Origin of the sequence: Nocardioides bizhenqiangii (genome assembly GCF_034661235.1) — a bacterium.
Lineage (GTDB): Bacteria > Actinomycetota > Actinomycetes > Propionibacteriales > Nocardioidaceae > Nocardioides > Nocardioides bizhenqiangii.
Map to the genome: position 1 here is coordinate 3,098,463 of NZ_CP141059.1, position 113,141 is coordinate 3,211,603.

The 113,141-nt window shown below is 69.8% G+C and carries 110 protein-coding genes (2 of these 110 cut by a window edge); 42 read left to right on the forward strand and 68 right to left on the reverse strand.

All coding sequences use genetic code 11. The features are described from left to right. Nucleotides 1-660, forward strand: partial view of a hemerythrin domain-containing protein gene (locus SHK19_RS15105; protein WP_322936724.1) — the 3' portion only. 3 nt of this gene lie to the left of the window's left edge; the window shows 660 of its 663 coding nt (coding positions 4-663); its start codon lies off the left edge, out of view; the stop codon is at nt 658-660. Beyond that, a complete protein-coding gene (locus SHK19_RS15110; protein WP_322455806.1) occupies nt 657-1,034 on the forward strand; it encodes a hypothetical protein in 378 nt (125 codons plus the stop codon). Before SHK19_RS15105 ends, SHK19_RS15110 begins: the two co-directional genes overlap by 4 nt. A gap of 5 nt (nt 1,035-1,039) precedes the next feature. Here SHK19_RS15110 and SHK19_RS15115 read toward each other — a convergent pair whose 3' ends face one another. After that, nucleotides 1,040-1,672: a TetR/AcrR family transcriptional regulator gene (locus SHK19_RS15115; protein WP_322455807.1), complete on the reverse strand. Its 633-nt coding sequence runs from the start codon at nt 1,670-1,672 to the stop codon at nt 1,040-1,042. Between the two features lie 78 nt (nt 1,673-1,750). Here SHK19_RS15115 and SHK19_RS15120 point away from each other — a divergent pair, with 78 nt between their 5' ends. The 4 genes from SHK19_RS15120 to SHK19_RS15135 are packed head-to-tail and all read left to right on the forward strand — an operon-like array spanning nt 1,751 to nt 6,304. Further along, nucleotides 1,751-3,130 carry an aldehyde dehydrogenase family protein gene (locus SHK19_RS15120; RefSeq protein WP_322936725.1) on the forward strand — a complete coding sequence of 460 codons (1,380 nt, stop codon included), beginning with the start codon at nt 1,751-1,753 and terminating at the stop codon, nt 3,128-3,130. A gap of 23 nt (nt 3,131-3,153) precedes the next feature. Next, nucleotides 3,154-3,993 carry an SDR family oxidoreductase gene (locus SHK19_RS15125; protein WP_322936726.1) on the forward strand — a complete coding sequence of 280 codons (840 nt, stop codon included), beginning with the start codon at nt 3,154-3,156 and terminating at the stop codon, nt 3,991-3,993. After that, nucleotides 3,990-5,417: a cytochrome P450 gene (locus SHK19_RS15130; RefSeq protein ID WP_322936727.1), complete on the forward strand. Its 1,428-nt coding sequence runs from the start codon at nt 3,990-3,992 to the stop codon at nt 5,415-5,417. The genes SHK19_RS15125 and SHK19_RS15130 overlap by 4 nt, the downstream gene beginning before the upstream one ends. After that, on the forward strand, nt 5,414-6,304 hold the full coding sequence (locus tag SHK19_RS15135) for an oxygenase MpaB family protein (RefSeq protein ID WP_322455811.1): 891 nt from the start codon (nt 5,414-5,416) through the stop codon (nt 6,302-6,304). Before SHK19_RS15130 ends, SHK19_RS15135 begins: the two co-directional genes overlap by 4 nt. 30 nt (nt 6,305-6,334) lie before the next feature. Here the strand turns inward: SHK19_RS15135 and SHK19_RS15140 are convergent, their stop codons facing one another. Further along, entirely contained in the window at nt 6,335-7,000 is a 666-nt protein-coding gene (locus tag SHK19_RS15140) for a winged helix-turn-helix transcriptional regulator (protein WP_322936728.1), read from the reverse strand. Nucleotides 7,001-7,176: 176 nt separating this feature from the next. Between SHK19_RS15140 and SHK19_RS15145 the strand changes: the two genes are divergently transcribed. Together SHK19_RS15145 and SHK19_RS15150 are read left to right on the forward strand one after the other, a co-directional pair. Continuing rightward, on the forward strand, nt 7,177-7,563 hold the full coding sequence (locus SHK19_RS15145) for a cupin domain-containing protein (RefSeq protein ID WP_322936729.1): 387 nt from the start codon (nt 7,177-7,179) through the stop codon (nt 7,561-7,563). Then, nucleotides 7,563-8,027 (forward strand): RidA family protein, encoded by a 465-nt coding sequence (locus tag SHK19_RS15150; protein WP_322455843.1) that lies wholly within the window; start codon nt 7,563-7,565, stop codon nt 8,025-8,027. The genes SHK19_RS15145 and SHK19_RS15150 overlap by 1 nt, the downstream gene beginning before the upstream one ends. A 27-nt stretch (nt 8,028-8,054) precedes the next feature. On the opposite strand, the gene SHK19_RS15155 is transcribed toward SHK19_RS15150, so the two are convergent. Beyond that, nucleotides 8,055-8,762 carry a MerR family transcriptional regulator gene (locus SHK19_RS15155; RefSeq protein ID WP_322455814.1) on the reverse strand — a complete coding sequence of 236 codons (708 nt, stop codon included), beginning with the start codon at nt 8,760-8,762 and terminating at the stop codon, nt 8,055-8,057. A gap of 118 nt (nt 8,763-8,880) precedes the next feature. Between SHK19_RS15155 and SHK19_RS15160 the strand changes: the two genes are divergently transcribed. Together SHK19_RS15160 and SHK19_RS15165 are read left to right on the forward strand one after the other, a co-directional pair. Beyond that, the gene (locus SHK19_RS15160; protein ID WP_322936730.1) at nt 8,881-10,020 is read left to right on the forward strand and encodes an acyl-CoA dehydrogenase family protein; all 1,140 of its coding nucleotides are present in this window, start codon (nt 8,881-8,883) and stop codon (nt 10,018-10,020) included. 99 nt (nt 10,021-10,119) lie between these two features. Continuing rightward, nucleotides 10,120-10,743 (forward strand): hypothetical protein, encoded by a 624-nt coding sequence (locus tag SHK19_RS15165; protein ID WP_322936731.1) that lies wholly within the window; start codon nt 10,120-10,122, stop codon nt 10,741-10,743. A gap of 6 nt (nt 10,744-10,749) precedes the next feature. Here SHK19_RS15165 and SHK19_RS15170 read toward each other — a convergent pair whose 3' ends face one another. After that, a complete protein-coding gene (locus tag SHK19_RS15170; protein WP_322936732.1) occupies nt 10,750-11,571 on the reverse strand; it encodes an oxygenase MpaB family protein in 822 nt (273 codons plus the stop codon). A gap of 99 nt (nt 11,572-11,670) precedes the next feature. Here SHK19_RS15170 and SHK19_RS15175 point away from each other — a divergent pair, with 99 nt between their 5' ends. Genes SHK19_RS15175 through SHK19_RS15185 form a run of 3 tightly spaced genes read left to right on the forward strand, consistent with a single transcriptional unit; the run spans nt 11,671 to nt 14,948 of the window. Beyond that, the gene (locus SHK19_RS15175) at nt 11,671-13,449 is read left to right on the forward strand and encodes an AMP-dependent synthetase/ligase (RefSeq protein WP_322936733.1); all 1,779 of its coding nucleotides are present in this window, start codon (nt 11,671-11,673) and stop codon (nt 13,447-13,449) included. Continuing rightward, nucleotides 13,449-14,363, forward strand: coding sequence for an oxygenase MpaB family protein (locus SHK19_RS15180; protein ID WP_322936734.1), 915 nt, complete (start codon nt 13,449-13,451; stop codon nt 14,361-14,363). The genes SHK19_RS15175 and SHK19_RS15180 overlap by 1 nt, the downstream gene beginning before the upstream one ends. A 36-nt stretch (nt 14,364-14,399) precedes the next feature. After that, nucleotides 14,400-14,948 (forward strand): COG4315 family predicted lipoprotein, encoded by a 549-nt coding sequence (locus SHK19_RS15185; protein ID WP_322936735.1) that lies wholly within the window; start codon nt 14,400-14,402, stop codon nt 14,946-14,948. Between the two features lie 6 nt (nt 14,949-14,954). Here the strand turns inward: SHK19_RS15185 and SHK19_RS15190 are convergent, their stop codons facing one another. The 3 genes from SHK19_RS15190 to SHK19_RS15200 all read right to left on the reverse strand — a co-directional run bounded on the left by SHK19_RS15190 (nt 14,955) and on the right by SHK19_RS15200 (nt 17,911). Continuing rightward, nucleotides 14,955-15,569 carry a class I SAM-dependent methyltransferase gene (locus SHK19_RS15190; RefSeq protein ID WP_322455821.1) on the reverse strand — a complete coding sequence of 205 codons (615 nt, stop codon included), beginning with the start codon at nt 15,567-15,569 and terminating at the stop codon, nt 14,955-14,957. Nucleotides 15,570-15,584: 15 nt separating this feature from the next. Further along, a complete protein-coding gene (locus SHK19_RS15195) occupies nt 15,585-16,748 on the reverse strand; it encodes an MFS transporter (RefSeq protein ID WP_322936736.1) in 1,164 nt (387 codons plus the stop codon). A 143-nt stretch (nt 16,749-16,891) separates the two neighbouring features. After that, nucleotides 16,892-17,911, reverse strand: coding sequence for an App1 family protein (locus SHK19_RS15200; protein ID WP_322936737.1), 1,020 nt, complete (start codon nt 17,909-17,911; stop codon nt 16,892-16,894). On the opposite strand from SHK19_RS15200, the gene SHK19_RS15205 reads away from it, so the two are divergent. After that, nucleotides 17,910-18,812: a uracil-DNA glycosylase gene (locus SHK19_RS15205; RefSeq protein WP_405030430.1), complete on the forward strand. Its 903-nt coding sequence runs from the start codon at nt 17,910-17,912 to the stop codon at nt 18,810-18,812. The two genes, SHK19_RS15200 and SHK19_RS15205, sit on opposite strands and share 2 nt — an antisense overlap. Here the strand turns inward: SHK19_RS15205 and SHK19_RS15210 are convergent. Then, the gene (locus tag SHK19_RS15210) at nt 18,785-19,909 is read right to left on the reverse strand and encodes an adenosylhomocysteinase (RefSeq protein ID WP_405030431.1); all 1,125 of its coding nucleotides are present in this window, start codon (nt 19,907-19,909) and stop codon (nt 18,785-18,787) included. The two genes, SHK19_RS15205 and SHK19_RS15210, sit on opposite strands and share 28 nt — an antisense overlap. Nucleotides 19,910-20,022: 113 nt before the next feature. Here SHK19_RS15210 and SHK19_RS15220 point away from each other — a divergent pair, with 113 nt between their 5' ends. Further along, on the forward strand, nt 20,023-21,555 hold the full coding sequence (locus SHK19_RS15220) for a hypothetical protein (RefSeq protein ID WP_322936739.1): 1,533 nt from the start codon (nt 20,023-20,025) through the stop codon (nt 21,553-21,555). 27 nt (nt 21,556-21,582) lie between these two features. On the opposite strand, the gene SHK19_RS15225 is transcribed toward SHK19_RS15220, so the two are convergent. Then, nucleotides 21,583-22,536: an acyl-ACP desaturase gene (locus SHK19_RS15225; protein ID WP_322455826.1), complete on the reverse strand. Its 954-nt coding sequence runs from the start codon at nt 22,534-22,536 to the stop codon at nt 21,583-21,585. A gap of 120 nt (nt 22,537-22,656) precedes the next feature. Here SHK19_RS15225 and SHK19_RS15230 point away from each other — a divergent pair, with 120 nt between their 5' ends. Next, entirely contained in the window at nt 22,657-23,097 is a 441-nt protein-coding gene (locus SHK19_RS15230) for a VOC family protein (RefSeq protein ID WP_322936741.1), read from the forward strand. Between the two features lie 5 nt (nt 23,098-23,102). Here the strand turns inward: SHK19_RS15230 and SHK19_RS15235 are convergent, their stop codons facing one another. From SHK19_RS15235 to SHK19_RS15245, 3 genes are all read right to left on the reverse strand, one after another. Then, nucleotides 23,103-23,663, reverse strand: coding sequence for an NYN domain-containing protein (locus SHK19_RS15235; protein ID WP_322455828.1), 561 nt, complete (start codon nt 23,661-23,663; stop codon nt 23,103-23,105). Between the two features lie 61 nt (nt 23,664-23,724). Further along, entirely contained in the window at nt 23,725-24,873 is a 1,149-nt protein-coding gene (locus tag SHK19_RS15240; RefSeq protein WP_322936742.1) for a hypothetical protein, read from the reverse strand. Nucleotides 24,874-24,956: 83 nt separating this feature from the next. Continuing rightward, the gene (locus SHK19_RS15245; RefSeq protein ID WP_322936743.1) at nt 24,957-26,606 is read right to left on the reverse strand and encodes an acyl-CoA synthetase; all 1,650 of its coding nucleotides are present in this window, start codon (nt 26,604-26,606) and stop codon (nt 24,957-24,959) included. Nucleotides 26,607-26,725: 119 nt separating this feature from the next. Here SHK19_RS15245 and SHK19_RS15250 point away from each other — a divergent pair, with 119 nt between their 5' ends. From SHK19_RS15250 to SHK19_RS15260, 3 genes are all read left to right on the forward strand, one after another. Beyond that, the gene (locus tag SHK19_RS15250; protein ID WP_322936744.1) at nt 26,726-27,691 is read left to right on the forward strand and encodes an NADPH:quinone oxidoreductase family protein; all 966 of its coding nucleotides are present in this window, start codon (nt 26,726-26,728) and stop codon (nt 27,689-27,691) included. 68 nt (nt 27,692-27,759) lie between these two features. After that, the gene (locus SHK19_RS15255; RefSeq protein ID WP_322936745.1) at nt 27,760-28,776 is read left to right on the forward strand and encodes a hypothetical protein; all 1,017 of its coding nucleotides are present in this window, start codon (nt 27,760-27,762) and stop codon (nt 28,774-28,776) included. A gap of 82 nt (nt 28,777-28,858) precedes the next feature. Further along, nucleotides 28,859-29,572, forward strand: coding sequence for a hypothetical protein (locus SHK19_RS15260; RefSeq protein ID WP_322936746.1), 714 nt, complete (start codon nt 28,859-28,861; stop codon nt 29,570-29,572). 4 nt (nt 29,573-29,576) lie between these two features. On the opposite strand, the gene SHK19_RS15265 is transcribed toward SHK19_RS15260, so the two are convergent. The 7 genes from SHK19_RS15265 to SHK19_RS15295 all read right to left on the reverse strand — a co-directional run bounded on the left by SHK19_RS15265 (nt 29,577) and on the right by SHK19_RS15295 (nt 37,231). Beyond that, complete coding sequence (locus SHK19_RS15265) at nt 29,577-30,212, reverse strand: cation diffusion facilitator family transporter (RefSeq protein ID WP_322936747.1); 636 nt, start codon at nt 30,210-30,212, stop codon at nt 29,577-29,579. Nucleotides 30,213-30,285: 73 nt separating this feature from the next. Then, the gene (locus SHK19_RS15270) at nt 30,286-30,546 is read right to left on the reverse strand and encodes a LysR substrate-binding domain-containing protein (RefSeq protein WP_322936748.1); all 261 of its coding nucleotides are present in this window, start codon (nt 30,544-30,546) and stop codon (nt 30,286-30,288) included. Nucleotides 30,547-30,582: 36 nt separating this feature from the next. Continuing rightward, nucleotides 30,583-31,008: an MmcQ/YjbR family DNA-binding protein gene (locus SHK19_RS15275; protein ID WP_322455845.1), complete on the reverse strand. Its 426-nt coding sequence runs from the start codon at nt 31,006-31,008 to the stop codon at nt 30,583-30,585. Between the two features lie 8 nt (nt 31,009-31,016). Next, a complete protein-coding gene (locus tag SHK19_RS15280) occupies nt 31,017-32,399 on the reverse strand; it encodes an amidase (RefSeq protein WP_322936749.1) in 1,383 nt (460 codons plus the stop codon). Nucleotides 32,400-32,435: 36 nt separating this feature from the next. After that, nucleotides 32,436-32,792 carry a cupin domain-containing protein gene (locus SHK19_RS15285; RefSeq protein ID WP_322936750.1) on the reverse strand — a complete coding sequence of 119 codons (357 nt, stop codon included), beginning with the start codon at nt 32,790-32,792 and terminating at the stop codon, nt 32,436-32,438. After that, nucleotides 32,789-34,168 carry an FAD-binding oxidoreductase gene (locus SHK19_RS15290; RefSeq protein WP_322936751.1) on the reverse strand — a complete coding sequence of 460 codons (1,380 nt, stop codon included), beginning with the start codon at nt 34,166-34,168 and terminating at the stop codon, nt 32,789-32,791. Before SHK19_RS15290 ends, SHK19_RS15285 begins: the two co-directional genes overlap by 4 nt. 138 nt (nt 34,169-34,306) lie before the next feature. Continuing rightward, complete coding sequence (locus SHK19_RS15295; protein WP_322936752.1) at nt 34,307-37,231, reverse strand: helix-turn-helix transcriptional regulator; 2,925 nt, start codon at nt 37,229-37,231, stop codon at nt 34,307-34,309. A gap of 100 nt (nt 37,232-37,331) precedes the next feature. Here SHK19_RS15295 and SHK19_RS15300 point away from each other — a divergent pair, with 100 nt between their 5' ends. The 3 genes from SHK19_RS15300 (at nt 37,332) to SHK19_RS15310 (ending at nt 38,936) form a co-directional block, all read left to right on the forward strand. After that, nucleotides 37,332-38,099, forward strand: coding sequence for a GAF and ANTAR domain-containing protein (locus tag SHK19_RS15300; protein WP_322455851.1), 768 nt, complete (start codon nt 37,332-37,334; stop codon nt 38,097-38,099). Nucleotides 38,100-38,184: 85 nt separating this feature from the next. Continuing rightward, nucleotides 38,185-38,550, forward strand: a complete 366-nt coding sequence (locus SHK19_RS15305; protein WP_322455852.1) for an ANTAR domain-containing protein — start codon at nt 38,185-38,187, stop codon at nt 38,548-38,550. Continuing rightward, the gene (locus SHK19_RS15310) at nt 38,547-38,936 is read left to right on the forward strand and encodes an STAS domain-containing protein (RefSeq protein ID WP_322455853.1); all 390 of its coding nucleotides are present in this window, start codon (nt 38,547-38,549) and stop codon (nt 38,934-38,936) included. Before SHK19_RS15305 ends, SHK19_RS15310 begins: the two co-directional genes overlap by 4 nt. A gap of 56 nt (nt 38,937-38,992) precedes the next feature. On the opposite strand, the gene SHK19_RS15315 is transcribed toward SHK19_RS15310, so the two are convergent. Together SHK19_RS15315 and SHK19_RS15320 are read right to left on the reverse strand one after the other, a co-directional pair. Continuing rightward, complete coding sequence (locus tag SHK19_RS15315; protein WP_322936753.1) at nt 38,993-39,895, reverse strand: catalase; 903 nt, start codon at nt 39,893-39,895, stop codon at nt 38,993-38,995. A gap of 35 nt (nt 39,896-39,930) precedes the next feature. Continuing rightward, complete coding sequence (locus tag SHK19_RS15320) at nt 39,931-40,764, reverse strand: calcium-binding protein (RefSeq protein ID WP_322936754.1); 834 nt, start codon at nt 40,762-40,764, stop codon at nt 39,931-39,933. A 171-nt stretch (nt 40,765-40,935) separates the two neighbouring features. Between SHK19_RS15320 and SHK19_RS15325 the strand changes: the two genes are divergently transcribed. Further along, nucleotides 40,936-41,571: a DUF459 domain-containing protein gene (locus SHK19_RS15325; protein ID WP_322455856.1), complete on the forward strand. Its 636-nt coding sequence runs from the start codon at nt 40,936-40,938 to the stop codon at nt 41,569-41,571. Between the two features lie 2 nt (nt 41,572-41,573). Here SHK19_RS15325 and SHK19_RS15330 read toward each other — a convergent pair whose 3' ends face one another. Next, complete coding sequence (locus tag SHK19_RS15330) at nt 41,574-42,368, reverse strand: SDR family NAD(P)-dependent oxidoreductase (RefSeq protein ID WP_322936755.1); 795 nt, start codon at nt 42,366-42,368, stop codon at nt 41,574-41,576. 137 nt (nt 42,369-42,505) lie between these two features. Further along, entirely contained in the window at nt 42,506-43,378 is an 873-nt protein-coding gene (locus SHK19_RS15335) for a LysR family transcriptional regulator (RefSeq protein WP_322936756.1), read from the reverse strand. A gap of 113 nt (nt 43,379-43,491) precedes the next feature. On the opposite strand from SHK19_RS15335, the gene SHK19_RS15340 reads away from it, so the two are divergent. Further along, nucleotides 43,492-44,106: a LysE family translocator gene (locus tag SHK19_RS15340; RefSeq protein WP_322455859.1), complete on the forward strand. Its 615-nt coding sequence runs from the start codon at nt 43,492-43,494 to the stop codon at nt 44,104-44,106. 35 nt (nt 44,107-44,141) lie between these two features. On the opposite strand, the gene SHK19_RS15345 is transcribed toward SHK19_RS15340, so the two are convergent. Continuing rightward, a complete protein-coding gene (locus SHK19_RS15345) occupies nt 44,142-44,771 on the reverse strand; it encodes a M15 family metallopeptidase (protein ID WP_322936757.1) in 630 nt (209 codons plus the stop codon). An 87-nt stretch (nt 44,772-44,858) separates the two neighbouring features. Here SHK19_RS15345 and SHK19_RS15350 point away from each other — a divergent pair, with 87 nt between their 5' ends. Further along, nucleotides 44,859-45,554, forward strand: coding sequence for a response regulator transcription factor (locus tag SHK19_RS15350; protein WP_322455861.1), 696 nt, complete (start codon nt 44,859-44,861; stop codon nt 45,552-45,554). A gap of 10 nt (nt 45,555-45,564) precedes the next feature. After that, on the forward strand, nt 45,565-46,677 hold the full coding sequence (locus SHK19_RS15355; RefSeq protein ID WP_322455862.1) for a sensor histidine kinase: 1,113 nt from the start codon (nt 45,565-45,567) through the stop codon (nt 46,675-46,677). Nucleotides 46,678-46,690: 13 nt separating this feature from the next. On the opposite strand, the gene SHK19_RS15360 is transcribed toward SHK19_RS15355, so the two are convergent. Genes SHK19_RS15360 through SHK19_RS15370 form a run of 3 tightly spaced genes read right to left on the reverse strand, consistent with a single transcriptional unit; the run spans nt 46,691 to nt 49,898 of the window. Further along, a complete protein-coding gene (locus tag SHK19_RS15360; protein ID WP_322455863.1) occupies nt 46,691-47,551 on the reverse strand; it encodes a hypothetical protein in 861 nt (286 codons plus the stop codon). Nucleotides 47,552-47,561: 10 nt separating this feature from the next. After that, a complete protein-coding gene (locus tag SHK19_RS15365) occupies nt 47,562-48,278 on the reverse strand; it encodes a DUF6597 domain-containing transcriptional factor (RefSeq protein WP_322936759.1) in 717 nt (238 codons plus the stop codon). A 54-nt stretch (nt 48,279-48,332) separates the two neighbouring features. Beyond that, on the reverse strand, nt 48,333-49,898 hold the full coding sequence (locus SHK19_RS15370) for a CopD family protein (protein ID WP_322936760.1): 1,566 nt from the start codon (nt 49,896-49,898) through the stop codon (nt 48,333-48,335). Between the two features lie 305 nt (nt 49,899-50,203). Here SHK19_RS15370 and SHK19_RS15375 point away from each other — a divergent pair, with 305 nt between their 5' ends. Beyond that, a complete protein-coding gene (locus SHK19_RS15375; RefSeq protein WP_322936761.1) occupies nt 50,204-50,431 on the forward strand; it encodes a tautomerase family protein in 228 nt (75 codons plus the stop codon). A gap of 71 nt (nt 50,432-50,502) precedes the next feature. Here SHK19_RS15375 and SHK19_RS15380 read toward each other — a convergent pair whose 3' ends face one another. The 10 genes from SHK19_RS15380 to kduI form a co-directional block, all read right to left on the reverse strand. After that, nucleotides 50,503-55,866 (reverse strand): LamG-like jellyroll fold domain-containing protein, encoded by a 5,364-nt coding sequence (locus SHK19_RS15380; protein WP_322938700.1) that lies wholly within the window; start codon nt 55,864-55,866, stop codon nt 50,503-50,505. 364 nt (nt 55,867-56,230) lie between these two features. Then, nucleotides 56,231-57,328 (reverse strand): sugar kinase, encoded by a 1,098-nt coding sequence (locus SHK19_RS15385; protein WP_322936762.1) that lies wholly within the window; start codon nt 57,326-57,328, stop codon nt 56,231-56,233. Then, entirely contained in the window at nt 57,325-57,972 is a 648-nt protein-coding gene (locus SHK19_RS15390) for a bifunctional 4-hydroxy-2-oxoglutarate aldolase/2-dehydro-3-deoxy-phosphogluconate aldolase (protein WP_322455869.1), read from the reverse strand. The genes SHK19_RS15385 and SHK19_RS15390 overlap by 4 nt, the downstream gene beginning before the upstream one ends. Further along, a complete protein-coding gene (locus SHK19_RS15395; RefSeq protein ID WP_322936763.1) occupies nt 57,972-59,465 on the reverse strand; it encodes an aldehyde dehydrogenase family protein in 1,494 nt (497 codons plus the stop codon). Before SHK19_RS15395 ends, SHK19_RS15390 begins: the two co-directional genes overlap by 1 nt. An 88-nt stretch (nt 59,466-59,553) precedes the next feature. After that, nucleotides 59,554-60,546, reverse strand: coding sequence for an ABC transporter permease (locus SHK19_RS15400; RefSeq protein ID WP_322455871.1), 993 nt, complete (start codon nt 60,544-60,546; stop codon nt 59,554-59,556). Nucleotides 60,547-60,548: 2 nt separating this feature from the next. Then, a complete protein-coding gene (locus SHK19_RS15405) occupies nt 60,549-62,111 on the reverse strand; it encodes a sugar ABC transporter ATP-binding protein (RefSeq protein WP_322936765.1) in 1,563 nt (520 codons plus the stop codon). Then, a complete protein-coding gene (locus tag SHK19_RS15410) occupies nt 62,108-63,115 on the reverse strand; it encodes an ABC transporter permease (protein WP_322938701.1) in 1,008 nt (335 codons plus the stop codon). Before SHK19_RS15410 ends, SHK19_RS15405 begins: the two co-directional genes overlap by 4 nt. Before the next feature lie 2 nt (nt 63,116-63,117). Continuing rightward, nucleotides 63,118-64,203, reverse strand: coding sequence for a sugar ABC transporter substrate-binding protein (locus SHK19_RS15415; protein ID WP_322936766.1), 1,086 nt, complete (start codon nt 64,201-64,203; stop codon nt 63,118-63,120). Between the two features lie 115 nt (nt 64,204-64,318). Next, entirely contained in the window at nt 64,319-65,101 is a 783-nt protein-coding gene (kduD, locus tag SHK19_RS15420) for a 2-dehydro-3-deoxy-D-gluconate 5-dehydrogenase KduD (RefSeq protein ID WP_322455874.1), read from the reverse strand. Continuing rightward, complete coding sequence (gene kduI, locus SHK19_RS15425) at nt 65,098-65,916, reverse strand: 5-dehydro-4-deoxy-D-glucuronate isomerase (protein WP_322455875.1); 819 nt, start codon at nt 65,914-65,916, stop codon at nt 65,098-65,100. Before kduI ends, kduD begins: the two co-directional genes overlap by 4 nt. 164 nt (nt 65,917-66,080) lie before the next feature. On the opposite strand from kduI, the gene SHK19_RS15430 reads away from it, so the two are divergent. Further along, on the forward strand, nt 66,081-66,872 hold the full coding sequence (locus SHK19_RS15430) for an IclR family transcriptional regulator (protein WP_322455876.1): 792 nt from the start codon (nt 66,081-66,083) through the stop codon (nt 66,870-66,872). 25 nt (nt 66,873-66,897) lie between these two features. On the opposite strand, the gene SHK19_RS15435 is transcribed toward SHK19_RS15430, so the two are convergent. The 3 genes from SHK19_RS15435 to SHK19_RS15445 form a co-directional block, all read right to left on the reverse strand. Further along, nucleotides 66,898-67,605 carry a VC0807 family protein gene (locus SHK19_RS15435; protein ID WP_322936767.1) on the reverse strand — a complete coding sequence of 236 codons (708 nt, stop codon included), beginning with the start codon at nt 67,603-67,605 and terminating at the stop codon, nt 66,898-66,900. 139 nt (nt 67,606-67,744) lie between these two features. Then, the gene (locus SHK19_RS15440; protein ID WP_322455878.1) at nt 67,745-68,404 is read right to left on the reverse strand and encodes a response regulator transcription factor; all 660 of its coding nucleotides are present in this window, start codon (nt 68,402-68,404) and stop codon (nt 67,745-67,747) included. After that, nucleotides 68,383-69,642 carry a sensor histidine kinase gene (locus tag SHK19_RS15445; protein WP_322455879.1) on the reverse strand — a complete coding sequence of 420 codons (1,260 nt, stop codon included), beginning with the start codon at nt 69,640-69,642 and terminating at the stop codon, nt 68,383-68,385. The genes SHK19_RS15440 and SHK19_RS15445 overlap by 22 nt, the downstream gene beginning before the upstream one ends. 108 nt (nt 69,643-69,750) lie before the next feature. Here SHK19_RS15445 and SHK19_RS15450 point away from each other — a divergent pair, with 108 nt between their 5' ends. The 3 genes from SHK19_RS15450 to SHK19_RS15460 all read left to right on the forward strand — a co-directional run bounded on the left by SHK19_RS15450 (nt 69,751) and on the right by SHK19_RS15460 (nt 73,037). Continuing rightward, on the forward strand, nt 69,751-70,509 hold the full coding sequence (locus tag SHK19_RS15450) for an ABC transporter ATP-binding protein (protein ID WP_322936768.1): 759 nt from the start codon (nt 69,751-69,753) through the stop codon (nt 70,507-70,509). After that, nucleotides 70,506-72,395 carry an FtsX-like permease family protein gene (locus SHK19_RS15455; RefSeq protein ID WP_322936769.1) on the forward strand — a complete coding sequence of 630 codons (1,890 nt, stop codon included), beginning with the start codon at nt 70,506-70,508 and terminating at the stop codon, nt 72,393-72,395. The genes SHK19_RS15450 and SHK19_RS15455 overlap by 4 nt, the downstream gene beginning before the upstream one ends. A gap of 147 nt (nt 72,396-72,542) precedes the next feature. Further along, nucleotides 72,543-73,037 carry a GGDEF domain-containing protein gene (locus tag SHK19_RS15460; protein WP_322936770.1) on the forward strand — a complete coding sequence of 165 codons (495 nt, stop codon included), beginning with the start codon at nt 72,543-72,545 and terminating at the stop codon, nt 73,035-73,037. 45 nt (nt 73,038-73,082) lie between these two features. On the opposite strand, the gene SHK19_RS15465 is transcribed toward SHK19_RS15460, so the two are convergent. Continuing rightward, the gene (locus SHK19_RS15465; protein ID WP_322936771.1) at nt 73,083-73,943 is read right to left on the reverse strand and encodes an alpha/beta fold hydrolase; all 861 of its coding nucleotides are present in this window, start codon (nt 73,941-73,943) and stop codon (nt 73,083-73,085) included. Between the two features lie 282 nt (nt 73,944-74,225). After that, nucleotides 74,226-75,116, reverse strand: a complete 891-nt coding sequence (locus SHK19_RS15470; RefSeq protein ID WP_322936772.1) for an alpha/beta fold hydrolase — start codon at nt 75,114-75,116, stop codon at nt 74,226-74,228. Nucleotides 75,117-75,299: 183 nt separating this feature from the next. Between SHK19_RS15470 and SHK19_RS15475 the strand changes: the two genes are divergently transcribed. Continuing rightward, nucleotides 75,300-75,911 carry a TetR/AcrR family transcriptional regulator gene (locus tag SHK19_RS15475; protein ID WP_322455885.1) on the forward strand — a complete coding sequence of 204 codons (612 nt, stop codon included), beginning with the start codon at nt 75,300-75,302 and terminating at the stop codon, nt 75,909-75,911. Further along, a complete protein-coding gene (locus SHK19_RS15480) occupies nt 75,908-76,924 on the forward strand; it encodes an NADP-dependent oxidoreductase (RefSeq protein ID WP_322455886.1) in 1,017 nt (338 codons plus the stop codon). Before SHK19_RS15475 ends, SHK19_RS15480 begins: the two co-directional genes overlap by 4 nt. On the opposite strand, the gene SHK19_RS15485 is transcribed toward SHK19_RS15480, so the two are convergent. The 3 genes from SHK19_RS15485 to SHK19_RS15495 all read right to left on the reverse strand — a co-directional run bounded on the left by SHK19_RS15485 (nt 76,903) and on the right by SHK19_RS15495 (nt 80,757). Next, nucleotides 76,903-78,657, reverse strand: a complete 1,755-nt coding sequence (locus SHK19_RS15485; RefSeq protein ID WP_322936773.1) for an ELWxxDGT repeat protein — start codon at nt 78,655-78,657, stop codon at nt 76,903-76,905. The two genes, SHK19_RS15480 and SHK19_RS15485, sit on opposite strands and share 22 nt — an antisense overlap. A gap of 557 nt (nt 78,658-79,214) precedes the next feature. After that, nucleotides 79,215-79,751, reverse strand: a complete 537-nt coding sequence (locus tag SHK19_RS15490) for a class F sortase (RefSeq protein WP_322936774.1) — start codon at nt 79,749-79,751, stop codon at nt 79,215-79,217. Nucleotides 79,752-79,896: 145 nt separating this feature from the next. Next, nucleotides 79,897-80,757, reverse strand: a complete 861-nt coding sequence (locus SHK19_RS15495; RefSeq protein ID WP_322936775.1) for a DUF4397 domain-containing protein — start codon at nt 80,755-80,757, stop codon at nt 79,897-79,899. Nucleotides 80,758-81,125: 368 nt separating this feature from the next. Here SHK19_RS15495 and SHK19_RS15500 point away from each other — a divergent pair, with 368 nt between their 5' ends. Further along, entirely contained in the window at nt 81,126-81,773 is a 648-nt protein-coding gene (locus SHK19_RS15500; protein ID WP_322936776.1) for a hypothetical protein, read from the forward strand. Between the two features lie 140 nt (nt 81,774-81,913). Here SHK19_RS15500 and SHK19_RS15505 read toward each other — a convergent pair whose 3' ends face one another. Then, entirely contained in the window at nt 81,914-84,037 is a 2,124-nt protein-coding gene (locus SHK19_RS15505) for an MMPL family transporter (protein WP_322936777.1), read from the reverse strand. Nucleotides 84,038-84,169: 132 nt separating this feature from the next. On the opposite strand from SHK19_RS15505, the gene SHK19_RS15510 reads away from it, so the two are divergent. Together SHK19_RS15510 and SHK19_RS15515 are read left to right on the forward strand one after the other, a co-directional pair. Next, on the forward strand, nt 84,170-85,300 hold the full coding sequence (locus SHK19_RS15510; protein ID WP_322936778.1) for a sensor histidine kinase: 1,131 nt from the start codon (nt 84,170-84,172) through the stop codon (nt 85,298-85,300). Next, nucleotides 85,297-85,953: a response regulator transcription factor gene (locus SHK19_RS15515; protein WP_322936779.1), complete on the forward strand. Its 657-nt coding sequence runs from the start codon at nt 85,297-85,299 to the stop codon at nt 85,951-85,953. Before SHK19_RS15510 ends, SHK19_RS15515 begins: the two co-directional genes overlap by 4 nt. A gap of 110 nt (nt 85,954-86,063) precedes the next feature. Here the strand turns inward: SHK19_RS15515 and SHK19_RS15520 are convergent, their stop codons facing one another. The 3 genes from SHK19_RS15520 to SHK19_RS15530 form a co-directional block, all read right to left on the reverse strand. Next, the gene (locus SHK19_RS15520; RefSeq protein ID WP_322455894.1) at nt 86,064-86,363 is read right to left on the reverse strand and encodes a hypothetical protein; all 300 of its coding nucleotides are present in this window, start codon (nt 86,361-86,363) and stop codon (nt 86,064-86,066) included. 191 nt (nt 86,364-86,554) lie between these two features. After that, complete coding sequence (locus SHK19_RS15525; protein WP_322936780.1) at nt 86,555-87,364, reverse strand: alpha/beta hydrolase; 810 nt, start codon at nt 87,362-87,364, stop codon at nt 86,555-86,557. A gap of 14 nt (nt 87,365-87,378) precedes the next feature. Continuing rightward, on the reverse strand, nt 87,379-88,233 hold the full coding sequence (locus SHK19_RS15530) for an alpha/beta fold hydrolase (RefSeq protein ID WP_322936781.1): 855 nt from the start codon (nt 88,231-88,233) through the stop codon (nt 87,379-87,381). Between the two features lie 109 nt (nt 88,234-88,342). Here SHK19_RS15530 and SHK19_RS15535 point away from each other — a divergent pair, with 109 nt between their 5' ends. After that, nucleotides 88,343-88,936, forward strand: coding sequence for a TetR/AcrR family transcriptional regulator (locus SHK19_RS15535; protein ID WP_322936782.1), 594 nt, complete (start codon nt 88,343-88,345; stop codon nt 88,934-88,936). Nucleotides 88,937-89,004: 68 nt separating this feature from the next. Here SHK19_RS15535 and SHK19_RS15540 read toward each other — a convergent pair whose 3' ends face one another. Beyond that, complete coding sequence (locus SHK19_RS15540) at nt 89,005-90,018, reverse strand: LLM class flavin-dependent oxidoreductase (protein WP_322455898.1); 1,014 nt, start codon at nt 90,016-90,018, stop codon at nt 89,005-89,007. 10 nt (nt 90,019-90,028) lie between these two features. Next, a complete protein-coding gene (locus SHK19_RS15545) occupies nt 90,029-91,384 on the reverse strand; it encodes an FAD-dependent oxidoreductase (protein WP_322936783.1) in 1,356 nt (451 codons plus the stop codon). A 185-nt stretch (nt 91,385-91,569) separates the two neighbouring features. Here SHK19_RS15545 and SHK19_RS15550 point away from each other — a divergent pair, with 185 nt between their 5' ends. Then, nucleotides 91,570-92,592: a phosphotransferase family protein gene (locus SHK19_RS15550; protein WP_322936784.1), complete on the forward strand. Its 1,023-nt coding sequence runs from the start codon at nt 91,570-91,572 to the stop codon at nt 92,590-92,592. Nucleotides 92,593-92,714: 122 nt separating this feature from the next. After that, a complete protein-coding gene (locus tag SHK19_RS15555; RefSeq protein ID WP_322455901.1) occupies nt 92,715-93,056 on the forward strand; it encodes a hypothetical protein in 342 nt (113 codons plus the stop codon). A gap of 40 nt (nt 93,057-93,096) precedes the next feature. Here SHK19_RS15555 and SHK19_RS15560 read toward each other — a convergent pair whose 3' ends face one another. Genes SHK19_RS15560 through SHK19_RS15570 form a run of 3 tightly spaced genes read right to left on the reverse strand, consistent with a single transcriptional unit; the run spans nt 93,097 to nt 96,280 of the window. After that, entirely contained in the window at nt 93,097-93,852 is a 756-nt protein-coding gene (locus tag SHK19_RS15560; RefSeq protein WP_322456110.1) for an SDR family NAD(P)-dependent oxidoreductase, read from the reverse strand. Between the two features lie 38 nt (nt 93,853-93,890). Further along, on the reverse strand, nt 93,891-94,919 hold the full coding sequence (locus SHK19_RS15565) for an NADP-dependent oxidoreductase (protein WP_322936785.1): 1,029 nt from the start codon (nt 94,917-94,919) through the stop codon (nt 93,891-93,893). Beyond that, entirely contained in the window at nt 94,919-96,280 is a 1,362-nt protein-coding gene (locus SHK19_RS15570; protein WP_322455903.1) for an aspartate aminotransferase family protein, read from the reverse strand. Before SHK19_RS15570 ends, SHK19_RS15565 begins: the two co-directional genes overlap by 1 nt. A gap of 86 nt (nt 96,281-96,366) precedes the next feature. Between SHK19_RS15570 and SHK19_RS15575 the strand changes: the two genes are divergently transcribed. Beyond that, nucleotides 96,367-96,903, forward strand: coding sequence for a VOC family protein (locus SHK19_RS15575; protein WP_322936786.1), 537 nt, complete (start codon nt 96,367-96,369; stop codon nt 96,901-96,903). Here SHK19_RS15575 and SHK19_RS15580 read toward each other — a convergent pair. From SHK19_RS15580 to SHK19_RS15635, 12 genes are all read right to left on the reverse strand, one after another. Beyond that, complete coding sequence (locus SHK19_RS15580) at nt 96,887-98,290, reverse strand: aspartate aminotransferase family protein (RefSeq protein ID WP_322455905.1); 1,404 nt, start codon at nt 98,288-98,290, stop codon at nt 96,887-96,889. The two genes, SHK19_RS15575 and SHK19_RS15580, sit on opposite strands and share 17 nt — an antisense overlap. Beyond that, complete coding sequence (locus tag SHK19_RS15585; protein WP_322455906.1) at nt 98,268-99,050, reverse strand: FadR/GntR family transcriptional regulator; 783 nt, start codon at nt 99,048-99,050, stop codon at nt 98,268-98,270. The genes SHK19_RS15580 and SHK19_RS15585 overlap by 23 nt, the downstream gene beginning before the upstream one ends. Before the next feature lie 128 nt (nt 99,051-99,178). Then, nucleotides 99,179-99,625 carry a nuclear transport factor 2 family protein gene (locus tag SHK19_RS15590; RefSeq protein ID WP_322455907.1) on the reverse strand — a complete coding sequence of 149 codons (447 nt, stop codon included), beginning with the start codon at nt 99,623-99,625 and terminating at the stop codon, nt 99,179-99,181. Then, complete coding sequence (locus SHK19_RS15595; protein WP_322455908.1) at nt 99,625-100,098, reverse strand: hypothetical protein; 474 nt, start codon at nt 100,096-100,098, stop codon at nt 99,625-99,627. Before SHK19_RS15595 ends, SHK19_RS15590 begins: the two co-directional genes overlap by 1 nt. Continuing rightward, on the reverse strand, nt 100,095-101,204 hold the full coding sequence (locus SHK19_RS15600; protein ID WP_322936787.1) for a phosphotransferase family protein: 1,110 nt from the start codon (nt 101,202-101,204) through the stop codon (nt 100,095-100,097). Before SHK19_RS15600 ends, SHK19_RS15595 begins: the two co-directional genes overlap by 4 nt. Nucleotides 101,205-101,230: 26 nt before the next feature. Next, nucleotides 101,231-102,118, reverse strand: coding sequence for an SMP-30/gluconolactonase/LRE family protein (locus SHK19_RS15605; protein ID WP_322455910.1), 888 nt, complete (start codon nt 102,116-102,118; stop codon nt 101,231-101,233). Next, on the reverse strand, nt 102,115-102,933 hold the full coding sequence (locus SHK19_RS15610) for a tyrosine-protein phosphatase (RefSeq protein WP_322936788.1): 819 nt from the start codon (nt 102,931-102,933) through the stop codon (nt 102,115-102,117). Before SHK19_RS15610 ends, SHK19_RS15605 begins: the two co-directional genes overlap by 4 nt. Before the next feature lie 29 nt (nt 102,934-102,962). After that, entirely contained in the window at nt 102,963-104,060 is a 1,098-nt protein-coding gene (locus SHK19_RS15615; RefSeq protein WP_322455912.1) for an ABC transporter permease, read from the reverse strand. Beyond that, a complete protein-coding gene (locus tag SHK19_RS15620; protein WP_322455913.1) occupies nt 104,057-105,613 on the reverse strand; it encodes a sugar ABC transporter ATP-binding protein in 1,557 nt (518 codons plus the stop codon). The genes SHK19_RS15615 and SHK19_RS15620 overlap by 4 nt, the downstream gene beginning before the upstream one ends. Nucleotides 105,614-105,648: 35 nt before the next feature. Next, a complete protein-coding gene (locus SHK19_RS15625; protein WP_322455914.1) occupies nt 105,649-106,479 on the reverse strand; it encodes a mycofactocin-coupled SDR family oxidoreductase in 831 nt (276 codons plus the stop codon). Between the two features lie 9 nt (nt 106,480-106,488). Further along, nucleotides 106,489-107,376: an SDR family NAD(P)-dependent oxidoreductase gene (locus SHK19_RS15630; RefSeq protein WP_322936789.1), complete on the reverse strand. Its 888-nt coding sequence runs from the start codon at nt 107,374-107,376 to the stop codon at nt 106,489-106,491. Between the two features lie 100 nt (nt 107,377-107,476). Beyond that, nucleotides 107,477-108,643: a sugar ABC transporter substrate-binding protein gene (locus SHK19_RS15635; RefSeq protein ID WP_322455916.1), complete on the reverse strand. Its 1,167-nt coding sequence runs from the start codon at nt 108,641-108,643 to the stop codon at nt 107,477-107,479. 248 nt (nt 108,644-108,891) lie between these two features. On the opposite strand from SHK19_RS15635, the gene SHK19_RS15640 reads away from it, so the two are divergent. Then, the gene (locus SHK19_RS15640) at nt 108,892-109,512 is read left to right on the forward strand and encodes a TetR/AcrR family transcriptional regulator (RefSeq protein WP_322455917.1); all 621 of its coding nucleotides are present in this window, start codon (nt 108,892-108,894) and stop codon (nt 109,510-109,512) included. A gap of 42 nt (nt 109,513-109,554) precedes the next feature. Here the strand turns inward: SHK19_RS15640 and SHK19_RS15645 are convergent, their stop codons facing one another. Both SHK19_RS15645 and SHK19_RS15650 read right to left on the reverse strand, forming a co-directional pair. Next, complete coding sequence (locus SHK19_RS15645; RefSeq protein ID WP_322936790.1) at nt 109,555-111,486, reverse strand: oxidoreductase; 1,932 nt, start codon at nt 111,484-111,486, stop codon at nt 109,555-109,557. A 26-nt stretch (nt 111,487-111,512) separates the two neighbouring features. Next, nucleotides 111,513-112,631, reverse strand: a complete 1,119-nt coding sequence (locus tag SHK19_RS15650) for an NAD(P)-dependent alcohol dehydrogenase (protein ID WP_322936792.1) — start codon at nt 112,629-112,631, stop codon at nt 111,513-111,515. A gap of 251 nt (nt 112,632-112,882) precedes the next feature. Here SHK19_RS15650 and SHK19_RS15655 point away from each other — a divergent pair, with 251 nt between their 5' ends. After that, a protein-coding gene (locus SHK19_RS15655; RefSeq protein WP_322455920.1) for a sugar ABC transporter substrate-binding protein crosses the window boundary here: on the forward strand, nt 112,883-113,141 show its start. It continues 827 nt past the right edge of the window; the window shows 259 of its 1,086 coding nt (coding positions 1-259); its start codon is at nt 112,883-112,885; its stop codon lies off the right edge, out of view.

The window sequence follows — 113,141 nt, forward strand, 5'->3', positions numbered from 1 at the left end:
GCCGCCATCGACCCCACCTCGGCCGCGCACCCCGCTCTCTGGGACATGGCCTTGATCCACCGCATCTTTCGCACCGGCTTCGCCGAGCTCGCCCGGCTCGTCCCCACCATCCCTCCCGCCGACGCCGCCCGGGTCCGCGCAGCCGCCGCACACCTGGACTTCATGCTCGTCGGCCTGCGCGCGCACCACACGACGGAGGACGAGCATGTCTGGCCGGCACTCGCGGCCCGGGCGCAGCCGTCGGCCGAGCTCGTCGACCGGATGGAGGCCCAGCACCACGGCATCCATGACGGCATCGAGGACGTCCAGCGTCGCAGCGCCGCATGGCTCGATCGGCCCACGGGTGAGGCGGCCGCCGCGCTCTCGAAGGCGATCACCGACATGCTGCGTCAGCTCGAGGAGCACCTGGACGAGGAGGAGCGCGACGTCGTACCTCTGCTCGCCCAGCACATCAGCGTCGAGGAGTGGACGAAGGCCGGCCAGTCGGCATTCGCCAAGTTCACGCCTGCGCAGCGCTTCACCGCCACCGGGCAGATGCTGGAGGTGGCGACCCCTGCCGAGGCGGCGGCGATGATGGCGGGACTGCCGGCGCCGGTCAAGGTCCTGTGGGCACTGGTCGGCAGGCGTCGCTACCGGCGATACGTCGCAGCCTTCCGATGACCCGGAGCGCCGGCGTGCTCGCGGTGCTCCTCGGCCTGGGGTTCGGCATCCCCGGCGCGATCGGCGTCCGCCACTTCGCCCAGCACCACGAGGTCTGGCAGTCCCTCGGCTTCCCGACGTACGGAGCGGGGCCGTTCGAGCGCGCGGGCATCCCGACCACGGTGCCGTTGCTGCTCGGCTTCGTCGTCGTGTGCGCTGCCGAGGTCGGTCTCGGCGTCCTGCTCCTGGCGGACTGGCACCCCGCACTGTGGCTGTCGCTCGCGATCCTGCCGTTCGAGCTCGCCTACTGGACCGGTTTCGCGCTCCCCTTCGGGTTCGTCCTGGGACTGGCGCGGGTGGCGCTGACCGTCCCAGTGCTGCTGCGGGGCTCGTAGGACCGCTACGCGTGCTCGCTGCCGAGCAGCGGCACGAGGTACGTCGTCGCGAAGCCGCGCGTCGCCGCGTCGTCGTGCATCGGGATCTCCCCCTCCGGCGCCAACACCAGGCTGAGCGCGAGCCGGGCCTGGATCTCGGCGACGATGTCGGCCTCCACCGACAGGTAACGGCCCTCGGCCTGGATCTCACGGATCCAGCTCGCGATGTAGTCGCGGACCAGCACCATGATCTGGTCGGCAAGCTCGCCGGGAGGCACCGTCTCGCCGTCGTAGTCGCTGTCGCCGCGCAGCAACCGGACCAGGAGCGGCCGGTCGGCGACGGCGTGCGCGAACGCCGTGAAGCCCGCCGCGGCCTGTCCTTCGACCGTCGACTGCTCCTTGATCGCCCGGTCCACCTCGGCGACCACCTTGACCGCTTCCCGCAGCAGCATCGCCCGCACCAGTTGCACCTTGCGGGGGAAGCGACGATAGACGGTGGCGACGCCCAGGCCCGCGGTCTCGGCGATCTGGTTCATCGTCGTCCGGCGGACCCCGCCCTGCGACAGGGCGCGATAGGCAGCTTCGAGGATTCGCACCGTGGTCGCGTCCGCGGAGTCGCCGGCAGCGGCACTCTCGTCGCCAACGTAGACCAGGTCCATGTCACAGACCCTAGCCTTGCGCGGGGCCTGGTGATAGATTCCTGAGCACTTTCTATCACCTCACCGTGGAGGTCCTCTGTGTCTGCAGCCGCCGAGCAGCTGGTCACCCGGCTCCGTACGACGTTCGAGTCCGGGCGGACCCGCGACCTGGACTGGCGCCGCGACCAGCTCCGCGCGCTGTCGCGGATGCTCACGGACAACGAGGACGCGTTCCTCGGCGCGCTCGCCGACGACCTGGGCAAGCCCCGGTTCGAGGCCTGGGCCGGCGACCTCGCGGCGTCCGCGAGCGAGGCCGACCACCTGCGCAAGCACCTGGGCAACTGGGCGAAGGAGTCGTCGGCGCGACTGCCGTTGGCCTTCCGGCCCGGCCGGGCGAGCGTGCAGCACCAGCCCCGAGGCGTCGTACTCGTCGTCGCACCGTGGAACTACCCGGTCTACCTGCTGGCGATGCCGCTCGCCGCCGCTCTGGCCGCCGGCAACGCCGTCGTGTGCAAGCCGTCGGAGCTGGCGCCGGCGACGTCGGCCCTCCTCAGCCGGCTCGCCGGCGACTACCTCGACCCGGATGCGATCGCGTTCGTCGAGGGTGGAGTCGAGGAGACGACCGCCCTGCTGGAGCAGCGGTTCGACCACATCCTCTACACCGGCAACGGCGCAGTCGGCCGGATCGTCGCCGAGGCCGCCGCCCGCCACCTGACGCCGACCACACTGGAGCTCGGCGGCAAGAGTCCGGCCATCGTCGACAAGGACGCCAACCTCAAGCAGGCCGCCAGCCGGATCGCGTTCGCCAAGTGGTCCAACGCAGGTCAGACCTGCATCGCCGCCGACCACGCCTGGGTCCACCACGAGGTGCACGACGAGTTCGTCGACCGGCTGGCCACCGAGGTCCGCGAGCGGTACGGCGACGACCCGCGGCAGAGCCCCGACTTCGGGCGGATCGTCAACGAGCGGCACGCCGCTCGGGTCGCCGGACTGCTCGACGGCGGCGGCTACGACGAAATGCCGGTCGGCGGCACGGTCGACATCGAGGCGCGGTACGTCGCACCGACCGTGCTCACCGGGGTCAAGCCCGACGCGGCCGTGATGGGCGAGGAGATCTTCGGACCCGTGCTCCCGGTCCTCGGGTTCGACGACATCAGCGAGCCGATCACGCACATCAACCGCGGCGACCACCCGCTGGCGCTCTACGTCTTCTCGAAGACGAACGCCGACCGGGTGCTGGCCGAGACGACGTCGGGCGGTGCGTGCGTGAACGACACGATGCTGCAGGTCTTCCCGCCCAGCCTGCCGTTCGGTGGTGTCGGCGCGAGCGGCTACGGCGCCTACCACGGCAAGTGGGGCTTCGAGACGTTCAGCCATCGCCGCGCGGTCTATCGCCGGCCCTCGTTCTTCGTCGAGCCCGCGCTCGCGAAGGCGCCGTACACCGCATTCAAGGAACGTCTCGCCCGCTTCGTCTACTGACCGTCTCCCAGGAGGAACCGCACATGAGCCACCGACTTGCCGGACGCGTCATCGCCATCACCGGCGCGGGACGAGGCATCGGCGCCGCCACCGCCACGGCGCTGGCGAAGGAAGGGGCGCGGGTCGCGATCGGCGACATCGACCTCGACATCGCGAAGGCGACCGCGGAGCGGATCGGCGGCGAGACCCTCGCGCTGCCTCTCGACGTCACGTCGACCGAGAGCGTCGCGGACTTCATCGACACCGTCGAGTCGACGCTCGGCCCGGTCGACGTGTACATCAACAATGCCGGCGTGATGCCGCTCTCGGCCCTCCTCGACGAGGACGACGCGACCATCGACCGCATCTTTGCGATCAACACGCGCGCGGTGATCCACGGCACCCGGGAGGCCGCGCGGCGGATGCTGCCCCGCGGTCGCGGCCACATCGTCAACGTCGCGTCGACCGCGGGCAAGGCCGGCATCGCCGGCAGCGCGACCTACAGCGCGTCGAAGGCCGCGGTCATCCAGTACACCGAGGGGGCGTACGCCGAGCTGCACCCGCAGGGCCTCGACTTCTCGGTCGTCATGCCGGGGATCACCCGCACCGAGCTGACTGCCGGCGTGGAGGACATGCCGGCCTTCCGGGCCATCACACCCGAGTCGGTGGCCGACGCGATCGTCGAGGCCGTCGTGAAGCCCCGGTTCGAGGTCTACGTCCCGCGCTCTGCCCGGCCGCTGCTCAACGTCACCCGGATGCTCCCGTTCGGTGTCGGGCAGTGGATCGGCACGAAGATGGGGGCGGACCACATCTTCCTGGACGCGCTGGCCCGGCCGGAGCGGGCGTCGTACGAAGCCCGGGCGACGGGGAAGACCGAGCAATGAGGAAGCCGACGCTCCTCCACTTCCCCGGCGACCGGCTGCTGACGGCGGCCGGGGACCGGATCGGCACCGCACCGGTAGCGCTCGCCGAGCCGCCACCCGGGAGCGACCTGAAGCCGGTGATGGGCGAGGTGGGGCTGCCGGTCGTCGGCAAGACCTTGGAGATGATCCGCGACGGCTGGGACTCCACGCCCGAGATGCACGCGAAGTACGGCGACGTGTTCTGGATCCGCGCCTTCGGCACCAAGGTCGCGATGGCGATCGGGCCGGACGCCGTGCAGGAGGTCCTCCAGAACAAGGGCAAGTTCTATTCGCAGTCCGGGTGGGAGTACTTCATCGGCCCGTTCTTCACCCGGGGCCTGATGCTCCTCGACGGCCAGGAGCACCTGCTGCACCGGCGGATCATGCAGGAGGCGTTCACCCGCCCCCGTCTCGAGGCCTACCAGGGCCGGATCGAGGGAATCATCGCGCGGACCGTCCCCGGCTGGCCGACCGACGAACCCATGCTGATGTATCCGGCGGTCAAGTCCCTGTCGCTGGATGTCGCCACCGAGATCTTCATGGGCACCGAGCCGAACGACGAGACGCACGGGCTGACCCAGGCGTTCATCGACGCCGTGCGGGCCGGCACCGGCCTGATCAGGACCGAGGTCCCGCTGCTGCGCACCCGGTGGAACAGGGGTCTTGCCGGACGTCGTCAGCTCGACGCCTACTTCCGCTCGCAGATCCCCGCCAAGCGGGCGTCGGACGACGACGACCTGTTCGCCGCGCTGTGCCACGTCGAGACCGACGACGGGATGAAGTTCACCGACGACGACATCGTCAACCACATGATCTTCCTGATGATGGCGGCGCACGACACGTCGACCATCACCGCGACCGGGATGACCTACTACTTCGCGAAGTACCCGGAGTGGCAGGACAAGGCCCGGGCCGAGTCGCTCGCGTTGGGGACGGCGACCCCGACGATCGACGAGCTCGAGAGCCTGACCACCCTGGACCTGGTGTTCAAGGAGGCCATGCGCCTGGTCGCCCCGGTTCCGGCTCTCGTCCGGCGGGCCACCGAGGACACCGAGCTCGCCGGCTGCTTCGTCCCGAAGGGCACGATCGTGGTGGTCGGACCGGGGGCGGTCCACACCGTCGGGGACCACTGGGTCAACGTCCACGAGTTCGATCCGCTCCGTTACGCCGAGCCGCGCAGCGAGCACAAGGCACACCGCTACGGCTACATCCCCTTCGGCGGCGGCGCGCACAAGTGCATCGGGATGGCCTTCGGCACCAACGAGGTCAAGGCCCTGCTGCACACGATGCTGACGACGTACGAGTTCGAGATCCCCGCGGACTACGAGATCGAGTGGGACCACACCTCCCTCGTCATGCCGACCGACGACTTCCCCGTCACCCTCCGGCCGTTGAGTCGCGCGTGACGGCGTACGACGACTACCAGCCCCTGCCCGGCGTACCCCTGGGACCGGACTCCCTCACGTGGCGCCTGTTCGGTGACCAGCGGATGCTGCTCGTCGGCATGCGGGCCGGCCTCCTCCAGACCATGCACCCGGCGATCGACCTCGCGCTCCGCGAGCACGACTCGACGTACTTCCAGGGACCGATGAAGCGGATCCTCCGCTCGCTCCCCCAGATCCTCGGCGTCGTCTACGACGCCGATGCGCGGGCGACCGCGGAGCGGGTCCGCGACTACCACCGGCCGCTCAAGGGCAGGTTCCCGGACGGCACCCGCTACAGCGCGCTGACCCCCGAGGTCTTCTACTGGCCGCACGCGACCTTCTTCGAGATGCAGATCGCGCTGCGGGAGCACTTCGGGAGGCCCCTGTCCGACCGAGACAAGGAGCGGCTGTTCCAGGAGTCCCGTCAGTGGTACTCGCTCTACGGCGTCTCCGCCTCGGGCACGCCGGCGACGTACGACGAGTTCCGGGCCTACTGGGACGACACCATCACCCACGTGCTCCGGCCCAACGCCATCGCCCGCTCGACGTTCAACCGGACCAAGAAGGGCATCTTCGGGCCGTCGCCCGTCAAGTACCTGCCCGAGGTCCTCTGGCAGCCGGTGTCCGACGCGCAGTTCGACGCGATGGCCTGGGTGCTCCGTGGCACCTTCCCCGCCGAGCTGCGCGACCGGATGGGCCTCGACTGGACCGCCGCCGAGGACCGGAGACTGCGTGCCCTGGGCGCCGGCATCCAGCACACCTTCGGACGGCTGCCCCTCCAGGCGCGGCTGCTGCCGCAGGCCCGGCAGGCCTGGCGGCGCGAGGCGGACCGGGCACCCTTGCCTGCTCGTGCGTTCGCTTCTCGCTGAGGCTCGTCCGTTGCTCCAAGCATCGAGGCGCTAGGGCAGGTAGTCGGCGAACGGGCTGGTCTTGAACCAGGTGGTGAACTTCCTGGTCATCTCCGTCGGTCCCAGGAGAGTCAGGCGATCGGACCGCAGAGCCGCGGCGTAGGTCGTACGTCGAAGGTGCAGGTCGACGAGGGTTTGGCTGTCTGTTTCGCAGACGAGGTCCTCCAGGTAGCCGGAGCTTCGGGTGCAGAGCTCGGGTAGCGGTCGTCGCAGCAGCATCCAGTAGTCGTTCACGGGATGGTCGTGCAGCCGGAACCGCAGGGTCGTGGTGCCGTCAGGGATCTGGTCGAGGTCGACGAGCTTGAGGGTGGCCCAGAGGATGTACGCGGGGTCGAGGTGCCGGGGTTCGATCTCGAGCCAGCGCGCGCCCCACTGCCCGAGTGCGTCGCACACCGCCCTGAGGTCCTGTCCCATCTCGGTCAGCTCGTACGTCGTACCACGTCGGCCGGGCTTCGCGGCACGAAGGAGGACCCCGGCGCGTTCCAGCGCCTCGAGCCGTTGCGCCAGCAGTGCCGTGGAGATACCTGGCGCTCCTTGGCGGATCTCGTTGAAGGTGCGGCAGCCGTTCAGCAGGTTGCGCACGATGATGGGCGTCCACCTCTCGGCCAGCACCTCCGAGCTGCGGGCGATCGGGCAGAACTGTCCGTAGTCGCGCACCTTCCCACTGTCCCGCCGAGCGGGCTGATCAGCAACTTCAGATTCTGATATTGCCGTGGGTGGCGAACCGGAACACCCTGATCTGGAGGAAAGGGGTGATGGCGATGATGCAACCGGGCACGGCACACACGGTCCTTCCGGGCGCAGGCCGATCGGTCGATCTGGGGGTGGCGTCCATGCGGGTCTTGGCCGGGGGCGACGCCGAGACCGGAGGCGCGTTCACTTTCACCGAGTTCGCCGGAACGGCCGAAGGCCCCTGGACCGTTCCGCATCTGCACCGCGGCTTCGAGGAGTCATTCTTCATCCTCGACGGGTTGTTCACGTTCACGGTCGGAGACGAGCCGATCGAGGCGACCCCCGGGACGTACATCCTCGTCCCCCGCGGGACCGCACACATGATCTCGGCAGCCGAGGGCGGCGGCCGGTTTCTCGCCCTGATGGTTCCGGGCGGTCTGGAGGAGATGTTCTTCGCGCTCGGCGGGCTCGGACCCGAAGCGATCCGTGACCCGGCTGCCAGAGCGGCGATCGCGGCTCGCTACGACTCGATTCCGGTGAACCCGTGATGCTCGACGATGCCGTGCCTGCCCCGAACGTCCCGGTCGGCAGCTACGCGATGGCCGTCCGCACCGGTGACCTCCTGTTCGTGTCCGGACACGGCGCGTTCGAGGACGGCCACCCCATGCACACCGGTCGCTTGGGCAAGACGATGACGACCGAGCAAGGGGCACGCGCTGCCGAAGCGGTCATGCTCAACCTGCTGGCGACGATCCGCGCGGAGCTCGGAGACCTGTCGAGCGTCGCAAAGGTCGTCAAGGTGGTCGTCTTCGTCAACTCCGCACCCGACTTCACCGAGCAGCACGTGGTCGCCAACGGAGCGACCGATCTCCTGGCGAAGGCATTCGGCGACGCTGGCCGATCCGCACGATCAGCTGTCGGCGTCGCCTCGCTGCCCTTTGGCTTCGCGGTCGAGATCGAGGCTGTCGTGCAGATCGGCACGTCAGACGTCCGTGCTCCGTCCGACAGTTGAGGGCGGCCCCCGCGGCCCGGCGGCCCGTCAACCGCGCAAGGAGCGGTTGATCACCTGGTTGGACGCGCGCTGGAAGCCGGAGACGACCGCCTCCAGGGTGAGCTCGCGCAGGCGGACGATCGCGGCCTGGAAGGCCGCCGCCTCCTCGGGCGTGTGGTGCTCGCGGGCGCGGTACGGCCCGATCACCTGACGGGCGAAGATGTCGGTGAGCTCCTCGGCCAGTGCCTCGGTGTGCCGCTTGATGGCGAACCCCGCGGCCGTGATGCCGTCGGCGCTGATGTCGAGCTCGAGCACCTTCACCGCAGCGTCGAAGCCGGGCTGCAGCCCGAAGTCCTCGCCCTCCACCTCGATCACGCCGATCGCCAGGAGCACGTCGATCGTGTCCTGGTCGAGCGGGCGGCCGGCGCGCTGGTCCAGCTCGGCGCGGCTCACCCGCTCGGGCGGCTGCGGCGACCACGTCGTCAGCGCCAGCCGGTGCACGGCCAGCTCGTCGGCGTCACCGTCCGCCGGGATCCGGGCGAGGTAGTCCTCGATCGCCGTCAGGCTCAGCCCGTGGTCCTGGAGGGCGCGGACCAGCTTGAGCCGCGCCACGTGGACGTCGGAGTAGAACGCCAGCCGGCCACGCCGCTCGGGCGCCGGCATCAGCCCGAGGCCGGCGTAGTAGCGCACCGTCCGGACCGTCATGCCGGTCTCGGCGGCCAGCTCGTCGACGGTCAGCCCGGTCTCGATGGACACGCCCACTCCGCTCGTCTCCCGTCACGTTCCGTTGCATCGTGACAGTGGTACTGTCACAGTAGATCAACGCATCGACTGTCGCCATCCGCGGCGCACTCTACGACAGGACCCTCATCACATGCGCGAGCTCTTCCTTCCCGAGCACGAGGACTTCCGCGACGTCGCGCGGACCTTCTTCGCCAAGGAGGTCACTCCCAACAACGAGCAGTGGGACCGCGACGGCATCGTCCCGCGCGAGCTGTGGCTCAAGGCCGGCGAAGCCGGTCTGCTGTGCTTCGACGTCCCGGAGCAGTACGGCGGCGCGGGCATCGACGACTTCCGGTTCAACGTGGTGCTCTCCGAGGAGCAGACCAGGGCCGGTGCGAACGGACCCGGGTTCTCGGTCCACACCGACATCATCGTCCCCTACCTGATCTCGCTGGGCACCGACGAGCAGAAGCAGCGCTGGCTGCCGGGCTGCGTCACCGGCGAGACGATCACCGCGATCGCCATGACCGAGCCGGGCGCTGGCTCCGACCTGCAGGGCGTCCGCACGACCGCCGTCGACCAGGGCGACCACTACCTGCTCAACGGCTCCAAGACCTTCATCAGCAACGGCATCCACGCCGACCTGGTGATCGTCGTCGCGCGCACCAACCCCGAGGCCGGCTACCAGGGCATCAGCCTGCTGGTCGTGGAGCGCGGCATGGAGGGCTTCGAGCGCGGCCGCAACCTCGAGAAGATCGGCATGCACGCGCAGGACACCGCCGAGCTCAGCTTCACCGACGTCCGGGTGCCCAAGGAGAACCTCCTCGGCGAGGAGGGCAGCGGCTTCATCTCGCTGATGATGAACCTGCCGCAGGAGCGGCTGATCATCGCCGCCCAGGCCGCCGCCGCGTGCGAGTACGTCGTCGAGATGTGCCTCGACTACGCCAAGACCCGCGAGGCGTTCGGCAAGCCGATCGGCAAGTTCCAGCACAACCGCTTCCTGCTCGCGGAAATGGCGACCGAGGCCAAGATCACCCGGGTCTTCATCGACGAGTGCGTCAGGAAGCACGTCGCCGGCAAGCTCGACGCCGTCGAGGCGTCGCAGGCCAAGTACTGGGCGACCGAGCTCCAGAACAAGCTCGTCAACCAGGGCGTCCAGCTCCACGGCGGCTACGGCTACATGCTCGAGTACCCGATCGCGCGGGCCTACCTCGACAGCCGGATCTCGACCATCTACGGCGGCACGACCGAGATCCAGAAGGAGATCATCGGACGCAGCCTGGGTCTCTGACCCAAGTCCTACTGTTCCGCGAATCGGGGAAGTCTGCCCGTCGAGCCGGCCGGATTCGCCGGGCAGATCCACCCGATTCGCGGCGGTAGGCTGGGCCGGGTGTCGATCCATCGGACGTACCGCGGCGTCTCCGCCGACGTACGACGAGAGCAGCGGCGCGCCGCCCTCCTCGAGGCCGCCCTCGACCTCATGGGAAGCGACGTCGCCGACATCAGCGTGCGCGGGGTCTGCGCCAGCGCGCGGCTGACCCAGCGGTACTTCTACGAAAGCTTCACCAACCTCGACGAGCTGCAGCTGGCACTGCTCGACAAGATCGCCGAGGAGATCGCGCTCGAGGGTGCGGCGGCCCTGGCGGACCGCGTCCCGGCCGACCTCGACGACGCCTGCCGCACCGCCTTCGAGGGCGCCTTCTCGGTCTTCGAGAAGGATCCCCGGAAGGCCCGGGCGGCGCTGCTGGTCGCGTCCGGCACCAGCGGGCTGACCGAGGCCCGGCGCCGGATCGTCCTCGCCTACGCCGAGCAGATGGCGGGCTTCTTCGGGTCGCAGTACGGCGCTGCCGTCGACGCCCCGCGCGGCCGGGTCGCGCTGCTCTACGCCGTGGGCGGCGCGCTCGAGGCGACCCACGCGGTCCTCAACGGCGACGTGGAGATGTCGCCCGGCGAGCTCAGCGAGATGGTGGGCAGCCTGCTGGCGTCGTCGGTGCGGCAGGTCGCAACCGACTGACCAGCGTCAGGTCAGCCTCCAGCCCCGCCGGATCCGCAGCCGGACCTCGGCCAACTGCAGCCGGACCGGCAGCATCCGCACCCAGCGCGGGAGCAGCCGCGAGCCGAACCGGACGACGCGGACGAACCGCTCCCACCGGCGCTGATCGGCCGCGGTCCAGGTCAGACCCATCGCCTCGCGGAACTCCGGCGGGAGGAACGCGGTGGTCGCGAACCGGTTGAGCGACCGGTTCCCCCACCGCATCCAGCGCGGGATCATCTCGAGGTCCACCACGGCCATCAGGTGCTGCCGCACCGGCTCGTCGTACCGCACCCGGGCCAGTCCGTCGGCCCAGTACTTCCCGAACGCCTCGCGGTCGGCGGGCCAGCGGTCGGCCGGCACCTGCAGCGAGGTCCCGAGCCGGCTGCAGTACGCGTAGAGGCCGTCCTCGTCCGCCTCGGTCATCGGCCCGAGGAACGCCCGCCGGATGTCGCGGACGCCGACGTAGAGGCAGGCCGCGACCCACAGCTGGAGGTCCGGGTCGAAGGCGCTGTACTTGACCGGGCTGTCTGGCCCGGAGCGGACCGCGACGTGCGAGCGGTTGACGGCTTCGCGGTACGCCGCCCGGTCCGCCTCGTCGCCGAACAGCGCGACGACCAGATAGCTGATCGTGGTCCGGAGCCGCTTCCACGGGTGCAGCATCACGTTGCCGCTGTCGACGGAGCTCTCGACCACGCCCCACCCGACCTCGCGCCAGCCGAGCTGCATGATCACGTTGGCAGCAGACCCGAGGAACCCCGCCGGACCGGGGACGTGGTCGCGGATGTCGAACTGCCCGTCCCTGCTCACAGGGCTACCTTGCGCCGTCTCCCCGGGGCGCGCCAGCGGCGCCCACGATTCGGACTATGACCGTTGTCAGATGCGACGGGACGCGAGTAGGTTGCCCGGGTGGCCACCGAACCCCGCACCCTCTGCGAAGCCTTCCAACAGACCGCCGCGGCGCACCCCGAGGTCGTCGCCCTCCGCACCCCCGACGACAGCGTCTCCATCACCTGGGGCGAGTACGCCGCACGAGTGCGCAACGTCGCGGCCGGCCTCGCCGGGCTCGGCGTCGCGCGTGGCGACACCGTGGCGATCATGCTGACCAACCGTCCCGAGTTCCACGTCGTCGACGCCGGAGCGCTGCACGCGGGCGCGACGCCGTTCTCGGTCTACAACACGCTGGCCACCGACCAGATCGGCTACCTGTTCGGCAACGCGGGCAACAAGGTCGTGGTCACCGAGAGGCAGTTCCTCGACAAGCTGCAGCTCGCGAACACCGACGGCGAGATCGAGCACTTCATCTGCGTCGACGGCCCCGCCGAGGGCGCGACGACGCTGGAGGAGCTCGAGGCGAGCGGCGATCCGGACTTCGACTTCGACGCGAGCTGGCAGGCGGTCGAGCCCTCCGACGTGCTGACCCTCATCTACACGTCCGGCACGACCGGACCGCCGAAGGGCGTGGAGCTCACGCACGCCAACCTGCTGGCGGAGATGGACGCCCTCAAGGGCTACTTCCCGCTCTCGCACGAGGACTCCCTGGTGTCCTACCTGCCCGACGCGCACATCGCCAACCGGTGGGGGGCGCACTACAACAACATGCGCTTCGGCATCCAGATCACCACCGTCGCCGACCCGAAGCAGCTGGTCGCGACGCTCCCGACCGTGCGGCCGACGTTCTTCGGAGCCGTGCCGGCGGTCTGGTACAAGGTCAAGGCCGGGATCGAGGCAGCGCTGGCAGCCGAGCCCGACGAGAAGAAGCGCAAGATCGCCAACTGGGCGATCGCGACCGGCACCAAGGTCGCCTGGCTGAAGTCGGAGCAGAAGCCGGTGCCGCTGCCCCTCAAGCTGCAGCACGGCCTGGCCGAGCGGCTGGTGCTCGGCAAGCTGCGGGAGCGGATGGGCCTCGACCGGGTCCGGGTCGCCGCCACCGGCGCCTCCGCGATCGCACCGGACGCGCTGGCGTTCATGCTGGCCCTCGGCGTCCCGGTGCTCGAGGTGTGGGGGATGTCGGAGACCTCTGCCGTCGTCACCATGAACCCGCCGGACGGCATCCGGATCGGCACCGTCGGCAAGGTGGTGCCGGGCGGCTCGGAGATCAAGCTGGCCGACGACGGCGAGCTGCTGGTCCGCGGCCCGCTCGTGATGCGCGGCTACCGCAACGACCCCGAGCGGACGGCCGAGGCGATCGACAGCGACGGCTGGATGCACACCGGCGACATCGCCACCATCGACGACGACGGCTACGTCAAGATCGTCGACCGCAAGAAGGAGCTCATCATCAACGCGGCCGGCAAGAACATGTCGCCGCAGAACATCGAGGGCGCGGTCAAGGTCGCCTGTCCGCTGGTGATGAGCGTGGTGGCCGTCGGCGACGACCGGCCCTACGTGACCGCGTTGCTGACGCTCGACCCGGACGCCTGCGCGGCGTACGCCGCCAAGGCCGGCCTCGAGGACGCCTCCCCGGCCGTGCTCGCCCAGGACGAGACCGTCCGGAAGCTGATCCAGTCCGGGATCGACCAGGCCAACGAGAAGCTGGCGCGGGTCGAGCAGATCAAGAAGTTCACGGTGCTGCCGACGCCCTGGGAGCCCGGCGGCGACGAGCTGACGCCGACCATGAAGCTCAAGCGCAAGCCGATCGCGGAGAAGTACGCCGCCGAGATCGACGCCCTCTACGGGGCGCGCTGATGGGAGCCGAGCCGGTCCGCACCCACCGGCTCGTCGAAGAACCCACCGCGGGCGAGGAGTCCGCGAGCCTGATCCGTGCCGAGCAGGAGGCGGAGCGCGCCGAGGAGATGGCGCTGATGCGCCGCAAGCTGGACGGGGTCGTCGCCTTCATCGCCGGCCCGGCCAACGTCGCGATGCAGCTGGGCTGGCCTGAGGTCGGGTACGGCGTCGTGGAGAGCCGGGTGGAGAACGGGCGGGCCGACCTCCATCCCTTCAAGCGGTTCCGCACGACGATCGGCTACCTCGGTATTGCGTTGCTCGGCAGCCACGAGCAGCGCGTCGCCTACCGCGAGGCAATCAACGGCCAGCACCGTCAGGTCCGCTCGACATCCGAGAGCCCGGTGAAGTACAACGCGTTCAACCGCGACCTCCAGCTGTGGGTGGCGAGCTGCCTCTACTACGGCAGTCTCGACGCGATCACCCGGATGCACGGCCCGCTCTCCCGCGAGGAGGAGCTGGTCCTGCTGCGCGCAGGCGCGCGGTTCGGCACCACCCTCCAGGTCCCGGCCGAGCTGTGGCACCGCACACCGGAGGAGTTCCGGACCTACTGGGAGGAGGGACTCGATCGGATCGAGATCGACGACCGGGTCGGCGACTACCTGCGCGGCCTGCTCCGCGTCGACCTGCTGCCCGCGCCGCTCGCCCGCGTGCTCGGCCCGCTCAACCAGTGGCTCAACACGGGGTTCCTCCCGGAGCCGATCCGTGACCAGCTCGGCCTGGCCTGGTCGGAGCGCGACCAGCGCCGGCACGACCGGGTGCTGCGGGTCCTCGGCGCCGTGTCCCGCCCGCTCCCCCACGTCCTCCGTGCGTTCCCCATCAACGCGATGATGTGGAACCTGGAGATCCGGCGGCGCCTCGGCAAGTCCATGGTGTGACGAGTGGCGACTCCTCGTCCGAGGCAGACTGTCGGAATGAGAACCCGCGTCGGCGCTTTGCTCGGTTGCCTCCTCCTGCTGGCCGCGTGCGGCGACGACGGCTCGGATCCGGAGGCGAGCGATCCGACGTCGTCGGCGTCCGAGACGCCCATGGACACGCCGACCAGCGACGCCCCTCCGACCAAGGCCACGAAGACGACGAAGTCCGATCCCCCGGCCGCCGACGGCACGACGGTCGTGGTCGAGGACAGCGAGTTCGGTCCGATGCTGTTCGACGACACCGGCCAGGCCATCTACCTCTTCGACGTCGAGACCACGGCGGAGCCGCAGTGCTACGACGACTGCGAGGAGGCGTGGCCGCCGGTCTTCACCGAGGGTGAACCGGTGGCGGGCCCGGGCGTCGACGCCTCGCTGCTCGGCACGACCGAGCGCTCCGACGGCCGGCTCCAGGTCACCTACAACGACCACCCGCTGTACTTCTACGCCCACGAGGGCAAGCACGAGGTGCTGTGCCACGACGTCTTCCTCAACGGCGGCAACTGGTACGTCGTCGAGCCGGGCGGCGACGCGGCGCCGCCGGGCTGAGGCCGGTCACGCCGTCGCGACGCCGAGGGTGTCGGCGGCGAGGAACTTGGGCGCGCCGTCCTCGTAGAACACGTCGACCTCGGTGATCGTGAAGCCCGCGTTGGTGATCAGGTCGGCGATCCCACGGGTCAGGTGGCAGCCACCCGCAATCCGTTTCTGCATCGGCTCCAGCCGGTGCTGCCAGCGTGCGACGCCGGCATCCGGGGCCAGGCCGTGCTCCACGAAGTGCAGGGTGCCCCCCGGCCGGAGCACGCGTCGTACCTCCGACAGCGCCGCTGCGGCGTCGGGGATGGTGCACAGGGTCCAGGTCGAGACGGCGGCGTCGAACGAGTCGTCGCCGAACGGCAGCTTCTGACCGTCGAGCCCGGCGCGCTCGATCGGCACCGGGCTCGCCGCGACCCGCTTCGCCGCGAGCTTCCAGCCCAGGTCGGCCGGCTCGATGGCAGCCACCCGCTCGACCGTGGCCGGGTAGAAGGGAACGTTGAGGCCGGACCCGAATCCGATTTCGATGACCTCCCCCTCGAGCCCCGCACACACCCGCTGCCGCAGAGGATTGCCGGACTTCATACCGCACGCGGCGTTGACGATCCGAGGAACCACGTGATCGCGATAGAAGCCCATTGAATGCCTCCTTCATCAAGGGGACAACACGCTACGCCTACGCGTCGCGAGCAGCGCCGTCCAAGCGGCGCCGACCAGTGCGATGGCGCAGCCGACGCCGAACGCCCAGGACAGGTCCTGCTGGCGGGCGACCAGGCCGAGCACGATCGGGCCGAACCCGAGGCCGAGGTCGATGAACGCCGACGCGGTGCCGGCGGCGGCGCCGCGCTCGGCGGGCGACGCGGTCGCGAAGATCGCGGAGAAGAACGCCGGCGTCGAGAACGTCACCCCCACCGCCATCACGACGACGCCCGTCAGCAGGCCGGCCTCGGTCTGCCAACCGACGAGCACCGCCAGCCCGGCGGCGATCGCGACCAGGGATCCGGTGGCCAGAGGCAGCGACGGCACCCGGTCCGGGACCTTGGCGAAGACGATCCGGCACGCCACGATGACGACGCCGTAGACGACCAGGGCGAGCGAGGTGTTGTCGAGTCCGACGTCCTCCGACCACAGCGAGGCGAACGCGAGGAACCCGCTGATCGCGGCGAGCGAGGCGAAGAACCCGAGCGAGGCCGGGATGCCGGGCCGGTGGATCAGCTTGCCGTGGCCGTCGCCGCCCTCCCCCGGTACGTCGGGCACCCACCGGATGATGACGGCAGCCGCGACCGCCAGGACGCCGGCGACCCACCACGCCTCCGCGTACCCCCACTGCTCGACCACGACCTCACCCAGCGGTGGCCCGAAGGCGATGCCCAGGTAGAGGCCGAGCGAGTTGTAGCTCAGCGCCTCGCCCAGCCGCTCCGGCGGCGCCAGGTCGGCGAGCAGCGCGAAGCCGGCGACGAAGAACGACGCCTCGGCGACCCCCTGCAGCAGCCGGATGGCGACGACACCGACCAGGGTGTCGACGTACGGCAGCATCAGCATGCCGGCCGCAGCCAGCAGCGCGCCGAAGACCAGCAGCGGCTTCCGTCCGTGCACGTCGGAGAGCCGGCCCGCGATCGGCCGGCACACCAGCGCCGTGACGCCGAAGGCGCCGAACGCGAGGCCCGCGCCCGCCTCGTCCGAGCCGACCGGCCCGGTCGCGTAGAGCGGCAGGGTGTGGATGGCGACGCCGACCGAGATGAAGTACGCCAGGTCCGCCACCCCGAGCGCGACGAACCCGCGCGTGAGCAGGGGCGGCGGGGCCACTTCGTCAGCCACCCGGTGATCATCGCGTATCGCGTGACCTCGAGGTAAGCAGGTGGCGGTGCGCGTCGCCGTCACATCTCGTTGAGGGGACCTCGCGGCCACAACGGCATACGAAGTGGTCGCTATGGCGACCAGAAGCTATGCCGTCGTGTGGGTCAGAGGAGCCCGAGCCCGACCGCGTGCCGGCGTACGGCGTCGGTGTCGGCTGCGAGCACGAAGGGCACGTCCTCCTTCCAGGTGCCCGAGACCTCCTCGACCCGGCCGTCGCCCGGATCGAGCCGCACCTCGCGGATGTAGATCGCGATGATCCGGCCCGGGTTCGCCCGCGCGACGGCCGCGTAGATCTCGGGATCCTTCTCCCCGGAGTCACCGAGGAGGACGAACCGCAGGCGAGGGTGGAGGTCGAGGACCTCCTGGATGCGACCCCCCTTCTGCTCGCGCCCGGCCGAGGTGCCGAGCAGGTCGCGGAGCAGCACGGGTCCGACCGGGAACTCGCGGTGTCGGATGAACGCCATCAGGAAGCTGTGCAGGTTCCACGGACTGGACGAGACGTAGAAGACCGGGTTGATGCCGGCGGCGAGGTCGCGGTACAGCTCCGCCGCTCCCGGGAACGGTGTCCGGGTGAGAGCGGACCCGGTGAACGTCTGCCGGATCATCCGCCCGACGCGCTGGACGCCGGTCTCGAGGATCGTGTCGTCGACGTCCGAGATCACCCCGAACGTTGCGGCGTCACTCGGGACCAGGACGTCGAGCGGCGTGGTCATCGGGTCGGTGACGCCGCGATACTCCCCCGCGAGCTCGACGGTCCCGGTGGTCCACGGGGCGACCAGCTGGGCAGGGTCCGGCTGCAGGCGCGCCTGGAAGTAGCCGTCGGCGTCGGTGACGGTCCGGACGGTCGCGCCGGCGACCGTGACACGCAGGGGTACCCCCGGCAGATCGTCGGTCAGGAACTGTCGGACCGTTCGGCGTACGGCGGCACCGACGCCCTCGCCCTCCACCGCGTCGGTCGGGGGCGGGTCGTCGAGCACCCGTCCGCGCACCACCACCCCTTGCGCACTGCCGTGGCCGCCGTAGGTCTCGATCCGGAGGTCGACAGGTGTTCGGGTGCGGGTCCGCCGCAGCCGAACGCCGTCCCATGCCTGCTCCAGCCGGCGGGCCCAGCGGCTCGCACTCATGCGCCCAACCCTAGGCAGGAAGAATGGGCTCGTGAGCGACGACCTGCTGCCGCATCCGGCGACCGGCGAGCTGTTCCCCTCGCCGGTGCCGCCGGGCACCGGCTGGCCGGGCGACCCGGCCACCCAGGAGACGCCGGTCGCGCGGACACCCGCGCAAGTGCGCCGCCTCGCTCGCGTCGGCCTCGACGAGCTCGATGCCCGGACCAGTGTCTGTCGCGCGTGCCCGCGGCTGGTCCGTTGGCGAGAGGACGTGGCGCACACCAAGCGGGCGTCGTACGCCGACCAGCCCTACTGGGGCCGCCCCGTTCCCGGCTTCGGCTCTCCGACTCCGGGCATCCTCGTGATCGGCCTCGCCCCCGCCGCGAACGGCGCGAACCGAACCGGCCGACTGTTCACCGGCGATCGGAGTGGTGACTGGTTGTTCGCGTCCCTCCACCGGGTCGGCCTCGCCACGAAGGGCGACAGCGTGCACGCCGCCGACGGCCTCGCGCTCATCGACACCCGGATGGTCGCGACCGTCCGGTGCGCTCCACCGCAGAACAAGCCGACGACCGCAGAGCGCGATGCCTGCTCGCCCTGGATCGCGGCGGAGCTCGACCTGCTCGCGGAGCACGTCCAGGTCGTGGTGGCGCTCGGCGGCTACGGCTGGGACGCGACCCTGAGGTCGTACGCCGCCCTTGGCTGGCAGGTCGCCCGGCCGAAGCCGCGGTTCGGTCACGGCGTCGAGACGACCCTCGTGAAGGAGGGGCGTTCCGTCACCCTGCTCGGCTGCTACCACCCCAGCCAGCAGAACACCTTCACCGGCCGGCTGACAGAAGGGATGCTCGACAGCGTGTTCAGTCGGGCCGCGGCACTTGGCAGGACGACCCCCGGTCAAGCCGAGCCGGTGGCGAGCGCCTGAGCCACGCGCGCCTCGAGCGACCGCGGGTAGCGCTGGACGCCGTTCGGGAAATCTGCGGTCTGCCCGCGCAGGATGGCATCGAGCCCGAGCACCATGATCGCCGCGAACGGGTCGAACAGCTGGGGAGCCACGATGCCGAGCCCAGGAGCGAGGTTGACCAGGCTGCCTCGATTGAGCAGGTACACCCGACGACCGTCGAGGTCGTAGCGGTCGAGATGACGGCGGATCGAGGTGCTCGGGTGACGGTCGAGCCAGTCGACATCGATCTCGCGGTCGCTGTGGCCGACGTTGACGAGGATCGCGCCGTCAGCGAGCTCAGACAGCTCCCGCTCCCCCAGCACACCGTCGAACCCGGTCGCGGTGACGATCACGCTCGCGCTTCGGAGGGCGGTCGCCAGCTCGGCAACACGGCACCCGTCGTGCTGTGCCTGGACGAGGCGCACCGGGTCGAGATCGACGACCGTTACGACCGCACCGAGATCGCGGGCGCGGTCAGCGACGCCCTGACCCACCGGTCCGAAGCCGACCACGACGACCTCGCGCCCGTACAACGCCAGACCCGTGATCGCCGTGAAGGCGGGCCAAGTCTCGAAGCCGACGTGGTGGCGGTTGTGGATCAGGTCCTTGAGCGCGATCCCGTTCCAGTCGAGCACAGGGAACGGGACCTCCAGTCCGTCGAGTCGATGCAGACCGGTGGTCGTCGCCTCGAGCGCTCCGGCGGGACGGTGCCCGACAGCAGCTGTTGCGGCGATCAGGTCGCCGCCCATGTCGCACAGCGCATCGGCCGGCTCGCTGGCCAGCCACCCCAGCGAGTCCTCGAACTCCTCGGTCGTCATCCCCGCGTGCGCCCGGACCTCCACGCCGATCGACGCCAGGTGGGCCGCGGCGCGCTCGTCCGTGCTGTCGGGGTTGCACGGTGCCAACCGCACCCGGGCGCCGGCCTCGACGAACGGAGCCAGGATGGCGATCGTGTCGTCCAGGATGTGCTGGCGGCAAGCCACAGTGCGACCGTTGAAATCGGAGGCTGCCACCGCCGCACCGAACGAGGTGGTGATCGGCATCGTCCACTCGATCCACTCGAGCTCGGCCGCGTCCATCGCCCCAGTACACCAGTTCGCGCGCTCGACACTCCCTACTCGCGTCGTACTGTCCGACCGGTCCGGCGGAAAGTGCCGAGGACCTCTGAGCGCTGGCGTGAGATCGTTCGGCGGTGACTGAGGGTGAGTCGATCTACGAGTTCCTGCGCGACCATCTCGACGAGGCCGGCCGCCTGAGCGACCCGGACCTGAGGTTGCCCGACGAGAAGACGGACACCTCCGGTCTGCGGTGGGCGCCCGGCGCGATGGATGGAGTGCTCGGACACCATGCCGGCTCTGCTGACTCTGATCAGGCGCAGGCGGTCGCCGACGCGATCGTCAAGGCAAGCCGGCGGCCTACCAAGAGGCGGCTCCGCGACCTCTACCGCGCCGTGGACACCGACGGCGTGTTGGAGTACGTCGACGCCGCGATCGAACTGGTCGCGCAAGCCGGTGCCGATCCGACACGGGTTCACGACGTCGGCAGGTGGCTCGCCACGACCGGCTCGAACCGCTCGGCCGTCAAGGTCGGCATCGCGCTGATCGGCGTATCGGGCCTCGATCGCGACGTCGACGTCGTCCGCGTCCTCGGCGCGCACGAGGAGTTCACCCTGTTCGCGGCCGTCGCTCTGAAGAACGGGCTCGACGATCCCGACTCCGAGCTGTGGGCGCTCGCTGCCGCGGTCGACGGATGGGGTCGGATCCACTGCGTCGAGCAGCTACGGGACACGGACGATCCCGCGATCCGCTCCTGGATCCTCCGCGAAGGCTTCCGCAACTCGGTCATGTACGAGTACCTGGCCCACATCGCGGCAACCACCGGCGACCTGCTGTCGGCGCTGCGAGCGGAGGCGCCGGATCGCGAGCTCCTGACGGCTGCCGGCGAGATCATCGAGGCGCTGGTCCAGGGCGGCCCGGCACAGGACCTCGAGGACTACACCGAGGGAGCGGACGCGGTCGAGGCGTACCTGAGCCACATGGCGACGCGAGCCGAGACGCTCGGCGACTTCCACGCCGTCGACGCGATCCGCTCGTTCCTCGACAGAGACGGATCGTGGGACGAGCTGAGCCAGCAGGGCTGGACCGCGACGCGACGTGCGGCGTTCGAGGACCTCTGCGCGCAGATCCTCGACCGCGACGTGTGGAACGACCTGATCGCTGTCGCTCTGCTGTCCGACGACGGAGGCGAGTTCTGGAGAGCCGACCAGGCAGCCCGGCGGCGGGGCATCGACACCTACGACATCCACCTACGTCGCGTGAGAGAGGACCCGTTGGGCCACGGCTGGTTCGCGGCGTGGCAGCAGGCGGACGCCGTACGCGCTCAGGCGCTGGCCACGCTGGCGCGCGCCCTGCTGCCGCTGGACCAGATCGCATCGGGTCCGGCCGACGAGCTCGGCCTGGGTCAGGAGTGGCGTGCGAACTCAGCGCTCGACTGGTCCCTCCAGGCGCTACGTGACCACCCGGGCGTCGGCGCCGAGCTCATCGTCGCCGGCCTGCAGAGCCCGGTCACCCGCAACAGGAACATGGCGCTCCAGGCGCTCAAGGAGTGGCCTGCGGCCCGCTGGCCGGACCGCGCCCGCGATCTGGTGACCGCCCTCGCCGACCACGACCCGAACCCCCAGACCAGGGAGCTCGCGGGCGAGGTGTGCGGGGTACGTCCTGGGTAGTCAGCCCACGACGTACGACCGCGGCAGTCAGGAGGCGATGTCGGGCGTCTCGTCGGTGTCGGACTTGGCGGCGGCACGCGCGCGGTGCTCCGCGCGACGTTCCACGAACTTGGCCGCCTGGGCGTCCAGGCCCTGAAGGAAGGTCGCCAGCTCCTCGCGGGCCTGCTCGCCGACACCGCCGAAGTTGGTGCGGTCGAAGATGTCCCAGTGCCGCAGGATCGGCATGATCACGTCGTCGTGGTGCAGCCGCAGGTCGTAGATGCCCGCCTTGGCGATCATCATCGAGCTGCGACGGAAGCCGGCCATCGTGGCGCCCGGCATCTCGAAACCGATGACCTCGTCGGCGATCGCGCGCATGGTCTCGTCCGGGGCGATCTCCAACGCGGCCGCCACGATGTTGCGGTAGAAGACCATGTGCAGGTTCTCGTCCTTGGAGATCCGCGCGAGCATCCGGTCGGCGATCGGGTCGTTGGTGACCTTGCCGGTGTTGCGGTGCGAGACCCGGGTCGCGAGCTCCTGGAACGACACGTACGTCACCGCCTCCAGCGACGTCTTGTCGCCGGAGTCGTAGCCGGACGTCATGTAGTCCATTCGTGCGCGCTCGAGCTCGACCGGGTCGACCCCGCGGGTCACGACCAGGTAGTCGCGCATGGCGATGCCGTGCCGGTTCTCCTCGGCGGTCCAGCGCCCGACCCACGTGCCCCAGGCGCCGTCGCGACCGAACCGGGTGGCGATCTCGCGGTGGTACGACGGCAGGTTGTCCTCGGTCAGCAGGTTGGTGATCATCGCTGCCTTGGCGGTCTCGGAGAGCCGTGACTGCTCCGGAGCCCAGTCCTCACCGCCCAGCAACGCGAAGTCGCGGCCCTCGCTCCACGGGATGTAGTCGTGGGGGTGCCACTCCTGCGCCATCCCGAGGTGGCGGTCGAGATTCTCGGCGACGACCGGTTCGAGCGCCTCCAGCAGATGGTTCCCAGTACTCACGTGACTCCCTCGGTCGGCTGCCAGTGAGCGTACGCCTCCATGGTCAGGGCACGGCAATGTCGAGAACTGGCACCTGGCTTCGTCCCTGGTCGGACAGCACCAACAACGGAGGATGGATCCATGGCACACATCAAGCGTTTCGACCACGTCGGCATCACCGTCTCGGACCTCGACGCGGCGACGGCCTTCTTCGTCGGGCTCGGGCTCGAGGTCGAGGGCCGGACGTTCGTGGAGGGCGAGTTCCTCGACACGGTCTGCGGCATTCCCGACTCGCGCACAGAGATCGTCATGCTGCGAACGGCCGACGGAAGTGCCCGGCTGGAGCTCGCGACCTTCGTCCGGCCCGACCACGAGCCCGGTTCGCCCACCGCGATGGCCAACGAGCTGGGCCTGCGCAACGTCTCCTTCGAGGTGGAGGACCTCCAGGGCGCGGTCGACGGGCTGGCCGCAGACGGCTACGGGCTCGTCGGCGGGGTCGGCGAGTACGAGAACACCTGGCGGATGGCGTACGTGCGCGGTCCGGACGGGATCGTCGTGTCCCTGTTCGAGTCGGTCGGCTGACGCCGTCAGAGGAACTGGGTCGGGTCGAACTCGTCGATCGGGATGATGCGGACGCGCGGCAGCTGGGTGTTGAACGCCGCCACGTCGTACTCGAGGTCGAAGGACTCGAGGCCCCGGTCGGCGAGCTCGGCAAACGCGCTGTTCCGGAACTCGCCGAACCCCACCACGCCCACCCGCCGACCGTCGAGCAGGTCGCCCACGTGCTCGACGAAGTCTCCGTCATTGCTGACCAGCAGCACGTCCGCCTCGCGCCGACCGAGCTCCACGAGCGTGCGCTGGATCGCGATGTCGACGACCTTCTCACCGGGACCGCCCGAGAGCGGGATCGGCCGGTAGCCGAGCGCCAGCAGGGCCTGCACGAACGACATCGGCAGCTCGTTGCTCGCGGCGAGGAAGAACAGGCCGACCGCCGGCTGCTCCCACCGCTGGCTCGCGAACTGAAGCAGCCGCTCCCACCGCGGGCGCTCCTCAGGTCGCGGGCGCCGACCCAGGATGGACGTGCCGAGGGTGGCGTCGATGTTCTCCCCGTCGACGAGCACGTAGGTCGTCCGCTGCTGGTCGTCCATGGGATGACACTAATCACCTGCGGCTGCCGGACGGTCACCGTCTTCCCCGATGAGGTGCCGATCAGGGCATTGCCAGGTCGTACTCCCGCCACGTCACTCCGGCGTCCTCCGACGCGTGGACCGCATCGCCACGCAGCACCAGGATCTCGTCGCCCAACACGTCGAAGCCCACGTCCCGCTGGATCGGCCCCCGCCTGAACTCCATCGCCTCGTTGCTCGCGTCCGTGGCGGCCATCAGGCCCGGACGGTTGGTGCCGGTGACGAGCCGGCCGTCGGGAAGCAGGTACCAGAGGTAGGGGTCGAGCAGGCCGCCGAGCCGCTGGCTCGAGAGATAGCGGCCCTCCAGGTCCAGCGTGTGCAGCCACAAGGGGTTCTCGCCGCCGGTCTCGACCAGGATCCGCTCCTCGTTGACGTCGCAGTACTGCAGCCGCGGGCCGCTGTCTGCCGGTACGACGCCCGCGACCGTGAGCTCGGTGACGGGGCGGCCCTCGTCGGTCGAGACGTGGATGGTGCCTGTTGACAACGGGCCGGGTCGCAGCGCACAGGTGCTGCCGTCCGTGTCGACGTCCACGACGTACCCGTTGCCGCCCCACGGCGGTTGCGGCTTCTTCGTGACGCTGTCGTCGGCGGGGCGATAGCCGAAGGGGGCTCCGTTGAGGACCTGAAGGTCCAGGTCTCCGGGCCGCAGCCGCCGGGCGGGTGTGCTCCGGTCCGGCTGATCCGCAACCGGCTCCACCTGCCCCTTCGGGTCGATCGTGACCCACTCTGCGAGCTCGGTGGATCCGTCGCGTCGGTATCTGAAGGCGCGGCCGACGAATCCCTTCGCGGTGCCCTGCAGGACGACGAGCTCCGCGTCGACGCGGAGGAGCGGCGTACGAGGGCGCCACCGATTGTCGTAGAGCCGGTACGAAGTCTGTTGACTCCCCTGGTCCGGCTCGAACACCACGATGGTGGTCCCGTCGCGGGCTCGCAGCAGCGTGGGGGCGCCACGCTTCCCGTACGGGTAGCTCGCAGGCGTGACTTCGAGCTCGTCCGGCGCCCGGGTCGGCGTCGGACTCGAGGCGCTGGCGGCGCCCGACTCGGCGGTTGCGGACGGCATCGGCGTGCCGCGATCCCCGGCGCCGTCGTTCTCGTGGGTGCAGCCCGTCCACGACGTCGCCGTCAGCACCAGCGTGACGATGCCGGCCACGGTGCGAGGTGGGACGTCCACGGCGGCTTCCTCCGAGCTCTGCTTCCCGCCATTGTGCGCGCGGCGAACCGAGCGCGGCTACCGTCGTCGGCGATTCGAGGTGCCTAGAGCTCCAGCTCCGAAAGCTGACGCTTGAGCACCTTGCCGGTCGGGTTGCGCGGCAGCTCGTCGACGAAGACGACGTCGCGCGGGGTCTTGTAGCGGGCGAGGTTCTGCGCGACGTATGCCTTCACCTCGTCGGCGGTGAGCGCCGCCCCGTCGTTGAGTACGACGAACGCGCGCAGCCGCTGCCCGAATCGCTCGTCGGGCACGCCGATGGCGGCCGCCTCGCGGACCGCGTCGTGGGCGAAGAGCAGCTCCTCGACCTCGCCGGGAAAGACGTTCTCACCGCCGGACACGATCATGTCGTCGTCGCGGCCGTCGATGAACAGTCGGCCGGCCGCGTCGAAGTGGCCGACGTCGCCGGTCGACATCAAGCCGTCGATCCGGTCCTTGTCGCCGCCGCCGGTGTAGCCCTCGAACTGGAAGTCGTTGCCGACGAAGATCCGACCGGTCGCGCCCGGCGCCACCTCGCGTCCGTCGTCGTCAAAGATCTTCACGACCGCGCCCATCACCGGCCGGCCGACGCAGCCCGGCTCGGCCGCCAGGTCCTCGGGCGTGGCGATGGTCGCGTAGGCGACCTCGGTGGAGCCGTACATGTTGTGGATCACCGGCCCGAACAGCTGGGTCGACCGGGTCGCGAGCTCGGCACCGAGCTGCGACCCCGCGACGAAGATCGCGGTCAGCTCGGACAGGTCGGCCTCGGCAAAGGCCTCGTCGCCCAGCTCGACCATCTTCTGCAGCATCACCGGCACCGCGACCATGCCGGTCGCGCGGTTGGCCGACAGGTCCTCGAGCACGAGCGCAGGGTCGAAGCGGCGGCGCACGACCAGGGTCGAGCCGAGGAAGCCGTTGAGGAGGGCCTGGGCGAAGCCGAGGGTGTGGAACATCGGGGCGGGCAGGACGACCACGCCCTTTGCGTCGAACGGCACCCGCGACAGCAGCGCACCGATGGGCGCGAGCGACCGTGGCTCCGCGCGCGGCGCGCCCTTCGGCGTACCGGTGGTGCCGCTGGTGAGCAGCACGACCTTCGGGTCCTGTCCGGACCGCGGCGCGGGCGAGGTGTCGCCATACGCGACCACGCCCGCGATCGTGTCGTCGCCGCCCCCCGCCTGCACCGAGCCTGTCGAGGTGTCGGTCCACGCCCGGATCCGCCCCAGCCGGGTGTCGACGTCGGCCAGCAGGCCGCCGTACTCGTCGTCGTGGACCAGGCAGTCGGTGCCCTCGCGCGCCGCCACGTCGCGGATCTGCGGCCCCGCGAAGTCGGTGTTGAGCAGCACGATCCGGGCGCCGCAGCGCGCCGCCGCGTAGGTGGCGACCAGGAACCAGCGGTGGTTGCGCGCCAGGATCGAGACGCCGTCACCCGGAGCCAGCCCGGCCCCGCGCCAGTGGTTGGCCAGCGCGTTGGCGGAGTCGTCCAGCTCGCCGTAGGTCATCGTGCCGAGCTCGTCGACGACGGCCGCCCGGTCGCGGCCGTGCCGGATGGAGGCGATCGCCGGGATCCCGCCGAGCATGCCGTAGCGCCAGACCGCGTGGCCGATCTGGGCGACCTTCCACGGCGGGTCGATGCCGAGCGCACCGCGCTTGAAGGCGTAGGACGCGTAGACGGCCTCCTGCGAGGCGCGGCGGGCGATCTGGATGGGCAGGGTGATCACGCCGACACGCTAACGCTCAGCGATCGGCCGATTCGACGACTGTCTCGCGGCACCTTGGTTTCGAGTCTCGGCCGCGGACGGCCTCGCACCTCAACCGGCGGCGTCACTAGGGTCTCGCCATGCGCTCGCTCCAGGTCACGGAACTCGACGGTCCTTCCGGTGTCTCGGTCCAGGACGTCCCCGACATCTCGGCGCAGGAGGGCCAGGTGCTGGTCGAGGTGAAGGCGCTCGGCCTCTCCTGGCCCGACCTGCTGCAGACCAAGGGCGAGTACCAGATCAAGCCCGACCTCCCGTTCCAGCTCGGCGTCGACTTCGCCGGCGTCGTCCGCAGCGCCCCGGCGGACAGCGGGCTCGCCGAGGGACAACGGGTGGCCTGCTGCCTGCCGTACGGCGGCGGCGCAGACCTGGTGTCGATCCACCCGGAGTCGGTGTTCCCGCTGCCCGACCGCTACAGCTTCGAGCAGGGTGCGGCGCTCCCCATGAACTACCTGACCGCCGAGTTCGCGCTCGCCACCCGCGGTGCGCTGGGTGAGGGAGACACGCTGCTGGTCACTGGCGCGGCCGGTGGCGTCGGCACCGCGTCGATCCAGGTCGGCAAGGGGCTCGGCGCCCGTGTCATCGCCGTGGTCTCCACCCCCGACAAGGCGGCCTTCGCCAAGGACGCCGGCGCCGACGAGGCCGTGCTGGCACCTGGATTCCTCCCGCAGGTCAAGGAGATCACCGGGCCGTCCGGCGTCGACGTGGTGCTGGACGTCGTCGGGGAGCCGCTGATGACCGACGCCCTGCGCAGCCTCGGCGCGCAGGGGCGGCTGCTCGTGGTCGGGTTCACCGGCGGCGCCATCCCGGCGGTCAAGGTCAACCGCCTGCTGCTCAACAACATCGACGTGCGCGGGGTCGGCTGGGGCGCCTACGCGATGGTGCGCCCCGGCTACATGACGGCTCAGTGGGAGCGGCTGCTGCCGATGATGGAGTCCGGCGTGATCGACCCGCCGATCGGCAACGTCTACTCGCTCGACCAGGTGACCGACGCGCTCGTGGAGATGGACGAGCGCCGAACCCTCGGCAAGTCGGTCGTCCTCCTATAGGCCCGACAACGCCGAGGGACGCGTCACACTCACGGGAGATTGCCGCAGCGGACCCCTACGCTCGCCGGGTGCCAGCGAACCCTCTCGCCCGACGCCTCCTCGACGCCCAGGTCGCCTACCACCTCGATCAGCTCCGCGGCGACAATTTGGAGGACAACGCCGCCGCCCTCGTCGACGACCTGCTGGACGCCACCGGGCGGCACCAGATCGCGGACCTCGTCGACCGCGACGTCGTGAAGACCGTGATCGCCCGGCTGCTGACCAGCGCTCCGGGGAGCGCCGCCGCGAGCGGGCTCCTCGACCTGGTGATCGACGTCGTCCTCGACGGGCCGTCGGACCCCTACCCCCTCGGCGAGCTCGTCGAGCGGGAGCGGGTCGAGGCCCTGGTCGACGCGCTGCTCCAGCTCAGTCCGCTGGTCGAGCGCGCGATCGGCCAGGTGGCCGACAGCCCGGTGATCGGCACCGTGGCGTCCCGGTTCATGGCGCGCATCGTCGGCGAGGTGATGCAGGCCAACAAGGCGGTGGCGGACAAGGTGCCGGGGCTCGGTGCGCTGGTGTCGTTCGGCACCAGCACTGCCGCCAACGTGGTCGGGGCGGCGGGCCGGCCCCTGGAAGGCCTGCTCGGCGACACCATGGGCAAGAGCGGCGCATTCGCCGCACGCCGTCTCGGCCGGATCATCGTCGAGACCATGCAGGACCCGACCACCCGCGCGGCGGTGCTGCAGGCCTGGGACGTCGCGGCGGCGGAGAAGGTCGCCGGCCTCGACCGGTTGCTGAGCCGGGACCAGGTCGCCGACGTCGTCGGTGCGGCCCACGAGCTCGCGGTCACCACTGCCGCGAGTGAGCACGTGACCGACCTCGTCGGCGTGCTCGTCGACGGGTTCTTCGAGAACTTCGGGGGCTACACACCGACCGAGCTCCTCGAGCAGCTCGACATCGACCGGTCGCACGTGCAGGAGGACGCCGTCCGGATCGCGCCGGGCATCGTCGGCCTGCTCGACGAGGCCGGCGACCTGGAGCGGATCGTGCGGGCCCGGCTGAAGCCGTTCTTCGACTCACCCGAGGTCGCCGCACTGCTGGCCTGATCCGCTTCGCCCTCCGCGGCGTCATGCGGCACCCTGTGGCTATGAACAGCGCCTGGCCGATTTCCTGCCGCGAGCCGGCTCGATGAGGAGGTTCCTCGGCACCGTCCTGCTCGCCTCTGTTGCTGCGCTGACTGGATGCACAGATGAGGAAACCGCCAAAGAGCCGTCCGCCCAGACCTCGTCGACGTCGCCGACCGAGACGTCGGAGGAATCCGAGGACGAGCCGCTGTCCTGCGTGGCCAGGGCGCGACCCTTCTCGGGTGCGGCCGCAGACCGGTTCGGCGCGGAGACGGTCATGGCGGCGTACTGCTCGGTCGCTGAGCTCTCGCTCGAGACGGCCTTCGGCGACCTGCTGGTGCCCGGGCCGCACAGGGCAGGAGAGTTCGAGATCGTCGAGCCCTGGCTCAGCGAACGCGGTCAGCGAGTGTGGAGCCGCGCGGTGCGGGGGGCGCTCGAGGGTGACGCGGCCGCCGAGCGGCGGGTGGACGCGCTGACGCTGCACTCTGTCGCCGGCGTGCCGGATCGCTTCCAGCTCGCCGACGACCCGCCGCCGGCGTTCGGCACCGAGGTCGGGCCGGGCGAGGCCGGCCTGCGAGGAGATCGGCTGCTCCTCAGCTTCGACGTGACGACCGGGATAGTGCTCGAGCGCGCCGGCGATGACCAGGGTCAGCACCTGCTGTGGTCTTGGACCAAGCACGTCCGTTTCGTCGTCTCGCGGTCCGCCGACGGCTGGCTGGTCGACGACTGGTCGGCGACGTGGTCCCGGGGCGACGTCGCCATCGTGACGGGCGGGTAGCTGATCAGTCGATCTCCTCGCCGGCGAGCGCCTTCGCCGCGAGTCGCTCCTCCTCGCTGACCTCCCAGACTTCGTAGGCAGCGTGGAGCGCGAGCATGATGATGAAGCAGCCGAGGACCAGGTCAGGCCAGCCCGAGTCGGTCCACAGGGTCAGCCCGGCCATGGCGATGATGGCCACGTTGACCAGTACGTCGTTCCGGGCCGACAAGAACGCCGCCCGGCTCAACGACCCGCCGCGGTGACGCACGCTGGTGAGGAGTCCGGCGCAGGTTCCGTTGATCGCGATGGCGCCGAGGGAAGCCAGCACCACGGGCACCACGTCTGGAGCGAGCGGTTCGGAGAACCGTCGCACCGCCTCCCAGCCCGCCACCGCCGCCGGACCCAGGATGACCAGGGCCATGGCCTTCCCCATGGCGGCGCGTCGAGCCAGCGGCCAGCCCAGCGCGAGGAAGATCAGCAGGTTGATCGCCGTGTCCTCGAGGAAGTCGACGCTGTCGGCCAACAAGGAAACCGAGCCGGCCACGAGCGCGACAACGAACTCGACGAAGAAGTACGACAGGTTCAGGATCGCCACCACGAGGACGATCCGGCGTAACCGACCCACATCGAGCTGCTCCGCGGCCGGCGGGTCGGCACTCACCCGGCCACGATAGTCACCGTCGAGCAAGCAGGGACGCTCCTGAAGGCCCGGGCGCAGGCGCCGCGTGACCGGATCAGCCGATGAGCGCCGCGCACAGCCGGCCGAGGAGCTCCTCGGAGGCGGCGGGGCGGCGGCCCCGCCGCGCCGCGAGTCCGAGCTTGGCCTGCACCGGCGCGTCGGTCACGACCATCGCCGAAAGGCCGTCGGCGCCGAGCGTCATGGAGGCGCTGAGCAGGGCAACTCCTACACCGCGCCGGACCAGTCCGAGCAGCGTGTCTGGCGAGCTGGCCTCGAGGTCGGTGCGGGCTCCTCGAGAACGGCTGAGGCGCAGCACCCACTTACCCGGCCCGGCGGACTCCTCCTCAAGGCGTCACTCCGGCATGCGGTCCCGGAGCCACGCAGCCTGTCGACGGCGGGAGGCCCGCGCGAGCCAGGCGTCTTGGACGACCTCGGCGAGCTCCTCGTAGCTGACCTCGCCGATCCGGCTGCCGCGCAGCAGGACCGACAGGTGACCGTTGAAGTGAGGGGTCGTGAAGAACGGCGACGACTCGTCCTGCACCATCGCCAGCTTGTCGCCCTCCGTCGGGACCCAGAACACGATCACGTCGTCGTAGCGCTCGCCGGTGTCCGGATCGACGGCGTCCGGACGTGGGTTGCGGAAGAAGACGAAGGACTTGCCGCCCACTTGGTACACGGGCTTGTTCTCCGCGACATGTTGGACGGTCACGTGCGGCATGCCGAGGGCGAGGTCGTGGACGTCCTCGACCCGAGCCGGACGAACCTTCCTGCGTGCCATGGCGGAGGTCAGCTCGCCCTAGCCACCAGCGGCCACGGCCGGGCCGCCTCGAGCTGCGCGCTGAGGCTCAACAGGGTCGGCTCGTCGTCGAGACGCCCGACCAGCTGCACCGACAGCGGCAGGCCGTCCGGCGCGAGCCCGCAGGGTACGGCGGCCGCGGGGTTGCCGGTCACGTTCCAGACGGCGGTGTAGGCGATCGCGGGCGTCGACCGCAGGGCGGCGGTCAGCGCGTTGGCACCCTCGAGCACTCCGACCTTCGGCGGACGGTTGGCGGTCACCGGGGTCAGCAGCACGTCGTACCGGTCGAACAGGCGGTTCGCCTTCGCGCTGACCTTGGTCCCCTGCCGCAGCGCCCACTCGAGGACGCCGGGCCGCACCCAGAAGCCGAGCCGGTAGGCCTGGCGGATCGACGGCTCGAGCCGCCGGTAGTCCTCGACGGCGTCGGCCTCGGTGCGGATCCCGGCGAAGAACTGAGGCACGAACGCGACCGTCGGGTCGGGCAGCCGGGTGTCGAGCTCGCGCACGTCGTGACCGAGGTCCCTCAGCAGCCGGACCGTGTCTTCGACGGCCTGCACGTGCAGCGGGTGCGGACGGACTCCCCTGCTGGTGGGCTTCACCGTCCAGCCGATCCGGAGCCGCCCCGGCTCGCGGGTCGCGGCCTCGACGAAGCTGCCGGTCTCCCCCGCCCGGAACCGGTCGGACTCCAAGTTGCCGCGGATGGCGTCGTAGACGATCGCCGAGTCGAGGACGGTGCGGGTCAGCGGACCCACCGTGCCGAGCGCCCACCACAGGTGGGGGTTCGGCGCGGTCGACACCCGGCCGACCTGCGGCTTGAGGCCGAACAGGCCGCAGAACGACGAAGGGATCCGGATCGAGCCGCCGCCGTCGCCCCCGATCCCGGCCGGGATCATGCCCGCCGCCACCGCGGCCGCCGTACCGCCGCTGGAGCCGCCGGGCGAGTACGCCGGGTCCCACGGGTTGTGGGTCGGGCCGAGGCTGCGTGGCTCGGTGTAGGGCCAGGCCCCGAACTCCGGCATCGAGGTCTTGCCCACGATGACCGCCCCCGCGGCCCGGAGCCGGCGGACCACCTCGGAGTCCGCGGCCGCCGGCGTGCTGTTGGCCTCGCCGCCGAAGGTCGTCACGCACCCCTCGACGTCGTTCTCCTCCTTGATCGCGACGGGTACGCCGTGGAGCGGCCCGAGCGGCTCCTCCGCCGCGTCGCGCTCCGCTGCCTCGGCGCGGGCCCGGTCGGCCAGCACCACGGAGAAGGCATTGAGCTCGGGGTCCCGACTGCCGATCGCGTCGAGGCACGCCTCGACCGCTTGTACGGCGGTCAGCTGCCCGTCCCGGATCCGGTCAGCCGTGTCGGCAACTCCCCACACGTTGGTCACGGCGGCAGGCTACTGCGCCCGTGTCGTGCCGGGTCTTCACCGGAGCCCGATCCTGCGGTCGAACCCACCGGGTGCGTGGACGTTGAGGATCCGGACGTCCGTCGGGCCGCGGTTCTGGATCGCGTGCGGGGTGCCGTCCGGGATGAGCACGAAGGTGCCGGGGCCGGCCTCGACCGCGCGTCCCTCTTCACCGACGGCGACCGACAGCGTGCCCTCGAGCACCAGGAACGAGTCGTCCTCGGCGCGGTGCACGTGCCGCTCGACACCTTGGCCCGGCGCGAACGTGACGATCCCCAGGTTGAAGTAGGGGGTGTCCTCCGTGCGGGCGAGGAACTCCACGTTGCCGAACCGCTGACCCTGGCCCGGCTCGACGACGACGACCGGGCGGCTCATCGCGCACCCGCCGAGACCGCGTCGGCCGCCAGGCCGCCACCGAACAGGTTCCGCGGATCCACCGTCGCCTTCACGCGGCGCAGCCGCGCCAGTGCGTCCGGCGTCCACGCGCTCTCCGGCCCGCTCCCGTGGCCGGCGAAGTTGACCAGCGACGAGCTCGTCGCCCACGGCTTCAGCGGGTCCACCACCTGCGCGGTGACGACGGGCGCGACGGCCGTCAGCGGAGGCGGCGCGGGTGCGATGACGGACAGCGAGTAGGCGCCGTCCCGCCCGGCCACCGCGTTGGGGATCGCGGCCGGCCGATCGAGGGCACCGCCCATCAGCCGCAGCTCGACCGCGGCCAGCGGTACGTCGACGCCGGTACCGGCCACCGCCAGCAGGCTGTCGATCAGGCCAGGCTCCATGGAGCCGAGCAGCCCGCCGCGCGCGACCGCGGGCAGCGGCTCGGGCGGGTCCATGTGGATGCCGTCCACCGCGGCGAAGGACATCGGGCCGACGGAGTCGAGCGCCGGTGTCGCGGCCCGCCGCATCGGCGCGAGCAGCGCCTCCCCCCGATCGGCCGAGCCGGTGAAGCCGAAGCGCAGCGCCAGGCTGACCACCCCGCGCAGCGGCGGCGGCACGTCGTCGATCGGCGGCAACCGCAGCAGTGCGACGGAGGTCGTCACCTCCTCCGGCATCGTCGACGCCCAGGTGGACCAGGCGTGCAGTACCTCCGCGACGGCCGGGCCGGTGAAGATCAAGGCACCGCCGAAGAACTCGGGCACGGGGAACAGGTCGAACTCGAGCGCGGTCGCGATGCCGAACCGGCTCTGGCCGCCGCGCACCGCCCAGAACAGCTCGGGGTCGGTCTCGGCGGTGACCGTCCTGATCTGTCCGTCGGCGGTCACCAGCTCGACCGCGCGGACGTGGTCGGCTGCGAACCCGTGGCGGCGCGCGAGGTGACCCATGCCTCCGCCGAGGGTGTAGCCGACGACGCCGACTCCCGAGGACGAGCCCGACAGCGGTGCGAGTCCATGGGGCACGGCGGCGTCGATCACCGACCGCCAGCGCACCCCCGCCCCGACCCGCGCCCGCCGGGCGGCCGGGTCGATCGTGAGGCCCTGCAGGTGCCGGGTGGAGACGAGCACCGAGCCGACCGACGGCGCCACCGCGCCGTGACCGGTGGCCTGGACCGCGACCGGCAGTCCCTCGTCGTTCGCAAAGGCCACTGCCGCCGCCACGTCCTGCGCTGTGCTCGCCGCGACCACGACCGCGGGTCGGTGGGTGACGGCGGTGTTGAACCCGGCCGCCTCGGCGACGGCGTCGGCGGTCGCCCCGTCGTACACCCTGCCGGTGACCTGTCGCGCGAGCCGCTCGCGCGCGGATGAAGTACCCATCGTGTTTCCTCCTCGTCGCCTCCGCACGGTGCGGATCGGCGTGGGGACGACGTTCGGCCTAAGGGCACGTCTGAGGCCTGAGGATTTCACGCAGTATTGGATGGGCCGAGCGCGTCAACAGCGCCCGCGCCGGCGCGCCTACAGCACGTCGAGCAGCCCGCGCCGGTGGGCGACGGTGACCGCCTCGGTCCGGCTGGTGACGTTGAGCTTGGCCATCAGGTTGCTCAGGTGGACGCTGGCCGTCTTCTCGCTGATGAACAGCCGCTTCCCGATCTCCCGGTTGGTCATCCCCTCCGCCACCAGCGCGAGCACCTCCCGCTCCCGCGCCGTCAGCACCGCGTCGGCCGCGGTCGCGGCTCCGGCCAGCCGGGCCCGGCTGATGGTGGCGGCGACGGCGCGCTGCAGCGGGGCGGCCTGCATCTGCCCGGCCGCGGCCGCCGCCGCGACGGCGTGGACCCGGGCACCGTCGCGATCGCCCGCGGCGACCAGGGCGTCGGCCAGCCGCCAGCGGCACCGCGCCTGCTCGTAGACGTGGCCGTAGCCGAACGCCTCGAGCGCCTGCTGCCACTGGTCGACGGCGGGCTCACCCTGCAGTCGCCCGTGCTCAGCGACTGCACGGGCGTACCAGGCCCGCCCCTCCGGTCCCAGCTCCCCGGGTCGCCCGTGCCCGCCCTCGATGATCCGAGCCACCCGCTCCATCAGGACGTCTCCCTGGCGGACCGCGGCCGCCGTACCGGAGTCGTCGCGACGCTGGCGGCAGTACGACGCCGCGTCGGCCAGCGCTCCCAACCCGATCGCCGACAGCCAGAGGCCGCCATACATCCCCTCGCCCTCGACCGCGTCCAGGTGGGACTGGGCGCGCTCGGCCGTCGCCACCGCGCCACTGAAGTCGCCCTCCCACGCCCGGTGGTCGGACTCGCAGCCGCCGGCCAGAAGCGCGACCTGGGGATGGATGTCCCAGCTCTGGCGCAGAGCGGCCAGCCGCGGCGCGGCGTCGGGAAGTCCGCCGGCGACGGCCGCGTAGCAGCTCACCGCGGCGAGGCGGGCCGCCGCGACGTCCGGGGGCGGGCTCTCCGGCGCCTGGGTTGCCTTCAGGCTGCCGTCGAGGTCACCGGAGACGTACAGCGCGACCGCGCTCAGCAACCGCAGCTCGATGCCGGGGTTGCTCCACCGCAGGCCGCTCTCCGTCACCCGGGCCATGGCCGCTCGGAGCACCGGCAGCGACCCGGCGACGTCGCCGTTGTAGTAGTGCACGGAGGCCAGCGAGTAGTGCGCACGCAGCTCCGCGGTCAGCTCGCCGGCACTGCGCGCGAGCCGCAACGCGGTGCCGAGCCGGTCCGCGGCTGCCGCCCGGTCGCCGGCAACGTCGTCGAGGAAGGCCGCCGTCGTCAGCGCCTCCACCTCGAGAGCGGAGGCGCCTGTGGCTCTGGCCTCGACCAGCGCCCGTTCGGCGACCGGGCGGGCCTCGTCGGTCCGGCGCTCCGCGAGCAGGACCCGCGCGAGCACGGCGTGCGCGAGTGCGGCCGAGCCGGGCTCGGAGTCCTCGGCCATCCGCACAGCCTCCTCCGCCACCGGGACCCCCCGGTCGGCGGCCTCGCCCTCCACGAGAGCACGGGTCAGCTCCGCCCGCGCCTCGATCCCTCCCGCTCCGTCGCCCCCCGCGTCGCAGAGCTCCACCGCCCGACCGGCCAGCTCGGTGGCTCGCGACGGCAGTCCTGCGAGGCGCGCCGCGCGAGCCGCGCGGACCGCCACCTGACCGTGCGTCGACCCGGCGAGCGAGGCGGCACCGTCGACCTTCGGCCAGGCGGCGAGGGCGCGCTCCAGATGCTGGAGCGCCTCCGCGGGGGCCAGCAGCCGGGTCGCTTCGTCGGCGGCGCGGACCGACCAGGCCAGCAGCCCCGGCGGGTCCTGCGCCTCGGTGAAGTGGTGTGCTACCTCGGCGGCCGACGCGGATCCGTCCGCCTCCAGTGCAGCGGCGTGAGCGGCATGCAGCCGGGCACGCTCACCGGGCAGCAGGTCGCCGTACACCGCCTCCCGCAGCAGGTCGTGGCCGAAGGAGTAGCCGGCGCCGTCCGGCACCAGGACACCCTCGGCCACCGCGACCCGCAACGCCTCGTCCAGCTCGGCGTCACCCAGGCCGGCGACCTGCCGCAGCAGCCGGTCCGGTACGACGTGCCCGGCGACCGCGGCGCAGCGCACCACGGTCCGCGCCTGCTCCGGGAGCGCGTCGACCCTGCCCACGAGCAGGTCCGCGAGCGCACGCGGGATCTCCCGGTCCCCGTCGGCGGAGGGCGCCGCGGCCAGTGTCTCGACGTAGAAGGGATTGCCGCCGGTGCGACGGAGCACGTCGGCCGCGACGTCCGGGGCGGGATTGCCGCCGGCGGTGCGCGTCAGGTACTCCGCCACCTCCGCTTCGTCGAACGGCTCGAGGTCGAGCCGGCGCACCGACGGCAGCCGGGCGAGCTCGCCGAGCAGCTGCCGGATCCGCGGGCGGGCCGCCAGCCCGTCCGTGCGGACGGTCGCGACCACGACCAGCCGGGCGGCGGTCATCCGGCTGAGGAGAAACCGGAGGAAGTCGGCCGACGACGCGTCGACCCACTGCAGGTCCTCGACGACCACGACGACCGGACCGCGGAGCCGTCCGGCGTCCGCGAGCAGGGCTGCCGTCGCGTCGAAGAGCTGGAGCCGACGGGACTCGTCCACGGCGTCGCCAGAGCCGATCGGATCGATCAGGCCGGCGGCGACCGGATGCCTGTCGAGGACCGACACCAGCTCCGCGTCATGGGCGGCCAGCCCCTCGATCGCTCTCACCAGGTCGACCATCGCCAGGAAGGGCAGCCCCGGGTCTCCGACGTCGACGCACTGTGCCCGGAGGACCAGCGGGGTCGGCCCCGTCGACCGGACCAGCAGCTCGCGCACCAGGCGGGACTTCCCTCCCCCCGCCTCCGCGGCGACGAGGACCGCGCCCGGGGTGCTGTCGGCGGCACCTGCCACTGCCTCCAGCAGGACGGCCAGCTCGCGCTCGCGGCCGACGAGCGGCACGTCGCCCTGGGATCCGACCACGAGCGCATCATCGCACTGTCCCGCCGGAGGGTTGGGGCGACTTTTGGGTACCTACGGTTTGTGTCTCGGGACCTGGAGGACGAAAGGAACGAACGGCCCGATGCCCTATCACGACGACGAGCTCCGGTTGAGCGAGCTGGTCGGCTCCCTGCACACGTTGCTGCTGAGCACCGACGACCTCGACACGTTCCTCGACGGCGTAGCCACGGTGGCGGCCAAGGTGGTCGAGCCGCCGGCCTCGTGCGGCATCACCATCCGACGCAACGGTGCGCCCGCCACGGCCGCGACCAGTGACCCGCGGGCCGTCCAGGTCGACCAGATCCAGTACGACACCGGCACCGGGCCCTCCCTCGAGGCACTGACCACAGGAAAGCCCGTCGAGGTCACCGACCAGCGGCTGGACGACCGGTGGCCGGCCTACGCGGAAGGCGCGGTCGCGCTCGGTGTGCGGTGCTCGCTGAGCATCCCGCTCGCGGAGGACGGCGACCGGACACTCGGCGCGCTCAACGTCTACGGCTACGACCGCCCCCGGGAGTTCGGCGAGGACGAGCGCCACCGGGTCGAAGTCTTCGCGAGCCAGGCAGCGACGGCTATCCGGCTCGCCGTGCAGCGCAGCGCCCAGCAGGACGTGGTCAGGCAGCTGGAGCAGGCGCTGGTGTCCCGCTCGGTCATCGACCAGGCGATCGGCGTACTGATGGCGCAGGAGCAGTGCTCGACCGATCAGGCCTTCGACCTGCTGCGAAAGCACTCCCAGAACACCAACCGCAAGCTGCGCGAGGTGGCGGTCGACGTCATCACCCGCCTGACAGGGCATCCCCCGATCACTCCCGAGCCGTTCCGCAAGCCGGACAAGAACGGGAGTTCTTGACAGCCGGGATACCGTAGACAGTGGTTGGGATAACAGCCGGCGATTCCTTTTCGCACCCAGGCACTCGTTTCAGGAGACGCCTACGATGCCGGCTTCCGATTCACGCTCCGGTACCCCACGTTCGCTCGCTGCCCACGCCCCGCTCCGCCGCGCCGTCAGCCAACGTGCCGTGGTCGAGCAGGCCAAGGGCATCCTGATCCTGCTCTACCGGATCGACGCCGAGAGGGCGTTCGACGTCCTCCGGGACTGGGCCAAGGACACCGACTCGACCGTCCAGACCGTTGCCCACACCCTCGTCCACGCGGTCTGCATGGAGGACGACACCCGCGAGTGGGACACGGTGGTCCGCGGGCACGTCGAGGCTGCGGTCGGCCGGCTCGACGGGATCCGGCTCCCCCTGCCCTCGCGACCGCCTGCCCGGTCCCGGGCCCGACTCAGGACCGTGAAATGACCGTGCGCGACCGACACGAGGACTTCGTGGCCGGTCACCCGATGTTCCCCGGCGAGTCCAACGACTCCTCTCCCCTGCTCACGGTCCGGATCCGGTTCACCCCGAACCTGCCCGTGGTCCGGCTGTCCGGCGAGCTCGACATCGCCTCGCTGCACCTGCTCACCGACGCGCTCGACTCCGTCGCCGCGGCCTCCTGCCCGGGAGATCTGGTCGTCCTCAACCTCGCCGGGATCACGTTCTGCGACGTCGCCGGCCTTCGGATGATCGAGATGTGCGCGGCCACCCTGGCGGCGGCCGACAAGGAGCTCATTCTGTACGACGCCCCGCCGCAGCTCAGGAAGCTGATCAAGATCACGGGAGTGGCTCAGCACATCGTCCACCGCTGACAGGGTGCAGCGCACCGGGACCGGGCTGGCCCAGGGCTAGCCACAACAGACTCCGACTAGACGGAGCGGCGCTCGACCGACTCGGAGTAGGCCTGTGGCCGGTAGCGCAGGATCGGGTCGTCGGACAGCTCGATGCCGTCGACGATCCGGGTCGGGTCGAACACCACCACGCCGCCGTCGGCTTCCGGGTCGTCGGCGACCGCGGTGACGGTCAGCGTGCCCGCGTCGATGGTCTCCCGCGGTTCCCAGACCGACGTCGGGTCGTGCGGGTCGTCGCCGTCGTCGGCCAGGTGGACCTCGAGCGTGTAGGTGACCGGTCCCGCTGCGAGACGCGCGGCGATCTCCTCCCGGAGCCGGTCCCGCCCGGTGAAGGTGCCGTCCGGCGCGGTCGACGACCGCGGCCGCAGGACGTAGCGGACCCAGTTGCTGGTGCCGTCGGCCGCGAGCCATCGGTAGGCGTGCACCGCGTGGTAGGTCGAGACGGCGTACGACGCCGGCGGGACCAGCGCCTTCGCTCGGGCGTTGGCGACCAGCGCCGGCACCGCGTGCGGGTTCCGCAGGAGGAAGCCCGGCAGCTTGCGCGGGTGGATCGCGGCCTCCGTCATCGCTACGAACGCCTCCGGCGTCCGCACGGGAAAGCGCGGGGCGGTCTGGCCGAGGAGGTCGGTCGCGGTGCCGTCCGGCAGCTTGAACGACACGGCCATGCCGCGTACGTCGGGCGCCTTGTCCGAGGCTCGCGGGTTGCCGGCCCCGTTGGACCAGCGCACCAGGATCGGGACCTCGCTTCCCTGCAGGTGGCCGGCAGTGCAGAGCTCGGCCGCGCGAGGCGTGGCGGTGAAGGTGCCGGCGTAGAACGCTCCCTTGGCGTGCAGGGTGCGGTGGTTGGTGTCGTGCGCTGCCGGTCGACCGAACGCCGCGCGCAGCCGGTCGATCGCGGTCGCTGGAGGGAGACTGGTCACCCAGCAGACCTTAGGGCCTGGGACGCGCCCCGAGGTCAGTTCCGGTGGAGCGTCTCGCAGTCCCGCAGCCGGTCGGCTCCGTCGGTCCAGGCGGTGTCCGCGCCGCCCTCGCAACGGATGGTGTCCGACCCCGCGCCACCGTCGAGGCGGTCGTTGCCCGTGCCGCCGCCGACCAGGTCGTTCCCGGCCTCGCCGTAAAGGATGTCGTTGCCGTCGGTGCCGACGAGCTGGTCGTCGCCCGCGCCTCCCCAGACCAGGTCGGCCTCCTGACCGGTGCGGATCCAGTCGTTGCCGCCGCCGCCCCAGACCTGGTCGCGTCCGGTGAACCCGTTGAAGAAGTCAGGGCCCGCGCCGAACAGCGCGACGTCGTGGCCCGCGTCCGAGAGCATGGTCATGGCGAACGTAGCCGGCAGCGACGAGCCGTCGAAGTAGTCGTCGCCCAGCCGCGGCCACACCTCGAGGAGCAGCGGCGCCGAGGCGCTGATCCCGGCCGGGACCCGGCACACTGCGGCGACCCCGACCTTCGCCTCCACGCGGCGGCAACGCCGGGCCAGCCTCTTGAAGGAGTTCGTGCCGGTGTCCGCGAAGCGGAGCCCGTCCTCGGTCAACGTCACCACGAGGTGCGAGTCCTGCTGGCCGGCGCGGAAGAGGTAGCCGTGCTCGGTCCGGGTGATCATCGCCTGGTCCGGCAGCGGGATCAGCGTGGGCCCGTCGCCCATCAGCTCGGTGGTGAAGTCGTACGGCGGGCCGGCGGAGCCGGCGCCGAGCGGCGGGATTCCCCCGCCTGCCGCCTGGCCAGGATTCAGCAGCGCGCCGAGCGTCGCGAGCGCGGCGATGGTCGATGCGGCGGCGAGACGACGTCGGGTCATACCTCATGCTGTGCGCCCGCCGAGGTATCCCGTCGCCGTTCGGCCGCTTCCTGACCGTCCGGCGACCCGGACTAGTCCCTCGGCGCTACTACCGTCCGTACGGCAGGTCGATGCCCGCTACCCTTCGTTCCGAATCACACCCACCCTGCTCGGCGCCGGACAGGAACTCGGATGAACACCGACCGGATCTACAGCGTGGTCGTCCCGATGTTCCGCACCCTGGTGAAGGGCCGGATGGGAGCTGGCCGACGGCGGTACTTCGAAGCGGTGCCGGTGCCGAAGGGACGGGTCCTGTTCCTCGGCGACAGCATCACCGCGGGCGGGTTGTGGAGCGATCTCTTCCCCGACCTGCCGACGACCAACCGCGGCATCAGCGGCGAGGCGACGTACGACCTCCTCGAGCGGGTCGACGCCGCCATCAACGACCCGATCGCCGTCTCCCTCATGATCGGGACCAACGATCTCCACGGCCCGCGTGATCTCCGGGACCCCGCGCTGATCGTCGAGCGGACCGACGAGATCGTCCGGCGGATCCGCGAGGCAGCGCCGGCCGCGCTCGTCCTGCTCAACAGCGTGCTCCCCCGCACCGAGCACTTCACGGCGCAGCTACGCGCCGTCAACGCGGGGTACCGGCAGGTCGCCGCGCGGCACGGCGCGGAGTACGTCGACCTGTGGCCCGCGTTCGCCGACGACTCCGGCGTCGTCAAGCAGGAGTACACGCGGGACAACCTCCACCTCACGCCCGCCGGGTACCTGGCCTGGGCCGAGGTGCTCCGCCCCTACCTCGAAGCCGCGCCCCGGTCGTGATCTCAGTCCACGATGAGACCGGCGGTGAGATTGCCGATGGTTCCCGTCATCGCACTGGCCCGATCGGACGCGGCGAAGGCCGCATAGTTGGCTACGTCAGCAAGCGTCGGAAGGCGGCCGAGCAGGGTTCCACCCGCGAAACCGTCCAGCACTCCATCAACGGTGGTCCCTTGTTCGCCGGCGACTCTGGCGAACACAGCACCGGTGTGTGAGATCGATACGGCCTCGGGGATCGCGTGCGGGCGGATGCACACCACGCGGATGCCGCTAGGCCCCAACTCGCCGGCCAGGATCCGCGAGAACGCCTCCACGGCCGCGTTCGCAACACCATGACCGAGGAACCCGGGACCTGAAAGTCGCGCACCCGGCGCCGACATGGTCAGGACGACTCCAGACCTCCGCTCCATCATGTGGCGCGATACGGCCTGAGCAGTGATGAAGTTCGTCCTCGTGTGCGCGTCAATCGGCAGCAGGTATTGCTCGAGGGTGAGGTCGGAGAAGGCGGTTCCTTGGTCGTGCAGAACTCCGACGGTGTTGATCGCGACATCGATCCGGCCAGTCGCAGCAACGACCTCATCGGCATGGGCGAACACGGCATCACGGTCGAAGGCGTCGACCTGGGCGGTGACGGCCCCCGGGACCTCGATGGCCACCGCGGCGAGCCGTGTCTCCGAGCGCCCCGCGAGGAAAACTCGAGCGCCCTCGGACGCGAACACACGCGCCACGGCACCACCCACCGCTCCGATCCCGAACACCACGGCAACCTTGTCCTGCAGGAGTTTGACCATGGTGCCCATGGTTTGGCGCCCTCGCCGCCACGTCCAATGCCATTCCGGGGTCCAACTCATAGAGACGGCTGATGGGTGGCGGCGCCGGCGCGCACCGCTTCGCGACGCATCTGCCACCTGGCCGTCCCGGTGCCGGAGCCCTGGGGTCAGTGGGACCGTTCGGGTAGTGACTCTGCCGCATCGCCCAATGCGGTGATCAGCGCTCGGGTTGCGGGCGGGTCGGGCGGGTTGCCGTAGGTGGCGGCGTAGATCCGTCGGGGCGAGACCGACAACTGTTCGGCACGGATCTGTGGGTTGCGGTGGGCGGCGAGCGCCAGGCCGGGAATGGTGGTGACGCCGAGGCCGGCGGCGACCATGCTCTGCATCACCACGCTGTCGTCGGTGGTCGAGGTGAGGCTCGGGGTGAAGCCGGCGCTCTCGCACAACTCCTCCAGGTGAGTGCGACACCGCTCGCATCCTCCGATCCACGGCGACGTCCGATGCTTCTTGAGAGTCGTCGCCCCATCGAGGCTGAGCAGGAAGAGCGGGTCGTCGAGAAGATGGACCAGGCGCACCCCCTCCTCCTCGGGCTCGCTCTCGTCGTACCGGAAGATCACCGCGACTTCTATCTCGCCCGCACGCAACATCCGGAGTGCCACCTCGGGGTGGGTGTCGGTCAGCTCGAGCTCCAGGCCGGGATGCCGCTCCACCAGTAACCCGGCAGCGACTGGGACCAGCGAGCTCATCACCGAGCCGAAACCGGCCAGGCGCACGCGGCCCGCATCGAGCCCGACCAGCGCCGTCAGCTCGGCTTCAGCTGCATCCACACGCCCGACGATCTCCGATGCCCGATCGGCCAGGAGCTGTCCAGCTTCGGTCAGGCGAATGCCGCGTCCGACGCGTTGGAGCAATTGCGCGCCGGTCTCGGCCTCGAGCCGGGCCACGTGGTGGCTGAGCGAGGGTTGGCTGAAGTACAGGTCCTTGGCGGCGGCCGTCACCGACCCCAGCCGTCCGATGGCCTCGATGACGCGGAGCTGCACGAGAGTGACCATCCATAGATGGTAGCTATGAGTGTGCGCCAGAAGTGACATTGGACCTATCGTTCACCAGGGATCACCCTGGAAGGAACAACGACTCCCGACAGGAACCGACGATGCTCACCTTCGCGATCGCCTCACTGGTGCTGATCATGATGCCGGGGCCGGACCAGGCCCTGGTCACCCGCAATGCGCTGGTCGGCGGCAGAGCCGGCGGTCTTCTCACCGCCCTCGGCGGCATGCTGGGGACCACCGTGCATGCCGGGGCGGCCGCCCTCGGACTCTCCGCCCTCCTGGTCACCTCAGCTACCGCCTTCACCGCGCTCAAGATCGTCGGCGTCGTCTACCTGTTGTGGCTGGCGCTGAGCATGCTGGCCTCCAGTCGCCGGCCACAAGGCGAGGACGCCACGCCGCCTGTGGAGACGCAGGTGGCCTGGAAGTACCTTCGGCACGGCTTCCTCTCCAACGCACTCAACCCCAAGGTCGCCCTGTTCTTCGTGACCTTCCTCCCGCAGTTCCTCTCCAGCAGCACGGAGTCACCGCGTGCCGAGGCCCTGCTGCTGTCCGCGGTCTTCGCACTGCTCTACATCAGCTGGTTCGGCCTCTACGCGACGGCTGTCGAACGTCTCGGTCATTGGCTGCGTCAGCCCAAGGTCAGCGCTCGCATCGAACAACTGACCGGGATCGGTCTCATCGCCGTCGCTGCTCGGCTGGCGACCTCCTCCCACTGAGCCGGCTCAGGCAAGGCCGTCCGGTGCGCAGCTGGTCACTGCTGCATCCGTGGATCCTGCGAAGGGTCGGCGTACATCGGCGGACAACCCTCCAGTGCGGCATCGGGTCTCAGCTCGTAGTGCCAGGGCTCGTTGCCGTAGATCTGGCACAGGCCGTAGTCCGCCCCGTGCTCGGACAGCCACGCCGTGGCGTCGGCGGGCCCGATGTCGACGGCATCGCCCGACACGTGGGCGGACGTCTCCGGACCCGCCACCCACCGGGCGGCCTCCTCCTCGGACCCGTACTCCGCGACGGCCTCCTCGAGCAGGTGCTCCTGGTAAGCAGGAGAACGCCAGCCGCTGTTGACGTAGAGCTCGACGCCGTCGTCCGCGGCGTCGGTGGCCGCTCGGCGGAGCGCACCGAGCAGCGCCGGCTCGAGATTGCCCACAGCCGGGACGTCGTCGAAGACCGTCACGCCGTCGGGTACGACGCCGTCCGCCTCGCCGAGCGCTCCGCTGTGCTCACCGCGGAAGAAGTCGACGGGTGATGTGGCCGTCGAGAACGACGAGGTCGTCGACTGCCAGCCGAGGACACCGATCAGCGTCGTGCCGACGACGACGAGGGCAGCGAGGACGGTCGCCCGGGTGCGGCGGGTGCCCGCTCGTGCTGGTGCGCTGTAGGTCATGCCTCCAGGAAAGGAAGCGCGGCGTTGCCAGCCCGTATGCGGTTTTCGATATGCCGACGATATGCGCCGGCTCGTAGCATCGAGCGTGTGCGTGTGTTGGTGGTCGAGGACGAGCCCTACCTGGCGGAGGCCATCCGCGACGGCCTGCGGCTCGAAGCGATCGCGGGCGACATCGCGGGTGACGGCGACACCGCCCTTGAGCTGCTGAGCGTCAACGCCTACGACATCGCCGTCCTGGACCGCGACATCCCCGGCCCTTCCGGCGACGAGATCGCGCAACACATCATCGCCTCGGGTAGTGGCACGCCGATCCTCATGCTGACCGCGGCCGACCGGCTCGACGACAAGGCCTCCGGCTTCGAGCTCGGCGCCGACGACTACCTCACGAAGCCGTTCGAGCTCCGCGAGCTCGTCCTCAGGCTCAGGGCACTCGACCGCAGGCGCCTCCACAACCGGCCACCCGTGCGCGAGATCGCGGACCTGCGGCTGGACCCGTTCCGCCGGGAGGTCTACCGCGGCGGCCGTTACGTCGCGCTCACCCGCAAGCAGTTCGCGGTGCTCGAGGTGCTCGTGGCCGCCGAGGGCGGCGTCGTCAGTGCCGAAGAGCTCCTGGAGCGGGCGTGGGACGAGAACGCCGACCCCTTCACCAACGCCGTGCGCATCACGGTCTCCGCCCTGCGGAAACGGCTCGGGGAACCCTGGATCATCGCCACCGTGCCCGGGGTCGGCTACCGCATCGACACGGCTCCCGGTAGCGGCCACGAGGGAGACGGGAGTGGATAGGCAGCCCGGCTTGAGCGCCCGGCTCAAGCTCACCCTCAGCTACGCCGGCTTCCTCATGCTGGCCAGCGCCCTGCTGCTCGCAGCCGTGTGGGTGTTCCTGTTGCGGTACGTGCCCGACGGGGTCAACACCCCCGGGATGTTCGGACCCAACCGGTCCGATCTCGAGCGAGCCTTCGTGCCCAAGGCGGCCGCGGCGTTGGTGTTCCTGCTGGTCTTCGGCCTCGTGGGCGGATGGATGCTCGCCGGACGCATGCTCTCGCCCCTGACGCGGATCACCCACGCCACCCGCCTGGCCGCGAACGGGTCGCTCTCCCACCGCATCGGACTGGAGGGCCGCAAGGACGAGTTCCGCGAGCTCGCCGACGCCTTCGACATCATGCTCGCGCGGCTCGAGGCCCAGGTCGCCGAGCAGCAGCGGTTCGCGGCCAACGCCTCGCACGAGCTCCGCACCCCACTGGCGATCACGCAGACGCTGCTCGACGTCGCCCGCAACGATCCGGACCGCGACGCCGACGAGCTCGTCGAACGCCTCCACTTCGTCAACACCCGGGCGATCGACCTCACCGAGGCACTGCTCCTGCTCAGCCGCGCCGACCGGCGCTCCTTCGTCCGCGAGAGCGTCGACCTGTCCCTCATGGCCGAGGAAGCCACCGAGACCCTGCTCCCCCTTGCCGAGCAACGCGGCGTCACCATCGAGACCTCAGGGGACATCGCGCCCACCATCGGTTCACACGCACTGCTGCTGCAGATGACGACGAACCTGGTGCACAACGCGATCGTCCACAACCGGCCCGAACACGGCACCGTGTGGGTGACGACCAGCGTCGACCCACGGAACGTGGTGCTCACCGTAGAGAACACCGGCGGGAACCTCTCCCCGCAGCTGGTGTCCACCTTTGCCGAGCCGTTCCAGCGCGGCAGCAAGCGCACGCGCACCGACCACGCGGGCGTCGGCCTCGGCCTGGCCATCGTCCAGAGCATCACCCAAGCGCACGACGGGACCCTCTCCCTCACCCCCCGGGACGCCGGAGGCCTCCGCGTCGTGGTGCGGCTACCCGCCGCCTCGCCTCGTCCGACCGGTACGCCCGCCGCCACGAGCACCTCGGCCAGCCGAGTCACCTGAACGGTGCCGACGCTCAAGAGGCGAGCCTCCCGTTCGCCCGGAGCACGCCCAGTGCCAGGACGGTGGCGATGCCGCGCCAGTCGAGTGCCGCGCCGGGCGACCACTGGAGGTACTCCACCGTCCAGCCGCCGTCCTCGCGCTGGCCCGCTTCGAGGCGGTCGAGATCGGCCCGGATCTGGGCGTCGGTGAACAGCGCGCGGCTGGGCAGTCCGGGGTGGGGCGAGAAGTCGAGCGGGGTGAGTCGTTCGTTCTCGGTCCCGCCGGGCACGTCGAGACAGCCGTCCGCGTCCAGTGCCGGTCGCAGCCGTTCGAGGGCCGCGGCCGCCCGCGGGGGGTCGGGCACGGCGTCGAGGAAGTCGATGGCGAACTTCACCGTGTAACCGCCGGCGGGTTCCTCACCCTCGAGCTCGCGCCAGCACCACTCGGACGCGGCATCCAGCCAGCCCTTCCCGACCCCCGCCTGCCAGAGCTTGCCGGCCAGGGCGAAGGTGAGGAAGCCGCTGACGTCGCCCGGCTCCATCCACGGTGCTCGCGGGTGACCGTCGGCCGAGGGAAGCACGGTCGGCACCCCGCCGTCGGCCAGCGCGACAGCGGCGACCCAACGGGCGGCGTCGTCGAGCATCGGGTCGTCGGTGACGCCTGCCTCGAGCATCACCTCGAGAGCCTGGAGGGTGGCGGCGGGCTGACTCCCCGGGCACCGCACGTCGGGCTCGAGCGCGTGGCCGAACCCACCGTCGGGATTTCGGTAGGCGCGGAGCGCGGTCAGCAGCGGCTCGGTCGGGGCACCGTCGAGCAGGGTGGCCAGCCGGTGGCGCTCGAGGACCCGGCCGTTGGCGTGGATGAACTGTCGGGCTGCGTCGATGTCGATGTTCATGACCCCGACGTTAGGCAGCGGTGAGCCTGGCGTCTTTCAGGAATCGGACAGGCGTGAGGCCGGTCAGTCGCCCCACCTCCTCGGTCATGTGGGCCTGGCTCGCGTAGCCGGCGAGGACCGCGCGGACCGCCAGCTCGTCACCCCCCAGCGCGATCAGCCGGCGCAGGCGGGCGACCCTGGCCAACGTCTTCGGCCCGTAGCCGATCGCGTCCGTCGTACGTCGGCGGAGCTGGCGTTCGCTGACACCCAGGTCGTCCGCGACCCGGCCGACGCGTGCGTCCGGCCGGGCGAGCGCCCGGGCGGCGGCGACGACGAGCGGGTCGGGTGTGGCGCGGCGGCGGAGCACCGCACGCGCGAGCAGGCCGAGGCGTCGCGACGGCGCCGCCGCCGACATCACGTCGGGCGTCAGATCCGTCCCGCTCCCCCACACCAGCGAAAGGTCGACCTGCTGGTCGCGCACCTCGGAGGCCGGGATGCCGAGGACCGCACCGGCCGCGCCGGGCCGCAGCCTGATGCCGGCCGTCGGCGACCCGAGCGGCTCGACGACGTGCGGGCCGGTGTCGGCGCCGACGACCTTGAGACCCGAGCTGCCGAACCACACCAGGTCGACGCACCCGTCGGGCACGACGCGCTGGGGCTCGAGGCGCACCCAGTCGTTCTCCCACAGGCACCCGACGACGTCCTCGAGGCCCCTGGGTGACGCGTACTCGCGGTAGGACGCGGCCATCCCACCAGGGTAGCCGTCGTCGGCGACACCCACCGGCGCCGAAGAGCCCGCCGGCTAGCGGGCGGTGATGCCGAAGTCGAGGGACGTCACCGGGTTGTCGAACTCGCTGATCCGCAGCGACACCTGCAAGTGCCAGGTCCCGGGCGACGGGAACACCACCTCCGCGGCGTAGGTGCCGGGAGCAACGGACTTCACCGGCACCGCGCCGAGGTCGACCTGGTCGGAGGAGAGCCGCACCCGTGGCGCCGCCATGCCCTCGAACGGCTCGCCGGCGGGGTCCAGCATCTCCACGGTCACGGTGCTCGGTCCGGTGGTCGGTGCGGACACGGTGGCCCGCACTTCGACGTCACCGAGGGTCCCTGTCCTGACCACTGGTGCGCTGCCTGCGGAGGCGGTGTCGGACGCCTCCGCCTCCGGGCTCTTGTCGACGAGCAGGCCGGTGACCAGCAGCACGGCGATCAGGGCGACGGCCTCGGCCGCGACGGCCCGGACGAGGACGTGCGCACCCGCGCGCCGGTCGCGGCGCCGCGACGCCTCCTTGAAGCGAGGCAGGAGCCCGAACCTGTTCCACGCGGCGAACCCGACGGCGACGAGGGCGACGAGGATCTTGACCAGCAGCAGCTGGCCGTAGGCGGAGTCGAGGAGCGCGCTCCAGGACCCGACGATCCGCCAGGCCATCAGGGTGCCGGTGGCCACCAGCGCCATCAGCAGGCCGGCGGCGACGGCTGAGAAGCGCGCCAGCACCTCGGCGCCCAGGGCGCCGCGCCCGGCGAGATCGGACAGGACGAGGGTCAGGGCCGCCAGCCCGCCGAGCCAGACGCTCCCGGCGAGCAGGTGCAGCATGTCCGCCGCCACCACCAGCGCCTCCGGTGTGGCCGCACGGGTGTGCCCGATCAGAGCCGGAGCGCAGGTCGCGGTCGCGGCGGCCATCAGCGCGGCGATCGCCCGCGGGCGGGCCGGCGCCCCCCTACCGAGCAGGCAGACGGCCGAGACGACGCCGATGACGACCGCCGCCGTGACGACGTACTCGCCCGTTGCAAGGGCGGACCAGGTCGTTCCCTTGCTCACCGCGCTCAGGCCCCCACCGAGCTGGTAGACCGCGGCCAGGGGCAGCGCGACCAGCCAGCCGACGACCGCCACCGCTGCGGCCGCCCGCGTCGCCGCGACCAGCCGCTGCCGTGCGGCGTCGGCGAGGTGGCTCGTGGGGAGGAACAGCACCGTGAACGCCACCAGGCCCACCGCCAGCAGCAGCCCGGCGTAACCGACCCATCGGGCAAGAGTCAGCAGGAGTGGCGCGTCGGTCGAGGCGTCCGCGCCGTTCGGCGGGGTCTCGACGGACGCGCTCGGTGCGCCGATGGAGAAGCTGAGCGACCCGCTGACGGGATGGCCGTCCTCGGAGACGACCCGCCACACGAGGACGAGCGTGCCCTCGCCGACCGGTTCGTCGAGCGTGACGGTCAGCTCGTCCCCCGAGACCGCCGAGGACGACGCGACGGTGGTGCCTCGGGCGTCGTAAAGCTCGACGCCGTCGGGAACGCCGGCGACCGCCTCGTTGAACGTGAGGCGGACCTGGTCGGGCGCGGCCGGCAGGACTGCGCCCTCGGCTGGATCGGTGCTCACCAAAGATGCGTGTGCGGCTGCCGGCTGTGCGCCACCGATGACCACGACGACGACCACGGCGAGGGCGGAGAACCACGCGGCCGGCCGCCGCCATGCAGGGCGACGCCGGACAGATCGTCGGCGGCGCCCGCGGTGGTCTCGGTGATCCATGTGGCCACCCAGCCAACCAGCGGGCGGAACTGCTGTCAAGAATGTGAACTGAACCATTGCTATGCCTGCCGGCTCGCCCTAGGCTGGTGGTTCACCATATCGAACCAAGGTCGGCCACGTGGACAGTCCGGAGCGGCCGCCAGCAAGGAGACCCCATGCCCAACATCACCGTGGAGCTGCTGCGTGGCCGCACCGTCGAGCAGCGTCGCGCGTTCGCGAAGGCCGTGACCGACAGCGCGGTCGAGATCCTCGGCGCCCGCCGTGAGGACGTCCGCATGGTCTTCACCGAGATCACGGCCGACATCGTCGCCAACGGTGGCGTCCTCGCCAGCGAGGACGACAGCCGCGCCGGGGTGGTCGCGGCTCTCGACCGCGAGGCCTGAGCAGGACCAGCCCCGCGAACCACGAAGCGGGCCCGGGCGATCTCGTCCGGGCCCGCTTTCGTGCACCCGAGCTACCTCCTGACGGTGATGAGAACCGTCTTGGAAACCGACTTGGTGAACGGGCCTCCCAGGTACTGCACCCTCACCCGGAGGACCCCGACCTTCTCGGCCCTGTGCAGCCTCAAGGACGCCGTGCCGTTGGCCTTGACCGTGGCGACGACCTGCTGGTCGCCGTTGACCACTGCCCGCACCTGCCCGGTCACGGGGACGTCCCCGGCCGCGCTCAGCTCGACCCAGATCTGCGCACGGTCACCGACGCGGATCGCAGCCGGCGCGTGCACCCTGATCCTGGGCACCGCCTTCTTCACGAAGACCCGGATCGCCGTCGACGACGCCTCGTGGGAGCCGTCCCCGAGGTAGTTGAGGACGAGCCGGTGACCGCCCGGCGGGAGCGACCTGGCCGGTATCCCGATGACTGCTTCACCAGCCGACAGCCTCGCCGAACCCAGCACCTCCCCACCGTTCAGCACCTGGACGCGGCCCGTCGCACTATCGGGGGTGACCGAGACGGAGACCGCGCCCCGCTTGCCGTAGGTGATGTCCGGAGCCGAGCCGGAGATCGTGGTGTCCACCTGCGTCGGATCCGGCTCCACCGTGATGGTCACCGTCGCCGGACCGGAGACATCCGTCCCGTCGTCGGCCGTGTAGGTGAAGGTGTCCGTCCCGCTGAACCCGGGGTCCGGCGTGTAGGTGAAGGACCCGTCCCCGTTGAGCGTGACCTGACCGTCGGCCGGCTGGGTGGCACCGTTCGCCGTGAGGGGGTCGCCCTCGGCGTCCGTGTCGTTCGCCAGCACACCGGGCGCCGTGACCGAGAGGGGATCGCCCTCGTCGGCGCTGTAGGCGTCGCCGGTCGCGACCGGAGCAGTGTTCGGCTCCTCCTCGAACAGCTCCTGGACGTCCTCCTCGGACAGCTCGTAGCCGTACAGCCGGAAGTCGTCGATCAGGCCGTCGAACCGCCCGTCCGGCCAGCTGGTGCCGCCGAGCATGTTCGCGGTGGTCTCACCGTTCACCCCGACGTCACCGATGTCGATGGTGAAGTCGGTGCGGGTGCCCTGGAGCTCGCCGTTGAAGTAGATCTTCCCGGTCGAGCCCCGCATGGTGAACACCACGTGGGTCCACTCGTTGAGTGGCACGTCGTTGCCGGGGCCGAGCACCAGCCGTTCCTGGGTCGGGTTGCCCGGCGCCTTGAAGGTGGCCGCGAACCCGGTGGCGCCGGCGGTCTGCGTCGACGACTGCAGCAGGAAGAACGTGTCCGTGCTGCTGCCGATCTGCAGGTGCGAGACCCAGTTGGGCAGGGAGTCCGGCCGCACCCACAGGGACGCGGTGAACTCGTCGTCCATGCCGGCTTCGATGTTGTCGGGCAGCTCGACCTGGTTGCCGGTGCCCGACGCGCCGCCGGGCAGCGAGACGGCTCCGCCGTACTTGCCGTCCGGACTCCAACCCACCGTGCCGCCGAGCGTGGCGTCAGCGATCGACGGGTCGCTGCCGCTGTTGGCCGCGGTCGTCCCTGCACCCTCGTCGAACTTGTAGTGGACGGGCACACCTTCGCCCGGCGGTGGTCGTTCCACCGTGTGGGTGGCCGTCGCGGCGGAGTCGCGCCAACCATCGGCAGCGAGGTACCTGACCTCGAGCTCGTGGTCACCCGGCGACAGGTCGGCGAGCTCCGGGAAGGTGGCGGACCCGTCGACCAGGTCGACCGCTTCACCGACGCGGACGCCTTCGCGCCACAGCTCGACGCTGCCCTCGGCCGGCTGACCTTCCTCGTCCTCGACCGATGCCGAGACCGTCACCGGCTCCGCGAACGGAGAGGGCGAGGCCGGCTCGACCGACACCGTCGTGGTGGTGCGGAGTGCTGACCCCTCGGCGTACAGCCAGGACACGTCGTCCGCGGTCAGCGTGGACCGGTAGACGCGGACCTCGTCCATGAGGCCGTCGTACGACGCGTCGGGGAAGCCGTTGCGCCCCAGCCAGTTGTTGGCAGTGGGACCGACATCCGTCATGTCGATCGTCAGGTCGTCCCTGCTCGCGATCTCCACGCCGTTCAGGTACAGGGTGCCGGTGGCACCCTGGCGGGTGAAGACGACGTGGTTCCACTCACCGGCGACCACGTCCTTGGTCGGAGTGGCGTAGACCCGCTCCTGGAGCGCGCTCCCCTTCGCCTTGAAGGTGGCGGCCAGACCGGTGTTGCCGGCCGCCTGCGTCTGCATCTGGATCTGGAAGAAGCTGCCGTCGCCTCCGAATCCGTCCCCGATGTGGAACAGACCGGTCCAGTTGGACTTCGTGTCGGGACGGACCCAGAACGAGGTGGTGAAGTCCGCCTCGCCCTGCAGCAGGTTGTCCGGCAGGTCCACCGCGTTGGTGTTGGGCCCACCCGGCATGTCGAGCGCGCCACCGAACACGCCGTCCTCGGACCAGCCCGTGGATCCGGTCAGGGTCGCCGCTCCGACGGAGTCGTCGGTGCCGGTGTTGGCTGCGGTGGTGCCCGCGCCCTCCTCGAACTCGTAGTGGACGGGGACGTCCGCCACCCCTGGGTCGGCGCTGATGATGACGAGGTCGTCGACCATCAGGCTCTCGCCGGAGAGAGTCAGCGTCTCGGACCGCTGCGACGCCGTGAAGACGCCGACGAACGTGCCGAACGTGGTCTCCTGGTTGCCCTGAGAGGGCAGGTCCGTGCCGGCGGTGATCGCGGTGTCCAGCGAGCCCACGGACAGCTGGGCGGTCCCCGGCTCGGCGCCGGGCACCCGACTGTCACGGGCGTAGCGGAGCGAGATCCGGTACTCGCGGCCGGGGTCGAGACCCTCGAGGGTGCGCTCGATGCTGCCGGACTCGCTGAGGGCGAGGTGGTAGCCGGTGCCGCCGAGGCCGCCCTGGCTGCCGTGCACGGCGCGCACCAGCTGGACGTCGCTCGTGACCTCCCAGGGAGACATCCGGCCGTTGCCCGGGGCGAGGTCGATGACCGCAGGAGCGTTGTTGCCCTGCCACTGGACGGGCAGGCGCGGGTACTCGAACTGGTCGACGACCTGCGGGGTCCGCTGGTCCATCTCCACCTCGGGGTCGACGTCCACGATCTTCGCGACCGACGGGGTGCCGTCCGCGTCGTGCACGAACAGCATGTACGCGCCCGGAGGGGCGTACGTCCCGTCCTGCGGTGCGGAGATCGTCACCGTCCCGCCCGACTGCGAGAAGTCCAGCTCCTGGAAGTTCTGGTCGTTGTTGAACCCGTGCGTCACCGAGCCGTTGCGGACCAGCGTCACACGCGACACCTCGCCGGAGGCCTGGATGTCGAACGTGCCGTCGTACCCGATCTTCTTGGGCGCGTCGGTGATCTCCGGCCGGTCGGCCGGCTCGCCGTCGGCGTCGTGGAGGTAGCCCGGCGAGTAGTACTCCACGTCGGTGTAGTTGCGCGGACCCGGGGCACCGCCACCGCCGATCATCACGCGGCCGTCGGGCAGCAGCAGAGCGGTGGAGTGGTAGAGCCGGGCGTGCTCGTAGGGCACCTCGATCGTGGTCCACTCACCGGTCTCGGGGTCCCAGATCTCCGGGTTGGTCACGTAGCCGCCGTTGCCGTTGTTGTCGCGGCTGCCGCCGGTGACCAGCACCTTGCCGTCGGGCAGGACCGTGGCGGTCGCCCAGTGGCGCTGGTACTCCATCGGCTCGGTCGGCGTCACGACCGGGCTGTCGGTGCCGCCGGTGATGTCCACCGTGAAGCCGGCGCGGGCACCGGCCGGACCGCCGCCGTTGGCCCACCAGCCGCCGCCGACCTGCAGGATCTTGCCCGGCTCGTACATGACAGCCGTCGAGGTGGCGCCGACCGGGTTGCCGTTCGCGCCCTGGTTGGCGACGCTCTCCGGCACCCGACCACGCAGGGTGATCTCGCCGTCACCGCTCGGGTTCAGTTCGTACATCTGGGTGCCGGTGATGTTGAAGATGTTGCCGTTGCCCGGCGCGACGAAGGCGCGCGGGTACCACCAGCGGTTCTCGTCCGGCTGGCCGCCCTGGCCGTCGCCGTACGCGATCTCGCTCTTCGCGCCTTCGAGCAGTCGCCAGCCGGTGCCCTCGTCGGGGGTATAGATCTCCGGCGTCAGCACGCCGGGACCTCCCGGGCCGCCGCGGAAGCTGCCGCCCTGCACGACGATGCTGCCGTCGGGCGTCGTGGTGCCGGTCGGGTACCAGCGCGGGAAGTTCATCGGCGCCTCGTTGCGCATCCCGGTCCGGCTGCTGTAGCTGGTGACGCCGATGGCACCGTCGTTGGGAGCGTTCTCGCCCATGCCGTCGTCGCCGCCGACCGTCATCGTGGTCTTGCGGTGCGGGTTCTGCACCTGCATGGAGCAGAACAGGTCGGTGTAGGTCGTGTTCGGGTTGAGACCGCTGGTGTAGTTGTCGATGGTCCGCTCCTGCGCGGGGTCCCAGACGTCGAACTCCATCTGGCCGCCCTGCGAGATGCAGCTGTTGCCCGTCCAGTCGAACGGCGCGTTGTCGGTGCAGCCGGTCGAGACGCTGCCGAAGGACTGCACCTTGCCGTCAGCCGTCAGCGCCATGTTGATCGGCATCAGCGGCCACGGGGTGACGCCGCTCCACGAACCGTGCTCGGTCTTCGAGGGCGGCGAGCAGTCGGCGGCCAGCAGGCCGGCGGCGTAGGCGAGGCCGTTGCGCATCTGCGTGCGGATGACAGGCTCGGAGTAGTGCTCGCCTGCGTGGCCCATGCCGGTGTACCAGGACCGGCCGGCGTCGATCTCCTGGCACCAGGTGATGGGATGCGAGGAGCCCTGGCGGCCCATCCCGTACGACGACTCGTCGGCCTCGAGCAGGGTGCGCACGTTGGGCGCGGGGTTGACGGTCCAGTCGTACCACTCGTCGCTGCGGTTGAACTCGTTCGGGAGCCCCTGGGTCAGCGGGTGGGTCGTGTCCTTCACGACCACCCGACCCGGCCGGACTGCGGGGTTCTCGGGGTGGCCTTCGGACATCGCGCCGACGAGCCGGCGGTAGAACGGGTTGACGTCGTGCTCGCTCTGGCCGACCGACCACCCCGCGTAGTGGAGGCCCATGTAGCCGCCGCCACCGCGGATGTAGGCCTCGAGGGCCGTCCGCTGCGCCACGTCGAAGAGCACGCCACCCGTCTGCGCGAAGACCACCGCGTCCTTGTCGGCGAGGTTCTCCGTGGTGAACGCGGAGGCCTGGTCGGTCTCCTCGATCTCCAGCGGCTGGTCGTACTCGACGGAGAGGTCCTCGGCGAGGTCGCGGACGGCCTCGCGGGCCTGGACGTGCGAGGCGTGGAAGTTGGACTTGTAGAACAGGAGGATCCTGAGCTCACCGTCCGGCGCCGCGGAGGCGGGCGCCGCGGACGCGGCAAGGAGCAGTGGCAGCGCGACGGCCATTGCCACCACCGCCACGATCAGGTGCCGCGACGAACGGTGGCACCGCTCGAGGACACGCCTGAAATGCCTGCGAAGCACGTTCACTGGGGCGACTCCCTTGGTTGTACCTGCTCGACGCGAGGGCCGGAAAGGCCTTGTCTGAGCTCACTGTCGGCCTCGACCGTATGAGCCCGATCACACAGAGTCAAGAACTCTGTCTCGATTTGTGAACTCAAATGCAGTTTTGTTCATATGCATGAACCGAATGCTTCATCTCACGCCCGAAACGCCATCCACCCGGCTGACGACCGTCGGCCACGCGTCGGTCGCCACGAGGCGCGCCGCAGCGACCGGGCGGGGTGCGGCCCGGGGCCATCGGTGCCCGTCAGCGTCGGACGCGGGCGTTGCCGCCGCTGGCCAGTGCGTAGACCTCCTCGCGGGACGCCATCGAGGTGTCACCGGGCGTCGTCATCGCCAGCGCACCGTGGGCGGCGCCGAGCTCCAGGCACTGCTGCAGCGGCTCGCCCTGCAGCAGGCCGTAGACGAGACCCGATGCGAACCCGTCGCCCCCGCCGACGCGGTCGTAGATGTCCAGGTGGTCGCGGGCGACCGAGGACAGCACCCCTGTCTCCGGGGACCACGCGATCGCTCGCCAGTCGTTGTCGCTGGCGGTGTGGACGGTGCGGAGCGTGGTCGCGACGGCCGACAGCCAGGGCATCTTCTCCGCGACCGTGCCGACCATGGCGGCGAAGCTGTCGATGGGCAGGTTCCGGAGGTTCTCGTCGACGTGCTCGACCCCGAAGCCGAGCGCGGCCGTGAAGTCCTCCTCGTTGCCGATCATCACGTCGACGTGAGCCGCCAGGCGGGTGTTGACGTCCCGCGCGTACTCCGTGCCGCCGATGCCCGCCCAGAGACTGGGACGGTAGTTGAGGTCGAACGAGACGATCGTCCCGTGCTGGTGCGCGGCGGCCATCGCCTCCTCCGCAACCGCGGCGGATCTCTCCGACAGGCCGGCGAAGATCCCACCCGTGTGGAGCCAGCGCACGCCGCGCCGGCCGAAGAGGTCATCCCAGTCCACCGTGCCCGGAGCGAGCTGGCTGATCGCCGTGTGCGCGCGGTCGGACACGCCGACCGCACCACGGACCCCGAAGCCACGCTCGGTGAAGTTCAGCCCGTTGCGCGTCGTGCGGCCGATGCCGTCGTACTTCTCCCAGTGGATGAGCGAGGTGTCGACGCCGCCCTGGAGGATCAGGTTCTCGACCAGGCGGCCGACCTCGTTGTCGGCCAGAGCGGTGACCACGCCGGCACGCAGCCCGAACACCTTCCGCATGCCCCGGGCGACGTTGTACTCGCCGCCGCCCTCCCATGCCTCGAACCGGCGCGCGGTGCGCACCCGGCCCTCGCCGGGATCGAGCCGCAGCATCACCTCGCCGAGCGCGACGATGTCGAGCTCGCACTCCTCGGCGGGACGGGTCTGGATCATGTGGGTGCTCCTTGCGGGATGGGGGTGTCGGGCCGGCAGGCGGCGACGGTGGCGGCGCACCGCGCGGTCACCTCGTCCCAACGGCCCGAGGCGAGCAGATCGGGTGCGACCATCCAGCTGCCGCCGACGGCGGCGACGGCGCGATGGGCCAGGTAGGCGGGCGCGGAGTCGGCGGTGATGCCGCCGGTCGGCACGAAGCGCACCTGGGGGAACGCGGCGGACAGGGCCTTGATCGTCGCGAGACCACCGTTGGCCTCGGCCGGGAAGAACTTCACCGCCTCGAGCCCGAGGTCCAGCGCCGCGATGACCTCGGTCGGCGTGCTGACGCCCGGGAAGACCGGGAGGTCGAGCTCCTGGCAGCGGCGGACGACCGCCGCGCTCAGGCCGGGTGACACCACGAACCGGGCGCCTGCGTCGTGGGCGAGGTCGACCTGGGCGGCCGTGATGACGGTGCCCGCTCCGACCAGCAGGTCGGAGCGCCCGGCCAGCCGACGCAGGACGGCCGCGGCCTCCGGGGTGCGGAACGTGGCCTCCGCGACCGGGAGGCCGCCGGCGACCAGGGCCGCGCCGAGGTCGTCGGCACGGCCCGGGTCGTCGAGGACGACGACGGGTACGACGCGGTGTCCTCCCAGAACTCCGACCATCAGCGGAGCTCGGCGATGACGGTCTTGAGCTCGGTGTAGTCGTCGAGTCCGAAGGAACCGAGCTCCCGGCCCCAACCAGACTGCTTGAAACCGCCCCGCGGCAGCGTCACGTCGTCGGCGTGCCAGGTGTTCAGCCAGACGGTGCCGGCGCGCAGCCTCGAGCCGACGCGGTGAGCGGTGCCGAGGTCCTTGGACCAGACTCCCGCGGCCAGGCCGTAGACGGTGTTGTTGGCAGCCGCGACGACCTCGTCCTCGGTGTCGAACGGGATGGCGGTCACGACCGGACCGAAGATCTCGTCGGTCTGGACCGCCATCTGCTCGGTGACCCCGGTGATGAGCGTCGGCGAGAAGAAGTAGCCGCGGTCGCGAGCGGGGTCGCCGCTGCCGGCGTTGATCGTGACACCGTCGGCGATGGCGCCGCGGACGTAGCCCATCACCTTCTCGTGCTGCTCCTGCGAGACCAGCGGACCCATCTTGGACGCCGGATCGAACGCGTCGCCGACGGTGATCTCGCGGGCCGCCGCGGCCACGCCGTCGACGACCTGGTCGAAGACCGCGCGCTGGACGTAGAGCCGCGACCCGTTGACGCAGCACTGACCCTCGTTGAAGTACCCGGCGAGGGCGGCACCTGCCACGGCGGCGTCGAGGTCCGCGTCCGCGAAGATGATGTTCGGCGCCTTGCCGCCGAGCTCGAGGGAGACCTTCTTGAGGTTCTTGGAAGCGCCTGCGGCGATCTTCTTGCCCACCTCGGTGCTGCCGGTGAAGGCGACCTTGTCGACACCGGCGTGGTCGACGAGCGCGGCGCCCGCGTCGCCGTACCCGGGCAGGACGTTGACGACGCCGGCGGGGACACCGGCCTCCAGCAGCAGCTGGCCGAGACGCAGCGCCGTCAGCGGGGTCTGCTCGGCCGGCTTGAGGACCACCGTGTTGCCGGCGGTGATCGCCGGGACGATCTTGAAGCACGCCATGGTCAGCGGGAAGTTCCACGGCACGATGCCGGCGACGACCCCGATCGACTCGCGGCGGGTGTAGGCGTGGAAGTCGCGGCCGGGGACCGACATCGGGATCGAGGTGCCCTCCATCTTGGTGGCCCAGCCGGCGAAGTAGCGGAACAGCTCGGCGGCGACGCCGACGTCGCCATGAGCGGCCTCGAGACGCTTTCCGTTGTCGAGCGACTCCAGTTGGGCGAACTCCTCCGCGTTCTCGTCGATGAGGTCGCCGATGCGCCACAGCAGGTGGGAGCGCTCGCGCGGCGTCATCCGCGACCAGGGTGAGGGCGCCTCGTAGGCGTTGCGCGCTGCCACGACCGCGCGGTCGACGTCCACAGCGGACGCCTGCGCGACCTGGACGAGCACCTCCTCGGTGGCGGGATTGATCGTGTCGAAGGTGCGGCCGTCTTTCGCGTCCACCCACTCGCCGTCGATGAGCAGCTGCTTGGGCGAGGACAGGAACGAGCGGACGGCGGGCAGGAGTTCGGGGCGGTCGTACGACATGGTGGCCTTCCTCATGGGGTCGGAGGACCCGGCACAGCGGGCCCGTGGGGGAACGGTCGTCAGGGGTAGGACGGAGGGCTCGACGGGACTACTTGATGATCAGCACCTTCGATCGGTCGAGGGTCAGCGCGACGGCGGCGACGATGATCGCGCCGTAGAGGATCTGCTCGTACGCCGAGGGCACGCCGACGATCGGGAGGCCGACGCGGAGCAGGCTCACGACGAGCGCGCCCGCGAGGCTGCGCCACACGCTGCCGTGGCCGCCGGTGATCGCGGTGCCGCCGACGACGATGGCCGCGACGGCGGGCAGCAGCAGGTTGTCGGCCATGGTCGGGCTGCCGCTGAAGTTGCGCGACACCAGCATGATCGCGGCGAGGCCGGCGCAGCCTCCCGAGACGCAGAAGGCGCCGATCTTCACCAGGTCGACCGGGGTGCCGGCGAGGCGAGCCGCCGACTCGGAGTAGCCCGTGGCGGTGATCCACGTCTGGAGGGGCGTGAGCTTGAGGACCAGCGCGATGCCGGCGACCACGGCGATGGCGACGGCGAACGACACGGGGACGTAGCCCGCGACGTACATCGTGAGCCAGGACGTGGCCTCCCGGTCGACGATCCGGACCGGGCCGGCGTCGGAGACCACGAGCGCGACCGCGGAGAAGATGCTCATCCCACCCAGCGTCACGATGAAGGACGGGATCCGCAGCAGCACGTGGGCGACGCCCTGGACGGCACCGATGGCGGCTGCGACCGCGACGACGGCGAACGTGGTGAGTCCGCCGATGTCGGGCAGCCACAGCGCGAAGAGGACCGTCGACAACGACGCCAGCGCGGCGATGGAGAGGTCGATCCCGCCGCAGAGCACGACGAGCGTGGCGCCCGCCGCGAGCACGATGAGCGGTGAGGAGGTCCGCGCCGCCGCGGTCAGGCTGCGCTGGGTGAAGAAGTCGGGGTCGGCGATGCTGAGGGCGGCGAGCAGTGAGACCAGCGCGATGACCGGCATGAACGACGTGAGCCGCTGGGCGAGGGTCGGGCCGCTCTTGGCGGCGGGGTCGGCCGTCGGCTTGGTGATGACGGGTGTGGACACGGTCAGACCATCTCCTTGACGAGGTCGAGCGGTGTCGGCTTGGCGCCCGGCCGACAGCCCACCTCGGTGGTCACGCGGCCGTCGCTCATCACGACGATCCGGTCGGACATGCCGATCGCCTCCTCGAGACTGTCGGCGAGGAGCACCGTGGCGACGCCGTTGTTGGCCAGCTCGCGCATGAGTCGGTAGACCTCCGAGCGAGCCCCGATGTCGAGGCCGCGAGTCGGGTGGTCGAGCAGCAGCAGCCGGATGTCCCCGGCCACCAGCCAGCGAGCAAGGACGACCTTCTGCTGGTTGCCGCCGGAGAGCCGCTGGATGGCGGTGCCTCGGTGCGGCGCCCGGATCGAGAGCCGCTCCATCCAGCGGTCGACGACCTTCGCCTGCTTCTTCGGGGAGACCAGCGGGCCGGAGCAACGCGACTTCTGCTTCGTCAAGGTCATGTTCTCGGCCACCGACATCGGCCCGACCATGCCCTCGATCTTCCGTTCGGCCGGTACGTAGCCGATGCCCGCGGCGCAGGCGGCGCGGGTGCCGGACAGGTCGAGCTTCTTGCCGTCGAGGGTGACCTCGCCGGCCATCGTCGGCTCGGCGCCGAACAGGGCCCGGCACAGGTCCTCCCGACCGGAGCCGTGGACTCCGACGATCCCGACGATCTCACCTGCGCGCACGTCGAGGTCGACGTCGCGGAACGTCTTGCCCGACAGGCCGCGGACCGTGAGCATCGGCTCGAGCGGCTCGTCGGTCCGGCGGGCGGCGGTGCCGTGGTAGTGGTCGTCGGAGCCGGTCGACCCGATCATCATCCGATGCAGCTCCGCCGGTGCGGCGCCGGCCGCCTCGACGTCGCCGACGGACCTGCCCCCGCGCAGCACGCTGACCCGGTCGCAGACGTCGAGCACCTCGTCGAGGCGGTGCGAGACGAAGACGACGGAGGCGAACTCGCGCAGCCGGCGGATCTGGGTGAAGAGGGTCTCGATCTCCTTCGACTCGAGGACCGACGTGGGCTCGTCGAGGATGATCACCGGCGGGTGCTGGCTGCGCTGCTCGATGCGCAACACCTTCGCGATCTCGACCATCTGCCGGTCCGCGAAGGTGAGCGTGTCGGTGCGCGCGAGCGGGTCGATGTCGGAGCCGATCTTGTCCAGCTGCTCCTGCGCCAGCTTGCGCATGGCGTCCCAGCGGTAGATCCCGCGGCGGACGCCGGGTCCCTCCGAACCCAGGACGATGTTCTCGGCAGCGGTGAGGTTCGGGACGAGGGACTGCTCCTGGAACACCATCCCGATGCCGTGATCGGCGGCGTCGACGACGCTGCGCAGCTTGACCCGTTCGCCGCGGACATAGATGTCGCCCGCGTCGGGACGGACCAGGCCGACGAGCGCCTTGAGGAGCGTCGACTTACCGGCGCCGTTCTCGCCGGCGAGGCCGACCACCTCGTGCTGCTTGACGACGAGGTCGACGCCGTCGAGTGCCTTGACGCCCGGGTAGTGCTTGACGAGTCCCCGGACCTCGAGGGCGGGCAGCTGGGCCGGGTGCGCCACCTCGGCCTCCTTCTCGAAATCGATGCTCACTTGGTCACCTGGTTCCTGCGACGCTGCGGGATGACCGCGGCTGCCACCGCGGCGACGACGATGAGGCCCTGTACGCCGCCCTGCCAGTAGGGGCTGACGCCGACCTGCACCAGGCCGTTGCTCAGCACCATGATCAGGAGCACGCCCACGGCGGAGTGGAGGATGCCGCCCCGGCCGCCGGTCAGCAGGGTGCCGCCCACGACGGCGGCGGTGATGGCGGAGAAGTCGTAGCCGTCACCGGCCTGCACGAGACCGGCACCGAGCTGGCTGGTCACCATCACCCCGGCCAGGCCGTAGAACGCGCCCGCGAGGGTGAAGACCGCCACCTTGTACGGCGCGACCTTGACGCCCGAGAGCGACAGGACCTCCTCGGCGCCTCCGATCGCGAACGCGTAGCGCCCGAGGCGCGTGTAGCGCTGGATCAGGTAGCCCGCGATGACACACCCGACGGCGATCCAGGTTAGGTAGGAGAACCCGAGGAGGCGGTCGACAGCCCAGCTCTCGAGCATGGCGTCGGTGATGTTGGGCTGGACGCCGTTGAACATCAGCGTCGCGAGACCGAGCCCGACGGCCGACATCCCCAGGGTCGTCATGAACGACGGCACCTTGAGCAGCACCAGCGCCACCCCGCTGGTGCAGCCGAGGGCCGCGGCCAGCAGGATCGCGACCGCGATCCCCAGCAGCCCCAGGTCGTTGTCGTTGCGGTTGTTCTGCACCATGAGGGCGACCGCGATCGCGGACGCCCCCATGATGCCGGGCGCTGAGAGGTCGATCGACCCCATCATCAGCACGAAGGTGATGCCACACGTGACGACGCCCAGGACCGCGGCGGTGTCCATGATGTTCTGGACGTTGCTGACACTGCGGAACTCGGGACTCAGCGCCGCGAACACGGCGAAGATGACCACCAGTGCGATCGGGGGACCGGCGTCCCGGAACGACACCCCCCGCCGGGGCTGGGGGCGCGCCGCGGCGACGTCGACGTCCTCGGCGGGGGATGTCATGGTCACGGCAGCGGGCCCACTGCGCGGTCGAAGACGTTGTCGCACTCGAAGTCGGCCGTGTCGGTCTCCGGCGACGTGAACTCGGCGACGTTCTCCTCGGTGATGAGGAACTGCTCGGCGTAGAACGCACGGTGCTCGTCGTCGATGTCGTCGACGGAGAGCTCGCCGGTGGCGACGCAGTAGCCGATCGCGAGACCGACACCACCCTGCCACGGGCCGTCGCTGGAGACGGTGGCTGTCATGGTGCCATTCTCGATGGCGGTGAGCGCATCCGGCACGGCGTCGATGCCGACGACGGCAACCTCGCCCTCGAGACCGGCCTGCTGCAGCGCCTCGAGCGCACCGAGCGCCATGTCGTCGTTGGCGGCCCAGATGCCCTTGACGTCGTCGCCGTGCTTGGTCAGCAGGGTCTTGGTGACCTCGAGCGCCTCGGCCCGGGAGAAGTTGGCGGTCTGGTCGTCGAGCAGCGTGACGTCAGGGTTGGCCGCGAGCGACTCCTCCAGGCCGGCGAACCGGTCCTTGGCAGCCGCCGTGTCGAGGACTCCCTGCAGCGCGATGATGCCGCCGGAGCCACCGATGGCCTCGGCCAGCGCGTCGCCGATCTGCTGGCCGGACTCCACCCCGTTGTAGGTGATGTGGCTGAGCCAGTAGTCGTACTCGGTCGGGTCCATGTCGGCCGGCTTGTTCCACTGGGTGACGACGTGGACACCGGCTTCCTCGGCGCCCTCGACGATCGGCGGGGTGTCGGAGTCGCCGTTCGGCAGGATGTTCATGACCAGGCACTCGGTGTCCCCGGCGAGTCGCTGGGCGATCTGGTCCTGTTGCTTGGTGGAGTCGCCGTCGTAGGTGAGGCGCTCCTGGGTCAGGCCGACCGACTCGGCGAACGCGTCACCGCCGTCCAGCCAGGCCGCCTCGTAGGGGTTGGACTCGTTGCGCACCTGCCCGAGCAGCTGGACGTCGGCCGGATCGCAGTTGCCGGCGCTGGCGCCGTCGTCGCTGCCGGCGGATTCCTCGCTGCAGCCCGCGAGGGCGATGGCAGCGAGAGAAAGGCTCAGCAGAGCAACAGCGGGGCGTGACTTCAGATTCATGGTCGCTCCTGGATCTTCTTGGCGCCGGTGATCCGGCGGTTCCGTCCGAGATGTCGGGAAGTCGGCCGCGGGTGCGGCCGGTAGTAGTGGGCGGTGGACATCGGGCAGCAGTGCTTCAGCGGGCCATCCACCCCCCGTCGACCACGAGCACGTGCCCATTGACGTAGTCGGAGGCAGACGAGCTGAGGAAGACGGCGGCACCGGCGATGTCGTCCACGGTGCCCCACCGCCCTGCGGGGATGCGCTCGAGGATCGACCGGGAGCGGTCGGGGTCGTCGCGCAGGGGCTGGGTGTTGTCGGTGGCGATGTAGCCGGGTGCGATCGCGTTGACCTGGACCCCGTGCGGGGCCCACTCGTTGGCCAGTGCCTTGGTGATGCCGGCGACGCCGTGCTTGCTGGCGGCGTACGACGCCACGCGGAGGCCGCCCTGGAACGACAGCAGGCTGGCGATGTTGACGATCTTGCCGCGCCCGCGGTCGACCATCGGACGGCCGAGCTGCTGGGTCAGGAAGAACAGTCCGGTGAGGTTGACGTCGAGCACCCTGCTCCACGCCTTTGCGTCGACGGCGACGGAGTCCTGCCGGTCGATGATGCCCGCGTTGTTGACGAGGACGTCGACCTGACGCTGCGCTGCCAGCTGCGAGCCGACCCGCTCGACGGCGTCGAGGTCGCTGACGTCGAGGTCGACGACCTCGACCTCACCTCCCAGCTCGACGATCTGCTCACAGGTTGCGGACTGGTTGCCCGGCCGGCCGAGCAGGACCAGGTCGGCGCCGGCGCGGGCCAGCCCGAGGGCCACGGCCTGACCGAGACCGCGCCCGGCTCCCGTCACCACCGCGCAGCTGCCGTGCAGGTCGAACGGGGACCGGCGTTCGGTGCGCACCTGGGTGGTGCTCACAGTTCCTCCAGCGGCACCGGGGACAGGTCGGTGTAGACGTTGTTCTCGCCGGCCATCGCCCAGATGAAGGCGTAGGAGCCGGTGCCGGCACCAGCGTGGATGGACCACGGCGGCGAGATGACCGCCTGCCGGTTGCCCATCACCAGGTGGCGGGTCGCGCCGGGCTTGCCCATGAAGTGGAAGACCCGCTCGTCCTCGGCCAGGTCGGCGTAGAGGTAGACCTCCGTGCGGCGTTCGTGCAGGTGCGGCGGCAGCGTGTTCCACACCGAGCCGTCGGCGATGACGGTCACCCCGAACTGCAGGTTCGCGGTCTGGAGGTCCGAGCCCCAGGCGTAGCGGTAGAGGTGACGCTCGCTGGCTGCCTGCGCGGTCCCGATGGCCACCGGCTCGATCTCGTCGTGGCTCAGCACCGTCGTGGGGTACGACGCGCCGGCGGTCGCGGACACGAAGTAGAAGGCGGCGTCGACGCCGGCGAACGCGACCTCGCGGCCCCGTCCGACGTAGATGCCGTCGAGGTGGCCGAGCTCGAACTTCTCGTCGTCGACGAGCACGTGACCCGACTCCCCCACGTTGATGACGCCCAGCTCGCGGCGCTCCAGGTGCGTGGGTGCACCGAGGACGTCGGTCCAGGCCGGGAGCTCCAGCTGGCCGCTGCTCGGCACCGCTGCGCCGATCACCATCCGGTCGTCGTGGGTGTAGACCCCGCGCGCCTCACCGGCAACGAAGAGGTCCTCGAGGAGGTAGTTTGCCCTCAGGTCCGCGGCGGTCGAGGTCTCGACGCTCGCCGGTGATGTGGAATATCGAACCTGAATCACTCGCGCTCCTCGAAAATATGAACTACGTTCGTCTATGTGAATCAGGACCGTACACGTGACTCTCGTCACGGGTCAAGGGGCCGAATCTTGTCCATATATGTGGACAGCGATATAGTCAGCCCATCGATGCGGGAGTCCGCATCCCGTGATCAGGAGGCGTTGCGATGCAGCTCCAGAAGGCGACGTCCGGCAACGGTGCTGCCGGACCCGTCAAGTCGGCGGCTCGTGCCCTCGACCTGCTCGACGAGATCGCAGCGAACGGCCCGGGCACCCAGCTGCAGCTGTCGACGCGGTTGAACATCCCCAAGAGCAGCCTGCACGCGCTGTTGCGGACCATGACCGAGCGCGGCTGGCTCCAGACCGATCCCACCGGCAGTGTCTACCGGCTGGGCATCCGGTCGCTGGTGGTCAGCTCGGCCTACCTGACCGGCGACCCGGTGCTGTCCCGCGCCGCGGCGGTGATGGACGAGATCTCTGCGGCCACGGAGGAGACGGTCAACCTCGGCCGCCTCGACGGCAACCACGTGATCTACACCGCCAAGCGTGAGTCGGTGCACCCCCTGCGCATGCACTCCCCCGTCGGTCGGCGGCTGCCGGCGTACTCCACCGCCCTCGGCCGGGCGATCCTGGCCGAGCAGCCCGACCACGTCCGCGCCAGCCTCGTGCCCCACGACATCGCGCCGATCACCGCGCACACGGTGACCGACCGGGACGCCGTGCTCACGATCATCGAGGACGCCGCGCGGCTGGGCTACGCCGCCGAGAGCGACGAGTCCTGCGTCGGCGTGCGCTGCTTCGGCGTCGCCCTCCCCTTCGGCCGTCCCACCGTCGACGGGCTGAGCGTCGCCGTGCCCATGAGCCGTCTCGACGGCGGCCGCGAGGACCTGATCATCGAGACGCTGCTGAGCGTCAAGGCCCGTCTCTCCCTCGAGCAGGACCACACCGTCGTCCGCTGACCGCGGCGCAACCGCGTCCCCGAGGTCAGACGCGGAGCCCGGCGATGACCAGGCGCGTCGGACCGAGCAGGCCTTCCTTGCGGGCGACCAGCGCCGCTAGCCCGATAGTCGCGAACGCGGCCAGCACGTTGATCGTCAACGTGCCGACGCTCTTCACCAGCACGAACGTGTCCAGCGACTGCGACTGCAGCAGCCAGAGGGTCATCGAGGCCTTGGCGAGCCCGAGCACCGCCCAGAGCATGGTCAGGTGCCAGAACAACCGGCGGACCCGCGGGCGGGACGCCAGCTCGCGGTCCATCGGGTAGAAGTCACCGGCCAGCCGCGCCACCATCGGCCGGGTGCTGGCGAGCGAGAGCAGGAACAACGCGGCGACGACACTGTCGCTGATGATCGGCTGGAGGAAGTACAGCCAGGTGCTGTCCGCGACCACCGACAGCGAGGTCCGGCCCGTCAGCAGGATCGCGGCGAGGACCAGGAGGCCGGAGACCCGCCGCTTGGTTGCCGCCCGCCACGCGATCGCGCCGTACGACCAGGCGAGCGCGGCGATGATCGCTGGCCAGACACCGGCCAGCACGAAGACGCTGTAGAAGATGACCGCCGGGACGACGACCGCGATCAGCAGGCTCATCGAGACCCGCCGGATCACCGCCAGCAGCCTCGGACGGTGCGGCTCCTCGGCAATGGGGTGGGACTCGGCGCGGGTCAGGACGGACGGCGCGATGTGTGAAGCCAAGAGAACCGATCCTGCCAGCCGTCCGACGGCCGGGCCTGAAAGTCGATCACCGCGAAAAGACGACGGATACTCGGCGTCTGCGGGTTCCTCGGCACTTTCATTGTACGCGACCCGGCCGCGACCCTCCGCCGTCTGCAGATCAGCCGCGCAGGTATGCCAGCACGGCCGAGACCCGGCGGTCCGAGCCCGGCTCGAGGTGCAGCTTGGCGAAGATGTTGCCGACGTGCTTGCGGACCGCGGCCTCGCTGACGACCAGTACCTCGGCGATGGAGCCGTTGGTGCGGCCCTCGGCCATCAACGCGAGCACCTCGTGCTCGCGCTCGGTGAGCGCGGCGAGCGGACCGTCGGTGCGGCGGCGCTGGAGCAGCTGGCGCACCACCTGCGGATCGACCACGGTGCCGCCGTCGGCGACCCGATCCAGGCTGTCGAGGAACTCGCGGACGTGACCGACCCGGTCCTTGAGCAGGTAGCCGACCCCGCCACCAGGGGTGGAGTCGAGCAGCTCGGCGACGTAGGCGTCGGCGACGTACGCCGAGAGCACCATGATCGCGATGCCGGGATGGGCGGCCCGGATCGCGGCGGCGGCGCGGAGGCCCTCGTCGGAGTGGTCGGGCGGCATCCGGATGTCGGTGACGACGACGTCGGGCGTGGTGTGGGCGACGAAGGCCAGCAGCGCGTCGGCATCGTCGACGGCCGCGACCACCTCGTGGCCGGCGCGTTCCAGGATCCCGACGAGTCCCTCGCGGAGGAGCACGGCGTCCTCCGCGATGACCACCCTCAGCCTGCGTCGACCGGACATTCCATCCTCACCTCCGTCGGACCGCCGACTGGACTGCTGACCTGGAGCCGGCCGTCGAGCGCCTCGAGCCGGAGCGCGAGTCCCGCCAGGCCGGTGCCGTTGCCGACCTCGGCACCACCGACGCCGTCGTCGACCACCGTCAGCACCAGCCTGCCGCCGTTGATCCAGGCATGCACCTGGGCGGAGCGCGCGGACGAGTGCCGCACGACGTTGGTGATCGCCTCGCTGACCACGAAGTAGGCCGCGGTCTCGACCGGCGCGGGCAGCCGCGTGGAGAGAGCGATCTCGGTGTGCACCGGGACCGGCGAGCGGTCGGCGATCTCGTGCACCGCCGCCGCGAGCCCGTGGTCGGTCAGCACCCGCGGGTGGATGCCGCGCACCGTGGACCGCAGCTCCTCCAGCGCTCCCTCGGCCTGCTGGTGCGCTTCGCGGACGAGGTCGAGGGCGGGACCCTCGGGCACGTCGAGCTCGGCCCGGCCGAGGGTCATGGTCAGCGCGACCAACCGTTGCTGGACGCCGTCGTGGAGGTCCCGCTCGATCCGCCGGCGCTCGCTCTCGAACGCGTCGACGAGGCCGACGCGGGAGCGGCGCAGCTCGGCCACCGCCGCCGCCAGCCGAGCTGGCTGCGGGTCGAGCAGTAGCCGCGTGAGCGCGGCCTGCGCGGCCGCCAGCGCCGTGATCGCGTACGCCGACACGACCAGTGCCGGTAGCCCGATGCCGACGGCCACGAGCCAGGCCTCGCGGGTGCCCTCGATCTGCCAGCCGAACATCGCGACCTGGTCGATCTCCACGAGCCACGGAGCCAGCAGGAAGACACCCGGCGTGGTGATCACGAAGCTCAGCACCACCCCGTCGAGCACCCAGAGGATGGTTGCCAGCAGCACGGCGTACCCGACCTCCGGCCAGGCGACGGGAAGGATCCGCCCGGCCCGCAGCCTCTCCCGGAGCGTGCTCGAGCGCGGCTGGATCGCATGGGGCAGCACCAGCCCGAGTCGCCGTCGTTCGACCTCGGCGACCACGGTGGCGACCCGCGGCACCCCGGCCAGGACCAGCAGACCGACCACGACCACGAGCGTCAGCAGGCCGACCCCGAGCACGAGGAACAGCACGGCCAGGGTCGCCAGCCCCACCGGCACCGTGGTGGCGAGGTAGGCGAGCGACCGCCACGGCCAGACCGAGAAGAGGAACCGCCACGGTTTTCCCCGGACGGCCGTCCACGCGTCCGGGTAGGGGCTCATGTCCTCGACCCTAGAAGCAACAGCGGCGCCGGGGGGTAGCGCACGCGCTACCCCGCATGTCGCTTCCGAGCCCGTGTGCGACCGCTTCCGGGCCGGTGGACTTGAACCATGTCCAACACACTCTCTCCTCCGGTCACCGACACCTCGATCGCGGTCGCCCTGGATGGCATCACCCGCACCTACCGGTCCCGATCCGGCAACGTGCAGGCCCTGCAGGGCGTCACCCACGCCTTCACGAAGGGCACCTTCACCGCAGTGATGGGGCCGTCCGGATCTGGGAAGTCCACCCTCCTCCAGGTCGCGGCCGGACTCGACCGACCCACCCGCGGCGACGTCACGGTCGCCGGCCGCATCCTGTCCCAGCTCGGCCAGACCGAGCTGACCCGGTTGCGGCGCACCTCCATGGGCTTCGTGTTCCAGGCCTACAACCTCCTCGACGCACTGACGGCGTACGACAACGTGGCGCTGCCGGCCCGCCTGGCAGGCATCCGGGTCGACCGCGCCGCCGTGCTCGGGGCGCTCGACCAGGTGGGACTGCACGGCCTGGCCACGCGTCGGCCGCCGGAGCTCTCGGGTGGTCAGCAGCAGCGGGTCGCCATCGCGCGGGCCCTGCACACCCGGCCCGCTGTGCTGTTCGCCGACGAACCGACCGGAGCCCTCGACCGCAGCTCCGGACGCCAGGTGCTCGAGCTGCTGCGGTCCCTCACTGACGACCACGGCCAGACGGTCGTGATGGTCACCCACGACCCGCTGGCGGCGTCGTACGCGCACGGCGTGCTGTTCCTCGCCGACGGCCAGATCGTCGGCCGCCTGCACCAGGCCGATGCCACCAGCATCGCCGCGGCGATGAGCGAGCTCGAGCGATGATGCTCTCGCTCAGCCGGCAGACCGTCCGGCAGACCTGGCGCCCCTACGCCGGCGCGTTCGTCGCCCTCACCTGCGGCATCCTGTTGATCGCGACCACCGTGTCGTTGATCGCCTCGATCGACACCACCAAGTCCCAGGCCGGGGTCAACGCTGTCGAGCAGACCCAGCTCGACGACCTGGCGGCGATGTTCGGGTTCATGGCTGCGGTGTCGCTGTTCATGGCGATGTTCGTGGTGGCGAGCACGTTCGGGTTCGTGGTCGCCACGCGGCGCCAGGAGCTCGGCCTGCTGCGGCTGATCGGAGCGACACCACGGCAGGTACGCCGAATGGTGCTGGGCGAGTCAGCGATCGTGGCCCTGCTGGCGACCGTCGCCGGCTGCGCCGCCGCGACCGCCGTGCTCCCGGCCGTCATCTGGTTCCTCCGGTGGCGTGGTGTCACCGACCTCGACCTGCAGGCCCCGGCGCCGTGGCTGGCCTGGAGCATCGCCGCGCCCGCCGGTGCTGGTGTGGCGCTGGTCGGAGCCTGGCGGGCCTCGCGACGCGCGGCGCGGGTGGCGCCGGTGGCGGCGCTGCAGGAGGCCGCGATCGAGCGCCGCCGGCTCAGTGTGTGGCAGGTGCTGATCGGGCTGTGCTGCGTCGGGACGGTGGTGGCAGTCACGCTGCTCAGCACCCGGATGGAGCCGCTGTTCATCCTGGTCACCGCGATCCTGCTGCCCGAGGTGATCGTGATCGGTCTGATGTGCTTCGGCGGGATCCTGTTTCCGGCGCTGGCCGGCCTGCTCGCGCGTCCCTTCGTCGGCAAGAGCGTCAGTGCACGACTGGCCCGCGACCACGTGCGCACCGCCGCCCGGACGCCCGCCTCGCTGGCCGCGCCGATCATGGCCATGGCGTCGATCGCGGGTTCGATGATGGTGGCGCTGAGCTTCACCACCGACTGGACCACGGCCCTCGACCGCGAGCAGCTGGCAGCTCCGCTCGTCGTGGAGGCCGGCAGCCCCGACGTGGCCGAAGCGCTCGACGACGACCCCACGGTGGCGGTCGCCGACGCCCGGCAACCGGTGCAGCTGCGGGTGCAGGGCGAGCTGGAGGAGGTCGAAGCGGTGGACGTCGGCGCAGCGGCCGACGCCCGCGGGCTGCACGCCGTACGAGGCGATCTCGACGACCTGCACGGTGCCGCTCTCGCGATCTCGGAGACCTGGAGGTCGGACTCCGGCAAGGACCTCGGCGACACCGTCAACGCGCGGGTGGACGGCAAGGAGGTCGAGCTGCGCATCGTCGCCGTGGTCAAGGACGCCCCCGACCTGTACGGCGACCTGGTCGTGGGTGACGACCTCGTCGCGGAGCAGCTGAGGAAGGTCGCCCCCGAGCTGTTCTTCGTGGTACCCAACGACGGCACCTCGGTGAGCGAGGCCCGGGCCTCGGTCGAGGCCAGCCTGCACGGCACGTCGAGCCGGGTGCTCGACCGGGACGCCTGGATCGAGCAGGTGGACAAGGACGCCCGGGCCGCCAACAACCTGGGGCTCATGGTCCTCCTGGGGCCCGCCGGTCTGTACTCGGCGATCGCGATCGTCAACACCATCCTGATCAGCGCCTCCCAGCGTCGTCGGCAGGTGCGGGCGATCCGGCTGCTGGGCGCCACGCCCGACCAGCTGCGTCGGATGGCGCTCTGGGAGGCCGGCCTGGTCGGAGTCGCGGCCCTGCTCGTGGGTGGGCTGGTGACCGGCTTCGTCGGCTGGCTGGTCCGGAGGGTCACCACCGCGGACGTGGCCGACGTCGGGATGACCCTGCCGTGGCTCCCGCTGGCCGCGGTGGCGGCCACCTGCGCCGGACTCGTCGTCGTCGGCGCCCTCGCGGGCAGCCGCTCGACTCTCAGGGCCGGCGCCTAGCAGGCACAACTCCGCGGACGCGGACGGCCGGGCGGACGTTTCGTGGTCGTCCGAATCCATCGAACCGTATGATCCCCAGCACTGCGCCTCGGTCGCGCGTCGTTTTGCGAGGACAAACATGGGGGACTCTTGCTCGATCCAACCGGCTTGGCGTCCAGGGAGCTGCTGGTCCGCCGGCTCGATGCCGCGTTCGACGACGCGCGGCTCGATGGCACCTACGTCGCGGTTCTCGTTGTCGAGCTCGACGAGCTCGAGCAGATCAACCGAACGCTCGGGCAGAGCGTCGGTGACGAGCTCCTCGTCCGCGTCGGGCAGCGGTTGAGCAACTGGAGCCGCGCAAGCGATGCGGTCGGTGTCATCGCACCGGGCCGGTTCGCCATCCTGTTGCCGAGCCTTCGCGCCGCGACGTCGATCTCCGCGCGCGTCGAGCAGCTCGTCGAAGACATGGTCATGACCATCGGCACCGCCGACCGACGCCGCAACGTGACGGTCAGTGTCGGCGGCGCGGTCTACCCCGCTCACTCGGAGCAGGCGGAGGACCTCCTCGACCGGGCCCAGCACGCCGCGGAGCGGGTCCGGGATGCCGGCGGCAACGACTGGGCGTGGCACGCGCCGCCGACCAACCACGATCACCCGGACTAGATGCGACCCGGCCCTCGAGCCGGACCCGACTCGAGGGCGGGGCAGTCAGTCGGCGAGGAACGCGGCGGCGGTCGGGGCGAACCTCTCGTGGTACTGGAAGACGCCGCCGTGGCCGGAGTTCGGGTAGATGATCAGCTCGCTGCCGTTGATGCGGCGGTGCAGGTCCTCCGACAGGACAGAGGGCACCATCCGGTCGTGGTCGCCGTTGGCGATCAGGGTCGGCTGGGTGAACGTCGACAGGTCCGAGGGCGCGGAGCGGCCGTACTTCTGGATCGCCTTCAGCTGGGTCCGGAAGGCCTTGACGCCGATCGGCTGGTCGCGGTCGACCGTGCGCTCCTCGAGCCGCTTGACGAACGCCTTCGCGGCCGACTTGCCGGTTGCGTCGCGGTTGAAGAACAGGAACTCCTTCGGGTCCGACCGGGTCACGGTGGCGCGGAGGACGTCCCAGTACGTCACGCCGACGACCTTGTCGATGTCCTTGCCGCCACGCGGCCCGGTCCCGGTCAGGACGAGCCTGCGGACCAGGTCGGGATGCTTGACGATCAGGTCCTGGGCGATCATGCCGCCCATCGAGAACGAGAAGACGTCGATCCTGTCGTGCCCGAGCGCCGAGATGAACTCGTAGGCGTGATCGGCCGCCTCCTCGATCGTGTCCGGGACTCGCCCGGTCGACGCTCCGACGCCGCGCTGGTCGAAAGCGATGACGTGCCGGTTCCTTGCGATGGGGTCGACGATGCGGGGGTCCCAGTTGTCCAGGGTCGCAGCGAGGTGCACGAAGAAGACGACGGGGATGCCGCCCTTCGGGCCCAGCTCCCGGTAGGCGTAGGTCACGCCGCCGGCGTTGACGCTACGAGCAGGTGCCTGGGCATAGGCGGTGATGACGGGTTCGTTGCTGGTGGCGCTCATGATGATTCTCCTTGTGACGTGGTGGTGGCTGCGAATACCGCATCGCTGACGGCAGTCGGGGTGACGGAGACGAGCGCCAGCTGCGCACGACTGAGGTTGTCGCACCGGTAGCGACGCTTGGGGTGTCTGGACGTGAGTGCGCGATCGACTGCCCTGACGACCTTGCGGGGATTGCCCGCGAGCTTCGGCATGCGACCGAGGAGCGTGCGGTTGCCGGCAAGGTGCGCTGCGACGGCCAGACCGATCCCTCGGCCGGCACCGGTCACTAGGACGGATGGCATGTCATTCCTTCGCGCTCGTCGTTTTCGCCTGGGGGGTCCGCCGTGGCTCAGAGGCGCATCGGTCGGCGAGGAAGGCGAGGACCTCGGGAACGAACTCCCGGTGGTACTGGAAGATCCCGCCGTGACCCGAGTTGGGGTAGACGACCAGCTTGGCGTCGGGGAAGCGACGGGCCATGTCGGCGGAGTGCTCGCTCGCGACCATCAGGTCGTGGTCACCGTTCGCGACGAGGACCGGCGCCTTGATGACCGACAGGTCGTCGGGGGCGTGCAGTCCCCCGGCGGTGATGGCTCGCAGCTGGGCAAGGCCCGCCTGCCAGGAGATCGGTCGGCTGCGGTCCTCGGTGCGTTCGGCGAGGCGACCGAAGTACTCCTTCGCAGCCTTCTTCCCCTCGGTGTTGCGGGGGAAGAACAGGAAGTGGCGCGGGTCCTTGCGGGTCGCGAAGGCCTTGGCGTACGCACCGCCCACGATGAACGGCATCTTCCAGATGCCGCCGCCGCCGCGGGGGCCGGTGCCGGCGAGCACCATTCGTCGGACCAGGTCGGGCGCCTGCAGTGCGACCATCTGCGCGACCGCTCCGCCGAGCGAGAAGCCGAAGATGTCGACCTCGTCGTGTCCCAGCGCCCTGATGAACGCGATCGCGTCGGCACCCATCTGCTCGATGTCGTCGGGGACGCGGGAGCCCGTCGAACCGACGCCACGGTTGTCGAACGCGATCACGTGGTGCTGCGCAGCAATGCCGTCGAGGACCCGGGGGTCCCAGTCGTCGAGCACGGCCGTGAAGTGGTGCAGGAACACGACCGGGACGCCGGTCGGCTCCCCGAGCTCGCGGTAGGCGAACGAGGTCCCGTCCACGTCGATCGTCTTGGTGGGCGTGGTCTGCCAGGTGGTCATGGGGTCTTCCTTCGGGCGGATTGCGGCTGTGCGTTGATCGCGGCGGGACAGGCCGTGGAGGATCCGGCGGTCCTTGGTGCGGCCGCGCCGGGGAGCGTCAATGCGACGCCATTGAGGTACATTCGTACTATTACGACCATAATGCTATTGTGGGCGAAAGCGCAACCGAAGGAGACGCAGGTCATGGCGAGGTACGGCCCCGAGCACAAGGAAGCGACCCGGCGGCGGATGCTCGAGACCGCCGGACGTCGGTTCAAGAGCGATGGCATCGACGGGTCCGGGATCGCAACCCTGGTCGCAGACGCCGGCCTGACGAACGGTGCGTTCTACGGCCACTTCCGGTCGAAGGACGACCTCGTCGCATCGGTCGTCGCTCAACAGCTCGAGGACCAGGTCGCGCGCGTCAATGCGCTGCCGGCCGGTGTCGAGTCCGTCGTTGCGTTCCTCAGCGAGTACCTCTCCCCCACGCACCGCGACGACTCGGCCGGCGGCTGCCCGTCGGCGGCACTCCTCGATGAGATCGGACGCTGCGACGACGCCACCAGGCAGTCCTACACCGACGGCGCCCGATCGATGATCGAGGCGATCGCGCGGCACCTCGACGACGGCGACGCGCAGCTCGCGAAGGAACGGGCGATCGGCCTGTTCACGCTGCTCGTCGGCTCGCTCCAGCTCGCCCGCGCGGTCACCGACCGCGACCTCTCGGCTCAGGTGCTGACCGCGGCACACGCGAGTGCCCTGGCCATCGTGGCCAATCGGACGCCCGCGACTTCGATCGACCAGGAGTCGGAGTGAAGGCCTTCGTCGTCACCCACTACGGGCCCGACGGACTCGTGCAAGCCGAGATCCCCACCCCCGCGATCGGCCCGCATGACGTGTTGGTCGACGTACGTGCGGCGAGCATCAACCCGCTGGACAAGATGGTGCGCGACGGCGAGTTCAAGCAGCTCTTGACGTACAAGCGGCCGTTCGCGCTCGGCCATGATGTCGCGGGGGTGATCACCGAGGTCGGCGCCGACGTACGAGACCTCAGCGTCGGCGACGAGATCTATGCCCGCGCACGCGACCTCCGCATCGGCACGTTCGCAGAGTCCATCGCGATCGATGCCGACGACATCGCGATCAAGCCTGCCTCCCTGTCGTTCGAGGAAGCCGCGGCGGTGCCCCTCGTGGCGCTCGCGGCCTGGCAGGCTCTCGTGGACGTCGCGGATGTCCAGCCCGGCCAGAAGGTTCTCGTCCACGCCGGAGCGGGCGGGCTCGGCTCGACGGTCATCCAGGTCGCCAAGCACCTCGGCGTCCACGTCGCAACGACGGCCCACACCAAGGACATCGACAAGGTCCGTAACCTCGGGGCCGACGAGGTGGTCGACTACACGTCGCAGGACTTCGCCCAACTGCTCGACGGGTACGACGTCGTATTGGACTCCCTGGGACCGGCCAGCGTGGAGCGGTCGCTGACCGTGCTCAAGCCCGGTGGTCTGGCCATCAGTGTCGTCGGCCCGCCGGACCCGGCGTTCGCCGGCCAGCTCGGCAAGCCGGTGCTGAAGCCGGTCATGGCGGTCTTGAGTCGCAAGATCCGTCGCCGCGCGAAGAAGCTGGGGGTCCGCTACTCGTTCTTCTTCATGCGGGCCAGTGGATCGCAGCTGAAGACACTGGCCGGGCTGTACGACGACGGGAGTCTTCGGCCGATGCTCGACCGGACCTTCGACTTCGACGACACCCTGGACGCCATGGCGTACGTCGAGCAGGGCAAGGCCAACGGCAAGATCGTGATCACCCGGTCCGCTCACTCCAACCGCAGCGTGTAGCGGTGGACCACGCTGCTGCCGGCGCCGTTACACGGGGTGAAGGTGAACCGGGCCCTGACCCGCAGCCTTCCGTTCTCCCGCAGGATCCTCATCCCAGCCCTGGTCGGCCGCAGCACGATCGTGGTCGTGCCTGCGGAGGCGACATCGACCACCGAGGTCCGCAACAGGGACCCCGCGACCGGTCGTGCCACCAGCCTTCCATCGCCGGCGACTCTGACCTTCACCTTCATCGTGCCCCTGGCGGTGTCGGCCCGTCCCTCTGAGGCGACGGTGAACCCACCGCCTGCGTTGATGTCCTTGACCAGGACTGTGCCCGCCCCGGTGCCGTCCGACTTCCACAACTCCTCGCCGCGGACGCCGTCCACGGCGGAGAAGAACAACGTCCCTCCCACGTCGGTCAGGTAGTCGGGCAAGCTGCCGCGGCCGCCGGCGCGGAGGTCCTCGACCAGCGCCGTGCCCGCCCCCGTGCCGTCCGAACGCCACAGCTCACGACCATGAGTTCCGTCCCTGGCGGTGAAGAACAGCGTCCCATCCACATCGACAAGCCCGTAGGGGCCGTATCTGTCCTCGCCGGGACGAATGTCCTCGACCAGGACTGTGCCCGCCTCGGTGCCGTCCGACCGCCACAGCTCATGACCGTGCGTGCCGTCGTCGATGGTGAAGAACAAGGTGCCACCCACGTCAGTGAGGGAGTAGGGCGAGCTGCTCCGACTGGCTGCAGGGTGGATGTCCTTGACCAACATCGTGCCCGCCTCCGTCCCGTCCGACGTCCACAGCTCCTGGCCGTGGACGCCGTCCCTGGCAGAGAAGAACAACGTCCCGCCCACGTCGGCGAAGTTCTCTGCGTTGCTGTAGTAGTCACCCGGCTTCACGTCCTTGACCAGCACCGTTCCCGCCTCGGTGCCGTCCGACTTCCACAGTTCCGAACCATGGATGCCGTCGTCGGCGGTGAAGAACAACGTCCCACCCACGTCGAGCAGTCCGGAGGGGCCGGAGTAGTAGTCGTCGGTGGGGAGGATGTCCTTGACCATGGTTGTTCCGGCCTCAGTGCCATCGGACTTCCACAGTTCCAAACCATGGGTGCCGTCGTCGGCGGTGAAGAACAACGTCCCACCCACATCGACCAGCTCGGCGTAGCCGTAGTCGTCGCCACTGCTCCGGGGAGACACGTCCTTGACAAGCACCGTGCCCGACCGAGTGCCGTCCGACTTCCACAACTTGGCCTCGCCCGAGTCGGCCTCGGCGGCGAAGAACAAGGTCCCACCCACGTCGACAAGCCCGGCGGGGCCGTAGTCGTTCCCAGCAGAGATGTCCTTCACCAGGACCGTGCCGGACCGGGTGCCGTCCGACTTCCACAGCTCTTCTCCGTGGACGCCGTCGTCGACGGCGAAGAACAACGTCCCACCCACGTCGACAAGCCCGGAGGGACCGTAGTTGCCGTAAGGGTCCTCAGCAGGATAGATGTCCCTGACCAAGACCGTGCCGGACCGGGTGCCGTCCGACTTCCACAGCTCCTCACCGTGGACGCCGTCGTCGACAGTGAAGAACAACGTCCCACCCACATCGACGAACTGGGAGGGTCGACTCCCCGGCGAGCGCGCGTCGCACTGCAGCAGCCAGAGACCAGCGTTCGCGGCGTCCACCCCGGCGTTCTCGGCTACGTCTGCGCGGGCCGTCGTACCCGGGGACGCCCCGACGCCGGCCAGGGTGACCGCGGCCGTCACGGCGGTCACGCCCCTTCTCGCCGCAGCCCCGCGAGCACGACGACGCAGCGTCTTCGCCCGCGCAACACGCGAGCGAACCGACTTCTCCCTCACCCGACGCCGTCGCTGGCTCATCCCCGGCACCCGTCCTGATCAAACTTCTCCGACCCCGGCCGCGGTGTCCCCTGGTCCCACCACTCCCAGGCCCGAACGCACCACGACATGCAGGTCCCCCACGGCAAGATGGGCGGCGCAGTCCCGGACGCGCCTGGCCATGGCCCTGCAACGAAGAGCGGTGCCGTCGCACAGGGCGCGAGCCTCGATGTCGCCATGCGTCTCCCCTCACCAAGCACCGTCGTGCTCGGGTCAACCGAGGCGCGGCGGAATGTGACGCTTCCAACCAGAGTCCGCCTGATCACTCCAAGTCACAAGCGAATCGCGCAAGTGTTTCGTCGTCAGTCATCGCCCGGCCCGCCAGCTGCTTGGTGTCCATGCCGCTGGCGTCCCCGTGATCAACACGATTCGGCTCATGGGGCCGATACCCGCCCGGCAGACAAGCATGGGCCCGCGAACCGTTGCGGGGTGGATCACTCTCCGTCGCGCTCGAGCGGCCCGTGCGGCTCGGCCACGACGACGAGGTTGTGGCGGTACCCCCCCTGGTCCTGGTCGAAGGGGCCGGCGCAGGTGATCAGGACCAGCCGCCGCGGACCGGTGAAGGACAACGCCCGGCGCTCGACGGCCAGGTCCGTGCGCGGCACGAGGACCGACCGGCTGATCGTGTACGCCTGGCCCAGTCCGACCGACTCGAGCCGCACCACATCGCCCGGCACGGCGTCGAGCAGCTCGGCGATCGGGCCGACGCCGTCGGCCAAGGAGTCGACGTGGGCGGCGATGACGATCGCGCCGTACGGGTCTCCGAGCTTGGCACTGCCCTCCCACCACCCGGCCCGATGCACGGACTCCGGAAGGGCGAGCGCCCCGCCCGGCTCGGTCGCGACCGGGTCCACGGCGAGCACTGCCCCTCCCGGCAGCTCGAGCTGCACGGGAGGCTCTGCCACCACCTGCGAGCCAGCCGGCGGCGCCACCCGGGCCCGCGCCGTGCCGCCCGGCTCGTCCTCGACCACGGCCGGCGTCTCGGCAGAGCGGTCGCGCGACTCCGGAACGGCCGGCTGCGGGGCCTGCGCGCACGCCGCTGTCACAAGAGCCGTCGCGGCAGCACAGGCCAGCCGGGACCACTGGGGGTTCGCCGGCGAGCGACGGGCATGAGACTCACCGCAGAGCGTGGTTCCTCCTCGTGCGCATCACCACGGCGCCGACCGCCAGTCCCGCGCCGATGCCGAGCAGCAGGATGAGTACGCCGCTCGGACCTGCGTCATCGGCTGCCCGCTCCGGCGCGAGAGCCGGGTCGACCAGGCCCACCGATCCTGCGTCCACCGACTCCGGCGGCTCTCCTCCGGAGGTCTGCAGCGGGATCACCTGCACGATCGCGTCCATGCCGCCACCCTCAGGCTGGCCGATGGCGAACACCCTGTTGAGAGCCCCCGCCTCGACGGCCAGATCGATCGGCCCGAAGACCGGGGTGTCCTCGCCGGTGGCGACGATGTCCACTGAGTACGTCTGGGCGGGCACCTCCGCCGTCACGAACTCTCCGTTCGCGATGTTGGCGAACAGCACCTCCCCCGAGACCCGCACGTCGGCAGGGGGGACCACGGCGGTGTGCGCGACCGTGAGCCGGGCCTTGTCCGGGGCGATCGCGCTGACGTCGTTCGTGAAGACCGAGACCGTCGGATCGGCAGCGGCGTCGGCTGGTCGGTGCACCACGACGTCCGTGCTCGGGGCGTCCACACCGAAGGTGGACTCCGTCGACCACGACTCGGCCGTGAAGGCGACCGTGTGGTCACCCGGGGCCAGGCTCAACGGCCCGAGGACGGTCCGCGGGGCGACGCCGTTCTCGAGCGTCTCCCCGTCCAGGGTGACGTCGACCGGGTCGAGCACGCCGACGACGACGTACACCTTGGGACCGGGTTTCGCCAGTACGGCCGACGCATCAGCTGCGGCGTACCAGGTGATTCCCGAGAGGCAGAGTGCGAGCAGGAGCAGGACAGGGCGATGGATTCGGGTGGCGACCATGAGGACCTCGAAGGAGGAGTGACACTGGAGCAGATCTCGGAACAGGCACCACTCGCCCGGAGAGCTGGCCCGCTTTGGCACTCGTTCCCCACGCAACGAATCCCTCGACTGTAGACCCCCTCGCTCGTCGCCCGCCAGCGTAGGATCAGGAGCGGGCTGGCAGTCGCGAGGGCCGCGGTGGCGCGGAGGACTGTCGGGGGGAGCTCGCGGCGACGCGGGAGGAGGGCGCGCCGATGACTGCCATGCGGAGCGGCCTGTCCGGCGCCGTACACCAACCTGCCAAGCACCGGGCGGCGAGTGCGGCTTCGAACGGCCCGTTCAGCCAGATACGCAGGGCTCACCTGCGCCATCGTTACAGGTCGTGGGCAATGCTCGTCGGGATCGTCATCGGACTCATCCTGGTGGCCTCGTTCCTGTACTCCGCTCCCCCGAGCGACGACCCGAACGCTTCGACCTCCTCGACCGGCTCATCGGTCAGCACCTCCACCGTCGACATCGGCGCCGACGGTGGCGTGCACGTCGTGACGGACCTCCACTTCGCCGCTCCCGTGGACCGGCTGACGCTGCGGGTCCCCGAGGGGTCGTGGTCGGGTGGTGAGTTCGATCCCGTGGTCGACGGGATCGAGCTCGACATCGCCGGGGACCAGATGGCACACGAGGAGACGCTGACGACGGGCGACCGGACCTCGGTGGCACTGCCGTCGGGCACTGTCGAGGTGCTCCTGGAATACGACGCCACCGGCACGTTCGTCGCCAGCACGCCGTCCACCGCCGGACGCGGCCTCGTCCTGCTCAATCCGCTGGAGGTGAAGGCGCGCGACTCGCTCTCGCAGGTCGAGGTGCTCGATGACCGGGTGCTCAACCTCGGCTGCGTCGGCACCGGTGAGCTGAGCGCCTGCGCCACGCGCGACGGGAGGACCTGGATCGCCACGCCGGTGGCCGACGCCGACCAGGTCATCGCCCAGGTCGACCTCCTCGGCGGCAGTCAGGACGCGGAGACCGACTCGAACCGGTAGTCGTCGATGTCGAACCGGCTGCTCGTCCACATCGTCTCGAGCGTAGGCGAGCGGCGGAACGGCACGTCGCCGTCGGCGTCGAAGTAGTAGCTGATGGCGGTCGAGCACGACGGCTGGAAGAAGACCTGGTGCTCATGTAGTCACCCGAAAGTTCCTCGTGCTCGCGGGGGATGACCTGCTGCCGGCGTCTCCACCAACGCAGGGTCCAGCTCCGGCAGCAGCCGATCCAGCCACCCTGGCAGCCACCAGTTCGCGTCGCCGAGAAGCTTCATGGTGGCCGGGACGAGCACCAGGCGTACGACGGTTGCGTCGAGGAAGATGGCCGTGGCCAGTCCCACTCCCATCATCTTCACGACCGGGTCACTGCCCAGGACGAAGCCCGAGAAGACCGCCACCATGATCAGCGCAGCCGCGGTGATGGTGCGGCCGGTGCCTGCGATCCCCTCGATGACCGCGCGGGTGTTGTCGCCGTGGCGGCGGTACTCCTCGCGCACCCGCGACAGCAGGAACACCTCGTAGTCCATGGAGAGCCCGAACAGGATCGCGAACATGAACAGCGGGATGAACGACACGATCGGCACCGTCGACTCCACGCCGATGAGGTCGGCCGCCCAGCCCCACTGGAAGACCATGACGAGCACGCCGTACGCCGCGCCGACGCTCAGCAGGTTCAGCACGACCGCCTTCAGCGGCACCAGCACCGACCGGAACAGCAACGTGAGCAAGAAGAACGACAGCAGCAGCACAGCCGCCACGAAGCGCAGCATCCGCTCCTGCACCCGGTCACCGAGGTCTGCGAAGGTCGCGGTCTGCCCGCCCACATGAGCGGTCGCAGAGGTGCCGTCGAGCACCGCCGGGAAGACTTCATTCCGTAGCCTCGCGACGGTCTCCTGAGTGGATTCGTCCTGTGGCGACGTGGTCGGCTGCGCCACCAGGGTCGCCACGCCTGCCGCGAGGTCAACGGTCGGTTCGCCGACCGACGTGATTCCCGGGTCGGCTGCCACTGCCCCGGCCAGCGGCGTGACGACGGACGCCTCCTTCGAGATGTCGACCGCGATCACCAGGGGCCCGTTGGCCCCGGGGCCGAAGCCCTCGGCGATGAGGTCGTAGGCCCGTCGTTCGGTCCTCGACTCGGGCTTGGTCCCGTCGTCGGGGAAGCCCAGGTTGAGCGCGAGAACCGGCGCGGCCAGGGCCAGCATGAGGACCGCTCCTCCGACGAGGTATGCCGTCGCGTTGCGGGTCACGTGAGCGCCCCACCGGTGCCAGCCGGTGCTCGGCCGGTGCGGCGTGCGCCGGCGTCCGTTGATCCGGTGCCCTGCCAGTCCGAGCAGCGCCGGCAGCAAGGTGACCGAAGCGAGCACCATGACGAGCACCATCGCGGAGATGGCGACCCCACCACCGGTCACGAACGGGATCCCCGCGACGAGCAACCCGAGGATCGCCACGACGACCGTGCCGCCGGCGAAAATCACCGCCTGTCCTGCTGTTGCCAGGGCTCGGCCGGCCGCTTCGGCGACCGGCATCCCCAGGGCCAGGTGCTCGCGGTGCCGGGTGACCAGGAAGAGCGCATAGTCGATGCCGACGCCGAGCCCGACCATGGCCGCAAGCTGCGGTGCCCACGCCGGGATGTCGATCAGGTACGTCACCAGCTTCATCGAGGTGACGCCGATGATCAGACCGAACAGCGCCATCCCGATCGGCAGCCCCATCGCGACGAAGGAACCGAACGCGATCAGCAGGATGACCATCGCGACGACGATCCCAGCGACCTCGCCGAGCCCCGTGGGTGCCTCCTCGAAGGCGAAGAACAAGTCGCCTCCGGTTTCGATCGTCAGCGAGGACTCTTCACGCAGGTCGGCGACGACGTCCTTGAGGTTCGCCAGGTCGGACTTCTCGAGGTGCTCGATCGCGGGGTACTGCACGCGGACGAGCGCGACGTCCCCGTCCGGCGAGACGCTGCTCGTCGTACCCAGCACGTGCGGGAGCCCCGCGAGAGCGGCCTCCACCGGTGCCAGCTGCGCCTCGGCGTCCTGAGCTTCGAGTACGACGTGGGCGGTGATCCCGCCCTCGTCGGCCTGCGTCTCGGCGAGCAGCTCCGCAGCGCGGTAGGAGTCGAGACCGGGCGCCTCGAAGCTCTCGTCGAGCTCGCGCCCGAAGGCACTGGAGGATGCGATGACGACGACCGCGAGCACGATCCACGCGCCGATGGCGACCCAAGGGCGGGTGGCGGCAGACCGACCGAGCCGGTAGAGGAGATGGGACATGCGTCCACGGTGGCCCGGCGGCGAGCGATCCACATCGGGCCAAGGAGTGGTGGGCTCCTCGGCCGAAAGTACGACGGGCGGCTCGTGCTTGTGCCCCGTACGACGAGGCTGGCCGCTCTCTAGGCTGGAGCGGTGGTAGCCGCCTTCGTCCGCTCGGTACTTGCCGAGCCCCGTGCCCCGGACCCGCCGGCGCGGGTGTGGCGGGACTGGGTCCTCGTCGGCGGCCTGCTGGTCACGGCCGTGGCCGAGGCGATCTTCCGCCCCGACGTGCCGTGGCGCCCCCTGGCCACCGTGGTCGCGCTCCTGGTGATCCCGGTCCTGCTCTGGCGACGGACCCATCCACTGCTGGCGACCGCGGTCGGCTGGGGCGGCGCGATGGTGCTGCACATCCCGACGATCCTCGACGGCGTCGGCGATGTGGGGCTGTACTCCATGGGCGGCATTGTGGTGCTGCCCTACGCGTTGTACCGCTGGGCTTCCGGACCCGAGGCGCTGCTCGGGACGGCGATCGTCGCCGTGCCGGCGGGCCTTGGCTTCGCGGCCAGCGCGACCCTCGCGGACCTGATCGGCGGCACCACTCTGCTCGTCGCGGTGTTCGCGCTCGGGGCCGCGATGCGCTACCGCGCGGTTGCACGCCAGCGAGAGGTGCAGCAGGTGAGGACTCTCGAACGCGGTGAGCTCGCCCGCGAGCTGCACGACACCGTCGCGCACCACGTGTCGGCCATCGCGGTCCAGGCGCAGGCAGGACGGGCCGTCGCAGCGGCGGATCCGGCTGCGGCGGTCGAGGCGCTGGCAGTGATCGAGGCAGAGGCCTCCCGGACGTTGCACGAGATGCGCACGATGGTCCGGGTGCTCCGCGATGGCGACGCGGCCGACTACGTGCCGCAGCGGGGCATCAGCGATCTGGAAGAGCTGACCCGGTTGAGCCCCCTGGTGCAGGTGCACCGTGCCGGCGATCTCGCTGGCGTGCCGCAACCGGTGGAGGTGGCGGTGTACCGGATCTGTCAGGAGTCGGTCACCAACGCGATCCGGCATGCGCGCAACGCCGCGACCGTCATCGTGGAGGTGAGGGGTGACGTCGGCGTCGTACGGTTGCGTGTGCATGACGACGGAGAACCAGCCCGCCTCTCGACCACCGCGGGCTATGGCCTGCTCGGGATGGCGGAGCGGGCCAAGCTGCTCGGCGGCACTTGTCAGGCCGGGCCGGACCCGGCCGGCGGCTGGACCGTCGAGGCGATCCTCCCGCGAGAGGTGCCGCGATGACCATCCGGGTGGTGGTCGCAGACGACCAGGTCCTCGTCCGCACCGGCCTCACCATGATCCTCAACGCGCAGCCCGGGATCGAGGTCGTCGGCGAGGCAACGGACGGTCACCAGGCAGTGGCCGTGGCACGCGAGCTGCGTCCCGACGTCTGCCTCTTCGACATCCGGATGCCCGGCATCGACGGCGTCGAGGCCACCCGCCAGCTCGCCGGTCCAGGCGTCCAGGACCCCCTCGCCATCGTGGTCATCACGACCTTCGATCTCGACGAGTACGTCCACGGCGCCCTCAAGGCCGGCGCCCGAGGCTTCCTCCTCAAGGACGCCGGGCCCGAGCTGCTGGTCCAGGCGATCCACGCGGCCGCCAGCGGCGACGCGCTCATCTCGCCCAACATCACCCGCCGCCTGCTCACCACGCTGGCCGGCCTGGAGCGAGCCTCCCCGCCGACCCAGCCGATCGAGCCCCTCACCGAACGCGAGGAGGAAGTGCTGCTCACCGTCGCCCGCGGCCGCACCAACGCCGAGATCGCCGAGGAACTGCACATCACCCTGAGCACCGTGAAGACCCATGTCGCCGCGCTGATGAACAAGCTCGGCGCCCGCAACCGCGTCGAGGTCGCGATGTGGGCGTACGAGACCAGGCGCGTCAAGGACTAGGGCCGGCTGACCTTCGACGCGTCGACGCAGTACGCCTGCGAATCCACACATCGGCAAGTTCCGGACGGCGCTTCGCACGCGCCTAGTTCGCGGCGAAGTGAAGCGCCCGATCATCGGCACCAGCGGGCGCTCGGCGGGTGACCGATGGGCGCGAGTTGGCTCTGATGCCTGGTCGGCCGCTCGATGCTGGAAACCACATCGCAGGGCGCGGTCACCAAGATCGCGATGACCATCGCCCAGAACACGCCGAGCGATGGAACCGGTGAGGCGGCCACGAAGATGGCTAGAACAGCGAATACACCGTGCGCGATGTTGATGGACAGCGTCGCGAGGTAGCCGATCACGAAGCCCATCGCCAGAGAGGCGTATACCGCTCCTTGAGAGAGGCCGACGGCCAGTGTCTGATCCATGTGGTTCCTCCAGGAAGCGGGCGAGTGCGTCACACCCTGCCCTCGAAGGGCTGTCCTGAAGGATGGGTCGGTTCATTCAGCGAACCGCAATATGAGGGCGCCGGGCGACTCCGGCCGGTGCACGCGCGGTTCAACAGCGGTGGGCCGCCCGCCCCTGTGCGAGGCGAGCGGCCTTTGTGCGTGCTGGCGATTCAGACGGCCTGACGACGGAGCCAGGCGAGGGTGTAGTCGGCGATTTCCCTCCACTTGCTGTCGAAGACCAGGGAGTGACCGCGATCGGGGAAGACCTCGAGATCCGTCGTGGCGGGTGAGTTTCGGTACAGGCTGTGGGCTGCTTTCACTACCTTCAGCGGGACCGTGTGGTCCTTGCCGCCGGCGATCATCAGGAGAGGTCCGCGGTCAGCCTTCCGTGTGTCGACCGCGGCGGGCGAGACCTTCTTGAAGTTCGCGGTCGACGCCTCGAACAACGGGAGACCCGGACCTGGGATTGTCCAGCGTTCGAACAACTCATCGGCCTCGTCCCTGGACAGGGCGTTGCCGAATCCGAACCGGAATTGGCGCTTGGTCAGAGCGACCGCTCGGTGCTTGTTCCTAGGCCGCTTGAGGATGGGAAGGCCGGCCCTCACCTGCGCGAGCGGAACGGGCTTCACCCCCTTGATCTGGCCGGGGTCGATGGCGACGGCCGCTACCGCGCGGCCCTGCGCGAGGAGCTTCTGAGCGATCAGCCCACCGAAGGAGTGCCCGATGACGACCGGTGGGTTCGGGAGGCCGTCAATGACCTGGGCGTAGTGGGCGGTGATCTCGTCGATACCACGACCGGCGAGGGCTCCCGGGTTCGCCCGTGTCAACTCGACGGAGCCCTCTTCACCTGGCCAGGCTGGCGCGATGGGTGCATACCCGGCCGCTTCGAAGAGTCCGAGCCACGGGTCCCACGCGTCGGAGTGGACCCAGAGACCATGGACGAAGACGACGGAGCGGGGAGCTGTTACTGGATTCATCATGATGCCTTTCGGGGTCAGCGGGTGACGCGTGCGGCGCGCTCGATGAGGCGGGTCACCGCGACTGGATGGGACACGGGGGCTGCGTGCGAGGAGTCGACTTCGATGACGTGGGAACCTGCACGATCGGCCATGAATCGCTCAAGGTCCGGGGAGATGGCACGGTCCTTGGTGGCGACTAGGTACCACGAGGGAATCGCGTCCCAGGCCGGTCGTGTCACTCGTCCGCCCAGGGCCGATGCCTCGATGGGTCGCTGAGTGGCCGCAAGCCGGGCGGCGACCCTCGCGGGAACATCGGCGGCGAACGCTGCGCGGAACCCCGCGCGGTCGAGATAGAGATCCAGCACGGTCGAGCCATCTAGGGCTGTCGTGGGGACCGGGACGATCGGCAAGGCCGGAGCCGAGTGCTCAACCGGCCGGGCGGAGAGCTCCCCGATGCTCTCGTTTTCGTCAGGTGCGTAGGCGGCAATGTAGACAAGGGCCTTCACCTGGGGATTTCCCGTGGCGGCCTCAGTGATCACCGCACCGCCGTAGGAATGTCCGACAAGCACGATGGGGCCGGCGATGGTCGCCAGCAAGCCGCGCAATGCCGCAGCATCCGGCGCCAGGCCGCGCAGGGGGTTCGGAGCAGCGATGACCTCGTAGTCGTCGCGCATCAAGCCGCCGATCACTCGGTTCCAAGACGACGCGTCCGCCCAGGCGCCGTGCTCGAGGACGATTGTCGGCCGGACGGCGTCGCCGCTATCGAACACGGCGGAGGTGGCTGTTGGGGAGCTATCTGGTTGCGGGAATGCACTCGCTTGGGTGAGCCCGATGGCCGTGAGTGCGAAGGCAGCAAGGGCGGTGGTGGCGAGTCGGCGGCCGATGGCCATAGGATTCTCGTTTCAGTCAAGAGACAGACAGTTCTGTCTGATTCGAGAATGACGGGTGCGCGAGCGGAAGTCAAGACAGACCTGTCTGTTTTGCAGGTAGGATGGCCGCATGCCCACGCTGACTGATCGCCCGTCCGCTGCCCGCGACCGCCTTCTGCGCACAGCCGGGGCGCTGTTCTACGCCGACGGGATCAATGCGGTCGGCGTGGACCGCGTCATCGCCGAGGCACAGGTCACGAAGTCGACCTTCTATCGCCACTTCCCCAGCAAGGAGCGACTTGTCGTGGCGTACCTCGAGGCAATCGACAACCAATTCCGCGACTGGTTCTCCACGCTGGATGGGGAGCACGAGGATCCGGTGGACGTCCTTCGAGCGTTCTACAGCGGAATCGCGCTCTACCTCTGCGGAGACGACTTCAGGGGCTGTCATTTCATCAACGCCGCAGCAGAGGAGCCGAACCAGGGGCTGCCGATCAGGCAGGCAGTTATGGCCCACCGCTCATGGTTCCGAAAGACGGTGCGCGAGACGCTCGAACGCGCCAGGTTCCCCGCAGCGGCGGCGGCCACCGACAATCTCGTCATGCTGCGCGATGGCGCCATGGTCCAGGGCTATCTCGAGTCACCGAAGTCAGCCGGCGACGCGCTCATGCGTGGGTTCGAACTGACACTCAAGCACCCTGAGCTGTTCAGCCCGGCCGCCTGAAACGACAACGAACAAGGAGTTTCGGAAGGACGTGATCCCGGTCGAGGGGACTCCGATTCCTCCGCGCGTCAGGTCGAAATGGTTTGACCGCTCGACATCACACCCGGCCAGTGTGCGATGACACCTTCGCTGAACAAGCGGATCTCGCGTTCAAACGCCACTGGACCGGCGGACTGGGTCACGATGCAGACCTCCGTCGCTTGGGTCTGGGCTACATAGTCGGCCACCTGACGCAAGCACTCGTCGGGAGTGCCGGCGACGGCACGGTCATTGGCAAACTCTTCCAGGGTGACGGTCTGGCCCGCCTTGGCCCGGGCAACGATGTCCGGATCCTTGTCGGCGCGGGCCCCCGCGTCCCAGTAGTCGACATAGAACTGGAGTGCTGGCTCCAGCCAGTCCTTCTCGACTTGGTGCCGGGACTCGCCGATGCCGAGGTGTCGCATCATGCAGATGTCGCGACGCCGATCATCCGGCCGCGGAAAGGCAAGAAAGGCCTCAGCGAGCGACTTCAGCTCGTGGACGGGTTGACTCAGGCCCGTCATCCATCCGTCGGCCAGCCGAGCCGCACGCTCAAGCGGCCTCTCGCCTCGTGCCCCGACCCAGATGGGTGGGTGTGGCACCTGGAGTGGCGCTGGCACGACCCGCGGCACCTCAGCGTCGCTGCCCGTCCACGCGTTGGGGAGGAGCTCTAGAGCTGATTCCATGCGAGCTACGCGCTGGTCGAACGGCACTCCCAACGCATCGAACTCATACCGGCGATACCCGGTCCCCACCCCGAGCACAGCGCGACCACCCGAGAGCTCATCCAGCTGCGCGACCTGCTCGGCAACCGTTAGGGGATGGTGCAACGGCAGGATCACGATCCCCGTACACAAACGCAGCCGCTCGGTGGCGGCCGCGATCGCCGCCAGGACCGTGAACGGCGCAGAGACATAGCCGGGTGTGAAGTGGTGCTGACCGACCACCACGAAGTCGTAACCGAGTGACTCCGCCAATTGGCAGATGCGCTTGGACTCGCCGAACGGATCGCGGGCGTTGCGGTCGATCAGGTGTGGCAACAGGAAACCGAACCGCATCATCATTGCCTCTCAATCAGGAGTGAGTGGTGGGTGCGGAACGAACCCCATGAGTCCGGGCCGTCGCGGAGGCGATCAGGCCGAACACGACGGCCGACGCGACCCCTCCGGCGTACGCCCTGTTCCAAAGACCGCCGGTGTCTGATCCAGCCGCCAGCAATCCAGGGATCACCGCACCTGTCGCGTCAACAACTCGGGCGCGTGAGTCGACCTTGATCCCGCAGAACGGGAACGTGATGGCCGGGATCGCTTCGATCACGTAGAACGGTGGCTCATCAAGTGGAGCGGCGTCCAGGCGTCGCCCGGGCGTGAGCACCTGGCTGGCCCCGGCCCTGGCATTGAAGTGATCGACCGCCTGGCGAATCTTGGGCCCGTCGTAGCCCCATTCCTCGGGGAGCAGGTCGAGCTCGGCGAGTGTTCCTGCCACGCCGGTGCGGCCTCCGCGGCGGGTAGCGAGCGCGAACTTGTCAATCACCTCGGCCCCTTCCACGTAGGGCGTCGCACTCCAGGTGCGATGGACGCGACTGTCGGCCACCAGGAGTCCTCGGGCTTCGGGCTGCTCCGACAACGCGATGGTGGTCAGGTGATCACCAAGGGTCTCGTCCGAGAACCGCTCGCCGTCGAGATTGAACAAGAGCGCGTGTTCACTGAAGTAGAGCGACAGGTCGACGAAGTCACTGGGATCCGCGAAGGGGATGCCGCTGGGAACCAGGTGCCCGTAGAAGCCGGCCCGCTCGAACCCGGTCGCGGCCCCGACCGCGCGCGCCAGGTCCATTCCCCCACCGCAGCTGTGGGGATTCGAACGGACGGGGAGATTGCCGGCGCCCGGGCCCACGAGCTCTTCCCGCAGGTGCGTGCTTCCCTGGAAGCCACCGGTGGCAATCAGTGTGTATCGAGCTCGCAGCTCACTTGACCGTCCATCGCTGGTCGTCACCCGCGCGCCCACCACCGCACCGTCGGCTTCCAGCAGGTCGGACGGCGTGGCCCGCAGCCAGACCTCACCACCCGCTTCCTCGACGATCTTGCGGCAGGTGTCGACGTACCGGTTGGTGTCGAACCTGTGTCCGACGCCGAAGGGAAGGATCCGTTGCGCTTGACCGGTTCGCACTCCGCTCGAGTCGATCCATGCGACCGCTTCGGCGAAGTTGTCCACGATGAGCTCCCGCAACTCGCGGTCTCCTCCGGGGTTCTGCTCCTCCATGACTTCCCTGGTGGGCGCCGTCCAGATGTACCCCGCGTACCGTCCAGAACCTCCTACGTCAGCTCCGATCTCGATGACGATGACTGACAGGCCGTTGCGGGCGGCGTTGGCTGCAGCAGTCAGCCCGCCCATGCCACCTCCGATGACCAGAAGATCCAGGTCGGGTTCCATTCACACAGTCCTCTCGCGTTGACGGTCTGCGCAACGTACTCCGAGACCTGAACCCAGTTCAAGTAATCCTCCGGAGGAATACTTGAACTGGGTCCGCGAAGGGTGCGATACTCGCCCGGTGACCGTCGTCGAACGACGTGGTGTGTCGTCAGAGACCAGTCACGTCGACGCGAGAGGTGACCAGGGTGTCCGTGACCGAATTGAGCTCACGCTTCCAAGAGTTCCTCCGGGCGCGCTCCGACGATCCGGAGTCCGTCCACGTAACCGACGTGCAAGCCCTCAGCGGGGGGTGGAGTCGCGTCATGTACGTGGTCACCGTGGAGGACCAGGGCGCGCAATCGAAGTACGTCTATCGGTCGGACCCCGACGCGGTCGACATCCAGATCCCCACGAGCCGAAGTGACGAGTGGGACGTGCTGACCGCGCTGGACGGGCTCGACGAGGTCTCCATTCCCAAGCCACTGTGGTTCGACAGTGAGGGGACAGACTTCGGACGCCCCGCGATCGTCATGGCTCACGTCGAGTGCGAGAGCCTCCTTTCCATCGCCCGGCGGTCGGAACCAGACGCCTTCCCGTTCATGGCCGAACGCATAGCGGAACTGCTGGGATCCCTGCACTGCGTGATCCCGGAGCAGCTTCCGCCTCAGCTCGGCTGCTACCCGGACTGGGACACCTACATCAGCTCGCGAGCCGCACTGTGGCGCGAGGCGGAACCACCGGGACTCGCACCGGACCCGTTCCTGCGGCTGGTTGCCTCGTGGCTGGACGCGAACAGACCTGAACCCGTCCCGCTGGGGCTCGTGCACGGGGACTTCCATCCAGCGAACGTCATCGTGACCAATGACGACGAGTACATGGCAGTGGACTGGGAGCTTGCCCACGTGGGAGATCCCCGAGAAGACCTCGGGTGGATGGCGCTGGCCGCCGGGGTTCAACCACCAGACCTGGTGGGCAGCGACCCCGACTTCTACGCGACCTACTGCAAGGCGGCGAACCTCCCCGTCGAGGCGATCGACGAGAAGACGCTCATGTACTTCGTTGCGCTGGGGTCGACCGACTGCTACCTCGCGAGCCTCGAACGGCTCGGCCGAGTTTCGACCGGCGAGTCACGCACTGTCGGATCGGCCTACATGGCCAAGGTGTCGCCCGGGATGGCGCGCGTCATCTTCACCGCGATGCAGCGACACGACCAGTTGTCGAGGGGCTGACCCACATGTTCACGCGACCTACCGCACCCCAGCTGCTGGAGGCTGTGACCTCCCTCTTTCGCGATCTTCGCGACCAGCCTGCGAACGCGCCCGCTGCTCCACTGGAGGTTGCTCTCGAGGTCATGGGTGTGATCGAGCGGCGCATAGAGAGCGAGCCACGCTCGCTCGTCGCCGGCATTCAGGAGATCGAGGATCTCTTGAGGACCGCACTGACGGCGCACGCGGACGACCCCGACTTGCTCGAAGCCGTCAGGACCTACGAGCGAGCCAGGCCAGCAGGTGTCAAGGCGGCGGACCCTCTCAGCCAGTACGAGGCCGCGGGCGCTGTGCTCTCCGCCGTGTCCGACGCCGCCTACCACCACTCAGATGCCGACCTCATCGATCAGGTCTTCGAAGTCCACAGGCGCCGCTTCGAACGGCTCTCCCAAGTCATCGGCGACTACGAGGCCGCCGGACGCACCTGAAGAGTCGGCCCGGGTTCCGAGCTGAGCGCGCCTGCGGATCTCAGCGTGCGGTGTAGCCGCCGTCGGCGTACACCTCAGAGCCGGTCATGAAGGACGAGTCGTCGCTGATCAGGAATGCGACGACCGACGCGATCTCCTCGCCGCGCCCGAGGCGGCCGAAAGGGGTGTTCGCCAGCATCGCCTCGTGTCGCGGGGTCCCCTCGTACCGTTCCAGCAGTTGAACGGTGCCGATGAAGCCGGGGTGCAGCGAGTTGACCCGTACGCCGGCTGTGGCCCAGTGCAGGGCAGCGTTCTTGGTGAGGGTGCGGACCGCTCCCTTGGCAGCGTGGTAGGCCGCGCTGTTGCCGAGGCCGCCCACGGTCCCCAGGATCGAGGAGATGTTGACGATCGACCCTCCTCCGGAGGAGGTGATCAGCGGGCCGAGGTGCTTGAGCCCGAGCCATACTCCGGTGGAGCCGATGGCCATGACCTGCTCCCAGTTCACCAGGGTCTCGTCCTCGACGGTCGCAAGGCTGCCGATCGCGGCGTTGTTCACCAGGCCGTCCAGGCGTCCGTACTCGCGCTGGATGGATTCGGCGACCGCGATCCACTGCGCCTCGTCGGAGACGTCGAGTGCGGCGGTCAGATGCCGGCCGGCGCCCGGAAGGTCGCTCGCCAGTGTCTTGCACGCCTGTTCGTCGAGGTCCGTGAGGACGAGGTGCGCACCTTCCTCCGCGAGCCTCTCGGCGGTTGCCCGACCGAGGCCACCCGTCGCTCCGCTGAGGAAGACGACCTTGTCCTTGATCCGCTGGTCCATCGCTGTCACGTCGTAGCTCTTCCTGCCTCTTCTGGGTGTCAGCCGATGCTGACGAGTGTCTTTCCGGTGGTGCGGCCGGCGATCATCGCCGCAAGTGCCTGCGGCGCAGTGTCGAGACCCTCGAACACGGTCGTACGGCTCACCACCTCGCCGCTGCGAAGCCACCCGGTCATGTGCCGCTGCATGTCGGCCATCAGGTGCAGGTTGCTGCTGCCGCGGAAGCCGCGCAGGGTGAGGTCCTTGGACACCGTGAGAAAGAGATTGCGCGGCCCCTTCGGCTCCGACTCGTACTCCGAGATGGACCCGCACATCGCGACGCGGCCGCTGCGGTTGAGATGGTCGAGCGCCGCTTCGAGATGGTCGCCGCCGACGGAGTCGAAGTAGACGTCGATCCCGTCAGGGGCGACGGCGTTCAGGTGTGCGGCCAGGTCGCCGTCGCGATAGTTGAAGGCCTCGACGCCGAGCTCGTCGCGCAGCCAGGCGACCTTGTCGTCGGACCCCGCGCTGGCGATCACCCGATTGCCGCTGAGCTTCGCGATCTGCACGGCCAGGCTCCCGACCGCACCCGCCGCAGCGGAGACCCAGACGGTCTCACCGCCCTTCAGCGCGTCGACTACATGCAGGCCGGCGTACGCCGTGAGCCCCATGCCGCCGAGTGGTCCGAGGAACCAGGACGGCTCAGCATCCTCGGCGTCCAGACGAGTGAGCGTGCCGACGCCCCCCAGCTGGACCTCGCCGGGATCGACCACGGCGAACTCCCGCCAGCCCTGGGCGTGCGAAACCAGGTCTCCTGGCGCGAAGCCGGACGCGCAGGAATCGACGACCTCACCGACCGCCATCACGCCATCCATCGCCTGGCCCAGCGGAAAGGCAACGAAGTAGCCGGCCGGAGCGTCCGTACGCAGCCGAATGCGGAGCCCCGGGTCGACCGACGTCCACGTGTTCCGCACCAGCACCTGTCCGGGTGCAGGATCACGGACGTCGACTTCGACGACCTCGAAGTCTTCCGGCGAGACCTCACCGACCGGATAGCGCCGGACCCGGACCTCGCGGCCCACCCTGGTCATCAGACGTAGCCCAGGTTGTGCAGGGCCTGCTCGAGCCCGCCGAGCAACGAATCGATGTCGGCCTCGGTGTGCGTCGTGCTCAGGAGGAAGGAGCCGAAGCTGAAGTGGTAGAAGCCCTCGTTCATCAGCGCGACGCCGAGGTTCGTGATCTTCTCGCTGTCGTCCTGCATCCGCGTCCGGTAGTCAACGACCGGCTCCGGCGCCCAGTGCATCGCAAGGATGTGCCCGAAACCGGTGGCGTGCAGCGGAAGGCCGTACTTCACGCCGATAGCGTCGATGCCGAGGCGGGCACGCTCCCCCAGGCTCTGCACGCGCGCGTGCACCTCGGGGGTGAGCATCTCCAGACAAGCGATCCCGGCAGCGAGCGCCGCCTGGTTGCCGCCGAACGTCGACGCCGCAGTGACCGGTGCACGGCCGCCGTTCTTGTCCGGGTCCAGCAGGTCCATCAGCTCAGTGGTGCCACCAAGAGCCGCCAGCGGCAGACCACCGCCGATCGCCTTGCTCATCGAGGTGAGGTCGGGATTGACATCGTGGTGGGCCTGCGCGCCGCCGTACGCGATCGGGAAGGTGACCACCTCGTCGAAGATCAGCACTATCCCGTGGCGGGCGGTCACCTCCCGAAGGCGCTGAAGGAACTCGCGGGTCGCGGGCACCATCCCGGCGGCACCCATGATCGGCTCGACGATCACCGCGGCCAGCTCGGAGGCCGACGCCTCAATCACAGCCTCGGCGCCGTCGGGGTCGTTGAAGGGAAACTCGAGGACGTCCTGGGCGACCCCGGGGGTGACGCCCGGCGGGATCCGGTCCTTGATGAAGCTGATCGTGGAGCTGCCGACGACCAGCACATCGGCGATCCCGTGGTAGCTGCCAGTCGCCTTGGCGAGCTTGGTGCGACCCGTGTGCGCACGGGCGAGCCGCAGAGCCAGCAGGTTCGTCTCAGTCCCGGAGACCATGAAGCGCACCCGCTCGACCGAAGGCATCCGCTCCACGAGCAGCGATGCCATCCGGTAGCTCAGGTCCCATTCGGGAGAGCCGTACTGCGAACCGAGCGGGAGCTGGCGAGAGACGGCCTCGTTGATCCGCTCGTTCGCGTGCCCGTGGATCAGCACCCAATCCCCGATGCGCAGGTCGAGGTACTCGTTGCCGTCGACGTCCCAGACCCGTGAGCCCTTGCCCTTGTTGAGCAGCACGGGGTAGGGCATCTGGTACCACATCCCGCCGGCGTGGCCGGTCGGGATCAGGTCGCGCGTTCGGTTCAGCAGCTCCCAGGACTTGCGAGTGCGGTCGAGGTAGCGCTGGTGCTCGCCGGCGTGGATAGGAACCCCGTAGGCGAGCGGCTGGGCGTTGATGCTGAGCGTCATATTGAAGTGATATCAGTTTGAGTTGAGACGTGCAATACTTGCCGAACTATTCCTCATGATATTTATCGAACGGAGCCCAGGCAACCATGACCGCACCGCAACCGGTCTTCACCGGAGCCGACCACCTCTGCGTCGTCACGCGCGACCTGGACGCCGCGATCCGTACGTGGTCGGACCACTACGGCGTGGGGCCGTGGCAGGTGTACGCGTACGACGAGTCGACGATGGAGGCGACGTACTGCGACGTCACCGGAGCACTCCCCATGCTGGCCGCGCTGTGCTCGCTGAGCGACACGTTCCGGCTCGAGGTGATCCAGCCGCTGACCCAGGCCGGGCCGTACCACGACTCCCTGGCGGCCCACGGCGACGCCGACCACCTGCACCATGTCCGGCTCGCCGCTGTCGACACGGCGGTGGCTCGGGCTGCGCTCGCCAGGCAGGGCAGAGAGGTCGTGTACGACGCGGCGTTCGCGGGAGCCGATGCCAGCGGCCCCCGTCTGCATGCCCGCTACTACGACACGGTGCCCGACCTGGGATTCCTGCTGGAGCTCTCGGAGCGCCCCGCATCATTCGCGATGCCCGACCCTGTGCGGGTCTATCCGCCGGTCAGCCCAGCTCGCTGACGAGCTCCTCGAAGACCGAGCCGTAGGCGACGATGTCGTCCGCGGTGTGGCCCAGGCCGACCATCCACTGCAACGGTCGCGCTGGGGTGGCAAACACGCCGCGATTCATGAGGTAGAGCCAGGCCAGCCGACTGACGTCCGGCGGGTGCGCTTGGCCGACGTGGGTGTGGTCGCGCGCTGGCACCCGGGTCAGCGCCACGAAACCCCGACCGCCCACCAACGCTCCGTGCCCGGCCCGGCCCGCTCGGTCCAGGGCGTGACGGCAGCGGTCGGCCAGCATCGAGCCGAGATCGCCGAGCCGCTCGTGCGCCTCGGGCGTGAGGACCCTCTCGAGGTTCTCGCGAGCGACCGCCATGGCCAGTGCGTTTCCGTTGAACGTGCCCACCTGGTAGACCCGCCGCGTCGCGACCAGGTCCATGGTCTCCTGCGAGGCGCCGACAGCAGCGACCGGGAGGCCGCCGCCCAGTGCCTTGCCCACGGTCACCAGGTCCGGCTCGACCCCGCATGCGCCGGTGAACCCGGCCGACCCCACGGCAAAGCCCGACTTGACCTCGTCGAAGACCAGCAACGTGCCGTGCCGGCGCGTCACCTCGCGGACCGCAGCCAGATATCCGGGATCCGGGACCAGCACGCCCATCTGGAAGACCGGTTCGACGATCACGCACGCGACCGCCCGGCCTCGGGCAGCGAGAGTCTCCAGTCGCGCGTCCAGCGTCTCCGCGTCGTTGAACGGAACCGCCGCGGTGAGGTCGCAGACGTCGCGTGGGATCCCCTCCCCTGCGGGCACTGACGGCAACGAGAGGGGGTCGGCTCCCCCGTCGTCGTCGCCGACCGAGACGAGGACGGCGTCGTGGTGACCGTGGTAGGCGCCGAACATCTTGACGACGACCTCACGCCCGGTGGCCGCACGGGCGAGGCGGAGCGCGTCCATCGTCGCCTCGGACCCGGTGGTCGCGAACCTCCAGCTGTGCAGCTTCCAGCGCTGGCGCAGCGCGGTTGCCACCGCCACCGCGTCCTCACCGGTGGCGCCGACGTGAGTGGCTGCCCCTGCCGCCCGGGCGATCGTCTCGGTGATCCCGGGGTGGGCGTGACCCTGCAGCATCGCGCCGAAGCCGTTGTGGAAGTCGAGCCGGCGAGTTCCGTCGACGTCCCAGACCGCGGCGCCCAGACCACGGTTGAGGTAGACCGGCCAAGGCTCCTGCAACTGGAAGGAGGACACCACGCCACCGGCGAGCACATCGCGTGCGGCGTCGTACCGGGTCCTCGATGTGGCGTTCGCGGCGGCGAAGAGTCGCTCCTCGCGGGCGATCAGCCGCTGGACGGTGCCGGCATCGATCCGATCCTCGCCGTCGGTGGTGAACTGCTCAACGCCAGTCGACGACGTCATCGATCCGACCGCCGGCCCTGGCCTCGAAGTCGTCCCACAGGTGGATGATGTGCTCGCGGGCCAGCGTCTCCGCCTTGCGGGCATGTCCGTTCGCGATCGCGCGAGCCAGCGCAACGTGGTCGTGCTCGATCTGGCTACCGGACTGGGTGAGGTCGATACGCTCCATCATCAGCTCGGTCAGGATGTGGTTGATCGACTGAAGCAGTAGGACCAGCACGCGGTTCCCGCTCAGCCTGCCGATCTCGGAGTGGAACGCGGCCGCGCTGTCGAAGACGGCCCGCGGGTCGTGGGCGAGCTCGGTGGCCAGGAACGGCTTCATGGCGTTCTCGACCTCGTCGCGGTCGTCCTTGCGCGCCACCCGCGCGACCAGGGTCGGCTCCATGTCGAGCCATGCCTCGAAGACCTCCCGGTAGGTGGCGCCGGCGACATGGAAGTACAGCGACGCAGAGCGCGCCAGGTAGGCAGCGTTGACCGGAGCGACCCGCGGACCGCCACCGGGACCGCGCCGGATGGAGATGAGGCCCTGCACCTCGAGGAGTCGCAGGCCTTCGCGGAGGGTCTCGCGGCTGACCTCGTAGACCTTGAGCATGTCCGGCTCGGCCGGGAACCGGTCGCCGACCTGGTAACCCTGACGCACCAGGTCGTCGATGATCCGGCGGGCCACCTCGACCGACGCCTTCTCCGGGGTGGCGGCCTCGCCGGAGTGCCGGTCGAAGTGCGGCCGGTACTCGATCGGAAGCCCGCCTGATCCGTTGGTCACTGATGCCCCTTCGGGTTGCACGACGCGACACCGCCGGTCGGTCAAGTCGCGGTCGTGTGACCGGGGCGCCAGAGTAGCTCCCGCCGAGCCTACCGGCGTGGGGGGGCGTGGGTTCGCTGTCCCGGTCGTCACAGGAAGGACGTTCCGGACCGAGTCTCACGCCAGCCGATCTCCATGCGCTTCTCCCGGATCAGCCACCGCCCGTACCCCCGCACGAGCCGGTCGTGGTAGCGGGCGACGATCATCGCCGCCTCGTCCGGGCGGTTCCGGGTGATCTGGTATGACGTGTGGTAGGTAAGCGCCGTGGCCTCGTCACCGTCGATGTCGACGTGGTAGATGCTCAGCAGGTGGTGCTGCCACCCGACCTCTTCGCTCTTGTCGCGGATGAAGCTCACGACCTCGTCCGCGCCCTCCATCCAGCCGCGGGCGCCGTACTTGGCGCGGGCGTCGTCGGCCAGCAGGGCGCGCAGGCTTTCATGGTCGCCGGTGTCGATCGTCGATGCGTAGCGGTAGAGAGTCTCCTCGATCTGCTCGCGATCGGTGCCCGCTGCACCGTCGTGCGTGGCCGTGGTCATCAGGTCTGGTTCTCCGATCGTCCGACGGCGACGTAGGCGCCGATGGTGGCGAGCTCGTGGTCCACACGTCCCTCGAGGAGCGACCAGGCCAAGGACCGGAGCCGTTCGTCGCCGGCGTGCGCCTGGTCTGCCGCACGAGCCAGCGCCTCGCTGGCTAGGCCGTAGTGCCGCTGCACCTCGGGATACGTCAGGTCGGCGGGCCGGGAAAGCTGCAGGGCGTGGAGCGCGTCACGGACAGGCGCGGGCAGCTCGCCCTCGACCGCGGCCTCCGAGAGCGCCGTGTCGATGCCGTCGGCCTCTTGCATCATCCAGGCGATCTCGTGATCGGCCCGCACGGCGGCCATGTCGAGCATCGACAGCATCATCTCGACCTCGACGAGCAGTGCAGGGTCGGTGAGCTCGGGCAGGACCTTCGCCCGCAGCTCGGTCGACACTGACCGCACGAGCTGGGACGTGGACGGGTTGGTGATCATCGCCCAACCTCCTGGCCGGTTCCCGACATGAGCTCCCTGATCGTGCTCATCCATGAGCTGTACATGAACGGCAGGGCGACGGCGACGTACCCGACGTTGGTGGCCTGGGTGCGCGCCTGCGCGAACGCGGTCAGCTGCTCCATGATGTCCTCGAAGCAACCCAGCGAGGCGGCGACCGTGAAGTACTTGAGGACGTCTGGGTTCAGCTGGCTGTCGGTGAGCCCCGTCTCGGTTCGATAGGTCTCGCAGACTCGGTCGAGGAACAGGCTGACGAATGGTGCGGGGTTGGAGAGCTCGGTGAACAGCCACCAGCCCAGGTCCTCGCGCGGATCGCCGACATGTGTCATCTCCCAGTCCACCGCGTAGAAGATCTCCTCGGCGTCGATGAGCACGTTGTTCGGCTGCATGTCTCCGTGGACCAGGGAGAGCGGCACGGGCTCTGGACGGTTGGCCTCGAGCCAGCCGGCGATGTAACGCAGCAACGGCACCGGTTCGGGGTACGCCGCCTCGATGGCTCGCCAGCGTTGCTCGCAGCCCGCCATGTATTCCGACCACGAGGTCGGCCGCTCGACCGAGAGCGGCAGCCTGTCCAGCCCCACGCACGTGTAGGAGGCGAGCAGCTTCGCGAGCCCGACGGCGCGCGCTTCCCACGCGTCCAGGTCGCGGTCCTCGTCGGAGACGTCCCGCCAGAGCTCCAAGGTGTTGCGTCCGGGGACCCGGTCCATGATGATCGCCGGTCTGCCGAACTCCTCGCCACGCTCGTCGATCCACCGTGGGCCCGGGACGCGCACAGTCCCCTCGGAGTGCAGAGCGGTCAGGAACCCCCATTCCCGGAGCCGATCGGTGACCAGCATCGTGGTCAGCTCGGGCGGGTCCATGCGCAACACGAACGACTCGGTGGAATGCCTGCGAGCGACCTCGAAGTACCACATCTCGCGGCTGTAGCCGCCGATCAGCCGCCGCACGCCGCGCACCCGGGCATCGCCCTCGAGCGCTCCCCGGGCAGCGAGGAACTGAGTCACGCGTTCGGTCATTTCACGCACCGCGCCATCGCCGTCCGCTACCTCGGCGCCGACGGCTGTCGGTTGTTCCAGGGTCTCCGTCATCGGTCTTCCTTCCTGTCGTTGGCTGTTCACGGCCAACCGGCGCCCGGGATGTCGACCCGCTGGAGCTCGACGCGGCCGACCCGGGACTGCGCCGGCTGACCTCCCAGGGTGAACTCGGCGTTGACGCCGTCGTGTCGTGAGGGCGAGAGCACCAGGAACAGAGTCCGGCCGTCCTCGCCGCCGAGCATGCAGGCGATGCACTCCCACGGAGCGGTGTCGATCACGTGCGTGACCTGTCCCCCGTCGACCACGCGCACGCAGGCCTGCGGCTCCGGCTGCGCCATCCAGACCCCGCCCTCTGCATCCATGCAGATCCCGTCTGGATGGTCGAAGCTGCTCGGTAGTGCCGCGAAGACCCGCTCGTTGCGGAGAGTGCCGTCGTCGTCGATGTCGTAGGCGGTCAGCCGGGCTCCATGGCTCTGCGCCACGACGAGCGTGTCGCCGTCGGACGAGACGACCGCACCGTTCGGGAACATCAGCGTGCCCGGCTGTACGGCGGCCCGCCCGTCCGGATGCACCAGGACGAGTGAGGTCGCACGGCGCACCTCCACGGGCTGACCCCGGTAGCGGTACGGGTAGCCGGCGTTGCCGACGTACGCGCGTCCGTGGCCGTCGACGACCATGTCGTTGCACGCCCCGGGACACAGCTCGCTGAGGTCTGCGTGCTCGACGAGCTTGTCGTCCTCCAGCCGGAGCAGCTTCTGCTCCAGCATCGACACCACCAGCATCCGTCCGTCCGGAAGCCAGCCGAGGCCCGACGGATGGTCGTCCAGGTCGACGACCACTTCGCTGCTGCCGTTGAGACCGACGGAGACCACGCGCTTGGCGAACACGTCGGAGAGGTAAAGCCGACCATCGTGCCAGCGGGGACTCTCACCGAAGGCGAGGTCCTCGAACAGGAGCTTGCGCGTCATGCCGGCTCGCCGCCGTCCGGCTGTACGTCGTCGTGGTGCTCGAGCAGCCGCGCCCGCACCCGCTCGAGGTCGTCCCGCGGGACCCCGGCCGGCCCGGCAAGGTAGTCGGCGGCACTGCCGAAGCGCGCCCGCAGGTCTCCGAGCAGACCGAGCATCACGCCCGGCTGCGCCTCGAAGAACGAGCGGACCCGCTCGAGATCGGCGTCCAGCTCTGCGAACCGCACCTCCAGCTCGGCCAGGAGCGGCAACGAATAGTTCTGTTGCGAGAGGGCGTAGTCATCGGCGACCGTCTCGTCATCGACGCCGAGGAAGGACAACAGCAACGCGATCGCGACACCCGTGCGGTCCTTGCCAGCCGTGCAGTGGACGACGGTCGCCCCGTCGGCGCGCGCGATCACGCGGACCACCTCACCGAACTCGGCCGGGTAGTGGGTGAGCAACGTGGTGTAGATGTCGATCATGTCGTCGGCGTCGAAGTCGGTGATCTCGCCGGCGAGCATCCGGGTCGCGATCGACTTCAGGTGAGCCACCCGCGTCCCGATCGGCAGCCGGGTGACAGCGATCCCGGACGCCGCGAACCACGACGGCGTGACCTCGGCCCGCTCGGGCTCACGTCGCAGGTCGGCAATCGCACACACGCCGAGCGACTGCAGCACCGGTACGTCGTCCTTGGACAGCTCGTCCAGCGACCCCGACCGGAACACCACGCCCGTGCGCACCGCTCGGCCGTCGGTGGTCGCGTATCCGCCGATGTCGCGGAAATTGCCGTTGCCCTGAAGCGGCACCTGCCTGTTCCAGGACGCCCTCTCGGCCATGGGACTCTCCAACGTGTCGTGGTCCTGGGTCAACGGAGCACCTCGTCGGTCGTCGGTGTGATGTCCTCGGAGGTGCGGTGTCGACCGGTCGGCTCACCATCGGTCGCGGCGGGCGTCGGGTCCGCCCCGCGGCGCTGGGTGCGACGCAGCTTGATGAGGCCGGAACGGCTGGCCAGCGTGACCGCCGCGAGAAGCGCGACACCGTTGAACATCGGCGTGATCCAGTAGACGCCGCTGGTGAACGCGAGCTGGAGCCCCTTCACTCCGAACGCCAAGACGTAGACGGCGACGAGGGTGCCCCACACATTGGGCCTCCGGGTGAACTGCGTCGCTCCGAAGAACACAGCGGCGAACGCCGGGAACAGCAGCGGCGGACCGAAGGAGTTGGAGTAGGACCCGATCTTCATGCCGTAGACGATCCCGCCGAGTCCGGCGATCAGGGCGGAGACGACCAGTGATCCCCAGACGAGCCTGTCCGTCTTGACCCCAGAGAGTCGCGCCGCCTCCGAGTTGGATCCGGTGGCGAACATGTTCCGTCCCAACGGCGTCGCCTGGAGCACGTACCAGACCACGAGAGTGATCCCGATGAGGTAGACGAACACGATCGGGACACCGGCGACGTCTCGGCGCCCGTAGCTCAAGAACTCCTCAGAGAACACGCCGGCGATCTGCCGGTTCTCCGAGATCCACAGCGAAGTCGCCCCGAGGATCTGGCTCATGCCCAAGGTGGCGATGAACGAGTTGACCTTGAAGCGGACCACCAGCAGTCCGGAGAGGAATCCGACCAGACCGCACGCCGCGATGGCGATCAGTGAGGAGACCACGGCGTCGAGCTCGGTGTTGGCCTCCAGCCAGGTCAGCACGACCAGCGAGAACGCGAGCATCGCGCCCACCGACAGGTCGAACGCGCCGACGACGAGCGGGACGAGGATCGCGATCGCCAGGATCGCGATGACGACCTGGTCGGCGGCGACCAGCCGGAAGGTGACTGAGGTCAGGAAGGTGTCGGGGATCCAGACCCCGAAGAGCACGATCACGAAGGCGAACAAGTAGAGCGCGCTGGCGCGCTGGAGGCTTGGTGGGCGCAGGCGCGTCAGCGTCCGCGCCAAGCTCGGGTTGTCGGTCACGATGCTTCCTTCGGCTCGTCGATGTCGGGGCGTACGGCGGCCTCGTGGCCCCCGTTGGTCATCAGCTGGTGGTGCTCGATCGCTTCGGGCGTGATCGCGTCGCCGACCAGGGTTCGGGCGACCTTGCCGTGCCTCATGACCACGACCCGGGTGGACAGCCGCGCCAGCTCGGTGGTGTCGGAGGAACAGAGGATCACGGCGGTGCCGGCCGCAGCGCTGCGTTCGATCCACCCGTGGAGGTCGGCCTTGGAGCCGATGTCCACGCCCTGGGTCGGCTCCTCCAGGACGAGCACGGTCGGCTCTACGCGGAGCCACCGGCCAACGATCACCTTCTGCTGGTTGCCCCCGGAGAGCTCGATCATCCGGCGCTCGGGGTCGGTCGGGCGAACGTCGAGCTGGTCAACCCAGGTGGCGACATGGCGGCGCTCCGCCCGGTAGTCGAAGCGACCGTGGCGCCAGAAGTCACGCAACCGGCTCAAGGTGAGGTTCTCCCGAACGGTCCCGTCAGTGATGACCGCGTGCCCCGCTCGATCGACCGGCACGGTGCAGAGTCCGGATCGGGTCGCCGCGGCCGGATTTGCCGCCGGGATGGTGCGTCCCTGCAGGCTGACCACGCCACCCCGACGCGCCCGACCCGACAGCAGTCCGGCCATCTCGTCGCTTCCCGAGCCGACCAGACCCGCGACGCCGAGCACTTCCCCCGCGCTCACCTGCAGGTCGACGCCGTCCACGACGTCGCCGGACAGGGCACGGACGGTGAGGAGGACCTCTCCCAGCGGCTCGGAGGTCATGTCGTGCTCGACGAGCTCGCGGGTGAGCCGGCGCCCGAGCATCAGCTCCACCAGGCGGTCATGGTCGAGGGCTTCGATCGGCTCCTGGCCGACGAGCTCTCCGTCACGGAGGACCGAGACGCGGTCGGCGATCTGGAGCACCTCGTCGAGGTGGTGGGAGATGTAGAGGATCGCCGTTCCCCGATCGGCGATGCGGCGCATCGCGTCGAAGAGGGTGCGTGCGTCGTCGCGCGGCAACGACGATGTCGGCTCGTCGAGGACGAGGAGCGGGACGTGGGACATGTCGTCGAGCGCGCGGGCGATCGCGACCGCCGTACGCTCCGGCGCCGTCAGATCAGCGACCTTCGCCTCAGGTGACACTCGCTCGAAACCGATCGCCGCGAGCGCCGCCGCCACCCGCGCGCGCTCCTGTCCAGGGCGGAGGCGTCCCACACCGCGGGTGGACCCCACCATGAAGTTTTCCGTCACCGACATGTCGTCGACCAGACCGAGGTTCTGGTGGACGAACCGGAGCCCCGCCGTCCTCGCGGCGTCACTCGAACCGAGCTCGAAGGGCTGACCGTCGACCTCCGCGCTCGCGCCGGGATCGGGCTCGAAGAACCCGGAAAGGATCTTCACCGTGGTCGACTTGCCGGAGCCGTTCTGGCCCATCAGCGCATGGATCTCACCGCGGCGGATCTCGAGGTCGAGATCACGGAGCACAGTCGCGGTCTCGAACGTCTTCGACACTCGGGAGAGACGGACCGCGGAAAGGCTGTTCACGACGTTCGGGTCCGAGGGAGCCACTGCCGCGCACATCAGCGGACCAGCATTCCGGCATCGACGGGCAGGGTCACACCCGTGACGTAGCGCGCCTCGTCGGAGGCCAGCCAAAGCACCGCGTTGCTGACGTCCACGGCCTCGATCATGGGGACGTCGAGCGCGTGCCGCCCCTCCATCAGCCGCTGCATGTCCGCGAGCGTCGGCTCGTCCACCTCGGGCAGGTAGCGGCGGAACGCAGCCTCGTTCATCGTCATCGCGGTGCCGACCATGGTCGGGTGCACCGAGTTGACCCGGATGCCGAACCGTCCGGCCTCGGAGGCGAGGCTCTTCATCAGTCCGACGACGCCGTGCTTCGACGCTGCGTAGTGGGAGATGCCGGGCCCGGACTTGAGTCCGTTGACCGAGTTGACGAACACGATCGAGCCGCCGCGGCCGAGCTCGATCATGGCAGGCAGACAGGCTTTCGCGGTGTGCCAGCTACCCGTGAGGTTGACGTCCATGACGTCACGCCAGGCGTCTTCGCTCAGCTCCCACGACGGCCCGAAGGAGGCGATGGCTGCGTTCGCACAGACGATGTCGAGAGTCCCGAAGTGATCGACCGCAGTCGACGCTGCTCGTTGGAGCGCCTCCAGGTCCCGGACGTCTGCCTCGAGCGCCACGACCGAACCGCCCGCCTTCTCGACGAGCAGGGCTGTCTCGGCGAGGTCCGCCTGGGACGCCAGCCCGGTGCTGGCGTTGTCGATGTCGCGACAGATGTCGAGTGCGACGATCGCGGCGCCTTCCTCGGCGAGCCGGATCGCGTGACTGCGTCCCATGCCGCGCGCAGCCCCGGTTATCAGGGCAACCTTGCCCTCGAGTCGGTTCATCACAGTCCTTCAGGTTGTCGCTGGCCGTCGGCCACGCAGGTCGGTGGTGGGGTCCCAGCCCCAGGGCAAATCCAGCTCGCGGGCGGGGGCGCGGAGCATCACCGGGTGGTGGGGCCACACGGCGACGCTGTCGCCGGACCGCCCGCGTGCCCCCTCGGCGAGCAGCTCCACCAGGATCCGACCGACCGCTGCCGGGTCGAGCCACGCCGCGGCAAGGTCGGCGGACAGCTCGTCGTCGGGCCCGAGGCCGATATGTGCACGTTGCATCGGCGAGTCGGTGGCGCCCATGGACAAGGCGTTCACCCGTACGCCGTGCGGACGGAGCGTCATCGCCCAGGTGCGGGTGATCCCCCACAGTGCCCATTTGGACGCGTCGTAGATATCCATTCCGACCGACCCGGGCCGCCGGGGTTGCTCCGCCCAGGGGCATTCCGGAGCCTCGGTGTGATCCACCGGCACCGGCCACCAGCAGGTGTGCACGTGGTCGGTGACCACGTTGACGATGTCACCGCCCTGTGCGAGCAGGTGCTGAGCGGCGGCGCGGACGCAGAGAACAGCACTCAGAAGGTTCGCCTCGAGCATGCGCCCGAACAGCTCAGCCGTCCCGTCGACGCCGTCGAGAGGCGTCGAGCGCTCCGCGATGCCCGCGTTGTTGACCAGGAGGTCGAGGCCTCCGAGCCACGCGGTAGCGCGGTCGAACACGTCGACAACGTCCTCCTGCGTGGTGAGATCGGCCCGGAAGCCACGCAGTTGCCCATCGTCGTGGTCGGCGACATGGGTGACGTCGATGGTCGCCACGCGGGCGCCAGCAGCCGCCAGCGACCGTGCGAATGCCCGGCCCAGGCCTCCGGCTCCTCCGGTGACGATGGCTCGTCGACCAGACAGTGGCTGCGTCATCACCGTCCACCACCTCCTGCTCTCGATCTGTCTGCGAATCCCGTCGCCAGGTGCGGCTGGCGATGAGCCAGCCAGCCGCACCCGTTCGAGGACGAGACGCTCACCCGACCTGCCAGAGCGCCTTGAACTGGTCCTCGAAGTCCTTCGGCCCGAGCCATTCGGAGTCGTCCGGGAAGACCGACGGCACGTTGGTCTTGTCCGCCACGGCCAGTGGAGCGAAGGCGTACGTCGCCGGGTCGATGTCCTCACCGGCGTCGAGACGCAGCATCGCGTCCATGACCATCCAGTACACGTAGTACTGCGCGTTCAGCGTGCCGGCGTCCATCCCTTCGCCCTTGGCGATGTTGGCGAGGTCGACCGGGCCGGCACTGGCTGTCATCAGTCTCACGTTCTCGGCCAGGCCCGCGGCTTGGAGCGCCTCGTAGACGCCGGTGCCGAGGTCGGTGAACCCGAAGAAGATGTGGTCGATGGTCGGGTCGGACTGGAGCGCCGAGACCACCTGCGACGGGATCGACCCGTTGCCCATGTCGGCCACGCTCAGATCGAGCTCCTCATACTGACAGGTCGAGCAGGCCTCCTCGATGTGCGCGGTGTTCGCGTCGGAGGTGGCCTTCATGATCGGGATGTCCGGCAGCGTGACGTAGAGGATGTTCGCCGTACCACCGGAGTTGGCAATCGCCCAGTCGAGCGCTGCTGGGTAGATCTGGTCTACCCACTCGGGCCCAGCCGCCGAGACGTAGATCCCGTTGCCATCGGCGCCTTCGGCTGGATCCGTCCCGTAGCTCACCATGACCGGGATGCCCGCTTCCTTGGCCTTCTCCACAGCCTCACCGGCAGTCGCGAGCGAGAGCGCGGCGCCCACGATGTAGTCGGCCTTCGCGGAGATCGCCTGCTCGACGCCGGCCGAGAAAGCCTGGGCGTCGGTCGGGTCGAGCAGGACAGTGGTGAGCTCCCACCCGACGGCCTCTGCCGCGGCTTTCATCCCCTCCTGGGCGACCTGGGTCGTCGGCAGGTTGAGGACCAGGAAGTGCACGGACTTCCCCGTTGCCGGCTTGGCCGGCAGGGGCTCAGAGACATTGATCGCGCCGGAGTCGACCAGGTAGTCCTCCAGCCTGGTCGCAGCCGCGTCCGCGGCCTCGATGGCGGCGGGGTCGTCCTTGCTCGCCGCGCCCGGATCGTCGGAGCCGCCGCAGGCGACGGCACCGAAGACGAACGCCAGGACGGCGGCAGCGCCGCAGGTCCGGCGAATGATCGGATTGTTTCTCATGAGATTCCTCGTTCGGGATCGGGTCAGATGTCCGGCCGACGGGCACGTCCCCGTGGAGTCTGTGACTGGCGTCACCGTCGGCAAGCATCGCTAGCCAACACCCTGGGAAGTGCTCCGGTCAAGGATTTCTCATGATAAATAACCGAAGTGAATCCGACTTGGCTCCGGTAGGCTCATGGCAACCGCCCCTCTCGGAGCGAAGCGGTTGCGCGGCTGACCTGCGCGACCGGGAAACTGGAAGGAGAGCCATGCAGCCGTCCATCGCTCCACGCACCGAGAGCGCCCGGTCCAAACGGCCCGCGATCGTGGCCGCCGCAATCGACCGCTTCGGCAGGGACGGCTACGAGCACACGAAGTGGGCTGCGATCGCCGACGACGTCGGGATCGGACAGACCGCTCTCTACCACTACTTCGAGTCGAAGGCGCACTGCCTTCTGACCATCATGCGCACCGAGCTCACGCAGTCGCTCGAGCGGTTTCAGCGCACCACCAGCACCGAGGAGGACCCCGCCGAGGCGCTGCGCCTGGCGGTCCTCACAGCCTACGAGGGCAGTGCGCGGGACGCCCTGCAACGACGAATCCTGCAGAACCACGTCGACCTGCTCGGCACTCCCAGGCCGTCGCAGAAGGAGGAGGAGCAGCGTCAGAAGGCGCGCGCACTCGTCCGCGAGATCGAGGAGGCCTGGACCGACCTCATCGCTCGCGGAGTGCAGAGCGGGGCCTTCCCCGAACGTGATCCGCAAATGTCCGCGCGGATGGTGCTTGCGCTGATGGTCGGCGTGTGGCGCTGGTACCGACCGGGCGGCAAGTACGAGCTCGACAAGATCGCCATCCTGACGTCCCAGGCGGTGCTCCGCGTCGTCGTCTAGAGCTACCGCGGCACACCAGCCACGCCACTTGGACCTACTCATCTACACGACGGCGCCGGCACGGTAGCCCTCCAGGATCGCGTGGCCGAGACGCCGCGGGGACACCGCGTCGCCTACGACGTACATCTCGGTGTCAACCTGGTGTCGGCCGACGCGGTAGAGCTCGTCGACGCTTCGGCGTCCCGCGTTCCACACGACCACGTCGGCCGGCAGCTCGCTCGTCCGGCCACCGACCGTCGCGACGATGCGGACGTGTTCGTCGTTGTGTCCCTGGACCCGGTACCCGGGATAGAGATCCACGCCGGCGGCGTCGAGCCGGCGAAGTAGTGGGCCCAGGCTCTCGTGCGGGATCCGTACGCCGATGCCGGCGGCCGCGGTGACGAACGAGACGTGCGCGCCGGCGAGGGCGAGCTTCTCGACCGCGTTGAACGCGGGCCAGAAGCCTTCGCCCTCGTCGAAGACGACAGCATTGCTGCCCTCGGCGATCGGCGTCGAGCGGTCGAGCACCGACTCGACCGTGACCGCGCTCTTGAAGTCGGCAGGGGCGAGGATCGGCGAGGAGCCGGTCGCCACGATGATGCTGTCCGCCTCTCCCGCGACCTCGACGAGGTCGTCCAGGTGGATCTCGGCACCAAGGTTCACGTCGACCCGCAACCGCTTAAGCTCGCGGCTGAGGTAGTCGACCGCGTCGATGAGAGTGCCGCGGTGAGGAGCCGACGCCGCAGCGTTCAACTGGCCGCCGAGGACGCGGTCGCGCTCGAAGAGCACCACGGAGTGACCTCGCTGGGCCGCCACCCGAGCGGCCTCCAGTCCCGCCGGACCACCGCCCACGACGTACACGGTGCCTGGGTGCTCGGCCGTGGTGAATACCTCACTGCTTCGGCCGATCTCCGCGTTGACAGCGCAATGCAGGTGCTCGTCGAAGGAACGGCAGTCCTGGTTGATTCCCAGGCAGGTTCGGATCTCCGCCACCCGACCCGCGAGCGCCTTCCTCGGCAGGTCGGGGTCCGCCAGGAGGCCGCGGGCCATGCCGACCAAGTCGGCGTTCCCGGCACGCAGCACGTCCTCGGCCGTGTGCGGATCGCGGATCCGCTGGGCGACCAGCGTGGTCAGTCCGCTGGCTGTCTTGACCTTTGCCGCCGACGGCGCCGCGACCTTGTCCGGGTGGGTGCCGTCCTTGACGTAGGCACCTCGGACTCCGTGGGTCACGCTGACGTAGTCGACGGCCCCAGTCTCCGCGAGCAGCTCGGCGAACCGGCACGCCTCGTCGGTGTCGATGCCGTCCGGGATCTCCTCCTCGGCGGACATCCGCACGCCGAGCGTGAAGTCGTCCGAGCAGCTCTCCCGGATCGCGGCGATGAGCTCCTTCAGGAACCTGAATCGGTTCCGCAGGTCACCGCCGTATGCATCGGTACGCCGGTTCGCCGACCGAGACATGAACTGGGCAATGAGGTAGCCGTGCGCTCCGTGCAGCTCGACTCCGTCGTACCCGGTGATCTCGAGGTTGCGGGCGGACTTCGCGAACGACTTCACGATCCGGGCGATGTCGTCCGTCTCGAGCTCGCGGGGGACGAACACGTCGCGCGGAGACAGCACCGACGAGGGGCCGACCGGCCAGGTCACCGGCTCGGACCCGAGGAGCTCGCGGCCGAGGTGACAGAGCTGGCCGAAGATCTTGACTCCTTCGGCGTGCACAGCGTCGGCCCGTTTCGCAAGCGAGGGAAGGGCGTCCTCGTTGTACGACTCGACGAGGTACCGGGCGCGCGCCGTGCCACCGGGGTCGGCCATCATCGCCCCCGTGACGATCAGTCCGACGCCGCCGCGTGCGATCCGCGCGTAGTGGGCGTGGTCCTCCTCGAGAGAGACGCCCCGGTGGACGATCGAGGTCCCGGCCGCGGTTGCGACGAGCCGGTTGGGCAGCACATGGCGACCTACGGTGATCGGCGAGAACAGGTGCGGAAACTCCGAGGACACGCTCCGATCCTGAGCAGCCGAGCCCGTCATGATCCATCTTCCTTCCGCAGTTCCTCGACCTGGACAAGTGCCGCGTCGCGAACTGCGACGAGCCGCCCGGTGATACCACCGTCGCGAAGCCGCGTATAGGCCTCCGGCACGGCGCCGAACGGCACCACCTCGACGACCGGGTTCAGCAGGCCCTTCTCGGCAAGCTCGACCACAGCGACCAGGTCGTCGCGCGACCCCCAGAACGGCGCGCTGACTTGCCAGCCCAATGGGAGGGTCATTCCCTTGCCGACGGCGATGCTCCCCCGCGCGCCGCCGACCACCACGAGCCGGCCGCCGGGCGTGAGCGCGTCGGCGCCGAGCCGCATGGTGACGTCGGAGCCAACGAAGTCGAGGACGACATCCACCCCGGTCACTCCGGTGCCTGCCGCGAGCTGCGCAAGCGCTTCCCCGACCGACGTGGCGGTGTGGTGGGCGCCGAGCGTCGCTGCGAGAGCGCAGGCCTCGGGACGCGCGTCCACCGCGACCACGCGGCTCGACGTCGTGGCGCGCAGGATCTGAACGGCCAAGTGGCCTAGCCCGCCGACCCCGATCACGAGTGCCACAGAGTCTGCGACGAGTGCGTCGCCGTGTTGGCGGATCGCGTGGTAGGCCGTCAAGCCGGCGTCGGCGAGGGGGGCGAGCGATGTCGGTGGCACGTCCTGGGCGGGAACGAAGTGGCGGCCGTCGGGCAGGAGCACGTAGTGCGCAAGACCGCCGTCGTGCCCGAGGCCGCAGCCGACACGACCCTCGAGAGCGACACAGTAGTTGTCGAGGCCGCGCAGGCAATTGTGGCACTCGCCGCACGACCACACACCGTGCACCACGCCAGCCTCTCCGACGAGCGTGCCGTCGGCGTCCTCCCCGACTGCGAGGACGCGGCCGGCCACCTCATGACCCAACGTCAACGGCAGGTCGTACGGCAGCACGCCCTCCTCGCAACCCATCACGAAGAGGTCCGAGTGGCACAAGCCGACCGCGTGCACCTCGACGAGGACCTCGCGCCCGCGCGGCATTTGAACCGGGACCTCGACGCGTTCGACGCCTTCTCCCCAGCCGAGAAGCTGGTACGCCGCCATCGTGGTCCCGCCCGGTCTCCGCGGGGGTTGCGCTGCCATGCCTCGCCTCTCGGACTCTGCGTGCCGAATCGTCATCCTCATGAGGATTATAGATCATCATGAGGATTCTGCCCTGTCCAGATCTCTGTCTCGGACGAGCGCAATATTTATCATGAGAATTACTTGACCTGAGTTTGGTTTACCGCTTGACTCAGCGAGCCATGAGATGCACGTCACATCAAGGAGCACACATGCACATCGCACTGACCAGGACTCGGGCAACGTTCGCTGGGCTCGTAACCCTGGCCGCAATGGCCGGTTGCTCCAACGCGATAGAACCCGGCGCCGACGGTGGTGCCGTCGGCACCGCTGCCCAGGTGGCAAGTGACGCCGCGAAGCGACTCAGTGACAACGAGACGCTTCCCACGACGATCGGGATCACGGAACCCCTGGGCGAGGCACCTGCCGCATCGAGGACGGTCTATTGGATTGCCCCGAACATCGAGGTCATCCAGGCGCAGACCGAGGGATTTGAGGATGCCACCGACACTCTGGGCTGGACGCTCGTAA

Bases quoted from the DNA above. Each gene is read 5' to 3' on its own strand.
- SHK19_RS15110 (WP_322455806.1), top strand. From the start codon at position 657: ATGACCCGGAGCGCCGGCGTGCTCGCGGTGCTCCTCGGCCTGGGGTTC.
- SHK19_RS15115 (WP_322455807.1), bottom strand. From the start codon at position 1,672: ATGGACCTGGTCTACGTTGGCGACGAGAGTGCCGCTGCCGGCGACTCC.
- SHK19_RS15125 (WP_322936726.1), top strand. From the start codon at position 3,154: ATGAGCCACCGACTTGCCGGACGCGTCATCGCCATCACCGGCGCGGGA.
- SHK19_RS15130 (WP_322936727.1), top strand. From the start codon at position 3,990: ATGAGGAAGCCGACGCTCCTCCACTTCCCCGGCGACCGGCTGCTGACG.
- SHK19_RS15145 (WP_322936729.1), top strand. From the start codon at position 7,177: ATGCGGGTCTTGGCCGGGGGCGACGCCGAGACCGGAGGCGCGTTCACT.
- SHK19_RS15150 (WP_322455843.1), top strand. From the start codon at position 7,563: ATGCTCGACGATGCCGTGCCTGCCCCGAACGTCCCGGTCGGCAGCTAC.
- SHK19_RS15160 (WP_322936730.1), top strand. From the start codon at position 8,881: ATGCGCGAGCTCTTCCTTCCCGAGCACGAGGACTTCCGCGACGTCGCG.
- SHK19_RS15180 (WP_322936734.1), top strand. From the start codon at position 13,449: ATGGGAGCCGAGCCGGTCCGCACCCACCGGCTCGTCGAAGAACCCACC.
- SHK19_RS15185 (WP_322936735.1), top strand. From the start codon at position 14,400: ATGAGAACCCGCGTCGGCGCTTTGCTCGGTTGCCTCCTCCTGCTGGCC.
- SHK19_RS15190 (WP_322455821.1), bottom strand. From the start codon at position 15,569: ATGGGCTTCTATCGCGATCACGTGGTTCCTCGGATCGTCAACGCCGCG.
- SHK19_RS15205 (WP_405030430.1), top strand. From the start codon at position 17,910: ATGCGCCCAACCCTAGGCAGGAAGAATGGGCTCGTGAGCGACGACCTG.
- SHK19_RS15200 (WP_322936737.1), bottom strand. From the start codon at position 17,911: ATGAGTGCGAGCCGCTGGGCCCGCCGGCTGGAGCAGGCATGGGACGGC.
- SHK19_RS15210 (WP_405030431.1), bottom strand. From the start codon at position 19,909: ATGGACGCGGCCGAGCTCGAGTGGATCGAGTGGACGATGCCGATCACC.
- SHK19_RS15230 (WP_322936741.1), top strand. From the start codon at position 22,657: ATGGCACACATCAAGCGTTTCGACCACGTCGGCATCACCGTCTCGGAC.
- SHK19_RS15235 (WP_322455828.1), bottom strand. From the start codon at position 23,663: ATGGACGACCAGCAGCGGACGACCTACGTGCTCGTCGACGGGGAGAAC.
- SHK19_RS15250 (WP_322936744.1), top strand. From the start codon at position 26,726: ATGCGCTCGCTCCAGGTCACGGAACTCGACGGTCCTTCCGGTGTCTCG.
- SHK19_RS15260 (WP_322936746.1), top strand. From the start codon at position 28,859: ATGAGGAGGTTCCTCGGCACCGTCCTGCTCGCCTCTGTTGCTGCGCTG.
- SHK19_RS15275 (WP_322455845.1), bottom strand. From the start codon at position 31,008: ATGGCACGCAGGAAGGTTCGTCCGGCTCGGGTCGAGGACGTCCACGAC.
- SHK19_RS15285 (WP_322936750.1), bottom strand. From the start codon at position 32,792: ATGAGCCGCCCGGTCGTCGTCGTCGAGCCGGGCCAGGGTCAGCGGTTC.
- SHK19_RS15290 (WP_322936751.1), bottom strand. From the start codon at position 34,168: ATGGGTACTTCATCCGCGCGCGAGCGGCTCGCGCGACAGGTCACCGGC.
- SHK19_RS15300 (WP_322455851.1), top strand. From the start codon at position 37,332: ATGCCCTATCACGACGACGAGCTCCGGTTGAGCGAGCTGGTCGGCTCC.
- SHK19_RS15305 (WP_322455852.1), top strand. From the start codon at position 38,185: ATGCCGGCTTCCGATTCACGCTCCGGTACCCCACGTTCGCTCGCTGCC.
- SHK19_RS15310 (WP_322455853.1), top strand. From the start codon at position 38,547: ATGACCGTGCGCGACCGACACGAGGACTTCGTGGCCGGTCACCCGATG.
- SHK19_RS15320 (WP_322936754.1), bottom strand. From the start codon at position 40,764: ATGACCCGACGTCGTCTCGCCGCCGCATCGACCATCGCCGCGCTCGCG.
- SHK19_RS15325 (WP_322455856.1), top strand. From the start codon at position 40,936: ATGAACACCGACCGGATCTACAGCGTGGTCGTCCCGATGTTCCGCACC.
- SHK19_RS15330 (WP_322936755.1), bottom strand. From the start codon at position 42,368: ATGGGCACCATGGTCAAACTCCTGCAGGACAAGGTTGCCGTGGTGTTC.
- SHK19_RS15340 (WP_322455859.1), top strand. From the start codon at position 43,492: ATGCTCACCTTCGCGATCGCCTCACTGGTGCTGATCATGATGCCGGGG.
- SHK19_RS15345 (WP_322936757.1), bottom strand. From the start codon at position 44,771: ATGACCTACAGCGCACCAGCACGAGCGGGCACCCGCCGCACCCGGGCG.
- SHK19_RS15360 (WP_322455863.1), bottom strand. From the start codon at position 47,551: ATGAACATCGACATCGACGCAGCCCGACAGTTCATCCACGCCAACGGC.
- SHK19_RS15365 (WP_322936759.1), bottom strand. From the start codon at position 48,278: ATGGCCGCGTCCTACCGCGAGTACGCGTCACCCAGGGGCCTCGAGGAC.
- SHK19_RS15375 (WP_322936761.1), top strand. From the start codon at position 50,204: ATGCCCAACATCACCGTGGAGCTGCTGCGTGGCCGCACCGTCGAGCAG.
- SHK19_RS15380 (WP_322938700.1), bottom strand. From the start codon at position 55,866: ATGGCCGTCGCGCTGCCACTGCTCCTTGCCGCGTCCGCGGCGCCCGCC.
- SHK19_RS15385 (WP_322936762.1), bottom strand. From the start codon at position 57,328: ATGATCCAGACCCGTCCCGCCGAGGAGTGCGAGCTCGACATCGTCGCG.
- SHK19_RS15390 (WP_322455869.1), bottom strand. From the start codon at position 57,972: ATGGTCGGAGTTCTGGGAGGACACCGCGTCGTACCCGTCGTCGTCCTC.
- SHK19_RS15395 (WP_322936763.1), bottom strand. From the start codon at position 59,465: ATGTCGTACGACCGCCCCGAACTCCTGCCCGCCGTCCGCTCGTTCCTG.
- SHK19_RS15410 (WP_322938701.1), bottom strand. From the start codon at position 63,115: ATGACATCCCCCGCCGAGGACGTCGACGTCGCCGCGGCGCGCCCCCAG.
- SHK19_RS15415 (WP_322936766.1), bottom strand. From the start codon at position 64,203: ATGAATCTGAAGTCACGCCCCGCTGTTGCTCTGCTGAGCCTTTCTCTC.
- SHK19_RS15430 (WP_322455876.1), top strand. From the start codon at position 66,081: ATGCAGCTCCAGAAGGCGACGTCCGGCAACGGTGCTGCCGGACCCGTC.
- SHK19_RS15440 (WP_322455878.1), bottom strand. From the start codon at position 68,404: ATGTCCGGTCGACGCAGGCTGAGGGTGGTCATCGCGGAGGACGCCGTG.
- SHK19_RS15445 (WP_322455879.1), bottom strand. From the start codon at position 69,642: ATGAGCCCCTACCCGGACGCGTGGACGGCCGTCCGGGGAAAACCGTGG.
- SHK19_RS15450 (WP_322936768.1), top strand. From the start codon at position 69,751: ATGTCCAACACACTCTCTCCTCCGGTCACCGACACCTCGATCGCGGTC.
- SHK19_RS15455 (WP_322936769.1), top strand. From the start codon at position 70,506: ATGATGCTCTCGCTCAGCCGGCAGACCGTCCGGCAGACCTGGCGCCCC.
- SHK19_RS15465 (WP_322936771.1), bottom strand. From the start codon at position 73,943: ATGAGCGCCACCAGCAACGAACCCGTCATCACCGCCTATGCCCAGGCA.
- SHK19_RS15470 (WP_322936772.1), bottom strand. From the start codon at position 75,116: ATGACCACCTGGCAGACCACGCCCACCAAGACGATCGACGTGGACGGG.
- SHK19_RS15475 (WP_322455885.1), top strand. From the start codon at position 75,300: ATGGCGAGGTACGGCCCCGAGCACAAGGAAGCGACCCGGCGGCGGATG.
- SHK19_RS15495 (WP_322936775.1), bottom strand. From the start codon at position 80,757: ATGGTCGCCACCCGAATCCATCGCCCTGTCCTGCTCCTGCTCGCACTC.
- SHK19_RS15500 (WP_322936776.1), top strand. From the start codon at position 81,126: ATGCTCGTCGGGATCGTCATCGGACTCATCCTGGTGGCCTCGTTCCTG.
- SHK19_RS15505 (WP_322936777.1), bottom strand. From the start codon at position 84,037: ATGTCCCATCTCCTCTACCGGCTCGGTCGGTCTGCCGCCACCCGCCCT.
- SHK19_RS15515 (WP_322936779.1), top strand. From the start codon at position 85,297: ATGACCATCCGGGTGGTGGTCGCAGACGACCAGGTCCTCGTCCGCACC.
- SHK19_RS15520 (WP_322455894.1), bottom strand. From the start codon at position 86,363: ATGGATCAGACACTGGCCGTCGGCCTCTCTCAAGGAGCGGTATACGCC.
- SHK19_RS15525 (WP_322936780.1), bottom strand. From the start codon at position 87,364: ATGATGAATCCAGTAACAGCTCCCCGCTCCGTCGTCTTCGTCCATGGT.
- SHK19_RS15530 (WP_322936781.1), bottom strand. From the start codon at position 88,233: ATGGCCATCGGCCGCCGACTCGCCACCACCGCCCTTGCTGCCTTCGCA.
- SHK19_RS15535 (WP_322936782.1), top strand. From the start codon at position 88,343: ATGCCCACGCTGACTGATCGCCCGTCCGCTGCCCGCGACCGCCTTCTG.
- SHK19_RS15540 (WP_322455898.1), bottom strand. From the start codon at position 90,018: ATGATGATGCGGTTCGGTTTCCTGTTGCCACACCTGATCGACCGCAAC.
- SHK19_RS15545 (WP_322936783.1), bottom strand. From the start codon at position 91,384: ATGGAACCCGACCTGGATCTTCTGGTCATCGGAGGTGGCATGGGCGGG.
- SHK19_RS15555 (WP_322455901.1), top strand. From the start codon at position 92,715: ATGGGTGTGATCGAGCGGCGCATAGAGAGCGAGCCACGCTCGCTCGTC.
- SHK19_RS15560 (WP_322456110.1), bottom strand. From the start codon at position 93,852: ATGGACCAGCGGATCAAGGACAAGGTCGTCTTCCTCAGCGGAGCGACG.
- SHK19_RS15565 (WP_322936785.1), bottom strand. From the start codon at position 94,919: ATGACCAGGGTGGGCCGCGAGGTCCGGGTCCGGCGCTATCCGGTCGGT.
- SHK19_RS15570 (WP_322455903.1), bottom strand. From the start codon at position 96,280: ATGACGCTCAGCATCAACGCCCAGCCGCTCGCCTACGGGGTTCCTATC.
- SHK19_RS15575 (WP_322936786.1), top strand. From the start codon at position 96,367: ATGACCGCACCGCAACCGGTCTTCACCGGAGCCGACCACCTCTGCGTC.
- SHK19_RS15580 (WP_322455905.1), bottom strand. From the start codon at position 98,290: ATGACGTCGTCGACTGGCGTTGAGCAGTTCACCACCGACGGCGAGGAT.
- SHK19_RS15590 (WP_322455907.1), bottom strand. From the start codon at position 99,625: ATGACCACGGCCACGCACGACGGTGCAGCGGGCACCGATCGCGAGCAG.
- SHK19_RS15595 (WP_322455908.1), bottom strand. From the start codon at position 100,098: ATGATCACCAACCCGTCCACGTCCCAGCTCGTGCGGTCAGTGTCGACC.
- SHK19_RS15600 (WP_322936787.1), bottom strand. From the start codon at position 101,204: ATGACGGAGACCCTGGAACAACCGACAGCCGTCGGCGCCGAGGTAGCG.
- SHK19_RS15605 (WP_322455910.1), bottom strand. From the start codon at position 102,118: ATGACGCGCAAGCTCCTGTTCGAGGACCTCGCCTTCGGTGAGAGTCCC.
- SHK19_RS15610 (WP_322936788.1), bottom strand. From the start codon at position 102,933: ATGGCCGAGAGGGCGTCCTGGAACAGGCAGGTGCCGCTTCAGGGCAAC.
- SHK19_RS15625 (WP_322455914.1), bottom strand. From the start codon at position 106,479: ATGAACCGACTCGAGGGCAAGGTTGCCCTGATAACCGGGGCTGCGCGC.
- SHK19_RS15630 (WP_322936789.1), bottom strand. From the start codon at position 107,376: ATGACGCAGCCACTGTCTGGTCGACGAGCCATCGTCACCGGAGGAGCC.
- SHK19_RS15635 (WP_322455916.1), bottom strand. From the start codon at position 108,643: ATGAGAAACAATCCGATCATTCGCCGGACCTGCGGCGCTGCCGCCGTC.
- SHK19_RS15640 (WP_322455917.1), top strand. From the start codon at position 108,892: ATGCAGCCGTCCATCGCTCCACGCACCGAGAGCGCCCGGTCCAAACGG.
- SHK19_RS15650 (WP_322936792.1), bottom strand. From the start codon at position 112,631: ATGGCAGCGCAACCCCCGCGGAGACCGGGCGGGACCACGATGGCGGCG.